The 115,343-nt window shown below is 65.4% G+C and carries 99 protein-coding genes, 1 other RNA gene and 1 pseudogene (2 of these 101 running past the window's edge); 61 read left to right on the top strand and 40 right to left on the bottom strand.

Annotation, left to right across the window (positions count from 1 at the left end):
• On the bottom strand, positions 1-84 hold the start of the coding sequence (gene ftsY / locus NX774_RS19250) for a signal recognition particle-docking protein FtsY (RefSeq protein ID WP_370660453.1). The gene continues 1,329 nt to the left of window position 1, outside the view; only the first 84 of its 1,413 coding nucleotides appear in the window; it begins with the start codon at positions 82-84; its stop codon lies beyond the left edge, outside the window.
• A gap of 281 nt (positions 85-365) precedes the next feature.
• Between ftsY and NX774_RS19255 the strand changes: the two genes are divergently transcribed.
• Entirely contained in the window at positions 366-560 is a 195-nt protein-coding gene (locus NX774_RS19255) for a hypothetical protein (RefSeq protein ID WP_258823895.1), read from the top strand.
• 151 nt (positions 561-711) lie between these two features.
• On the opposite strand, the gene NX774_RS19260 is transcribed toward NX774_RS19255, so the two are convergent.
• The gene (locus NX774_RS19260) at positions 712-2,421 is read right to left on the bottom strand and encodes a thiamine pyrophosphate-binding protein (protein ID WP_258823896.1); all 1,710 of its coding nucleotides are present in this window, start codon (positions 2,419-2,421) and stop codon (positions 712-714) included.
• Between the two features lie 153 nt (positions 2,422-2,574).
• Between NX774_RS19260 and rnpB the strand changes: the two genes are divergently transcribed.
• Both rnpB and glpK read left to right on the top strand, forming a co-directional pair.
• Positions 2,575-2,908, top strand: an RNA gene (gene rnpB, locus NX774_RS19265) — RNase P RNA component class A.
• A gap of 32 nt (positions 2,909-2,940) precedes the next feature.
• Positions 2,941-4,425, top strand: a complete 1,485-nt coding sequence (glpK, locus tag NX774_RS19270; RefSeq protein ID WP_258823897.1) for a glycerol kinase GlpK — start codon at positions 2,941-2,943, stop codon at positions 4,423-4,425.
• Between the two features lie 72 nt (positions 4,426-4,497).
• On the opposite strand, the gene NX774_RS19275 is transcribed toward glpK, so the two are convergent.
• The gene (locus tag NX774_RS19275) at positions 4,498-4,917 is read right to left on the bottom strand and encodes a DUF2501 domain-containing protein (RefSeq protein ID WP_258823898.1); all 420 of its coding nucleotides are present in this window, start codon (positions 4,915-4,917) and stop codon (positions 4,498-4,500) included.
• Between the two features lie 143 nt (positions 4,918-5,060).
• Between NX774_RS19275 and NX774_RS19280 the strand changes: the two genes are divergently transcribed.
• Positions 5,061-5,567: a hypothetical protein gene (locus tag NX774_RS19280; protein ID WP_258823899.1), complete on the top strand. Its 507-nt coding sequence runs from the start codon at positions 5,061-5,063 to the stop codon at positions 5,565-5,567.
• Between the two features lie 123 nt (positions 5,568-5,690).
• Positions 5,691-6,032, top strand: coding sequence for a DUF805 domain-containing protein (locus tag NX774_RS19285; protein WP_258823900.1), 342 nt, complete (start codon positions 5,691-5,693; stop codon positions 6,030-6,032).
• Positions 6,033-6,105: 73 nt separating this feature from the next.
• On the opposite strand, the gene NX774_RS19290 is transcribed toward NX774_RS19285, so the two are convergent.
• The gene (locus tag NX774_RS19290; RefSeq protein WP_258823901.1) at positions 6,106-7,056 is read right to left on the bottom strand and encodes an AAA family ATPase; all 951 of its coding nucleotides are present in this window, start codon (positions 7,054-7,056) and stop codon (positions 6,106-6,108) included.
• A gap of 488 nt (positions 7,057-7,544) precedes the next feature.
• Here NX774_RS19290 and mraZ point away from each other — a divergent pair, with 488 nt between their 5' ends.
• The 15 genes from mraZ (at position 7,545) to ftsZ (ending at position 24,647) form a co-directional block, all read left to right on the top strand.
• Positions 7,545-7,973: a division/cell wall cluster transcriptional repressor MraZ gene (gene mraZ / locus NX774_RS19295; protein ID WP_258823902.1), complete on the top strand. Its 429-nt coding sequence runs from the start codon at positions 7,545-7,547 to the stop codon at positions 7,971-7,973.
• An 11-nt stretch (positions 7,974-7,984) separates the two neighbouring features.
• Positions 7,985-8,941 (top strand): 16S rRNA (cytosine(1402)-N(4))-methyltransferase RsmH, encoded by a 957-nt coding sequence (gene rsmH, locus NX774_RS19300; RefSeq protein WP_258823903.1) that lies wholly within the window; start codon positions 7,985-7,987, stop codon positions 8,939-8,941.
• On the top strand, positions 8,938-9,210 hold the full coding sequence (gene ftsL, locus NX774_RS19305) for a cell division protein FtsL (protein ID WP_258823904.1): 273 nt from the start codon (positions 8,938-8,940) through the stop codon (positions 9,208-9,210). Before rsmH ends, ftsL begins: the two co-directional genes overlap by 4 nt.
• The gene (locus tag NX774_RS19310; RefSeq protein ID WP_258823905.1) at positions 9,207-10,982 is read left to right on the top strand and encodes a peptidoglycan D,D-transpeptidase FtsI family protein; all 1,776 of its coding nucleotides are present in this window, start codon (positions 9,207-9,209) and stop codon (positions 10,980-10,982) included. Before ftsL ends, NX774_RS19310 begins: the two co-directional genes overlap by 4 nt.
• Positions 10,982-12,517, top strand: coding sequence for a UDP-N-acetylmuramoyl-L-alanyl-D-glutamate--2,6-diaminopimelate ligase (locus NX774_RS19315; protein ID WP_258823906.1), 1,536 nt, complete (start codon positions 10,982-10,984; stop codon positions 12,515-12,517). Before NX774_RS19310 ends, NX774_RS19315 begins: the two co-directional genes overlap by 1 nt.
• A gap of 1 nt (position 12,518) precedes the next feature.
• Entirely contained in the window at positions 12,519-13,898 is a 1,380-nt protein-coding gene (locus NX774_RS19320) for a UDP-N-acetylmuramoyl-tripeptide--D-alanyl-D-alanine ligase (RefSeq protein ID WP_258823907.1), read from the top strand.
• A gap of 1 nt (position 13,899) precedes the next feature.
• The gene (mraY, locus tag NX774_RS19325; protein ID WP_258823908.1) at positions 13,900-15,069 is read left to right on the top strand and encodes a phospho-N-acetylmuramoyl-pentapeptide-transferase; all 1,170 of its coding nucleotides are present in this window, start codon (positions 13,900-13,902) and stop codon (positions 15,067-15,069) included.
• A 1-nt stretch (position 15,070) separates the two neighbouring features.
• Complete coding sequence (gene murD, locus NX774_RS19330) at positions 15,071-16,570, top strand: UDP-N-acetylmuramoyl-L-alanine--D-glutamate ligase (RefSeq protein ID WP_258823909.1); 1,500 nt, start codon at positions 15,071-15,073, stop codon at positions 16,568-16,570.
• On the top strand, positions 16,570-17,790 hold the full coding sequence (ftsW, locus tag NX774_RS19335; protein ID WP_258823910.1) for a putative lipid II flippase FtsW: 1,221 nt from the start codon (positions 16,570-16,572) through the stop codon (positions 17,788-17,790). The genes murD and ftsW overlap by 1 nt, the downstream gene beginning before the upstream one ends.
• Positions 17,787-18,866: an undecaprenyldiphospho-muramoylpentapeptide beta-N-acetylglucosaminyltransferase gene (gene murG / locus NX774_RS19340; protein ID WP_258823911.1), complete on the top strand. Its 1,080-nt coding sequence runs from the start codon at positions 17,787-17,789 to the stop codon at positions 18,864-18,866. Before ftsW ends, murG begins: the two co-directional genes overlap by 4 nt.
• Positions 18,863-20,257 carry a UDP-N-acetylmuramate--L-alanine ligase gene (gene murC, locus NX774_RS19345; protein WP_258823912.1) on the top strand — a complete coding sequence of 465 codons (1,395 nt, stop codon included), beginning with the start codon at positions 18,863-18,865 and terminating at the stop codon, positions 20,255-20,257. Before murG ends, murC begins: the two co-directional genes overlap by 4 nt.
• Positions 20,254-21,219: a D-alanine--D-alanine ligase gene (locus tag NX774_RS19350; protein WP_258823913.1), complete on the top strand. Its 966-nt coding sequence runs from the start codon at positions 20,254-20,256 to the stop codon at positions 21,217-21,219. The genes murC and NX774_RS19350 overlap by 4 nt, the downstream gene beginning before the upstream one ends.
• 18 nt (positions 21,220-21,237) lie before the next feature.
• Positions 21,238-22,062, top strand: coding sequence for a cell division protein FtsQ/DivIB (locus NX774_RS19355; protein WP_258823914.1), 825 nt, complete (start codon positions 21,238-21,240; stop codon positions 22,060-22,062).
• A gap of 15 nt (positions 22,063-22,077) precedes the next feature.
• Positions 22,078-23,310, top strand: a complete 1,233-nt coding sequence (gene ftsA / locus NX774_RS19360) for a cell division protein FtsA (protein ID WP_258823915.1) — start codon at positions 22,078-22,080, stop codon at positions 23,308-23,310.
• 137 nt (positions 23,311-23,447) lie between these two features.
• A complete protein-coding gene (gene ftsZ, locus NX774_RS19365) occupies positions 23,448-24,647 on the top strand; it encodes a cell division protein FtsZ (RefSeq protein WP_258823916.1) in 1,200 nt (399 codons plus the stop codon).
• Between the two features lie 108 nt (positions 24,648-24,755).
• Here the strand turns inward: ftsZ and NX774_RS19370 are convergent, their stop codons facing one another.
• Complete coding sequence (locus NX774_RS19370) at positions 24,756-26,042, bottom strand: class I SAM-dependent methyltransferase (RefSeq protein WP_258823917.1); 1,287 nt, start codon at positions 26,040-26,042, stop codon at positions 24,756-24,758.
• A 143-nt stretch (positions 26,043-26,185) separates the two neighbouring features.
• Between NX774_RS19370 and NX774_RS19375 the strand changes: the two genes are divergently transcribed.
• The 4 genes from NX774_RS19375 (at position 26,186) to lpxC (ending at position 29,070) form a co-directional block, all read left to right on the top strand.
• Positions 26,186-26,689: a peroxiredoxin gene (locus tag NX774_RS19375; protein ID WP_258823918.1), complete on the top strand. Its 504-nt coding sequence runs from the start codon at positions 26,186-26,188 to the stop codon at positions 26,687-26,689.
• A gap of 46 nt (positions 26,690-26,735) precedes the next feature.
• Positions 26,736-27,185, top strand: a complete 450-nt coding sequence (locus NX774_RS19380) for a GNAT family N-acetyltransferase (RefSeq protein WP_258823919.1) — start codon at positions 26,736-26,738, stop codon at positions 27,183-27,185.
• 35 nt (positions 27,186-27,220) lie between these two features.
• Positions 27,221-28,063 carry a DMT family transporter gene (locus NX774_RS19385; protein WP_258824077.1) on the top strand — a complete coding sequence of 281 codons (843 nt, stop codon included), beginning with the start codon at positions 27,221-27,223 and terminating at the stop codon, positions 28,061-28,063.
• A gap of 71 nt (positions 28,064-28,134) precedes the next feature.
• A complete protein-coding gene (lpxC, locus tag NX774_RS19390; protein ID WP_258823920.1) occupies positions 28,135-29,070 on the top strand; it encodes a UDP-3-O-acyl-N-acetylglucosamine deacetylase in 936 nt (311 codons plus the stop codon).
• 108 nt (positions 29,071-29,178) lie between these two features.
• Here the strand turns inward: lpxC and NX774_RS19395 are convergent, their stop codons facing one another.
• Positions 29,179-29,679, bottom strand: a complete 501-nt coding sequence (locus NX774_RS19395; RefSeq protein ID WP_258823921.1) for a DciA family protein — start codon at positions 29,677-29,679, stop codon at positions 29,179-29,181.
• Positions 29,680-29,897: 218 nt separating this feature from the next.
• Between NX774_RS19395 and secA the strand changes: the two genes are divergently transcribed.
• The gene (secA, locus tag NX774_RS19400; protein ID WP_258823922.1) at positions 29,898-32,675 is read left to right on the top strand and encodes a preprotein translocase subunit SecA; all 2,778 of its coding nucleotides are present in this window, start codon (positions 29,898-29,900) and stop codon (positions 32,673-32,675) included.
• Positions 32,676-32,817: 142 nt separating this feature from the next.
• On the opposite strand, the gene NX774_RS19405 is transcribed toward secA, so the two are convergent.
• Together NX774_RS19405 and NX774_RS19410 are read right to left on the bottom strand one after the other, a co-directional pair.
• The gene (locus tag NX774_RS19405) at positions 32,818-34,491 is read right to left on the bottom strand and encodes a tyrosinase family protein (protein WP_258823923.1); all 1,674 of its coding nucleotides are present in this window, start codon (positions 34,489-34,491) and stop codon (positions 32,818-32,820) included.
• Between the two features lie 157 nt (positions 34,492-34,648).
• Positions 34,649-35,707 carry an AI-2E family transporter gene (locus NX774_RS19410; protein WP_258823924.1) on the bottom strand — a complete coding sequence of 353 codons (1,059 nt, stop codon included), beginning with the start codon at positions 35,705-35,707 and terminating at the stop codon, positions 34,649-34,651.
• Positions 35,708-35,890: 183 nt separating this feature from the next.
• Between NX774_RS19410 and argJ the strand changes: the two genes are divergently transcribed.
• Genes argJ through NX774_RS19430 form a run of 4 tightly spaced genes read left to right on the top strand, consistent with a single transcriptional unit; the run spans position 35,891 to position 39,743 of the window.
• Complete coding sequence (argJ, locus tag NX774_RS19415) at positions 35,891-37,117, top strand: bifunctional glutamate N-acetyltransferase/amino-acid acetyltransferase ArgJ (RefSeq protein WP_258823925.1); 1,227 nt, start codon at positions 35,891-35,893, stop codon at positions 37,115-37,117.
• Between the two features lie 4 nt (positions 37,118-37,121).
• Positions 37,122-38,012, top strand: a complete 891-nt coding sequence (locus tag NX774_RS19420) for an ATP-binding protein (RefSeq protein WP_258823926.1) — start codon at positions 37,122-37,124, stop codon at positions 38,010-38,012.
• Positions 38,005-38,445, top strand: a complete 441-nt coding sequence (locus tag NX774_RS19425) for an NUDIX domain-containing protein (RefSeq protein WP_258823927.1) — start codon at positions 38,005-38,007, stop codon at positions 38,443-38,445. Before NX774_RS19420 ends, NX774_RS19425 begins: the two co-directional genes overlap by 8 nt.
• A complete protein-coding gene (locus NX774_RS19430; RefSeq protein WP_258823928.1) occupies positions 38,442-39,743 on the top strand; it encodes a D-amino acid dehydrogenase in 1,302 nt (433 codons plus the stop codon). Before NX774_RS19425 ends, NX774_RS19430 begins: the two co-directional genes overlap by 4 nt.
• Positions 39,744-39,881: 138 nt before the next feature.
• On the opposite strand, the gene NX774_RS19435 is transcribed toward NX774_RS19430, so the two are convergent.
• The 5 genes from NX774_RS19435 to NX774_RS19455 form a co-directional block, all read right to left on the bottom strand.
• The gene (locus NX774_RS19435; protein WP_258823929.1) at positions 39,882-40,823 is read right to left on the bottom strand and encodes a LysR family transcriptional regulator; all 942 of its coding nucleotides are present in this window, start codon (positions 40,821-40,823) and stop codon (positions 39,882-39,884) included.
• A 238-nt stretch (positions 40,824-41,061) separates the two neighbouring features.
• On the bottom strand, positions 41,062-41,244 hold the full coding sequence (gene yacG, locus NX774_RS19440) for a DNA gyrase inhibitor YacG (protein ID WP_258823930.1): 183 nt from the start codon (positions 41,242-41,244) through the stop codon (positions 41,062-41,064).
• Between the two features lie 10 nt (positions 41,245-41,254).
• Positions 41,255-42,010 carry a cell division protein ZapD gene (gene zapD / locus NX774_RS19445; RefSeq protein WP_258823931.1) on the bottom strand — a complete coding sequence of 252 codons (756 nt, stop codon included), beginning with the start codon at positions 42,008-42,010 and terminating at the stop codon, positions 41,255-41,257.
• Between the two features lie 79 nt (positions 42,011-42,089).
• Complete coding sequence (coaE, locus tag NX774_RS19450) at positions 42,090-42,722, bottom strand: dephospho-CoA kinase (protein WP_258823932.1); 633 nt, start codon at positions 42,720-42,722, stop codon at positions 42,090-42,092.
• Between the two features lie 7 nt (positions 42,723-42,729).
• Entirely contained in the window at positions 42,730-43,602 is an 873-nt protein-coding gene (locus NX774_RS19455) for a prepilin peptidase (RefSeq protein WP_258823933.1), read from the bottom strand.
• 202 nt (positions 43,603-43,804) lie between these two features.
• Between NX774_RS19455 and NX774_RS19460 the strand changes: the two genes are divergently transcribed.
• Both NX774_RS19460 and NX774_RS19465 read left to right on the top strand, forming a co-directional pair.
• Positions 43,805-44,305 carry a flavin reductase family protein gene (locus NX774_RS19460; protein ID WP_258823934.1) on the top strand — a complete coding sequence of 167 codons (501 nt, stop codon included), beginning with the start codon at positions 43,805-43,807 and terminating at the stop codon, positions 44,303-44,305.
• A 15-nt stretch (positions 44,306-44,320) separates the two neighbouring features.
• Complete coding sequence (locus tag NX774_RS19465; RefSeq protein WP_258823935.1) at positions 44,321-45,697, top strand: MBL fold metallo-hydrolase; 1,377 nt, start codon at positions 44,321-44,323, stop codon at positions 45,695-45,697.
• Between the two features lie 51 nt (positions 45,698-45,748).
• Here the strand turns inward: NX774_RS19465 and NX774_RS19470 are convergent, their stop codons facing one another.
• The 8 genes from NX774_RS19470 to uraH all read right to left on the bottom strand — a co-directional run bounded on the left by NX774_RS19470 (position 45,749) and on the right by uraH (position 57,035).
• Entirely contained in the window at positions 45,749-47,386 is a 1,638-nt protein-coding gene (locus NX774_RS19470) for a methyl-accepting chemotaxis protein (RefSeq protein ID WP_258823936.1), read from the bottom strand.
• 739 nt (positions 47,387-48,125) lie between these two features.
• On the bottom strand, positions 48,126-48,962 hold the full coding sequence (locus NX774_RS19475; RefSeq protein WP_258823937.1) for an HNH endonuclease: 837 nt from the start codon (positions 48,960-48,962) through the stop codon (positions 48,126-48,128).
• On the bottom strand, positions 48,963-50,411 hold the full coding sequence (locus NX774_RS19480) for an AAA family ATPase (RefSeq protein WP_258823938.1): 1,449 nt from the start codon (positions 50,409-50,411) through the stop codon (positions 48,963-48,965).
• Positions 50,412-51,225: 814 nt separating this feature from the next.
• Positions 51,226-52,458, bottom strand: a complete 1,233-nt coding sequence (locus NX774_RS19485; RefSeq protein WP_258823939.1) for a type II secretion system F family protein — start codon at positions 52,456-52,458, stop codon at positions 51,226-51,228.
• A 7-nt stretch (positions 52,459-52,465) separates the two neighbouring features.
• On the bottom strand, positions 52,466-54,154 hold the full coding sequence (gene pilB, locus NX774_RS19490; protein ID WP_258823940.1) for a type IV-A pilus assembly ATPase PilB: 1,689 nt from the start codon (positions 54,152-54,154) through the stop codon (positions 52,466-52,468).
• Between the two features lie 372 nt (positions 54,155-54,526).
• Positions 54,527-55,825 (bottom strand): HlyC/CorC family transporter, encoded by a 1,299-nt coding sequence (locus tag NX774_RS19495; protein ID WP_258823941.1) that lies wholly within the window; start codon positions 55,823-55,825, stop codon positions 54,527-54,529.
• A gap of 158 nt (positions 55,826-55,983) precedes the next feature.
• A complete protein-coding gene (locus NX774_RS19500; protein ID WP_258823942.1) occupies positions 55,984-56,541 on the bottom strand; it encodes a ClpP family protease in 558 nt (185 codons plus the stop codon).
• 140 nt (positions 56,542-56,681) lie between these two features.
• On the bottom strand, positions 56,682-57,035 hold the full coding sequence (gene uraH, locus NX774_RS19505; RefSeq protein ID WP_258823943.1) for a hydroxyisourate hydrolase: 354 nt from the start codon (positions 57,033-57,035) through the stop codon (positions 56,682-56,684).
• Between the two features lie 107 nt (positions 57,036-57,142).
• Between uraH and puuE the strand changes: the two genes are divergently transcribed.
• The 12 genes and pseudogenes from puuE (at position 57,143) to NX774_RS19565 (ending at position 74,725) form a co-directional block, all read left to right on the top strand.
• Positions 57,143-58,096, top strand: coding sequence for an allantoinase PuuE (gene puuE, locus NX774_RS19510; RefSeq protein WP_258823944.1), 954 nt, complete (start codon positions 57,143-57,145; stop codon positions 58,094-58,096).
• A 104-nt stretch (positions 58,097-58,200) separates the two neighbouring features.
• Complete coding sequence (gene xdhA / locus NX774_RS19515; protein ID WP_258823945.1) at positions 58,201-59,673, top strand: xanthine dehydrogenase small subunit; 1,473 nt, start codon at positions 58,201-58,203, stop codon at positions 59,671-59,673.
• Positions 59,670-62,003 (top strand): xanthine dehydrogenase molybdopterin binding subunit, encoded by a 2,334-nt coding sequence (gene xdhB, locus NX774_RS19520; RefSeq protein WP_258823946.1) that lies wholly within the window; start codon positions 59,670-59,672, stop codon positions 62,001-62,003. The genes xdhA and xdhB overlap by 4 nt, the downstream gene beginning before the upstream one ends.
• Positions 62,003-62,158 (top strand): annotated as a pseudogene (locus NX774_RS23515) (XdhC family protein); the annotation flags it as partial. The gene xdhB and the pseudogene NX774_RS23515, both read left to right, overlap by 1 nt.
• Positions 62,159-62,776: 618 nt before the next feature.
• Complete coding sequence (gene xdhC, locus NX774_RS19530) at positions 62,777-63,625, top strand: xanthine dehydrogenase accessory protein XdhC (protein ID WP_258824078.1); 849 nt, start codon at positions 62,777-62,779, stop codon at positions 63,623-63,625.
• The gene (gene guaD / locus NX774_RS19535) at positions 63,625-64,941 is read left to right on the top strand and encodes a guanine deaminase (RefSeq protein WP_258823947.1); all 1,317 of its coding nucleotides are present in this window, start codon (positions 63,625-63,627) and stop codon (positions 64,939-64,941) included. The genes xdhC and guaD overlap by 1 nt, the downstream gene beginning before the upstream one ends.
• Positions 64,942-64,962: 21 nt before the next feature.
• On the top strand, positions 64,963-66,453 hold the full coding sequence (locus NX774_RS19540) for an amidohydrolase family protein (RefSeq protein ID WP_258823948.1): 1,491 nt from the start codon (positions 64,963-64,965) through the stop codon (positions 66,451-66,453).
• A 515-nt stretch (positions 66,454-66,968) separates the two neighbouring features.
• Positions 66,969-69,368 carry a TonB-dependent receptor gene (locus NX774_RS19545; RefSeq protein WP_258823949.1) on the top strand — a complete coding sequence of 800 codons (2,400 nt, stop codon included), beginning with the start codon at positions 66,969-66,971 and terminating at the stop codon, positions 69,366-69,368.
• Positions 69,369-69,473: 105 nt separating this feature from the next.
• Positions 69,474-71,153: a bifunctional metallophosphatase/5'-nucleotidase gene (locus NX774_RS19550; protein WP_258823950.1), complete on the top strand. Its 1,680-nt coding sequence runs from the start codon at positions 69,474-69,476 to the stop codon at positions 71,151-71,153.
• A gap of 45 nt (positions 71,154-71,198) precedes the next feature.
• A complete protein-coding gene (locus NX774_RS19555) occupies positions 71,199-72,254 on the top strand; it encodes a S1/P1 nuclease (protein ID WP_258823951.1) in 1,056 nt (351 codons plus the stop codon).
• 197 nt (positions 72,255-72,451) lie between these two features.
• The gene (locus NX774_RS19560; protein ID WP_258823952.1) at positions 72,452-73,270 is read left to right on the top strand and encodes a MipA/OmpV family protein; all 819 of its coding nucleotides are present in this window, start codon (positions 72,452-72,454) and stop codon (positions 73,268-73,270) included.
• A gap of 90 nt (positions 73,271-73,360) precedes the next feature.
• On the top strand, positions 73,361-74,725 hold the full coding sequence (locus tag NX774_RS19565) for a hypothetical protein (protein WP_258823953.1): 1,365 nt from the start codon (positions 73,361-73,363) through the stop codon (positions 74,723-74,725).
• A 153-nt stretch (positions 74,726-74,878) separates the two neighbouring features.
• Here NX774_RS19565 and NX774_RS19570 read toward each other — a convergent pair whose 3' ends face one another.
• The 7 genes from NX774_RS19570 to NX774_RS19600 form a co-directional block, all read right to left on the bottom strand.
• On the bottom strand, positions 74,879-75,847 hold the full coding sequence (locus tag NX774_RS19570) for an ABC transporter permease (RefSeq protein WP_258823954.1): 969 nt from the start codon (positions 75,845-75,847) through the stop codon (positions 74,879-74,881).
• Positions 75,848-75,850: 3 nt separating this feature from the next.
• Positions 75,851-76,957, bottom strand: coding sequence for an ABC transporter permease (locus NX774_RS19575; RefSeq protein WP_258823955.1), 1,107 nt, complete (start codon positions 76,955-76,957; stop codon positions 75,851-75,853).
• A complete protein-coding gene (locus tag NX774_RS19580; RefSeq protein WP_258823956.1) occupies positions 76,954-78,483 on the bottom strand; it encodes an ABC transporter ATP-binding protein in 1,530 nt (509 codons plus the stop codon). Before NX774_RS19580 ends, NX774_RS19575 begins: the two co-directional genes overlap by 4 nt.
• Before the next feature lie 82 nt (positions 78,484-78,565).
• Positions 78,566-79,564, bottom strand: coding sequence for a BMP family lipoprotein (locus tag NX774_RS19585; RefSeq protein WP_258823957.1), 999 nt, complete (start codon positions 79,562-79,564; stop codon positions 78,566-78,568).
• Between the two features lie 297 nt (positions 79,565-79,861).
• Positions 79,862-80,746 (bottom strand): alpha/beta hydrolase, encoded by an 885-nt coding sequence (locus NX774_RS19590; RefSeq protein ID WP_258823958.1) that lies wholly within the window; start codon positions 80,744-80,746, stop codon positions 79,862-79,864.
• A gap of 311 nt (positions 80,747-81,057) precedes the next feature.
• On the bottom strand, positions 81,058-81,600 hold the full coding sequence (locus tag NX774_RS19595) for a DUF2231 domain-containing protein (protein WP_258823959.1): 543 nt from the start codon (positions 81,598-81,600) through the stop codon (positions 81,058-81,060).
• 115 nt (positions 81,601-81,715) lie between these two features.
• Positions 81,716-82,876 (bottom strand): NHL repeat-containing protein, encoded by a 1,161-nt coding sequence (locus tag NX774_RS19600; protein WP_258823960.1) that lies wholly within the window; start codon positions 82,874-82,876, stop codon positions 81,716-81,718.
• A gap of 145 nt (positions 82,877-83,021) precedes the next feature.
• Here NX774_RS19600 and NX774_RS19605 point away from each other — a divergent pair, with 145 nt between their 5' ends.
• The 4 genes from NX774_RS19605 (at position 83,022) to pcp (ending at position 85,798) form a co-directional block, all read left to right on the top strand.
• On the top strand, positions 83,022-83,321 hold the full coding sequence (locus NX774_RS19605; RefSeq protein WP_258823961.1) for a YciI-like protein: 300 nt from the start codon (positions 83,022-83,024) through the stop codon (positions 83,319-83,321).
• A gap of 189 nt (positions 83,322-83,510) precedes the next feature.
• On the top strand, positions 83,511-84,203 hold the full coding sequence (locus tag NX774_RS19610) for a DUF969 domain-containing protein (RefSeq protein WP_258823962.1): 693 nt from the start codon (positions 83,511-83,513) through the stop codon (positions 84,201-84,203).
• Complete coding sequence (locus NX774_RS19615; RefSeq protein ID WP_258823963.1) at positions 84,200-85,156, top strand: DUF979 domain-containing protein; 957 nt, start codon at positions 84,200-84,202, stop codon at positions 85,154-85,156. The genes NX774_RS19610 and NX774_RS19615 overlap by 4 nt, the downstream gene beginning before the upstream one ends.
• Positions 85,157-85,162: 6 nt before the next feature.
• Positions 85,163-85,798, top strand: coding sequence for a pyroglutamyl-peptidase I (pcp, locus tag NX774_RS19620; protein ID WP_258824079.1), 636 nt, complete (start codon positions 85,163-85,165; stop codon positions 85,796-85,798).
• A 36-nt stretch (positions 85,799-85,834) separates the two neighbouring features.
• Here pcp and NX774_RS19625 read toward each other — a convergent pair whose 3' ends face one another.
• The 3 genes from NX774_RS19625 to NX774_RS19635 are packed head-to-tail and all read right to left on the bottom strand — an operon-like array spanning position 85,835 to position 88,804.
• Positions 85,835-86,743 (bottom strand): LysR family transcriptional regulator, encoded by a 909-nt coding sequence (locus NX774_RS19625; protein ID WP_258823964.1) that lies wholly within the window; start codon positions 86,741-86,743, stop codon positions 85,835-85,837.
• Positions 86,744-86,761: 18 nt separating this feature from the next.
• On the bottom strand, positions 86,762-87,691 hold the full coding sequence (locus NX774_RS19630) for a pseudouridine-5'-phosphate glycosidase (protein WP_258823965.1): 930 nt from the start codon (positions 87,689-87,691) through the stop codon (positions 86,762-86,764).
• Between the two features lie 3 nt (positions 87,692-87,694).
• On the bottom strand, positions 87,695-88,804 hold the full coding sequence (locus NX774_RS19635; RefSeq protein ID WP_258823966.1) for a carbohydrate kinase: 1,110 nt from the start codon (positions 88,802-88,804) through the stop codon (positions 87,695-87,697).
• Positions 88,805-89,081: 277 nt separating this feature from the next.
• Here NX774_RS19635 and xapA point away from each other — a divergent pair, with 277 nt between their 5' ends.
• The 7 genes from xapA to NX774_RS23435 all read left to right on the top strand — a co-directional run bounded on the left by xapA (position 89,082) and on the right by NX774_RS23435 (position 98,517).
• Positions 89,082-89,921: a xanthosine phosphorylase gene (gene xapA / locus NX774_RS19640; RefSeq protein ID WP_258823967.1), complete on the top strand. Its 840-nt coding sequence runs from the start codon at positions 89,082-89,084 to the stop codon at positions 89,919-89,921.
• 19 nt (positions 89,922-89,940) lie between these two features.
• A complete protein-coding gene (locus NX774_RS19645; protein WP_258823968.1) occupies positions 89,941-91,134 on the top strand; it encodes a phosphopentomutase in 1,194 nt (397 codons plus the stop codon).
• Positions 91,131-92,087, top strand: coding sequence for a deoxyribose-phosphate aldolase (gene deoC, locus NX774_RS19650; RefSeq protein ID WP_258823969.1), 957 nt, complete (start codon positions 91,131-91,133; stop codon positions 92,085-92,087). Before NX774_RS19645 ends, deoC begins: the two co-directional genes overlap by 4 nt.
• An 18-nt stretch (positions 92,088-92,105) precedes the next feature.
• A complete protein-coding gene (locus NX774_RS19655; protein ID WP_370660454.1) occupies positions 92,106-94,481 on the top strand; it encodes an aldehyde dehydrogenase family protein in 2,376 nt (791 codons plus the stop codon).
• Between the two features lie 154 nt (positions 94,482-94,635).
• Positions 94,636-95,958 (top strand): thymidine phosphorylase, encoded by a 1,323-nt coding sequence (gene deoA / locus NX774_RS19660; protein ID WP_258823970.1) that lies wholly within the window; start codon positions 94,636-94,638, stop codon positions 95,956-95,958.
• A 13-nt stretch (positions 95,959-95,971) separates the two neighbouring features.
• Positions 95,972-96,376, top strand: coding sequence for a cytidine deaminase (locus NX774_RS19665; RefSeq protein ID WP_258823971.1), 405 nt, complete (start codon positions 95,972-95,974; stop codon positions 96,374-96,376).
• A gap of 263 nt (positions 96,377-96,639) precedes the next feature.
• A complete protein-coding gene (locus NX774_RS23435) occupies positions 96,640-98,517 on the top strand; it encodes a methyl-accepting chemotaxis protein (protein WP_307731362.1) in 1,878 nt (625 codons plus the stop codon).
• Between the two features lie 35 nt (positions 98,518-98,552).
• Here the strand turns inward: NX774_RS23435 and NX774_RS19680 are convergent, their stop codons facing one another.
• From NX774_RS19680 to NX774_RS19715, 8 genes are all read right to left on the bottom strand, one after another.
• Positions 98,553-98,789, bottom strand: coding sequence for a DUF1272 domain-containing protein (locus tag NX774_RS19680; RefSeq protein WP_258823972.1), 237 nt, complete (start codon positions 98,787-98,789; stop codon positions 98,553-98,555).
• A gap of 66 nt (positions 98,790-98,855) precedes the next feature.
• Positions 98,856-99,245 carry a YybH family protein gene (locus tag NX774_RS19685; protein WP_258823973.1) on the bottom strand — a complete coding sequence of 130 codons (390 nt, stop codon included), beginning with the start codon at positions 99,243-99,245 and terminating at the stop codon, positions 98,856-98,858.
• Between the two features lie 66 nt (positions 99,246-99,311).
• A complete protein-coding gene (locus NX774_RS19690) occupies positions 99,312-100,091 on the bottom strand; it encodes a LytR/AlgR family response regulator transcription factor (RefSeq protein WP_258823974.1) in 780 nt (259 codons plus the stop codon).
• Positions 100,088-100,978, bottom strand: a complete 891-nt coding sequence (locus NX774_RS19695) for a sensor histidine kinase (protein WP_258823975.1) — start codon at positions 100,976-100,978, stop codon at positions 100,088-100,090. Before NX774_RS19695 ends, NX774_RS19690 begins: the two co-directional genes overlap by 4 nt.
• A 1-nt stretch (position 100,979) precedes the next feature.
• The gene (locus tag NX774_RS19700; RefSeq protein ID WP_258823976.1) at positions 100,980-101,231 is read right to left on the bottom strand and encodes a hypothetical protein; all 252 of its coding nucleotides are present in this window, start codon (positions 101,229-101,231) and stop codon (positions 100,980-100,982) included.
• 101 nt (positions 101,232-101,332) lie between these two features.
• Positions 101,333-101,902 (bottom strand): GNAT family N-acetyltransferase, encoded by a 570-nt coding sequence (locus tag NX774_RS19705; protein WP_258823977.1) that lies wholly within the window; start codon positions 101,900-101,902, stop codon positions 101,333-101,335.
• A gap of 14 nt (positions 101,903-101,916) precedes the next feature.
• Entirely contained in the window at positions 101,917-102,552 is a 636-nt protein-coding gene (locus NX774_RS19710) for a TetR family transcriptional regulator C-terminal domain-containing protein (protein ID WP_258823978.1), read from the bottom strand.
• Positions 102,553-102,564: 12 nt separating this feature from the next.
• Positions 102,565-104,022 carry an aminotransferase-like domain-containing protein gene (locus NX774_RS19715; protein WP_258823979.1) on the bottom strand — a complete coding sequence of 486 codons (1,458 nt, stop codon included), beginning with the start codon at positions 104,020-104,022 and terminating at the stop codon, positions 102,565-102,567.
• A gap of 168 nt (positions 104,023-104,190) precedes the next feature.
• Between NX774_RS19715 and aptA the strand changes: the two genes are divergently transcribed.
• The 7 genes from aptA to NX774_RS19750 all read left to right on the top strand — a co-directional run bounded on the left by aptA (position 104,191) and on the right by NX774_RS19750 (position 114,382).
• Complete coding sequence (gene aptA / locus NX774_RS19720) at positions 104,191-105,507, top strand: omega-aminotransferase AptA (RefSeq protein ID WP_258823980.1); 1,317 nt, start codon at positions 104,191-104,193, stop codon at positions 105,505-105,507.
• A gap of 11 nt (positions 105,508-105,518) precedes the next feature.
• Positions 105,519-107,024 (top strand): CoA-acylating methylmalonate-semialdehyde dehydrogenase, encoded by a 1,506-nt coding sequence (locus NX774_RS19725; protein ID WP_258823981.1) that lies wholly within the window; start codon positions 105,519-105,521, stop codon positions 107,022-107,024.
• 220 nt (positions 107,025-107,244) lie between these two features.
• Positions 107,245-108,621, top strand: coding sequence for an NAD(P)-dependent oxidoreductase (locus tag NX774_RS19730; RefSeq protein WP_258823982.1), 1,377 nt, complete (start codon positions 107,245-107,247; stop codon positions 108,619-108,621).
• Complete coding sequence (preA, locus tag NX774_RS19735; RefSeq protein ID WP_258823983.1) at positions 108,609-109,883, top strand: NAD-dependent dihydropyrimidine dehydrogenase subunit PreA; 1,275 nt, start codon at positions 108,609-108,611, stop codon at positions 109,881-109,883. The genes NX774_RS19730 and preA overlap by 13 nt, the downstream gene beginning before the upstream one ends.
• A gap of 254 nt (positions 109,884-110,137) precedes the next feature.
• Entirely contained in the window at positions 110,138-111,628 is a 1,491-nt protein-coding gene (locus tag NX774_RS19740; protein ID WP_258823984.1) for an NCS1 family nucleobase:cation symporter-1, read from the top strand.
• A gap of 19 nt (positions 111,629-111,647) precedes the next feature.
• Positions 111,648-113,039 (top strand): dihydropyrimidinase, encoded by a 1,392-nt coding sequence (hydA, locus tag NX774_RS19745; RefSeq protein ID WP_258823985.1) that lies wholly within the window; start codon positions 111,648-111,650, stop codon positions 113,037-113,039.
• Between the two features lie 101 nt (positions 113,040-113,140).
• Complete coding sequence (locus NX774_RS19750; protein WP_258823986.1) at positions 113,141-114,382, top strand: Zn-dependent hydrolase; 1,242 nt, start codon at positions 113,141-113,143, stop codon at positions 114,380-114,382.
• Between the two features lie 9 nt (positions 114,383-114,391).
• Here the strand turns inward: NX774_RS19750 and NX774_RS19755 are convergent, their stop codons facing one another.
• Positions 114,392-115,343, bottom strand: the final stretch of a protein-coding gene (locus NX774_RS19755) for an EAL domain-containing protein (protein WP_258823987.1). It continues 1,385 nt past the right edge of the window; 952 of the gene's 2,337 nt are visible here — the last part of the coding sequence; its start codon lies off the right edge, out of view — the gene reads right to left on this strand; the stop codon is at positions 114,392-114,394.

A 115,343-nucleotide genomic window follows, 5' to 3' on the forward strand; every position in this document is an offset into this window, starting at 1 on the left:
GGGCGCGGCAGCAGGTTCGGCCGCGGCTGGCTCAAGCGCTTCGGGCGTCTCGGCTGGTTTTTTGCGCTTAAAGAAACTAAACATGGGATATGTGGAGGCGGGTACAGCGTGCGCTTGCCCGGTCGGACCGGACGCGCCAAATTAGGGTCGCGCGTATTTTACCAGAGCAGCGCAGGCATTCCTCCCGGCACCCGTGTAACTTCGTCAATTTTTTCGACCGACGGTAGCATGGCGGCGCGCCGAACTAGCGGAACGGCAGAGTGTCCAACAGGGGCGCACAACTCAACAGTGTGGCGCTGGAAAATGGGTAACAACTGGTTTAGATTTATGTATCGGAACAAATAACACCGAAACAGGAAGCGATCGTGAACATATCCCGGTTTCTCAAGCGCCTCATCGTGGGGGATAACGCTATCGAGGGCGAGGCGGCGGCACTGCGCAACGTGATCGTGTGGCTGTTCATTGCACTGGTTGCGCTGTTCCTGACCAAGCCCGCGGGCGAACCGCACAGCATTTTCGACAAGCCATTGCCCATGCCGCCGGAGTTGGGGCTGGAATAAATCCGGGCTGGCGTAGGGTGGGCAGATTCTGCCCACGCGTCCAAGCGGGGCGTGAACGGCCATATCCGGGGGCTTGGTTCGCGCGCGCTGAACGCGTGGGCAGAAATCTGCCCACCCTACGAAATACCCAGGGCACAGCGTGCCCTCACGTTCAGGTCAGGTTCGCCTTCTTCGCCGCTTCCGCGTTTTTGCGGATCGTCTCCAGGGTCGCGTTCGGCGTGATCAGATTGCCGTCGTAACGCAATTCGATGATGGCCGGCAGGCTGTTCTGGTGGGCGTGCGCGAGCGCGCGCTCCAGCGCAGGCGCAAAGTCGGCGGTCTTCTCCACCACTTCCCCATGCGCGCCGTAGGCCGCTGCCAGCGCCGCGAAATCCGGGTTGTGCAGCCCCGTGCCGGACACCCGGCCCGGATATTCGCGCTCCTGGTGCATGCGGATCGTGCCGAACATGCCGTTGTTAAAGACGATGATGACGACACCGGCGCGGTACTGCACCGCGGTGGCCAGCTCCTGCCCGGTCATCATGAATTCCCCGTCGCCGGCGAAGGTGACCACCGCGCGCTCGGGATGCACGATCTTGGCCGCCACGCCCGAAGGCACGCCATAGCCCATCGCGCCGTTGGTCGGCGCCAGCTGGGTGCGCATGCCGCCGTAGCGGTAGAAACGGTGCGCCCACGACGCGTAGTTGCCTGCGCCGTTGGTCAGGATCGCGTCATGCGGCAGCGCCTTCATCAATTCCTGCACCACCTGCCACAGGTCGAGCGGGGCGTCGCCATCGCGAAACACCGGCGGCTGCGCCTGGTAGGCATCCAGCTCGGCCCTGGCCTCGGCCACGGTGTGCTTCCATCCGCTTGCATCCACCGGCGTCATCGCCGCCAGCATCGCGGCCGCCTGCGGCGCGCCGCTGTTGATCATCAGCTCGGCCTGGAACACGCTGCCCAGTTCCTCGGCGTCGGCGTGGATGTGCACCAGGCGCTGGCGCGGCACCGGCGACGCGAGCAGCGAGTAGCCGCTGGTGGTCATCTCGCCCAGGCGCGGGCCGAAGGCGATGATGAGGTCCGCTTCCTTCACGCGCGCGGCCAGCTTCGGGTTGATGCCGATGCCCACGTCGCCGACGTAGTTCGGGTGCGCGTTGTCCAGCAGGTCCTGGAAGCGGAAGGTGCAGCCCACCGGCAGGTGGTTGTTTTCGGCGAAGCGGCGCAGGTCGTCGCAGGCCTGCGGCGTCCAGGTGCCGCCACCCAGCAGCAGCATAGGCTTTTTCGCGTCGCGCAGCATGCCGCGCAGCGTATCGATCTGGGCTTGCGACGGCGACGCCTGCACCGGCTGGTAGCGGCGGGTATCGGCCACTTCGGCCTTGGACACCAGCATGTCCTCGGGCAGGGCCAGCACCACCGGGCCGGGACGGCCGCTGGTGGCCACCTGGAAGGCGCGCGCGATGTATTCGGGGATGCGGTCGGCGCGGTCGATCTGCGCGACCCACTTGGCCATCTGGCCGTACATGCGGCGGTAGTCGATCTCCTGGAACGCCTCGCGGTCCACGAAGTCGTTACCGACCTGGCCGATGAACAGGATCATCGGCGTCGAATCCTGGTAAGCCGTATGCACGCCGATCGACGCGTTGGTCGCGCCCGGGCCGCGCGTGACGAAGCAGATGCCGGGCTTGCCGGTCAGCTTGCCGTAGGCCTCGGCCATGAAGGCCGCGCCGCCTTCCTGGCGGTTGATGACGAAGCGGATGTTCGAGTCGTGCAGCGCGTCGAGCACGTCGAGATAGCTTTCGCCGGGCACGCCGAAGGCAATGTCCACGCCGTGGACGTGCAGCGCATCGACCAGGATCTGGCCGCCGGTACGGGATGGGTGCGTCATGTTCAGGTCATCCTTGTTGGTATGGCATCCCGGGATTCTATGCGAGCCGATCCGTTGCGGCTTTTGAAATGGCGACACCAAATTGCGTAAAACGCAGCCTCGGGGCGCCGGAACGGCATCGGGACGCTCGCCCATCGGTTACAATGGCGCCGTGAAGCAGGCCAGACAGCCGCTGGCTGGCGCCGCAAGGTGCCGGCGGGAGGAAGGTCCGGACTCCACAGAGCAGGGTGACGGTTAACGGCCGTCCGCCGAAAGCCGCTCTCGGGCGGTATAAGGCGAGGAATAGGGCCACAGAGACGAGCGTATTAAGTTACGGTGAAACGCGGTAACCTCCACCTGGAGCAATTCCAAATAGGCACGCGTTGATGTTGCTCGCGGAGCGTGCGGGTAGGAAGCTTGAGCGCCGGAGTAATTCGGCGCCTAGAGGAATGGCTGTCATAGCGGGCAACCGCCGTAACAGAATCCGGCCTATCGGCCCGCTTCACATTGAATTCCAAGCAGTGCCCTGGAGAGACCAAGATGCAGCAATACATCCTTGCCCTCGACCAGGGCACCACCAGCTCGCGCGCCATCCTGTTCGACCGCCAGGGGCAGGTGTTCGCGACAGCGCAGCAGGAGTATCCCCAGCATTTTCCCCAGCCCGGTTGGGTCGAGCATGACGCGCTCGACATCTGGAACAGCCAGCTCGCCTGCGCGCGCCAGGTGCTGCGCGAGTCCGGCGTGGCGAGCGCCCAGGTGGCCGCCATCGGCATCGCCAACCAGCGCGAAACGACCGTGCTGTGGGACCGCGCAAGCGGCGAGCCGGTGGCGCGCGCGATCGTCTGGCAGGACCGGCGCACCGCCGACACCTGCGACCGACTGCGCGAGCAGGGCAAGGCCGAGCTCATCCAGCGCAAGACCGGCCTGGAACTGGACGCCTATTTTTCCGCGACCAAGCTGCAATGGCTGCTGGACCATGTTCCCGGCGCACGCGAACGGGCCGAACGCGGCGAACTGGCGTTCGGCACCGTGGACAGCTGGCTCGCTTTCAGGCTGTGCGGCCGCCACCTGACCGACGTGAGCAACGCCTCGCGCACGATGCTGTTCAACATCCACGGGATGCGCTGGGATGAAGAATTGCTCGACATGTTCGAGGTTCCCGCGGCTGTCCTGCCCGAAGTCGTGTCCAGCGCCGAAGTGGTCGGTCATGCGAACGAAGAATGGTTCGGCCGCAAGATTCCCATCGCCGGCATCGCGGGCGACCAGCAGGCGGCCACCTTCGGCCAGGCGTGTCACCGCAAGGGCATGGTCAAGAACACCTACGGCACCGGCTGCTTCATGCTGATGCACGCGGGCGAGCGCCCGGCGCAGTCGCACAACCGGCTGCTGTCCACGGTCGGCTGGAAGATCGACGGCCGCACCGACTACCTGCTCGAAGGCAGCGTCTTCATGGGCGGCGCAACCGTGCAATGGCTGCGCGACGGGCTCGGCATCATCAAGCAGTCGAGCGACGTCGAGGCGCTGGCCACGAGCGTGCCCGACAGCGGCGGCGTGCTGCTGGTGCCGGCTTTCGTGGGCCTGGGCGCGCCGCACTGGGACCCGTATGCGCGCGGCACCATCGTCGGCATGACGCGCGGTACCACGGCGGCCCACATTGCACGCGCGGCGGTGGAGGCGATCGCCTACCAGAGCGCCGAATTGCTGGCTGCAATGCAGAAGGACGCGGACTGCCCGGTGGCCGAAGTGCGCGCCGATGGCGGCGCGGCGCGCAACGACTTGCTGATGCAGTTCCAGGCAGACCTGCTGGGCGTGCCGGTGGTGCGACCGACGGTGACCGAGACCACGGCGCTCGGCGCGGCCTACCTGGCCGGGCTGGCGGTGGGCTTTTGGCAGTCGCGCGACGAAATCGCCGAGCAGTGGAAGGTTGACCGCCGTTTCGAGCCGACGATGCCGCGCGCGCGTAGCGAGGAGTTGATGGCGACCTGGCGGCGTGCGGTAAACGCCGCCAAGGCCTGGGCGGCATGATCGTAGGGTGGGCTCTCGAGCCCACGCGGTGATACGCGTCGCGTGATTGCGGCGTGGGCTCGAGAGCCCACCCTACAGGAACGACCTGGCTTGCTTGAGCACCGTATCGCACACCTGCTTCGTCACCTGCTCCTTGATCCCGCCCGTGCTGCCCAGGTCCACCTGCTTGCCATTGCTGCCGTGGAGTACCCCTTTCAGCCCGTCGGTAAAGCCGGGATCCTGTGATTTGGTCCCGCCCGGCAGCTTGCCCATCAGCTTGTCCTGCACCGAGTTCACGTCCCCGCCACCGAGGTAGTTGTTGGTGACGCAGAACTGCAGCAGTCCGGCCACATTGCCCAGGCTGCCGGAACTCATCGACTGGCCCGGCAGCGCTCCAGCCAGGCCCTGCAGGTCCTTGCCGCCTTTGCCCATCAATCCTTCGAGCTGCGCGTGCGCGCTTGCCAGCGGCAGGGCCAGCAGCAGCGCCGCAATGCGATAGAGCGTCGTCTTCATCGTGCCTCCCGCGGTTCGTGCCCCGATCCTCCGCGCCAGTCCATGACATTGCAATTGGCCCTTGGTCCAAGGCGCCTACCGTGCGTTCCGGACAGTGCCGATCATGCACAATCGCCGGGAATGGTCTTGCGGCGGGAGGCGTCTTGAAGTTCCTGATTCGTTTTTTCTCGACGGTGCATGCCCTGATCGCCGTGCTGTTCACCGCGATCTCGGTGCTGTTCATCGTCGTGGCTGCGCGCGTGGGCTGGAATGCGGTGGGCCAGGACGCGCTGGAAAGCGCCAACCAGGCGATCGAGGCGATCGGCCTCCTGGCCATTGCCGTCGTGTCGCTGCAGATCGCGCAGACCATCACCGAGGAAGAGGTGATCCGCGACGCCCACATCAGCGCGCCCACCCGCGTGCGGCGCTACCTGTCGCGTTTTCTGGTCGTGGTGGTGGTGGCGCTGGCGATCGAAGGGCTGGTCGGCACCTTCAAGTCGCTGCACGAAGCGCCCGAGACCTTGCCCAACGCCGCCGCCGTGCTGGTTGCCGCCGCGGTGCTGCTGGCCGCCTGGGGCGTGTTCATCCGCTGTAACAAGGCGGCCGAGGAACTTGAGCCGGAAGCGATGGAAGAGGCCAAGAAGGAAGACGTGAAGCTGGAGGGCAGCTAAACAATAGACTTTGCAGGGATTGCCGCGTACACTCGCCTTGTCAAATGCCTAACAAAGGCAGCGATGGCATCAAGGTTCCACAGAGAGCTCATTCTTACCCACAACATGGAGAGAGACTGCGAGATGAACTTCACCCAAGCCGTTCAAACCTGCTTTTCCAAATACGCCGATTTCAACGGGACCGCATCGCGCCCCGAGTTCTGGTGGTTCTTCTTGTTCTGCTGGGTTGCTTCCATGCTGATTAACTTCTTCGGCGGCAATTTCGCATCGTCCATTTTCTCGCTGGCGACGCTGGTGCCCAGCCTGGCCGTCGGCGCGCGCCGCCTGCATGACACCGACCGCAGCGGCTGGCTGCAGCTGCTCTGGTTCGTTCCGCTGATCGGCTGGATCCTGCTGATCGTGTGGCTGGCGCAGGAAGGCAAGGCCAACCGCTACGGCGCCGCCACCGAAGCAGTGCCGACCTGATTGGAGCCGCCGGTTCGCGTAGGGTGGGCAGATCCTGCCCACGCGTTCCACCAGCGGCAATCCAGCCGATGCGCTAAAACCCGATCCGCGACCGCCCCGGCGTCCCCTTGATCCGCACATCCTCCAGCGCCAGCCGGGTGCGCCCGTCCGCAACCGCGTAGCCGAGCGCATCGATCAGCGTCTTGCGCAAGTCGCGCGGCGACACCGGCGCCAGCTTGTCCAGCACCGCGCCAGCCAGCTGGTCGTCGAAACCCTGCAGATTCAGCTCCCCCAGCAGCGCGCGGTACATGCGCTGCGCGATCGACGCCGCCTGCTCGGGCGTGGGCGCCGGCACTTCGTACACCGCCATCCGGTTCAGCAGCGGCTTGGGAATGCCCTCGGTACTGTTGGCCGTCAGCACCCAGAAGATCTGGCTGGCGTCGATGTCCACGTCGATGAACTCGTCGCGGAACGCGGCCGCCGTCTCGGGCTCCAGTAGCTGGTAGAGCGCGGCCAGCGGATCGGACTGCGACGAGCCGCTCGCCTTTTCCACCTCATCCAGCACCACCACCGGGTTGGCGAACTGGCCGCGCACCAGCCGCTCGGCCACCTTGCCGCACTTGGCGCCGCGCCAGCTGGCCGAGCTGCCGGTGATGACAAAGCCGGCCGACAGGGTGTTCATGCTGATCAGTTCGCAATCGGTCTGCATCACCCGCGCCAGCCGCTTGGCGAAATGCGTCTTGCCCACGCCCGGCCCGCCCAGCAGCAAGACCGGCATCACGTTAAAGCCCTTGTCGCCGGCGTGCGCCAGGCGCAGGTAGCGCGCCAGGTCGTCCAGCACCTCGTCGAAGTTGGGGCATTCGTCAAACAGGGGATCGAGCGCGTCGCTCGAGGCGGGAATGGTGACGAAGCGCTCGGCACCGGTGTCGAGCATGCGCTCGTAGAAGGCTTCGAGCTCGGGCGAGCGGCCGCGGTTGCGGTCGAGCGCGCCCTGGACTTCGTTCAGGTCGTACACTGCGCGGGTCCGGGCCAGGGTAATGCTCACGACAATCTCCTTCACGGCAGCTTGCACCTGCCGCCAGCGGCTCACTTGCGAACCGGGCTGCCCGCTACCGCCAGCGAGCCGAGGGGCGGTGGCGGGTCATCGCCTCGGCTTTATCGTAACCCCGAGCGCATCAATCTGCAATTTCCGCCCAACAGTGTCGCGTTGCGCACACCAGGGCTACTTACGGTTTTTTTCAACATGAGAATCATCGTAAAACCCATGTGTAAAGGTGAAGTAGCACTTTCAGTGTGTTTTCTATCCTATTGATTTTGTTCATGTTTTTTCTGAGGATCAAGGTCGCGAAAGTGCGCTAAGTCCTTGACTTCATTGAAAAAAATCGTGTTTCGCACGCGTGAATTCGCTTGACCAGTAGAAACGCTTCCTCTAAAGTGGGAAAAGGTGTGAAAAAGTGTAGTTTTGTGGGGGAAATCGAAGGCCCCGGCAAACCAAAACAACTAAACTGATAACTCTCCCAAACCAGGTACAACGTGTTCCAAGGCGCGTCAGCGATCAATCTCGATGCGAAAGGCAGGATGACAATCCCTGCCAAGCATCGTGACGCCCTCGTACAACAGTGCGAAGGCAAGCTCACGCTCACCAAACACCCGCACGGCTGCCTGCTGTTCTTCCCCCGTCCCGTCTGGGAAAAACACCGCGAACAAATCGCCGCCTGGCCGATGTCCGCCCGCGCGTGGCAGCGCATTTTCCTTGGTAACGCTTGCGATGTCGAGATCGACAGCGCCGGCCGCGTCCTGATTTCTCCGGAACTGCGCGCCGCCGTCGGACTCGAAAAAGAAGTGATGATGCTCGGCATGGGCACCCACTTCGAAATCTGGGATGCCGCCAAACTGGCCGAGGACGAGGCCGAGGCGGTTGCGGGCGGCATGCCCGAGGCACTTTCCAACTTCAGTTTCTAAGGGGCGCCGCGATGATTTCCACGACGGTGCCCGTATTGCAGCATCGCACGGTGCTGCTGGATGAGGCGGTGGACGCCCTCGCCATCGACGGCGCGCGCGCCAACGGTACTTATATAGATGGCACGTTCGGACGGGGTGGCCACAGCCGCCTGATCCTGTCGCGCCTGGGAAGCAGCGGCCGCCTGGTCGCGTTCGACAAGGACCCAGAGGCAATTGCTACGGCTGCGCAGATCATTGACGCGCGCTTTGCGATTGTCCATGACAGCTTTGCCACGATGCGCGCCGCCCTTGCCGGGCGCGGCATTGGCCAGGTGGACGGCATCTTGCTCGACCTGGGCATCTCGTCGCCGCAGGTGGATGATGCGGCGCGCGGCTTCAGCTTCCGTCAGGATGGTCCGCTCGACATGCGGATGGATACCACGCGCGGCGTTTCCGCGGCCGAATGGCTGGCCACCGTGCCCGAACAACAATTGGAAAAGGTGATACGCGATTATGGGGAAGAACGGTTTGCTTTTCAGATTGCAAAGGCGATTGTTGCTCGCCGGGCAATCGAACCAATTTCAGGCACACGGCAGCTTGCCGGTATCGTGGCAGACGCGGTCAAGACTCGGGAAAAGGGCAAGGATCCGGCCACCCGTACCTTTCAGGCTATCCGGATTTTCGTCAATCAGGAGCTTGAGGACCTCGAAGCAGGCTTGACGGCGGCATTCGAGATGCTCGCCCCCGGCGCGCGGCTGGCCGTGATCAGCTTCCATTCGCTGGAAGACCGCATGGTCAAGCAGTTCCTGGCCAGTAAGGCCAAGGTGGAGCAGCCCGACCGCCGCCTGCCGATCAAGGCCGCCGACCTGCCGCAGCCGCAGATGAAGCTCATCGCCAAACTCAAGCCGTCCGCCGACGAAGTGGCCGCCAACCCGCGCGCCCGCTCGGCGGTGCTGCGCGTGGCCGAACGGATTGGAGGGGCAGCGTGAACGGCAAGGTCAACATCGTGCTCTCGACCCTGGTGGTGGGCTGCGCGCTGTCGGTCGTGAACGCGCGCTACCAGGCGCGCCACCTGTTCATCGAGCTCGAACGGTTGCAGCAGCAGGCGCGCCAGCTGGACATCGACTGGGCGCAGCTGCAGTTGGACCAGTCGGCGCTGGGCAAAAACGAGCGCATCGAGCAGATCGCGCGCTCGGAGCTGAACATGACCCCGCTGACCCCGGCGCGCACGCAGTACCTGACGGAAGGGGACAAATGAGGCGCAGCGCGAACACCGGCAGCGCGCGGGTTGCCGCATCCAAGGGCGTCGCCTTCTCGACCAGCCCGGTGCTGGCGGTGCGCGTGCCGGACTGGCGCTCGCGCCTGGTGCTGTTCATCCTGTTCGCGGCCTTCCTTGCGCTGGGCGCGCGCGCACTGTGGCTGCAAGCCATGTCCACCAAATTCCTGCAGAAGCAGGGCGCCAGCCGCTACGAGCGCACGCTCGAACTGCCGGCGATCCGCGGCAAGATCTTCGACCGCAATGGCCAGGTGCTGGGCTCGTCGCTGCCGGTCAAGGCGGTGTGGGCGATCCCCGAGGACGTGCTGGCCGCGCCACCCGAAAAGCTGCGCGAGCTGGCGCGCCTGCTCGAGATGACCGAGCCTGAGTTGCGCAAGAAGCTCGATTCGGACCGCACCTTCGTGTACCTGAAGCGCCAGGTCGAGATGGACGTGGTCGAAAAGATCGAGAAGCTCAAGATCGACGGCATCGACACCCGCAAGGAATACAAGCGCTTCTACCCGCAGGGCGAGGTGATGGCGCACCTGGTGGGCTTCACCAACGTCGAGGACGTGGGCCAGGAAGCATTCGAGCTGTCGCAGCAGAAGACGCTGGTGGGCATGACCGGCAGCCGCCGCGTGATCAAGGACCGCCTCGGCCACATCGTCGAGGACGTGGGCATGTCGCGCGAGCCGCACGACGGCAAGGACCTCACGCTGTCGGTGGATAGCAAGCTGCAGTACATCGCCTTCACCAGCATCAAGAACGCGGTGGACAAATTCCACGCCAAGGCCGGCGCGGCGGTGGTGCTCGACGTGCACACCGGCGAAGTGCTGGCGCTGGCCAACTGGCCGAGCTACAACCCCAACGACCGCCGCAACCTGACCGGCGAGCAGCTGCGCAACCGCGTCATCACCGACACCTTCGAGCCCGGCTCCACGCTCAAGCCGTTCACCGTGGCGCTGGCGCTGGACAAGGGCCGCGTCACGCCGGACACGCTGTTCGACACCGGCAACGGCCGCATGCAGATCGGGCCAAACACCGTGCGCGACACGCACCCGCACGGCATCATCAACGTCAGCCAGATCATCCAGAAGTCGTCCAATATCGGCGTGTCCAAGATTGCGCTGGCGACGCCGCCGCAAGAGATGTGGGAACTGTTCACCAAGCTTGGCTTCGGCCAGGCGCCGCGTTTCGGCTTCCCCGGCGCGGTGGCCGGCCGCGTGCGTCCCTACAAATCGTGGCGCCCGATCGAGCAGGCCAACATGGCTTTCGGCCAGGGCATCTCGGTGTCGCTGCTGCAGCTGGCGCGCTCGTACATGATCTTTGCGCGCAACGGCGACATCATTCCGCTGTCGTTCCAGAAGGTGACCGAGCCGCCGGTCGGCCAGCAAGTCATTTCGGCCAAGACCGCGGCGCAGATGCGCACCATGCTCGAGACGGTGGTGCAGCCGGGCGGCACCGCGGTGCAGGCGCAGGTGCCGGGCTATCGCGTGGGCGGCAAGACCGGCACCGCGCAAAAGGTGGTGGACGGGCGCTACTCGCAGACCCGTTACGACGGCGTGTTCGCCGGCATCGCCCCCTTGTCGAACCCGCGCTTCGTCATCGCCGTGATGATCAGCGACCCGGCGGGCGCGATCCACACCGGCGGCGGCGTGGCCGCGCCGACCTTCGCCGCGCTGGCCGCCAACGCGCTGCGCGCCGAGAACGTGGCGCCCGATTCGAGCGTGACCGACATCATCATCCCCGAACACCCCCTCGAGGAGGAAAACTGATGGGCGCCAGCCTTACCGACATCTGCCAGTGGATCCGCACCGTCGCGCCGCAGGGCCGGCTGGTGTCCGATTCGCGGCGCGTCGCCAGCGGCGACGTCTTCTTCGCCTGGCCGGGCGAAGCCGGCGATGGCCGCCAATACATCGCGCAGGCGGTGGAAAACGGCGCCGCCGCCATCGTGTTCGAGGAGCGCGGCTTTGCCTGGGACGACGCGCTGGTCGTGCCGCACCTGGCGGTGGCCGACCTGAAGAACAATGCAGGGCCGATCGCGCACGCCTGCCTGGACCATCCGGACGCGGGCATGTTCACCGTGGGCGTGACCGGCACCAACGGCAAGACCTCGTGCGCGGTCTGGCTCGGCCAGGCCTTCGCGCGCCTGGGCGAGACCGCATCGGTGATCGGCACGCTGGGCGTGGGCATGTTCAAGGGACGTGCCGAGCCGCAGTTCGACCCGACCGGCTTCACCACGCCCGACCCGGTACTGTTGGCCCGCAAGCTGGCCGAGGTGCGCGATGCGGGCGCCACCGTGCTGGCGATCGAGGTATCCTCCATCGGTTTGGACCAGCAGCGCGCGGCGGGCATGCATTTCGACGTGGCGATTTTTACCAATCTCACCCGCGACCACCTCGACTACCACGGCGACATGGAAAGCTATGAAGCGGCCAAGCTCAAGCTGTTCGAGTGGCCGGGCTTGAAGGCGGCCGTGGTCAACCTGGACGACCCGGCCGGCCAGCGCATCGTGGCGCACCTGCGCGAGCACTTCGCGCAGCTGCCGGTCACCGGCTACACCCTGCGTGGCGAGGCGGACCAGCCGGCCATCGAGGGCGTGTCGATCCTGCGCGCATCGAACCTGAAGAGCCGCAACGCCGGCACCGAATTCCATCTCGATTCGCCATTCGGCGGCGCCAACGTCAAGACCCAGCTGGTGGGCCACTTCAACGTCAGCAATGCGCTGGCCGTGATGGGCGCACTGCTGGCCAAAGGCAAGCCGCTCAAGGCAGCGGTGGACGCGATCGAGTCGCTGGTGCCGGCCCCGGGCCGCATGCAGCAGGTGGGCGGGCAGGATGCGCCGATGATCGTGATCGACTACGCGCACACGCCCGACGCGCTGGAAAAGACGCTGGAGGCGCTGCGCCAGGTGGCGATCGAGCGCGGCGGCCAGCTGTGGTGCGTGTTCGGCTGCGGCGGCGACCGCGACCCGGGCAAGCGCCCGCAGATGGGCGCGATCGCCCAAAGCGCGGACCACGTGCTGGTCACCAGCGACAACCCGCGCAGCGAGGAGCCGGGCGCGATCATCGCGCAAATCGTGGCGGGCATGGACCCGGACCACCCGAGCTCGCGTTACCAGGCCATCGAGGACCGCGCCGCCGCGATCCTGCTGGCCGTGAAGCAGGCCGGCAAGCAGGACGTGATCCTGGTGGCCGGCAAGGGCCATGAGCCCTACCAGGAAATCAAGGGCCGGAAGATGCCGTTTTCCGACGCCGAACACGCCGTGCTGGCCCTGACCGCACGCGTTACGATGTTAAGGACCAATTGATATGCGCGGATCGCTGGCACTCATGATTCCGTCCCTCGCAGGGGCGCGCATGACGCAGAACGCCTCGTTCGATGGCGTGTCGACCGACAGCCGCAATGTGCAGGCCGGGCAGCTGTTCGTCGCGCTGCGCGGCGAGAACTTCGACGGCCACGACTTCCTGGCCCAGGTGGCAGGCAAGGGCGTGGCGGCGGTCGTCGTCGAAAAACTGCCGGATGGCTTCACGCTGCCGGCCATCGTGGTACCCAACACGCTCACCGCGCTGGGCCAGATCGCCAACTGGTGGCGCAGCCAATTCGACATCCCGGTCATCGGGGTCACCGGCAGCAACGGCAAGACCACGGTCAAGGAGATGATCGCCTCGATCCTCGCCGCCGCGTTCGGCGAAGAGCAGCGCCTGGCCACGCAGGGCAACCTGAACAACGAAATCGGCCTGCCGCTCACGCTCATGCGCCTGGACGCGATGCACCGCGCCGCCGTGGTCGAGATGGGCATGAACCACCCGGGCGAAATCGGCCGCCTGGCCGCCATCGCCGCGCCGACCATTGGCATGGTCAACAACGCGCAGCGTGAACACCAGGAGTTCATGCACACCGTGGAAGCGGTGGCGCGCGAGAACGGATCGGTGTTCCTGTCGCTGCCCAAGGACGGCGTGGCCGTATTCCCGGGCGACGATACCTACACCGGCTTGTGGCAGGAGCTGGCGCAAAGCCGCGGCGAGCGCCGCACGGTCACCTTTGGCCTGCTTGATGCGTGCGACGTGCACGCCACCTACAAACCCACCGGCTTCGGCAGCGAACTCACGGTCGGCATGATCGACGCGCAGTTCACGGTCAAACTGGCGGCGGCGGGCGAGCACAACGTGCGCAACGCCCTGGCCGCGATCGCCTGCGCGTTTGCCGCCGGCGTCGAGCAGGACGCGATTGTGCGCGGACTGGAGAGCTTCGCCCCGGTCGGCGGGCGCCTGCAGCGCAAGCAGGCCGCGAACGGCGCGACCGTGATCGACGACAGCTACAACGCCAACCCGGATTCGGTGCGCGCTGCGATCGACGTGCTCGCGCAGGCGTCTTCGCCACGCATCCTGGTGCTGGGCGACATGGGCGAAGTCGGCACGCAGGGACAGCAGTTTCACGAAGAGATCGGTGCTTACGCTAACAGCCGCGGCATCGACAATGTGCTCGTTACCGGGGAACTGACCCGCCACATGGTCGGCTCGGGCGCGCGGCACTTCGAGCAGTTCGACGAATTATTGGCAGCACTGGATACACAACTGGGCAGCGAATCAACCGCGACTGTGCTGGTGAAGGGCTCGCGCTTCATGAAGATGGAGCGCGTGGTCCAGCACCTCATCGGATCACAAAACACAGGGAAGGAAGCCCACTGACATGCTGCTTTGGCTGGCACAATACTTTCAGCAGGATTTTAGCTTCCTGCGCGTTTTTAACTACATCACCTTCCGTGCGGTGTTCGCCACCATCACGGCGATCACGCTCGGCCTGGGCTTTGGCCCGGCCGTGATCCGCAAGCTGACCGCGATGAAGGTCGGCCAGGCGGTGCGTACCTACGGCCCGCAAACCCACCTGCAAAAGCACGGCACCCCGACCATGGGCGGCGTGCTGATCCTCATTTCGATCGGCATCTCGACCCTGCTGTGGTGCGACCTGTCCAACCGCCTGATCTGGCCGGTGTTCGTCGTCACGCTCGGCTTTGGCGCGGTCGGCTGGGTGGACGACTACCGCAAGGTGGTCTACAAGGACCCCGAGGGCATGCGCTCGGGCGAGAAGTATTTCTGGATGTCCCTGATCGGCATCACTTCAGCGCTGTACCTGGCGTTCTCGGTGTCCGCCGCGACCCCGTGGCAGGTGTGGGAGCTGTTCTTCGCCTGGGTGCAGTCGGGCTTCTCGATGGACCTGCCGCCCAAGGCCGACCTGATCGTCCCGTTCTTCAAGACCATCAGCTATCCGCTGGGCGTGTGGGGCTTCATCGCGCTGACCTACTGCGTGATCGTGGGCGCATCGAACGCGGTCAACTTCACCGATGGCCTGGATGGCCTGGCCATCATGCCGACCGTGATGGTGGGCGGCGCACTGGGCCTGTTCGCCTACCTGACCGGTAGCGTCACCTATTCCAAGTACCTGTTCATCCCGCACATTCCGGGCGCCGGCGAGCTGCTGGTGTTCTGCGGCGCGATGGCGGGCGCCGGCCTGGCCTTCCTCTGGTATAACGCGCACCCCGCGCAGATGTTCATGGGCGACGTCGGCGCACTGGCGCTGGGCGGCGCGCTCGGCACCATCGCCGTCATCGTGCGCCAGGAGATCGTCCTGTTCATCATGGGCGGCATTTTTGTTGCAGAGACGCTGTCGGTGATCATCCAGGTGGGCTGGTTCAAGTACACAAAGAAGCGTTACGGGCAGGGCCGCCGCGTGTTTTTGATGGCGCCGCTGCACCACCACTTCGAACAGAAGGGCTGGAAGGAAACGAAGGTCGTGGTCCGCTTCTGGATCGTGACCATGATGCTGGTACTGGTTGGTTTGTCGACCCTGAAACTGCGCTGACATGAACTATCAAGGCAAATTCGCACTGGTGCTGGGGCTCGGGGAATCCGGCCTCGCGATGGCGCAATGGCTGGCCCGTTGCGGCGCGCGCCTGCGCGTTGCCGACACGCGCGCCACCCCTGATCGCCTGCCCACCTTGCGCGCGATCGCGGCCGACGCCGAATTCGTCGGCGGCCCGCTGGAAGCATCCCTGCTCGACGGCATCGACTTTGTCGCCGTCAGCCCGGGCCTGGGCCCGAACCGCGAGCTGGCCGCGATCATGCCGGCAGCGGCCGAACGCGGCATCCCCGTGTGGGGCGAGATCGAACTGTTCGCGCAGGCGCTGGCCGTGCTGAAAGAAGAGCGCGGCTATGCGCCCAAGGTCATCGCCATCACCGGCACCAACGGCAAGACCACCGTCACTAGCCTGACCGGCCTGTTGTGCCGCCGCGCCGGCCTGACCACCAAGGTGGCCGGCAACATCAGCCCGGCCGCGCTGGACGTGCTGCGCGAGGCGCTCAACCTGGACGAGCTGCCGCAGGCCTGGGTGCTGGAGCTGTCGAGCTTCCAGCTGCACACCACCTATAGCCTCGACGCCGATGCCGCCACCGTGCTCAACGTGACCCAGGACCACCTGGACTGGCACGGCAGCATGGCGGCCTATGCGGCGGACAAGGCGCGCATCTTCGGCCAGCACACCGTGCGCGTGCTCAACCGCGACGACGCGACCGTGATGCGCATGACCGCGCCGGACGCGAAGGTCGTCACCTTCGGCCTGGACGAGCCCGATGCGGCCGACAGCTTTGGCCTGGTCAACGAGCGCGGCGTGCTGTGGTTGTCCACGGCGGTCGCATCGAGCGACGAGCCGGAGAAAAAGCGCAAGAAAAACGAGCCCGCGCCGCCGGTGGAATTCACCGTCAGCCGCCTGATGCCGGCCGACGCGCTGCGCATTCGCGGCCTGCACAACGCCTCCAACGCGCTGGCCGCGCTGGCGCTGTGCCGCTCGGTCGGCCTGCCGCTGGCGCCGCTTTTGCACGGCCTGCGCGAGTACGCGGGCGAACCGCACCGCGTCGAGCTGGTCGCGTCGATCGACGGCGTGGATTACTACGACGACAGCAAGGGCACCAACGTGGGCGCCACCGTGGCCGCGCTGCAGGGCCTGGGCAAGGCCTTCACCGGCGAAGACCATCAGATCGTGCTGATCGCCGGCGGCGACGGCAAGGGCCAGGACTTCTCGCCGCTGGCCGAGCCGTGCTCGCGCTACGTGCGCGCGGTGCTGCTGATCGGCCGTGATGCGCCGGCCGTGCGCGAGGGAATCGAGCCGTCCGGCGTGCCGATGTTCGACCTGCCGGGCCTGGCCGAAGCAGTGCGCCGCGCCAGCGGCCTGGCCAAGCCGGGCGACGCGGTGCTGCTGTCGCCGGCCTGCGCGAGCCTGGACATGTTCACCAACTACGCACACCGCGCGCAGGTGTTCGTCGAAGCCGTGCGCGAGCTCGCGCTGGAGAAGGGGCAGGACATCTGATGGCCTTCCAGATCCCCTTCAGCTTCGGCGGCGGCTCAAACGATGCGGTGGCGGCTGCGAGCGCCGCCCGTCCGTCGCGCATGATGGAGTACGATCAGCTGCTGGTCTGGGTCACGGTCATCCTGATGCTGTTCGGGATGGTGATGGTGTATTCGGCCTCGATCGCGCTGCCGGACTCGCCCAAGTTCTCCTACCTTGGCAACAAGACCAGCTACTTCCTGGTCCGCCAGGCCCTGTTCATCGGCATTTCGCTGCTGGCCGGCCTGCTGGTGTTCCGCATCCCGATCGCCACCTGGCAGCGCATGGCGCCGCTGATGTTCGTGGCCACGCTGCTGCTGCTGGTGGTGGTGCTGGTGCCGGGCGTGGGCGTTTCGGTCAACGGCTCGCGCCGCTGGCTCTCGCTCAAGGTATTCAACCTGCAGCCTTCCGAAATCATGAAGATCGTCGCCGTGCTGTACGCGGCCGACTTCACGGTGCGCAAGCAGCAGTACATGCACAAGCTGACCAAGGGCTTCATGCCGATGGCGGTGGCCATGGGCGTGGTTGGCATGCTGCTCCTGCTCGAGCCCGACCTGGGCGCGTTCGGCGTCATCGTCTGCATCTCGATGGGCATCCTGTTCCTGGGCGGCTTCAACATGGTCTGGTTCGGCGGCATCGGCGCGATCCTGGTGCTGGTGTTCACCTCGATCATCGCGCTCTCGCCGTTTCGCCGCGCCCGCATGTTCGCCTACCTCGACCCCTGGCAGGAAGGGAACGCGCTGGACAAGGCATACCAGCTGACCCACTCGCTGATCGCCTTCGGCCGCGGCGAGATCTTCGGCGTCGGCCTTGGCAACAGCGTGGAAAAGCTGCACTACCTGCCCGAAGCGCACACCGACTTCTTGATGGCCGTGATCGGCGAGGAGCTCGGGCTGGTCGGCGTGCTGGTCGTCGTCGGCCTGTTCTACTGGCTGGTCAAGCGCGCCTTCGACATCGGCCGCCAGGCCATTGCGCTGGACCAGACCTTTGCCGGCCTGGCCGCGAAAGGCATCGGCATCTGGATCGGCGTGCAGACCTTCATCAACATGGGCGTGAACCTGGGCCTGCTGCCGACCAAGGGCCTGACCCTCCCGCTGATGAGCTACGGCGGCTCGGGCGTGCTGTTCAACTGCGTGGGCCTGGCCATTTTGCTGCGCATCGACTACGAAAATCGCGTGCGCATGCGGGGAGGCCGCCAATGAAGCGCCTGATGATCATGGCAGCCGGCACCGGCGGCCACATCTTCCCCGGCATCGCGATCGCGCAGACGATGCGCGAGCGCGGCTGGGAAGTGAGCTGGCTCGGCACCGCCCACGGCATGGAGCGCGACATCGTGCCGCGCCACGGCATCGAGATGGACGTGATCGACTTTGCCGGTATGCGCGGCAAGGGCATCGGCCACACGATCACCGGCGCCTTCAAGATGGCGGCCAGCTTCGGCGCGGTGCTCAAGTACCTGGGCCGCCGCAAGCCGGACGTGGTGCTGGGCATGGGCGGCTACGTTTGCGTCCCCGGCGGCATGATGGCGCGCCTGAAGGGGATTCCGCTCGCGCTGGTCAACGCCGACGCCGCGCTGCTGTTGTCGAACAAGACGCTCGCGCCGATGGCGCAAAAGGTGCTGTTCGGCTTCCCGGCCGATTTCGGCGCCGCCGCCGGCAAGGCGGTCGTCACCGGCAACCCGGTGCGCAAGGAGATCCTCGAGATGCCGGCGCCCGCGCGCCGCTTCGCCAACCGCACCGGCCCGCTCAACGTGCTGGTGGTGGGCGGCAGCCTGGGCGCCAAGGTGCTCAACGACGCCGTGCCCGCCGCGCTGGCGATGATCCCGGAAGGCGAGCGCCCCGTGGTGACGCACCAGTCGGGCAAGAAGAACATCGACGCGCTGCGCGCGGCGTACGCCCAGGCGGGCGTGAAGGCGACCGTGCTCGACTTCATCGACGACATGGCGGCCGAATATGCCAATGCCGACCTGGTGATCTGCCGCGCCGGCGCGATCACGGTGTCGGAGCTGACGGCTGCGGGGGTGGCCAGTGTGCTGGTGCCGCTGATGGTGAGCACCACCAGCCACCAGCGCGACAACGCGACCTGGATGGAACAGCAGAAGGCATCGGTGCACCTGCCGCAGGCCGAACTGAACGCGGCGCGGCTGGCGCAGCTGCTGCAACAAACTTCGCGCGACGATTGCCTGCGCATGGCGGAAGCCGCGCAGGCAGTGGGTCAGCGCAACGCCAACGAGGCAATCGCTGGCGTACTCGAACAACTGGCGGGGCAGGGCGGATGAAACACAAGATCAAGCACATTCACTTCGTCGGCATCGGCGGCAGCGGCATGAGCGGCATCGCCGAGGTGCTGCTCAACCTGGGCTACAAGGTGTCCGGCTCGGACCTGTCGAGCAACGCGGCCAGCCAGCGCCTGGCGCAGCTGGGCGCACGCGTGACCGTGGGACACGCTGCCGAGAACATCCTGGGCGCCGATGCGGTGGTCACCTCGACCGCCGTCAACGAATCGAACCCCGAAGTCGTGGCCGCTCGCGCCGCCAAGATCCCGGTCGTGCCGCGCGCGATCATGCTGGGCGAACTGATGCGCTTAAAGCGTGGCATCGCGATCGCCGGCACCCACGGCAAGACCACCACCACCAGCCTGGTCGCGTCGGTGCTGGCCGAAGGCGGGCTCGATCCGACTTTCGTGATCGGCGGGCGCCTGAACAGCGCCGGCGCCAACGCCAAGCTCGGCTCGGGCGAATACATCGTGGCCGAGGCCGACGAATCGGACGCATCGTTCCTGAACCTGTCGCCGATGATCGAGGTGATCACCAACATCGACGCCGACCACATGGAAACCTATGAGCACGACTTCGAAAAGCTCAAGGCCGCGTTCGTGAACTTCACCCACCGCCTGCCGTTCTACGGCCGCGCGATGATGTGCATCGACGATCCGCACGTGCGCTCGATCCTGCCGCAGGTGACCAAGCCCGTGACCACCTACGGCTTCTCTGAAGACGCCGAGGTGCGCGCCCTGAACGCCCGCGCGGACGGCCTGCAGATGCGCTTTACCGTGCGCCAGCAGGGCTACCCGGATACCGAATTCGTGCTCAACCAGCCCGGCATGCACAACGTGCTCAATGCCTGCTCCGCGATCGCGATCGCGCGCGAGATCGGGCTGGACGACGCCGCCACCGCGCGCGGCCTGGCCGAGTTCCGCGGCGTGGGCCGGCGCTTCACCCGCTACGGCGATATTGCGCTGCCCGGCGGCGGCAGCTTTGCGCTGGTGGACGACTTTGGCCACCACCCGGTCGAAACCCGGGTCACGCTGGCCGCTGCCCGCGCCGCCTACCCGGGCCGCCGGCTGGTGCTGGCCTTCCAGCCGCACCGCTACACGCGCACCCGCGACCTGTTCGAGGATTTCGTGCACGTGCTTTCCAGCGTCGATGTGCTGCTGCTGGCCGACGTGTATGCGGCCGGCGAAGCGCCCATCGTCGGCGCCGACGGCCGTTCCCTGGCGCGCGCGCTGCGCGCCGCCGGCAAGGTGGAACCGATTTTTGTGCAGGCGATTGCCGACATGCCGGCCGCGATACTGAACGCGGCACGTGACGGCGACGTCGTCATCACCATGGGCGCAGGCTCGATCAGCGGCGTCCCCCATCAACTGACAACCCAAAAGGCTTCATCGTGAGTGTACTTTCTTCCACTGACGCCAAGTCGTTCGGCAAGGTCGGCGTGCTGTTCGGCGGCCGTTCGGCCGAACGCGACGTGTCGATCATGTCCGGCAACGGCGTGCTCGAGGCGCTGAAAAGCCGCGGCATCGATGCCCACGGCTTCGACCCGGCCGAGCGCTCGCTGGCGGACCTGGCCGCCGAAAAATTCGACCGCGTGTTCATCGCGCTGCACGGCCGCTACGGCGAGGACGGCAGCCTGCAGGGCGTGCTCGAACAGCTCGGCATCCCGTACACCGGCAGCGGCGTGATGGCTTCGTCCGTGGCCATGGACAAGATCACCACCAAGAAGATCTGGCTGCACCACGGCCTGCCGACCCCGCGCTTCGCGGTGCTGGAGGCCGACACCGACCTGGCCAAGGTCGCGGCCGAACTCGGCCTGCCGCTGATCGTCAAGCCACCCCACGAAGGTTCGACCATCGGCATCACCAAGGTCACCAAGGCCGAGGAGCTGAAGGCCGCCTACGACCTGGCCGCCGGCTTCGACGAGGAAGTGCTGGCCGAGGAATTCGTCGCCGGCCGCGAGCTGACCGTGACCGTGCTTGGCCGCGGCAAGACCGCGCGCGCCCTGCCGATCGTGGAGATCGTCGCGCCCGAGGGGAACTACGACTACCAGAACAAGTACTTCACCGACGACACCAAGTACTACTGCCCGGCGCAGATCGACGAGGCCACCACCGCCCAGATCCAGCGCATCGCCGTGGACGCGTTCAACGCGCTCGGCTGCGAGGGCTGGGCGCGCCTGGACGTGCTGCTGCGCGCCTCGGACAACAAGCCGTTCCTGCTCGAGGCGAACACCGCGCCGGGCATGACCACCCACTCGCTGGTGCCGATGTCCGGCCGCGCCATCGGGCTGGAGTATGCAGACCTGTGCGTCGAGATCTTGCGCGGTGCGCGCCTGAAGATCGGCGCGAACAAGTAAAGGGAAAAGCACGAAGCTATGTGGCACGACGTCCGAACCCTGAATGCGACCGCCAGCGGCCTGATGGCCCTGACGGTGCTCGCCTGTATCGCATCCGGGGTGTGGTGGCTGTCGCAGCGGCCGATGTTCACGCTGCGCACGGTGCGCGTGGAGAGCATGTACGGCATCGGCCTGAAGCACGTGAACGAACTGACGGTCCGCAACGGCGTCGTGGGGAAGCTCAAGGGGAACTTCTTCACCGCCAACCTGGACCAGGTACGCAACGTATTCGAGGCGGTGCCCTGGGTGCGCCGCGCGACCGTGCGCCGCGAGTGGCCGAACGAACTGATCGTGGACGTGGAAGAGCACGAGGCGCTGGGCACCTGGGGCGAGGACGGCCGGCTGCTGTCGGTGAAGGGCGACGTGTTCACCGCCAACCTGGCCGAGGCCGACGAGGACCGCACGCTGCCGCTGCCCGCGTTCGACGGGCCGCCCGGCAGCGAAAAGGAAGTGCTGGCGCGCTTTGCCGAGCTGCGCGGCTGGTTCGCACCGATCAAGCTGGCGCCCGAGGCGCTCAGCCTGTCGAGCCGCTACGCGTGGACGGTCAAGCTGGACAACGGCATGAGCGTGGCACTGGGCCGCGAGCAGGACCGCACCACCCTGAAGAACCGGGTGCAGCGGCTGGTGGGGATCTATCCGCAGCTCGTCGCGCGGCTGCAGGAAGGACGCATCGACAGCATCGACATGCGCTACCCGAACGGGCTGGCGCTGGCATCGAGCGCGCTGATGGTGCCAAGTGACGCGACCAAGCCGGTGAAGCCGGCAAAGAAGACCAATTCAAGCAAGACAACCAAGCATATTTAAAAACAGCAGGCGAAAATGACAAAAGACGCGAAAAACCTGATCGTCGGCCTCGACATCGGCACCTCGAAGGTGGTGGCGGTGGTGGCCGAAGTGATGCCCGATGGGCGCCACGAGGTCATCGGACTGGGGCAGCACGAGTCCAAAGGGTTGAAGAAGGGCGTTGTCGTGAACATCGAGGCGACGGTCGAATCGATCCAGCGCGCGCTCGAAGAAGCGGAGCTCATGGCCGACTGCAAGATCCGCAACGTCTATGCGGGCATCGCCGGCAGTCATATCCGCTCGTTCAACTCGAGCGGCATGGTGGCGATCAAGGACAAGGAAGTCACCGCGACCGACGTGGCGCGCGTGATCGAAACGGCCAAGGCGGTCAACATCCCGACCGACCAGCAGCTGCTGCACACCGTGCCGCAGGAGTTCATCGTCGATAACCAGGAAGACGTGCGCGAGCCGATCGGCATGAGCGGCATTCGCCTGGAAGTGCGCGTGCACATCGTGACCGGCGCGGTCTCGGCGGTGCAGAACATCGTCAAGTGCGTGCGCCGCTGCGGCCTGGAAGTGTCGGACCTGATCCTGCAGCCGATGGCCTCGGCCGACGCGGTGCTCACCCACGACGAGAAGGAACTGGGCGTGGTGCTGATCGACATTGGCGGCGGCACCACCGACATCGCCGTGTTCTCCGACGGCGCCATCCGCCACACCGCCGTGATCCCGATCGCGGGCGACCAGATCACCAGCGACATCGCCATGGCGCTGCGCACCCCGACCGGCGAGGCGGAAGAAATCAAGATCCGCTACGGCGTGGCCAAGCAGGTGCTGGCCGATCCGGGCGAAACGCTCGAAGTGCCGGGCATCGGCGACCGCGGCCCGCGTTCGCTGTCGCGCCAGGCACTGGCGGCCGTGATCGAGCCGCGCGTTGAAGAACTGTTCGCGATGGTGCACCAGGTGGTGCGCGACTCGGGCTACGAAGGCGTGCTCTCGTCGGGCATCGTGCTCACCGGCGGCAGCTCGATCATGCCGGGCATGATCGAAATGGCAGAAGACATTTTCCTGAAGCCGGCGCGCCTTGGAACGCCGGACTATCGCGGCCAGCTGGCTGATGTCGTGCGCAGTCCGCGCTATGCGACTGTGCTCGGCCTGCTGCTGGAAGCGAAGAAGCAGTATTTGCGCGGGCATATCGTGACTCGTCAGGATGGCTCGATCAATGCGGTGTGGCAGCGGGTGAAGGAGTGGGTCTTGGGGAATTTTTAACGGCAGGCGGGTTCAAGAATTAGGTAATACGGAATAAACAGTTTTTTAAAATAAAACCGCAGTTTTCAATCTCCAGGCCTGATAGAGGCTTATGAGACCTGGCGCTTGGAAACGGCATTTGATATCAGGAGCAAAACATGGAGTTCGATATGGTGGATAACGCAGCCCTCGGGACCATCATCAAGGTCGTTGGTGTCGGCGGCGCTGGTGGTAACGCGGTTCAGCACATGATCAACAAGGGTGTGTCCGGTGTCGAGTTCATCGCCGCAAACACGGACGCGCAGGCACTGGCGGCGTCCACCGCCCACAACATCATCCAGATCGGCGATTCCGGCCTGGGCGCGGGCATGCGTCCGGACGTGGGCCGCCAGCTGGCCGAGCAAAGCCGCACCCGCATCGAAGACGCGCTGCGCGGCTCGCACATGGTGTTCATCGCCGCCGGCATGGGCGGTGGCACCGGCACCGGCGCCGCGCCGGTGGTGGCGGAGGTTGCCAAGAACATGGGCGCGCTGACCGTGGCGGTCGTTTCCAAGCCGTTCTCGTACGAAGGCGGCAAGTGCATGGACATCGCCGAAACCGGCCTCGAGGAACTGTCCAAGTATGTCGATTCGCTGATCATCATCCTGAATGAGAAGCTGGAAGACATCTACGAAGACGAGTCGATGCTCGACTGGATGAAGCATGCCGACGACGTGCTGAACAACGCCGTTGCCGGTATCGCCGAGATCATCAACGTGCCGGGCCACATCAACGTGGACTTCAACGACGTCAAGACCATCATGAGCGAGCAGGGCAAGGCCATGATGGGCACCGCGACCGCAGCCGGCGTGGACCGTGCGCGCATCGCGGCCGAGCAGGCGATCGCCTCGCCGCTGCTGGACGGCGTGGACCTGTCGGGTGCGCGCGGCGTGCTGGTCAACGTGACCGCAAGCCGCAACCTGAAGGGCAAGGAGATCAAGGAAGTCATGGCTGCGGTGCGCGCGTTTGCCGCCCCGGACGCCGCGATCGCACAAGGTATCGCCTACGACGACAGCATGGGCGACGACCTGCGCGTGACCGTGGTGGCCACCGGCCTTGGCAAGGGCAAGAAGAACATCCAGCTGGTGCAGACCCCGGTGCTGCGCACGGGCACCCACAATGCCCCGATCATGGCTGCCGGCACTCCGTCGATGGGCAACGGCGTGACCATGGGTTCGGCCGGCGGCGACGCCATGGGCGGCATGAAGCAGCCGGCCGTGTGGCGCCGCGAGCAGGCATCGGAGCAGGTGCAGGCGATGCAGCGCAACGGCGTCGAAACCTACGACATCCCGGCGTTCCTGCGCAAGCAGGCTGACTGATTCCACGTCAGGCGTAAGCAAAACGGGACGGCGATGCCGTCCCGTTTTTTTTCGCCCGTAGGGTGGGCTCTCGAGCCCACGCGTTCGCGCGTGCCGCGTGTCGCCGCGTTACGGCACCGATGAATGCCGCAGCAGGATGCGTTCGATCGCGTTGAGCAGCTCGTACACCGGTTTGAAGTCGGCGAACAGCGTCGCGTTGTCGGGCGACTGCGTCCGCACGGCGGGATCGGCCCGCACCAGGTCGAAGATCTGCCCGAAGCTGCGCTGGCCATCGATATGGCGCAGGATCTTGCCCGAGTACCGTCCAGCATCCACGGCGGCCGTCATGCCAAGGTGCGGATGGCGCAGCAGCGTCAGGCCGTCCTTGGGCGCAAACATGGTTTCGAGCGCGCGCGCATCCAGCGGCTCGTGGAAGTAGAGCGGCACGTACTCGGCATCTCCATACGGCGCCTTCGCTTGCGGCTCCCGCGTCAGGTACATGAGGTGGCGCGTGATGTCGCCCATCAGCAGCTCGGACATCGCGTAACGCGCGCGCTCGTCCATGTGTGCCAGCCGCGCGCGCATGCGCGAAGCTTCCAGCCCTAGTGTGAACTGCGGCAGGTACGGAAAGCGGCCGCGGCCCACGTCCGACAATTCGATGGTGAAGCCGTGCCCGTCGGCCAGCCACTCGTACAACTGGGGCACGGTGTAGGCCCGGTCCTGCGAATGCAGCAGCGAGTCATAGATGCCGGCGTCGCTGTCCTTGTCGTTGTACAGGTCCCCCGCAAGGCCGTACCAGTTCCCGGGCGGGAGCGCCGCCAGCACCTCCTTGGCCTGTGCGATCTTCTCGCCCTCGGCGCAGCCCTGGTTCGCCAGCCGCAGCAGCTCCTGCATGTGATACACGCCGGTGCGCCCGATCGCACCATACACCATGAGGGCAATCGCGCCGCGCTCCTTGAGCACGCGCTTCAACGCGCACAGCCCCGCGTTTGGGTCGGCCAGGTGGTGCAGCACGCCCACGCAATTGATGTAGTCGAATTCGCCCAGCCCAAGCGAGGGCAGGTTGAGGATCGAATCCTGCACCCATTGGATGTTGGCGAGCTTGCGGATCGCGGCGCGTTCCTTCGCGATGGCGATGCTCGCCGATGACAGGTCCAAATGCACGATCTGCGCATCGGTTCCGCGCAGCTGTTCGGCCAGGAAGATGGTCGCGTCGCCCGTGCCGCCGCCCGCTACCAGCACCCGGAACCCGTTGCTGAAGGTCTCGCGGCCCTGGAAGCAGTAGTGGTTCATCATCGGCAGGTCTTCCAGCCAGGTGCGCTGCAGCCGGTTGTATTCGTCCTTCGGGTCGCAAGGCGGGTAGGGCAGGTGCTCGTACTGCGCCTTCACGCCAGGCAGGTAGTTCTGGTTGTTCATCGGGCCCACACGTGCGGTTAAGGTGGCCCATCTTCCGATCATTTGGCGGGGCGCGCAAGCGGAAATGGGGCGGTCCCTGCAAGGATCGCGGGGATCGGGCATACTTCGCGATCTTGGCAACTCATTAAGACAAGGAGACACTTATGACCATCAAGATTGGCGACCGCCTGCCGGAAGGCACACTGTCCGAATTCATCGAGACCGAAACCGAAGGCTGCAGCCTTGGCCCGAACACCTTCAACGTGGCAGATCTGGTCAAGGGCAAGAAGATTGTGATCTTCGGCCTGCCGGGCGCATTCACCCCCACCTGCTCGGCCAAGCACGTGCCGGGCTACGTGCAGCACGCCGCCGAACTGAAAGCCAAAGGCGTCGATGAAATCTGGTGCATCTCGGTGAACGACGCGTTCGTGATGGGCGCCTGGGGCCGCGAGCAAAAGGCAACCGGGATCGTGCGCATGATGGCGGACGGGAACGCGGCATTTTCGAAGGCGCTTGGCCTGGACGCGGACTTCTCCAAGTTCGGCATGGGCACGCGCTCGCAGCGCTACTCGATGCTGGTCGAGGACGGCGTGGTCAAGCAGCTGAACGTGGAGCAGGGCGGCTTCGAAGTGTCGAACGCCGAGACCATGCTCAAGCAGCTGGGCTGACAGCATGGCGCCGGGCGCAGCCCGGCTTTTGGACTTCTCACCGACGATGATCATCAACGCCGAATCCCCCAACCAGCCGGAAGTGCTGGCGATGCTCGAGCGCCTTGACGCCTATTGCGCGAGCCTGTATCCGGCCGAGAGCAACCACTTGATGGACCTGGCCTCGCTGATGCAGGGCGATGTCTTGTTCCTGGTCGCGCGCGACATCGATGGCGCGGCGGTCGGTTGCGGCGCGCTGGTCAATCGCGGTGGGTACGGCGAGATCAAGCGTATGTATGTGGACGAGCAGCGGCGCGGCCTGGGCACGGGCCGCCAGCTGGTCGAGCAGATCGTGCTGTTCGCCTCGATGGCCGGGCTGCGCGAGCTGAAGCTCGAGACTGGCATCCGCCAGGGCGAGGCGATCAGGTTGTATGAGCGGTGTGGCTTTGCGCGCTGCGAACCGTTTGGCGGCTATGCCCCGGATCCGCTCTCCGTCTTCATGGAACGGCGGCTGTGAACCGCCGCGAATCGAACCTGCGCAGCATCTACGCGATGCTGGTGGCCGTTGCCATGTTCTCGGTGATGGATACCACCATGAAGGTGCTGGCCGGGCACTTTCCAGCCATGCAGGTGGCGGCGCTGCGTTCGATCGCATCGCTGCCGCTGGTGTTCGCGTGGGTCGGCTGGCGCGGCGCGTTCGGCTCGGCCCTGCGCGTGAACTGGAAGCTGCAGGTGCTGCGCGCCGCCCTTGGCATCGTGATGCTGGCGCTGTTCGCGTTCGGGGTCAAGCAGCTGTCGCTCGCATCGGCCTACACGATCTTCTTCATCGGGCCGATCCTGATCACCGCGCTGTCGGTCTTCATCCTCAAGGAGAAGGTCGAGACGGCGCGCTGGATCGCCATCGGCACCGGCATGATCGGCGTGCTGGTCGTGCTGCGGCCCGACGGCTCGGGATTCCTGAGCATCGGCGGGCTGGCCATCTTGGCCGCGGCCGTGATGTACGCGGTGTCCGCGATTGCCGCGCGCCTCCTGGCGCGCACCGATCGCGCCGAGCACATGATGCTCTGGCTGATGCTCATGATGGCAATCGGCGCCTCGGTGCTTGCGCTGCCGGGCTGGATCCCGGTCGCTGCCTCGCACCTGCCGGTCCTGTGCACGCTCGCGGTCAGCGGCTTCTTCGCCCAGCTCGCCATCAACGAGGCGTTCAGCCACGGCGAGGCCTCGGTCGTGGCGCCGTTCGAATATTCGGCGCTGGCGTGGGGCGTGGCGATCGATTGGCTGCTCTGGCACACGCTGCCGGACCGGTACACAATGATCGGCGCGGCGATCATCATTGGCAGCGGCTTGTACCTGATTCGCCACGAGCGGGTGCATGCCGAGGCCGAGCATCCATAAAAAGCGTCGCATCGGCGCTACCGCCGAGGCCGGGCCGGGCGACATAGCCGACGCTACGATATAATCGGCCAATGCTCAAACAACGAACCGTCAAACAGGTAGTGCGCACCACTGGCGTGGGCCTGCACTCGGGTACCAAGGTCGAGCTGACCTTGCGTCCGGCCCCGGTCGACACCGGCATCGTGTTCCGCCGTGTCGATCTCGACCCGGTGGTCGAATTCCCCGCCAGCGCCGAAGTGGTCGGCGACACCCGCATGGCCTCGGTCCTGGTGCGGGACGGCGCGCGCGTTTCCACCGTCGAGCACCTGATGTCCGCCTGCGCGGGCCTTGGCATCGACAACCTGTACGTGGACGTGTCGGCCGAAGAGATCCCGATCATGGACGGTTCGGCATCCTCGTTCGTGTTCCTGCTGCAGCAGGCCGGCGTGCAGGAGCAGGCGGCGCCCAAGAAGTTCATCCGCGTGCTCAAGGACGTCGAGGTGCGCCAGGGCAGCGGCGCCAACGAGAAGTGGGCGCGCCTGTCGCCGTACGACGGCTTCAAGCTCGACTTTTTCATCGAATTCAACCATCCGGCAGTGGACGGCACCTCGCAGCGTGCCAGTGTCGATTTCGGCACCGTCTCGTACGTGCACGACGTGGCGCGCGCCCGCACCTTCGGCTTCATGCAGGACGTGGAAAGCCTGCGCGGCATGGGCCTGGCCCGCGGCGGCTCGCTCGAGAACGCCATCGTCATGGACGAGTACCGCATCCTCAACGCCGACGGCCTGCGCTACGACGACGAGTTCGTGCGCCACAAGATCCTCGACGCGATCGGCGACCTGTACCTGGTGGGCTACCCGCTGCTGGCCCATTACACCGCGCACAAGTCCGGCCACGCGCTCAACAACGACCTGCTGCGCGCCCTGCTGGCCGACCGCGAGGCCTACGAAATCGTCTCGTTCGACGCGCCGGGCACGGCGCCGGTGTCCTATGTGCGCCAGATGGCGCGCGAGTGGGCGCTGACCTGAGCCCGCTCTGGTAGGGTGGGCAGGTCTCCTGCCCACGCGTTCAGGCACACGGCGCGTCAACGCAGCTTCTGTTTGGACGCGTGGGCAGAATCTGCCCACCCTACGAAATCAACCCTGCTGCTTGCGCTTGGCCGCCAGCGACTTGATCGCCGCGATCAGGTCCGCATTTTGCGCCGTCTGCGGCAGCGCATCGCCCAGATCCTCAAACGCCTGCACCGCCGTCGGCGGCAGTTCGAGCGTGCGCATCTTCATCTGTTCCGGAACCGGGCGCGTCACCTGGACCTTCAGCTTGATCGAGTCCACCTGCCAGCCGCGCTGCAGCAGCCCGTTCTGCAGCTTGAGCGTCTGCTGCTTGAGCCGCGCCGCCAGTGCCGAACTGGGCACGGCCAGCACCAGCGCGCCCTCCTGGAACGAGAGCACGTCGCACGCCGAGAACATCGCCGGCAGCAGGGCCGCGCAGTCGCTCTGCAGGCGCGCCATGCGCATGGCGGCCGGCAGCAGGGCGGCCATCCTGTCGTTCGCGCGCAGGAACTCGGTGGCGCCGAAGGATGTCTTGTTGGTCCGGGTGCCATAAATGTGGACCGGACGGGCATTGTGGGAGAACTGCATCCCGTCAACATACCACAGCCGGGACCGTCTGGCAGCACCGGCTGGCAGGGCAGTTCAGTTTGATAACTTTCTTTGACCCCAAGTACTTGTTATCCCGGCTGTAGTCCCCAAGTGTGGCGACGCCGCATGCTAAAATCAACGGTTTGCGGCCACAGGCGGTCTTCGAGTGATATCATTTTGATATCTATCCCGGCGCGTATTTTTGAAGAATTCCAAGCATGTCATTACTGACCCAGATTTTCGGTAGTCGCAACCAGCGGCTGCTCAAGCAATACCAAAAGACGGTGCGCCAGATTAACGGGCTCGAGCCGCAGATGGAAAAGCTTTCCGACGCCGAGCTGCAGGCCAAGACGCCTGAATTCAAAGCGCGCCTGGCCAACGGCGAAACGCTCGATGACATCCTGCCCGAAGCGTTCGCGGTGTGCCGCGAGGCCGCCAAGCGCGTGTTCAAGATGCGCCACTTCGACGTGCAGCTGATCGGCGGCATGGTCCTGCACTACGGCAAGATCGCTGAGATGGGCACTGGCGAGGGCAAGACCCTGATGGCAACACTGCCCGTGTACCTGAACGCGCTGGCCGGCAAGGGCGTGCACGTGGTGACGGTCAACGACTACCTGGCCCAGCGCGACGCCGAATGGATGGGCCGCCTGTACGGCTGGCTGGGCCTGTCGACCGGTATCAACCTGTCGCAGATGGACCACGACACCAAGCAGCAAGCCTACGCGTCGGACATCACCTACGGCACCAACAACGAATACGGTTTCGACTACCTGCGCGACAACATGGTCTACGACGCGCGCGAGCGCGTGCAGCGTGGCCTGAACTTCGCCGTGGTCGACGAAGTGGACTCGATCCTGATCGACGAGGCGCGCACCCCGCTGATCATCTCCGGCCAGGCCGAGAACCACACCGACCTGTACTACAAGATGAACGAACTCCCGCCGCTGCTGGAAGAGCAGATCGGCGAGGAGACCCCGGACGGCAAGGGCAAGGTTGAAAAGCCGGGCGACTACGTCAAGGACGAAAAAGCGCACACCGTGCTGCTGACCGAGGCTGGCCACGAAAAGGCCGAGCAGATCCTGACCCGCATGGGCCTGCTGCCGGAAGGCGCGTCGCTGTACGACGCCGCCAACATCACCCTGATCCACCACCTGTACGCCGCGCTGCGCGCGCACAAGCTGTACCACAAGGACCAGCACTACGTGGTGCAGAACGACGAAGTGGTGATCGTCGACGAATTCACCGGCCGCCTGATGACGGGCCGCCGCTGGTCCGACGGCCTGCACCAGGCAGTCGAGGCCAAGGAAGGTGTGCGCATCCAGAACGAGAACCAGACCCTGGCCTCGATCACCTTCCAGAACTACTTCCGCATGTACTCCAAGCTGTCGGGCATGACCGGTACCGCGGACACCGAAGCCTACGAATTCCAGGAGATCTATGGCCTGGAAACCGTGGTCGTGCCGCCGAACCGCCCGAGCCAGCGCAAGGACCGCCAGGACCAGGTGTACAAGTCGGCCGAGGAAAAGTACCAGGCGATGGTGAACGACATCCGCGACTGCTACGAGCGCGGCCAGCCGGTGCTGGTCGGTACCACCTCGATCGAGAACTCCGAGCTCCTCTCGGGCATCCTGAACAAGGCCAAGCTGCCGCACAACGTGCTCAACGCGAAGCAGCACGCGCGCGAAGCGGAGATCGTGGCGCAGGCGGGCCGTCCGAAGATGATCACCATCGCCACCAACATGGCTGGCCGTGGTACGGACATCGTCCTGGGCGGTAACGTCGAAAAGCAGATCCAGTTCATCGAAGCGAACCCGGACATGTCGCCGGAGCAGAAGGCACAGGAGTCGCAAAAGCTGCGCGACGAATGGCAGTCGCTGCACGACCACGTGGTGGCGCAGGGCGGCCTGCACATCATCGGCACCGAGCGCCACGAGTCGCGCCGGGTGGACAACCAGCTGCGTGGCCGTGCCGGCCGCCAGGGCGACCCGGGCTCGTCGCGCTTCTACCTGTCGCTGGACGACCCGCTCCTGCGCATCTTCGCGGGCGATCGCGTGCGCGCGATCATGGAACGCCTGAAGATGCCGGAAGGCGAGCCGATCGAGGCGGGCATCGTGACCCGTTCGATCGAATCGGCGCAGCGCAAGGTCGAGGCCCGCAACTTCGACATCCGCAAGCAGCTGCTCGAATACGACGACGTCGCCAACGACCAGCGCAAGGTGATCTACACCCAGCGTAATGAACTGCTGGAAGCGGCCGACATCTCCGAGCTGATCGCCTCGCTGCGCACTGGCGTGTTCACCGACGTGGTGCGCGAATACGTGCCGGCCGAGTCGGTGGAAGAGCAGTGGGACATCAAGAGCCTGGAGCAAGTGCTGGCCAACGACTGGGGCCTGAACGTGCCGCTGTCGCAGCTGCTGCAGGACGAGCCGAACCTGAACGACGACGACATCCTCGAGCGCGTGCTGGCCGCCGCCGAAGAGTCGTACAGCGCCAAGGTCGCGATCGTCGGCCAGGAAGCGTTCGGCGGCTTCGAGCGCAACGTCATGCTGCAAAGCGTGGACAGCCACTGGCGCGAGCACCTGGCCGCGCTGGACCATCTGCGCCAGGGCATCCACCTGCGCGGCTATGCACAGAAGAACCCGAAGCAGGAGTACAAGCGCGAGGCGTTCGAGCTGTTCGGGAACATGCTGGACATGATCAAGAACGAAGTGATCCGCATGGTCATGACGGTGCGCATCCAGACCCGCGAGGAAGTCGAAGCGGCCGAGGCGGCGATGGCGGCCCAGGTGGCACACCTGGAGAACGTCAACTACCAGCACTCCGAGTTCAACCCGGCCGCCGCACCGGAAGAGCTGATGGCGCCGGTGGCGGCCGGCGTGCCCGATCCAGTGGGCAGCGACGCCAACAGCTACATGGGTGTCAAGGTTGGCCGCAACGACCCGTGCCCTTGTGGCAGCGGCAAGAAGTTCAAGCAGTGCCACGGCAAGCTGGCTTGATCCGCTAGCAGGGCAAAGCAAAAACGGCAGGTTGCGACCTGCCGTTTTTTTTTCGGCTTCCGTGACAACGTAGGGTGGGCAGGTCTCCCTGCCCACGCGTTCAGTCAGTGCCGGCGTGATCCGGTATCGTGCGCGCCCACAATCAGTACACCTCCACGTTCACCGCCAGCAGCTCCACAGCGCCCCCATGGTCCATGCCCTCGTGTGCCGCATGCATCGGCACGATGCGCAGACGCACGTTGCCATCCGCCGCCACCTGGCCGAGCTTCTGCCCGAGAGGTATCACGTACGACAGCGCCGCGCCGTGCGCGTGGTGGCCGAACATGGCGATCGCGCCCACGTAGAACGGGCTGGCCGCATCCACCTGTGACAGGTCCTCGGGACCGTTGACGACGATGACATAGTCGTTGTGTTCCGAATGCGGGAAGTTCAGCGTCAGGTTCGCGACCAGTACGCTGCCCGCGGCCGTGGCCTGCTCGATGGTGCCGGCCGGGAGCTGCACAAGACCACTGGCTGCTTGTCCGCCCCGGCCCAGCCGGTCGACGACTTTGCCGCTGAACACGCGCCGCGCAGCCAGCCGGCCTTTCGGCTTGCCCTTCGCTTGCGCGACCACATCCTCGCCCGACCCGGGCTCATAGTCGTAGTTGAAGGCCTCCATCGCCTCGTAGTCGCCGCCGCGCGTCTTCGCCACCGGCGCGCCCTTGCTGTCCACAAAGAACAGCATCGGCTCGCTGGCCCAGCGGAAGTAATCGGTGTTCTTTTCCTCGGGCGATTTCTGGTCGTCCGGCAGGTCGGTCCGCAATTCTGAACCGGCGGGCAATGTCGGCAGGCCAAGTGCCTGTTGCTTGCGCGTCCACACGTCCCACAGGCGGTCCATGTTGCCGTGGTGCAGGAAGAAGATCGGGTCGACCGGCGACAGCATGTCCGTCATGAAGCCCATGGCATCGACAAAATTGCAGTCGCGCGAGCCGACGCAGCGGTGCACCAGGTTGTGCGGCTGGGCTTCGAGGATGCCGAAGCCGGCCATGGCGCTGTGGTTCGGCGCCTTGAAACTGCCAAAGGCGGGAAAGTCCTGCGCCGCGAGCGCCGCGTGAACGGTCCCGATCGACACCGCGGCCGCCGTCATCGGCGAAAACTCGGGATGCTCGCGCCGCAGCCCGCGCGCGCCCGGCTGGTCGTAGAACAGGCGGCCGGACGGGTCGGTGACGATGTCGAACATCAGATCGGGGTCGAAGCGCATCCGGCGCATCAGGAGCTGGCCGTATTGCGAGCGTGTCTGGAACACGCCGCCCGGCGAGGTCCAGTAGCCGGAGTTTTCGATCGCGCGCTTGAGGCGCGCTTCGAAGTCGGGCGCGGTCGGGATGTAGGCGCTGTGGTTCGGGTCGAGCACGTCGTCGAACATGCCGTCGGGCACCTTTGGCTCCGCGGTCCAGTCCCAGTACGGCAGTGCGAACTGGGGATCGCCGCTCAGTTCACGGCAGATCTGCTCGAACCAGCCGAGGTAGCCGCGATGCCAGGGCAGGAACCACCAGTTGCCGTGCGGGCAGTCCACCGTGTGGACGATCGCGTGGCGATACCAGTTGCGTGGATCTTCCGGCGGCAATGCGAGCATCGCCCGGACTGCTTTCGCGTAGCTCTTAAGCATGCGCGGTCCGTGCGGACCGGTCGCGTTGTAGCGCCGGTAGCGCACGCCATTGGCCACCGGCTGTCCCATCGATGAGGCCAGCGGAAGCATGCTGGCACAGAGGGCGATACCAGTTTTCTTCAGCGCATCGCGGCGCGACACGCTCAACACATTGCTCGGCGTTTTGATCATGGGTTGCTCCATTTGAGTGCAGGGCTGGGATACGAGCTCAGCCTAGCGTGCGCGGGCGAGTCGTCCGTGCCAAAGCTCAAACGGCCCGATCAGCAAGGCCAAGGTTTGGTGTCGCACCTGCGGAAATGTCGCTAAGGATTTCCCGAGGTCAGCAGTTTCAGCGCGCCGGGTGGCGGAACATCTTTTCCTCGTGCCACAGGGTCACGAACAGCGTCATCACCACCGGACCCACAAACAGTCCGATCAGCCCGAGCGTCTCCACGCCGCCGAGAATGCCCAGCAGCACGGCCAGGAACGGCAGCTTGGTCGCGTTGCCGATCATCGTTGGACGCACGAAATGGTCGGCCACGAACAACACGACTGCACCCCAGGCGATGATGGCCGCGGCGCCGACGGTGTTGCCGTTGTAGAACAGCAGCGCCGCCACGCTGCCGAATGCGAGCGGCGCGCCAAACGGGATGATCGCGAGCACGCCGGTGGCCGCCGTCCATAGTACCGCGGACGGCACCCCGGCAAATTCGTACGCGATTCCGAGCAGGATGCCTTCGGCCAGCCCAACCAGCACCAGGCCGTTCACGGTGGCGCGAATCGCGATTGGCACGCGGTTCGAATACAGCGCCCAGCGCTGGTTGCCGATCAGGTGGTTGCCGATTGCGTCCAGCTGCGACAGCAGGGCCGCACCGTCCTTGTAGAAGAAGAACAGGCACAGGAAGGCGAACAGCACGTCGATCATGCGGTGCATGACGCCACTGCCGAAAGTGCGCAGCACCTCGCTCGCGGTATGCATGCGCGTGACCGAGCCGTCGGTGAGCAGGTGCGTCAGGCCGTGCGGCTGGCTGAGCGTGGTCTGCCACCAATCCAGGACGGCATTGCCGATCAGGGGAATGCGCACCAGCCAGTCCGGCGCGGCCAGTCCTTCGTTGTTGGCGCTGGCCACCAGCGCGGCCAGCGCCGGCGCCTGTTTGGCGGCCTGCATGATGCCCAAGGCGAGCGGCGTGATGAACACGACCGCACACATCACCGTAACCACGAGCGCGGCGCCGATCTCGCGCCCTCCCAGCGAGCGCAGCGCCCGTTTGTACAACGGCCAGGTCGCAATCGCCAGGATGGCGGCCCACAGCAAGGGCAGCACGAAACGCTGGGTCACGAAAATGGCAAAGCCGATGATCGCGAGCGAAAAGACGGCACTGAGCACACTGCGTTGGGTTTCGGACATCCGGTTCTCCATGCGAAAGGCTGCAGGCATTATAAAGATTTCATGTCCTGGTGGCCCTTGTTAAGCCATTAGCTCAGGTTAAGCGCGACCGCACAATCGCTATTGCCGGGAAAAGCTGCACGGCTCTCATTGTTTCGTGGTGGCGGTACAATATCGGATTTCCTATATCCACCTGAGAACGCCATGGCCGTCAATTCTCCCCTGCCTGTCGCGGCAGACCTGAAACCTGTCAACGGTATTGAACTGGGCTTTGCGCAAGCCGGCATCAAGAAGCCGAACCGCAAGGATGTGCTGGTGATGAAGCTGGCCGAAGGCGCCACCGTCGCCGGCGTCTTCACCAAGAACCGCTTCTGCGCCGCCCCGGTCCTGGTGAGCAGGGAGCATCTTGCGGCCGGCAAGCCGATCCGCGCACTGGTGGTCAACACCGGCAACGCCAACGCCGGCACCGGCGAGCCGGGCCTGGCCAATGCGCGCCAGACCTGCGCCGAAGTGGCCAAACTGCTCGGGCTGGACGCGCAGCAGGTGCTGCCGTTTTCGACCGGCGTGATCCTCGAGCCGCTGCCGGTAGAGAAAATCATCGCCGGCCTGCCCGCGGCCGTGGCCAACCTCAAGGCGGACAACTGGTTCAACGCCGCCGAGTCGATCATGACCACCGACACGCAGCCCAAGGCCGCATCGGCCACCGTGACCATCGGCGGCCACACGGTCACCATGACCGGCATCAGCAAAGGCGCCGGCATGATCCGTCCGAACATGGCCACCATGCTGGGCTTCTTGGCGATCGACGCCAAGGTGGCGCAGCCGGTGCTGAACGAACTGGTCAAGCACGCGGCCGACGATTCGTTCAACTGCATCACCATCGACGGCGACACCTCGACCAACGACTCGTTCATCGTCATGGCCACCGGCGCCGGCGCGCTGGAAGTGAACAGCCTCGATACGCCCGAATACGCGGCGCTGCGCGATGCCGTCACCGAGATCTCGCGCAACCTGGCGCACCAGATCATTCGCGATGGCGAAGGCGCCACCAAGTTCATCACCGTGACCGTGGATGGCGGCCGCAACGTGGAGGAGTGCCGCACGGTGGCCTACGCGATTGCCCACTCGCCGCTGATCAAGACCGCGTTCTTCGCATCCGACCCGAACCTGGGCCGCATCCTGTGCGCGATCGGCTACGCCGGCATCGACGACCTCGACACTTCCAAACTCGACCTGTACCTGGACGACGTGCTGGTGGTGAAGGCCGGTGGCCGCAACCCGGGCTACCAGGAAGAAGACGGCCAGCGCGTGATGAACAAGCCGGAGATCCTGGTCAACGTGAAGCTCGCGCGCGGCGACGCCAGCGCAACCGTCTGGACCTGCGACCTGTCGCACGACTACGTGAGCATCAACGCCGACTACCGCTCGTAATCCCATGTCCCAGCTCGAACAGTTCCTGCAGCGCGCCGAGGCCATGCTGGCGCGCGTGGAGGCGATGCTGCCACCGCCGGTGCCGCGCGAGCCGGACTGGAAGCGCAGCGTTGCCTTCCGCTGGCGCAAGCGCGCGAGCGGCGGCGGCAAGTACCTGCAGCCGGTGCTGCATGCCTCCACCATCCGGCTCGACGACCTGCAGCACGTGCAAGCGCAGAAGCAGGCGATCGAGCAGAACACCCGCCAGTTCGTGCGCAAGAAGCCGGCCAACAACGTGCTGCTGACCGGCGCGCGCGGCACCGGCAAGTCTTCGCTCATCAAGGCCTGCCTGAACCAGTTCGCCGATGACGGCCTGCGCCTGATCGAGGTGGACAAGGCCGACCTGGCCGACCTGCCGGACATCGTGGACCTGGTGGCCGGCCGGCCGGAGCGCTTCGTGATCTTCTGCGACGACCTGTCGTTCGAAGAAGGCGAGGCTGGCTACAAGGCGCTCAAGGTGGCGCTCGATGGCAGCATCGCCGCGCAGTCGGACAACGTGCTGATCTACGCAACCTCGAACCGGCGCCACCTGATGCCGGAGAAGATGTCGGACAACGCCGGCTACACGCACGGCGACGATGGCGACCTGCATCCCGGCGAAACCGTGGAAGAGAAGATCTCGCTGTCCGAGCGCTTTGGGCTGTGGGTGTCGTTCTACTCGTTCAAGCAGGACGATTACCTCGACATCGTGGCGCACTGGCTGGGCAGCTTCGGCTGCACGCCGCAGCAGATCGAGGGCGCGCGCGCCGACGCGCTGCGCTGGGCCCTGCAGCGCGGTTCGCGCTCGGGCCGGGTGGCCTGGCAGTTCGCCAAGGACTATGCCGGCAAACTGGCGGACGGGCAGGCCGATGGTTGAAGCGAAGCGGCCGGTCGATGTCGCGGTCGGCATCCTGTTGCGTCCCAACGGCGATGTGCTGCTCGGCCAGCGGCCGGACGGCAAGCCGTACGCCGGCTACTGGGAATTCCCGGGCGGGAAAGTGGAGCCGGGCGAGGACATCCTGGCCGCGCTCAAGCGCGAATTCGTCGAGGAGCTCGGCATCGAGGTCATCTCGGCCGAAGAGTGGTGCGGCGTCGAATACGTATATCCGCATGCGCACGTGCGCCTGCATTTTTTCATCAGCCGCGAATGGCGCGGCGAACCGCAAAGCCTGGAAGGCCAGGCCTTTGCGTGGCAGGGGCAAGTGGCGGTGACCCCGCTGCTTCCCGCAACCATCCCCTTGCTTGAATGGCTCGATCAGCTGCGCTATGCAAGGCAGGCAGTTAACCAATCTGTTGAAGGACCGCTGTGAAAATCATCGTTTTGGGTAGTGGCGTCATCGGCACGACTTCCGCGTATTACCTGGCGAAGGCTGGCCACGAGGTGACCGTCATCGATCGCCAGCCGGCTGCCGGCATGGAGACCAGTTATGGCAACGCCGGCGAAATCTCGCCGGGCTATGCGACGCCGTGGGCCGGCCCCGGCGTGCCGGCCAAGGCCGTGAAGTGGCTGCTGATGAAGCACAGCCCGCTGGTGGTGCGCGCCAGGTTCGATCCGGACATGTGGAGCTGGATGCTGCAGATGCTCGCCAACTGCAACCACAAGAGCTACGAGATCAACAAGCGCCGCATGGTGCGCATCGCCGAGTACAGCCGCGACGTGCTCAAGCAGCTGCGCGCGGACACGGGCATCACCTACGACGATCGTGCGATGGGCACGCTGCAGCTGTTCCGCACCCAGAAGCAGCTCGATGCCGCCGCCACCGACATCGCCGTGCTGCAGCAGTCGGGCGTGCCGTACAACGTGCTCGACCCGAAGGGTTGCGAGCTGGCCGAGCCGGCGCTGGCCAAAGTGCGCGGCAGCTTTGTCGGCGGCCTGCAGCTGCCGGGCGACGAGACTGGCGACTGCTTCAAGTTCACCCAGAAGCTGGCCGAGATGGCCAAGGAGCTGGGCGTCACGTTCCGCCACGAGGTCACCATCGAGAACCTGGTCACCGAAGGCGACAGGATCGTCGGCGTGAAGACCTCGAAAGGGGAGCTCAAGGCCGACCACTACGTGCTGGCGCTGGGCAGCTATTCGCCCTTCCTGCTGCGCCGGATCGGCATCAAGATCCCGGTGTACCCGGTCAAGGGCTACTCGATCACGGTGCCGATTCTTGACGCCAGCGGCGCGCCGGAATCGACGGTGATGGACGAGACCTACAAGGTGGCGATCACGCGCCTGGGCGACCGCATCCGCGTGGGTGGCACGGCCGAGCTGACCGGCTTTGACCTGACCCTGCGCCAGGCCCGCCGCGAGACGCTGGAGCACTCGGTGACCTCGCTGTTCCCGCAAGGCGGCGACGTGTCCAAGGCCGAGTTCTGGTGCGGCCTGCGCCCGAATACGCCGGACGGCACGCCGATCGTCGGCCCCACGCCGTACCGCAACCTGTTCCTCAACACCGGCCACGGCACGCTGGGCTGGACCATGTCCTGCGGCTCGGCGCGCGTGACGGCCGACATCCTGTCGGGCCGCCAGCCGGACATCTCGCTCGAAGGCCTGTTCATGGACCGCTACGGCAGCATCAACAAGCCGGTGCAGGTGCCGAGCGGGATCGTGGTCGCGGCGTAAGCAGCACTGCTAAAGAAAGCACGTCGTCCCCGCGAAGGCGGGGACCCATGCTGAGCCAGTAAACACGCGATCAGCTGGTCTGGTGCTGCAAACGGTCCATGGGTCCCCGCCTGCGCGGGGACGACGTAGCAGGGGGGCTCAGTCGTGCTCCGACACCGCCGGAATGCGCGTGACCGTCTCGCGCACCCACTTGTGCACCGGATGGCGCATGTCGCGCTCGTGCCAGAGCATGTCCACGTACACGATGGGCAGCTGGAACGGCAGCACTTTCACCTCCAGCTGGTCGGCGAAGTTCGACGCCTCGATCAGGTGATGCGGCACCACCGCGATCAGGTCGCTGCACGCGACCATGTGGAAGGCCGTGGAAAACTGGTTCACCGTCAGCGCGATGCGGCGCGACTTGCCCAGCGTGGCCAGCACGTCGTCCGCCGGCCCGGACGGGCTGCCGGAAAAGCTCACCAGCAGGTGCAGCGCCTCGCAGTAGCGGTCGATCGTCAGTTCCTGGTCCGCCAGCGGATGCCCCTTGCGCATGATGCACATCGGCTCGCCGCTGTACAGGCGCAGGTGGTGCAGCGTCACGTCGCGCTGCTGGCCTTCGCGCAGCTGCGCCACAATGCCGGGGAAGGAGCCGACCGCAAGGTCGGCGTCGGCGTTGAGCAGCATCGGCCGCGGGTCGCGTCCGGGCAGCGGGATCATGCGGATGTCGATGCCCGGCGCCTGCTTGCGAATGCGCTCCATCAGCTGCGGCAGCAGCAGGTTGGCGGTGGAGTCGGCCATCGCGATGCGCAGGCTGGCCTTGGCGGTGGAGATGTCGAAGTGCTCCGGCGCCAGCACGTTTTCCAGGCTGGCCAGCGCGGCGCGCACCGTGGGCCACAGTTCTTCGGCGCGCGGGGTCGGCTTCATGCCGCGCGCGGTGCGCACCAGGATGTCGTCGTTGGCTGCTTCGCGCAGGCGCTTGAGTGCGTTCGAAACGGCCGGCTGGGTGGTGGACAAGCGCTCGGCGGCGCGAGTGATGTTTTGCTCGGTCATGACCGCATCGAAAATGCGGAGCAGGTTCAGGTCGAACGTCTGGAAGTTCATCGATAAAGATCCCGGCCGGTGAAAGACTATCCTTGGATTGAATAGCGCGGACGACCAATGATGTGGTCGCTGGCAGCCCGTCTCATTATGATGACTCCGGCGACTTTTAACAAATGCGCTGGAATCATGTGGATATGCGATTCGCGCGCGGTGCTGGCGTTGCTTGAACGCGTGGGCAGGGAGAGGCTGGGCAGTGCCCAGCCGAGCGCCCACCCTACCGAAGCCGGGTGGAACGGGCTTACTCGTCCGCCAGCGGATCGTCCTGCTTGTCGGTGGGATTGGCAGCGGGGATGGTGTACTTTTCCTCGGCCCAGGCGCCAAGGTCGATCTGCTTGCAGCGTTCGGAGCAGAACGGGCGGTATTTGTTCTTTTCCGTCCACTCGACCTTGTTGCCGCAGGTCGGGCAGGAGACAACGGTCATCGCAAAAACCTCAGAAGTTGCAGAGCGTGAGCTCGAACGGCACGTCTTCTTCCAGCGACTTGGGCTTCAGGTCGCCGCCCTGGGTGGTAAAGCGCACCCACAGCATGTACTTGTTCGCCGAAATCTCGGGAATCGCGCCCAGCGTTTCGTCCAGCGACAGCCGCAGCATCTGGTATACCTTGCCCTGCAGCATTTGCTGGTAGCTGCCGGCCACCGCGATCATCTTGACCGGACGGCCCGAGTCGCGCAGCAGGCGCAGCACCAGGCCGAGCGCGTCGAACAGCGGGGTCAGCGGCGCGAACCAGTTCATGATGTCCTGGAAGCGCTGCTCGGCCGGGCGCTTTTGCCATGCGTAGTAAGAGGGTAGATCAAATTCGCAGGCGCCGCCGGGGATGATCGTGCGGCCCCGGATGCTCATCAGCCATTCGTTGTCGCGCACGTTCTGGCCGGTCTTGCCTTGGGCGTTGACCAGCGCGCTGCTGACCGCGTCCAGCTCGGCCAGCACGGCGTCCAGCGCCTCGGTGGCCACGTTCGGGTTGCTGCGGTAGGAAAGCAGGCTCTGCTTCTGGCGCTCCAGCTCCTGCAGCAGGTCGGATTTGAGGTCGGCTCGTCCAGCCACTTCCAGCATGTCGAAGATCGTCGACAGCGCCACGTGATGCTGCATCGCGTGCTCTTGATGCACGAAGAACTTGAACTTCTCGTACAGGTCTTCCAGCCGCAACAACGTGCGAATGCGCTCGTTGAAAGGGTATTCGTAGACGATCAAAATAACATTCCTCTGAATGTAGGCTGGCGAGCAACCCCGTGATTCTGAACCAAGCGGCGCAAAATTACAAACTCTGACGTTACATTGTTGCCATTCTGGCTGCCTGGGCCAGGTAGAACGCGTGTGCGCGCTCGATCTGGGGGGCCAGCAGCTCCATTCCATCGTCGTTCAGGATGACGTCGTCGGCCGCATCCAGCCGCTGTTGCCGGCTCGCCTGCGCCGCCATGATGGCCCGCACCTGGCCCTCCGGCAGGCGGCTGCGCGCCATCACCCGCTGCACCTGCAGCTCCTCGGGGCAGTCGATCACCAGGATGCGGCTGACGCGCCCGGCCCACGTGCCGGACTCGATCAGCAGCGGCACCACGAACATGACGTAAGGGCCGGTGGCGATCGCAGCCGCCGCAATGGTCGCTTCGCGGATCTTCGGGTGCAGGATCGCTTCCAGGCGCGTGCGTGCGCCCGGGTCGGTAAATACGAGGTTGCGCATCCGGGCGCGGTCGAGGGCGCCGTCGGCGGTGGCGAATTCCTGTCCGAACTCGGCCAGCAGGGCGGGCATGGCGGCGCCGTGCGGCGCGGTGAGGGCGTGGGCGATCTGGTCGGTGTCGATGACCGAGGCGCCGCGGGCGGCAAACTGGTCGGCCACGGTGGTCTTGCCGCAGCCGATGCCGCCGGTCAGGCCGACGGTGAACAGTTTTCCTTGGCCAGGTTCCATTGACGGTTCAGGCACCCAACAGGGTCTGCGTATAGCGCGCGATCGGGCCGCCGTACAGCAGGGCGATCAGGCCCGCCGCCGCCAGGTAGGGGCCGAACGGGATCGGCTTGTCGCGCCCACGTTTGGCAAAGACGATCAGGCTGATGCCGACCAGCGCGCCCACCACCGACGACAGCAGGATGATGGTCGGCAGCGCCTTCCAGCCCAGCCAGGCGCCCAGCGCCGCGAGCAGCTTGAAGTCACCATAGCCCATTCCTTCCTTGCCCGTCGCAAGCTTGAAGAGCCAGTACACCGACCACAGCGCCAGGTAACCGGCCGCCGCGCCGATCACCGCATCGGCCAGCGGCACGAAGGTGCCATTCAGGTTCAGCAGCAGCCCGGCCCACAGCAGCGGGTAGGTCAGGTCGTCCGGCAGCAACTGGGTGTCGTAGTCGATGAAGGTCATCGCCACCAGCAGGTAGGTAAACAGCAGGGTGGCCAGGCCCATCCAGCCGCTGCCGAAGGTCCACACCATCAGCCCCGACAGCAGCCCGGTGAGCAGCTCGATCGCCGGGTAGCGCGCCGAAATCGGGGCCTTGCAGGCGCTGCACTTGCCGCGCAGGACCAGCCAGCTGATGACCGGGATGTTTTCCAGCGCCGTGATCTGGTGGCCGCAATGCGGGCAGCGCGAGCGCGGCACCATCAAATTGAAGCGGTCGGTGTGCGGCAGCTCCTTGCCCATCTCGTGCGCGACGTAGTTGTCCGACTCGCGCTGCATCATCACCGGGATGCGGTGGATCACCACGTTCAGGAAACTGCCGATCAACAGTCCCAGCACCACCGCGGCGATGGTCGGCGCAAGCGAGGTGGGCGCGGCGAAGAGTAGCGATTCCGGTGGCATACGGCTCCAGTCTGGTCGAGAAATAATTCTTGTAATCAATCTTATTGTAGGGGGTTTTGGCTGGTTTGGCGAAGCCGGGTTTAGCGGGCTCATCCTTGTTGAGCGGGCGCCGCCGACAGATCGAACCCGTTTGTCCGAGATCAGCCGTACCGGCGCCCGGCCCCGCTACGCTGCACTCATGCCAACTGCATCGGGGCGGTCCATGACTACGTTAGCAGGGGAGGCACTGGCTCCCGATTTCGATACCGATTATTTCCGCGCCGCGCTGTCGCAGTTTGCGACCGGCATCACGGTGGTGATGACCCGCGCACCGGACGGCAACCTGCACGGGCTGACCGTCAATTCGTTCAACTCCGTCTCGCTGCAGCCGCCGCTGGTGCTGTGGAGCCTGGCCAACACGGCGCGCAGCATGGCCGCCTTCAGCACCGCATCGCACTACACCGTCAACGTGCTGGCCGCCAGCCAGCTCGACCTGGCGCTGCGTTTTTCGCGCAACGTGGGCAACCGCTTCGAGGCGCTCGACTACCTGTGTTCCGACAAGGGCATGCCCATCTTGCCCGGCGTGGCCGCGTGGTTCGAGTGCCGCAACCGCAGCCGCTACCTGGAGGGCGACCACGTCATCTTCGTCGGCCAGGTCGAGCGCTGCCACGTCAACCCGACCAAGCCGCTCGGCTTTCACGGCGGTAAATTCATCGCCATCTGACCCTGGGACGCCATCATGCAACGAAATCGCCTCAGCTTCGTCAACCACGCCAGCTTCATCGTCGAAAACGACAGCGCCCTGTTGCTGGTCGATCCATGGCTGGAAGGCCCGGCCTTCAACAACGGCTGGAGCCTGCTCGACCAGTCCACCAGCAGCGAGGCGCTCATCGCGCGCCTGAACAAGGCGGGCCTGCCGGTCTTCATCTGGTTTTCGCACGAGCACCCGGACCATTTCTCGATACCTTTCCTCAAGAAATTCAAGGAACAGTTCCGCGGCATCGCCACCTTCCTGTTCCAGCACACGCTGGACAAGCGCGTGGTCGGCTACCTGCGCAAGAACGGCCTGGACGTGGCCGAGTGCAAAGAAGGCGTGGCGGTCGCGCTCGGGCACGACATGCGGATCACAGTGTTCCCGTTCAGCGATGGCGACTCCTGGTGCCTGATCAACAGCGGCGGGCGCACCATCGTCAACCTGAACGACTGCGCGCTGACCACCGACAAGCACTGCCGGGCCGTCAAGTCCAGGCTGGATGCGCTGGCGCCGCGGGTGGATTATCTGTTCACGCAGTTCGGGTATGCCAATTGGGTCGGCAATCCGGGGCAGTCCAGCCTGCACCGCGCTGCCGCGCGCGAAAAGATCGGCCGGATCGCGCTGCAGCTGGAGCACCTCAAGCCCAGGGTGACCGTGCCGTTTGCCTCGTTCGTGTATTTCAGCGCAACGGACAACGCCTACCTGAACGAGCAGCAGAACACGCCGCAGGACATCGTGGCCGCGCCTGCGCTGTCGCGCTGGTCGCACACGATCCGGTTCCTACGGCCGGGCAGCACGGTGGACCTGGACAGCGACAGCGCGGCCAGCCTCACGCGCGAGCACGAGCTGGCGCTGGCGCACTGGACCGGGCGGCTTGACCAGCGCACGCGCCTGCTGCCGGCGGCGCCCGAAGTGCCGCTGGCCGACATCAAGTCTGCCTTCCTCAAGTATCGATCGTCGATGGCCGAAAGCCTGCACGGGCTGCCGGCGGCGCTGGAATTTGCGCGGCGCATCCAGCCGCTGGTGATCCATGTGTCCGACCTGCAGCAGACGGTGCAGGTCTCGTACCGGCAGGGGTGGAAGGTGTTGCAGCGCGACGCGGCCTTCCACGTGGCGATGAGCTCGAATAACGCCGCCTTCCTGTTCAAGAACGAATACGGCTTCGACACGACCCAGGTGAACGGGCGCTTTCGCACCGCGCATGCGCAGGCGCTGGGCGTGTTCAGCCGCTTCTTCCTGCCGCAGCGAATGGCAAAGAACGGCTACGACCGGCGCCGGCCGCTGCACACCGTGCGCTACCTCGCGCGCAACGCGCTGGCGCGGGCCGGGCGCCAGTTGCAGACGGCCTTGCGGCTGTCCTGAGTTAAGGTTCGCCGCGCGCGGAGCACGGCGTCACGGCAAAGCGCGCGCGGCTCAGGCAGCCTTGCGCTGGTCTGCCGCGCCGTCCGGCGCCGTGTTGCCTGCGCTGGCCCGCTGCGGCATGTCGAGCACCTGCCCCTCGGCCGCCTGGTGCAGACGGAAGCAGGCGGCCAGGCGCGCCAGCTCCTCGGCCAGGCTGCGCATCTGGGCCGAGGATGCCGCCGCCTGTTCCACCAGCGCGGCGTTCTGCTGGGTCGCGCCGTCCATCTGGATGATGGCCTGGTTGACCTGCTCGATGCCTTGGCTCTGCTCACGGCTGGCGCTGCAGATGTCGCTCATGTAGAGCGCGACGCGCTCGACCTGGCCGACGATCTGCTCCATCGTCTGGCCGGCCTGCTCGACCGAGCTTGCGCCATCGTCCACGTGCCCCGAGGCGTCGCGGATCAGGTGCTTGATTTCCTTGGCCGCGGTCGCCGAGCGCTGTGCCAGGTTGCGCACTTCGGCGGCCACGACCGCGAAACCACGGCCTTGTTCGCCCGCGCGTGCCGCCTCCACCGAGGCATTGAGCGCCAGGATGTTGGTCTGGAACGCGATATCGTCCACCACCGAGATGATCTCTTCGATCCGGCGCGAGCTTTCGCGGATCAGCTGCATCTTGTTGACCACTTCGCTCACGGCCTGGCCGCCTTTGCCCGCCATCTGCGCGGCGGTGGCGATCTCGGCTTGCGCGCGGTGCGCATTGTCCTCGTTGCCCTTGACGGTGGAAGTGAGCTGGTTCATCGACGCAGCCGTCTCTTCCAGCGCTGCCGCCTGCCCCTCGGTGCGCGCGGCCAGGTCGGCATTGCCCGAGGCGATGCCGGCGGTACCTTGTGCCACCACCAAGGTCGCTTCCCGGATCTGCCCGATCAGCACCTTGACGTTGGTTTGCAGCACCCGCAGCGTTTCGGCCAGCTGTCCCGCCTCGTCCTTGCCATCGACGCGGATGTGGCCGGCCATGTCGCCACTGCTCATCCGTGCCACGTCCTCGCGCAGGCTTTGCAGCGGCCGCAGCACGGCGCGCACCAGCAATGCGGCGGACACGGCGCAGATGGTGATGCCCAGCACGCCGGCAACGCGCAGGCCAGTGCCGGCGCCGTCCGACAGCACGCTTGGCACAAACATCGCTCCCAGCAGCAGATGTGGGGCCATGATCTTGGCGCGGACCGACCACTGCCCCAGCCGCGACAGCGGGGTGCGCCAGCTGCGCCGGATCACGGCGCCCTCGCGTATCAGGATGTCTTCGCTGCCGGCGTTGATTGCGTGGTAGATCTGCTGCGCGGCCTCGACCTGTTCACGCGCCGGCTTGCTGCGGATCGAGGTGTAACCGACGAGCTGGCCGTTTTCGTACAGCGGCGCCGCGTTCGCCTGCACCCAATAGAAGTTCCCGTTCTTGCAGCGGTTTTTCACCAGGCCCGACCACGCCTTGCCGGATTTCAACGTCGCCCACATGTCCGCGAACGCCGCGGGCGGCATGTCCGGGTGGCGCACCAGGTTGTGCGGAGACCCGAGCAACTCTTCGGCGGAAAAGCCGGAAATGTCGATGAACTCCTGGTTGGCGTAGGTGATTTTTCCCTTGAGATCAGTCTTGCTGACAATTGTCTCGTGATCTTTCAGGACGTACTCAACGTCTGTCACTGGCAGGTTGCGTCGCATGGCTTCCTCTTAAACCTTGTGTGGCACGGCATGCTGAACGGCAGCATTCGAATGGCCGCGAGGTTAGCAGCGCTGCAACTTGTGTGTACTTGATGTCCATCAAATAGGTACCAAAAGTACCCACGGGAAACAGCCCGGGAAGCGCACCGCTTGGGTGCGTTTGCCGGGCCGCTGAGGAAGCAGGAGAAGAAAAAGGGGAGCGTTGGAACCCAGCATATCTCGCACTAACATTCATATATCTCTAGAGGATTTTCCTGCCTCTTCTCACGCAGGCGGCAGTACTTTTTCTCATAAACTTCCGAGTTCTTACAAATAGCGAACCAGGAGAGGCTAGCTAGATGTGATGTTGCAAGACATCGTTGACGCGCGCTCGAGCATGGACGTCCAGTTGCCGGCGGCCAGTAGGGAGCTGTCTTCCGGAAGAGAGCGGGACGACGCACTACACTCGTTTTCGCATGTCGATGAGCTGGCCGCGCTCAGATTGATCAGCCTTTCTCTGAACATCGAGATCGTCGTGCAGTCGGAAAATCTAGCTGTTATCAATCGGGCGCCCGCAGCGCACCAAGATTGAAACACTGTTATTCATTAGAACGAACAATTGGTGATGGAACGACGGACGGCTCCCGTCGCGCTCGTTCCGGCCGTGGAGCCGCAGGTTTACCTCGTCCACTACGGCGAAAAGGCAACGCGCCTGTCAAATTTCATTGTGGCGCTGAGGGGTGCTTTCCGGGGAATTTTGTTACGTTCCGCCGCCCAGCCGTAAAGTTGCTGCTCTTAATACCCGATTAGCTTTCTCCAACTCGGCCAGATCAATCGATTTCATAGAGTTGGCGGTAATCTTTAGTAAATCATTCGCTTCAGTACGGTCTAATCCTGGGTATTTCTCAATTAACACGTCCACGGATGCTTCAATGGACTGGGTTTTTGTAGAAATGCTATTAGCAAGTGTGCGAACTTCATGAGGGAAACCGTCTGCTCGCGCCATGAGGGCACTAGCTCGTAACTTACATAACTCCGTTAAGTTATTAATATCAGAAAGCTTGCACGTCTCAATTAAATACTTGCCCTCGTCGGTCAACTCGGTGTAAGTCCAACAGGATGTGTTCAATCTAACGTGGTCCGAATAACTATGTTCATGCGGGCTCACCCATAAAACGCGAGCGGCTGAAGGATATCTCACGATGCTTCTTCGGCGGTCCTTCAAGGCATCGAAGGTTCCCTTATTGTTATTGCAAACCTTGCAAGCGATTACGAGATTTCTTGGTTCGAATCTGAAATTCGGGTACCCATTCGTATGGCGTCTATCGTCAAATTGATTGCTCACACGCTTTGCGGGACTGTTCCAAGGTGACGCCCCTTTCGGGAGTATATGATCCAGTTCGCGATGCCCATTTTCGTCGGCTTGTATCGGATTTTGGCAGTAAGCACATCGCCATTTTTGAAGAATCAACAACCTGCGCCGCAACGAAACGATCTCCGTGAAATCGGTCGACCATTCGCTGTCTTTCAAAGCTCGGACGCTCTTGAAAAGATCTTTGTCGGCATCCTCGAGAATCAAACGCTCGAACATCTGCATCTAGGTGTTCCCCGGGTTGCTCAAGCGCGAGAGTGATGTGCGCACTTGTAGTAAGACGTCTCGCATCGGATCATATGGCGGCAACATCTCGGCGTCTTGGAGGAGGTACTCCGAAAGAAAATCCATTTCTTCCGACTCCACAGGAACGCCGATTTTGATAATTTCAAGTGCGCGCGCCGCGTTCACGCCGAAATCTCGAGCTCGAGGAGGCGTCTGGAACACCTTTTCATAAACGTCACTTGCTGTCCAGCCATAAGAAGAGTCGAGTTCGACCGCTTCAATTAGCGGTTTTCCCTTGATCATCGTTCTCTTCAACATAGTGACATTGCCCCATTGCGGCGCGACACCTGAAGCAATTAGCGGAGAGTGAGTTGCAATGATGACTTGGCATTTGGCAGACTCACGGCAAATAGATTCAAGAACGGGTACGTAATCAAGCTGCCAATCGGGATGCAAGCTATTCTCAGGTTCATCAATTAATACAAGCGTTCCAGGGATTAACTCCAATGACAACCCTACAAAGCTGCTTAACCAATTCCATTGCCCGGAGCTCAAATCGTCCCCTGAAATATCAAGCTTTTGTAACTTCCCTTCGTTTGTTTCGGACAACTTCCAGAACCTAGTTTCTTGCACTTCAACAATTCCAAAGCGAAGAAGTGCTTCCCATTCCGCCATCTTTAGGCCGTTGGATCGGCTACGACCGGGACCGATAGAAAGGGTTATTGTGGGTGCCCGGCCCTCCAACTGGCCCAATCGATCCATCAACGCGACGGCTCGATTTTTGGTCACCATCTCATCAATGATTCCTTTCGCCTCAACAAGCCGTTCGTCATGATCACCCGTTCGTAAGAGACGTTCGACCTCATCCTTGATCTTTGCTGATACCAAAGAGACAAAGGTCTTTGAACTTCGCCGAAGGGCCGCTTCGTAAATTTCATCGTCCGCAACGATCAACGTAATGCGCAAGGTTGCCATTAGCCCCAGCTTCTTGAAGACTGAAGCCAAGAATTCGCCTCGCTCCGGAAGAAGATGCCGATTTGAAATCACCGCTGCTACTAAAGTTCTCTCGCATTGAGCAACGCCAGACATTCCATTGCTCGCTCGCTGGCCGAGATAAACAAATCGATCGCGATACCTTTTGGTGCGCCGTATCGCTTTAACGTTCAAATTACCCGCACGCGGAAAGCGATCGAGCGGCGTGCCGGAGATGGCGATTATTTTGGTCGGCAGTCGTCGCGCCCCTTCTGGCGCGAATGTTATTGATTTCCCACGTGAGTTGTAACGTGAGCCGCCTAGTGCAAATTCCGTTATGAGGCGGAGGAGCAAGCTTTTGCGAGAGCCGTTTTCACCAATTATAACTGTTGTCCAACGACCGTCGTTAGATGTCTCTGGCGCTATCTTTATGGGAGAACTAAAACCGCCATTCGTCACCAACATTTCTGTAATCATCTATTCCTCTAACTCAATAAGTCGCGTTATGGATAACCAACGAAGGACTCGGCAACCTAAGGCCTACGGACGCTTGTTATCGCCGACGATACAATTTGGCATCGCGACCAATTGTTGTTGTCCGCCGGAGGTATGTCAGGAGAGCGAGCATATATCTCGAGCCTGTTGCTCGGAGCATTTGGAAGCTCCGTCACAAAAAAACAACATCGTTAATGCATGCCAGAGTTTGGCGATTCTATTTGCCGCTAATACCGCCATTTCTCGACGCGGCTTAGCAGTGCCATGTCTGGTTCTATTGAACTATTGTGATCCGTAAAGAGCAAGAAGACAACAGGCAGATCGTATGAGGGATCGCAAAGGGGAGTTTCTTGCGGTCGTCACCCACACTTAAAAATGGCGATTAGAAAAACGCGCGGGGCCGCAACCGGTGCGGGTAAGGCCTGGCGCTCTATCGCCCCAATGCGTGCCGGCGCACGATGCCAGGCAAGAATAAAGATCTTCCGGCCAAGCTTAGGCTGATCTAAGGCCTCACAAAATCTGGCGTTTTTTGCGGGCGAAGTAGGGAAGCCTGCAGGCAGGCATTGGGGGGGAAGGTCGCAGCGGCCTTATCGCAGATTAACGTAGTTGGCCCCGCAGTCTTCCTTGCCCAACTAAAGGGTTCTCACTTAGTTGAGCTCAGCCTGCGTTGCGGCGCAGTAGTTTGTGCGTGCGCACGGTGAGCAGAAGCTACTGCGAACAATCTGAGAACTCTGCGAATTCACCTCGAAGTTTTTTGAGACACTGCGAAGTATCCTGAGAACCTACAGGACGGAGCTTACACCACCGAGCCGAGCTTGAAGATCGGCAGGTACATCGCGACCACCAGGCCGCCGATCAGCACGCCGAGCACGACCATGATCAGCGGTTCCATCAGCGACGACAAAGATGCGACGGCTTCGTCCACCTCTTCCTCGAAGAAGTCGGCCACCTTGCCGAGCATGCCGTCCAACGCGCCCGATTCTTCGCCGATCGCCACCATCTGGGTGACCAGGCTCGGGAACACGTCGGCGTTCTGCATCGCGACCGTGAGGCTGGTGCCGGTGGACACCTCGTTCTGGATGCGCTTGGTCGCCTCGACGTACACGAAGTTGCCGGACGCGCCGCCCACCGAGTCCAGCGCCTCGACCAGCGGCACGCCGGCCGCGAACATGGTGGCCAGGGTGCGGGTCCAGCGCGCGATGGTGGCCTTGCGTATCACGTCGCCGAACACGGGCAGGCGCAGCAGCAGGCGGTCCATCGCGTTCTGCACCTTGACCGAGCGGCGCCACGCCTGGAAGAAAAAGTACAGCGCGCCGAACAGCGACCCGAAGATCAGGTACCACCATTTGACGAAGAATTCCGAGATGCCCATCACGATCAGGGTCGGGGCAGGCAGGTCGGCGCCAAAGCTGGAGAACACCTGCTTGAACGCCGGCACCACCCAGATCATGATCACCGCCGTGACCACGAACGCGATCGCCAGGATCGCGCACGGGTACATCAGCGCCGATTTGATCTTGGCCTTGAGCGCGAGCGTCTTTTCCTTGTACACCGCCAGGCGCGCCAGCAGGTCTTCCAGGATACCGGCCTGCTCGCCGGCGCCCACCAGGTTGCAGAACAGGGCGTCGAAGTAGAGCGGGTACTTGCGGAAGGCGTTGTTCAGTGCCGTGCCGGTCTCGACGTCGGAGCGCAGGTCCATGATCAGCTTGGCCATCGACGGGTTGGCGTGGCCGCGGCCAACGATGTCGAACGATTGCAGCAGCGGCACGCCGGCCTTCATCATGGTCGCGAGCTGGCGCGTGAACATGGTCAGGTCCTTGTCCGTGATCTTCTTCCCGGCGCGGTAGGCCTTCTTCTTGACCTTGGTGACGAGCACGCCCTGGCGGCGCAGCGTGACGTTCACGATCGATTCGCTGGCCGCGCGGATTTCCCCGCGCACGGTGCGGCCGGACTTGTCCTTGCCTTCCCAGGCAAAGACGGTTTCCTTGGTGGCGCCGGCGGCGCTGCGCGATGGTGCGGAAGTGGCCATGGGTTCCTTATTCGTTGGTGCAGCCGAGCACTTCTTCGAGGCTGGTCAGCCCCTGCTTCACTTTCATCAGCCCGGAGCGGCGCAGCGAGTTCACGCCCTCCGCCTCGGCCTGCGCGGCAATCTGCATCGAGTTGCCGTTTGCGAGAATCAGTTTTTCAATTGCCGGCGTGATCGGCATCACCTGGTAGATGCCGACCCGGCCCTTGTAGCCCGACCCCAGGCAGCGCTCGCAGCCGACCGGGCCGTACGGTTTCCAGTCGCCTTCCAGGTCGGACTCGCGAAAGCCCGCCGCCAGCAGCGCCTCGCGCTCGGTCTCGAGCGGCTGCTTGCAGCTGCACAGGCGGCGCGCCAGGCGCTGCGCCGTGATCAGGATGACCGACGAGGCGATGTTGAACGGTGCCACCCCCATGTTCATCAGGCGCGTCAGCGTGGACGGGCCGTCGTTGGTGTGCAGGGTGGAGAACACCATGTGGCCGGTCTGCGCGGCCTTGATCGCGATGTCGGCCGTTTCGAGGTCGCGGATCTCGCCGACCATGATCACGTCCGGGTCCTGGCGCAGGAAGGACTTGAGCGCGGCGGCGAAGGTCAGGCCCGCTTTGTCGTTGACGTTGACCTGGTTCACGCCGGGCAGGTTGATCTCGGCCGGGTCTTCGGCGGTCGAGATGTTGATGCCCGGCTTGTTGATCACGTTCAGGCACGAGTACAGCGACACCGTCTTGCCCGAGCCGGTCGGGCCGGTCACCAGCACCATGCCGTACGGCCGCTGGATCGCGTCCAGCAGCAGCGCCTTCTGGTCCGGGTCATAGCCGAGCGAGTCGATGCCCATCTGCGCCTGGGTCGAGTCCAGGATACGCATCACGGTCTTTTCGCCGAACAGTGTGGGCAGGGTAGAGACGCGAAAGTCGATGGTCTTGGTCGGCGAGACGATCAGGCGCAGGCGGCCGTCCTGCGGCACGCGCTTTTCCGAAATGTCGAGCTTGGACAGCACCTTGATGCGCGAGACCAGCTTGTCGCGGATCGCCAGCGGCGGCTGGGCGTGGTCGCGCAGCACGCCGTCCACCCGCATGCGGATGCGGTAGAACTTTTCGTACGGCTCGAAGTGGATGTCCGAGGCGCCCAGGTTGACCGCATCCATCAGGATCTTGTTGAGGAACTTGACGATCGGCGCGTCCTCGACCTCGGCCTGCGGCTCGGGCGCGGCCGCCTGCTGGGCTTCCTCTTCGGCAAACTCGATCTCGGCATCCTCGCCGGCCAGCTCGTTCAGCGCCTCCTCCGCGCTCTTGCTCAGGCTTGCCAGCAGCGCGAGCAGCGACTCGTGCGCCACGATCACCGGTTCGACCGTGGCCTCGCTCTGGAACTTGATCTGGTCGAGCGCCTGGGTGTTGGTCGGGTCCGACAGCGCCACCGACATCTTGTTGCCGCGCTTGGCCAGCGCGATCACGCGCTGCGCCTGCATCAGCTTGGCGTCGATCGCGCCGGACGGGATCGCGCCCGGGTTGAACGCGGACAGGTCGAGCTGGGGATAGCCGAAGGTCTCGGCACAGAAGCTCGCCAGCGACGCGCTGTCGATGCTCTTGCTCGCGATTAGCGCGTCGATGAACTGGACCTTTTCCGCGCTCGCGGCCTTTTGCAGCGCGTCGGCCTGCGGCATGGTCAGGCGCCCCGCCTGCACCAGCGCGCGGGCCAGGCCGGACATCGGCGTACCTGTAGTCGCGGTAGGGAGGACTGCTGCCATAAGAGCCGTTTTACAAAACCAGTGGCGGAAAAAACGCCGGGCAGGGCCAAAGCCGCCCGGACGGACTCTTGGATGATGCCTTTGGGAAAAATATTTGTAAAGCGTTGCAGCGCGGGAAGATGCGCTCCTGCCACGCAGACAAAATGGCTATGGTGCGGCGCGCAAGCGGGCAGGGCTTTGCATAAGGTCAACTGAGCTGGCAGTTCGACAACGCGGTGGCGGGCGTAGGGTGGGCACTTGTGCCCACGCGGTGATACGAATCGCTCGTGCAGCCGTTACGGCCGCTCACACGGTACGTATCTCCGCGTGGGCACAGTGTGCCCACCCTACGGATCAAGCGGCCAGTTGCTGGCGCCGTCCCGCCGGCCGCAACAGCTTGACCACCTTGATCGCCTGGTCCTGCGCCTGCACCACCTCGATCACGCAATTGCCGATCTTGAGCGAAATCGGCGCGTCGGGAATCTCCTGCAGCAGTTCGAGCAGCAAGCCGTTGACTGTCTTCGGCCCGTCGGTGGGCAGGTTCAGGCCGAGGCGCTTGTTGATGTCGCGCAGTGGCGTGGTCCCTTCGAGCAGGCACTCGCCCTGCGCATTCCACGCGAAGCCGTCGCTGCCGCCCGCGCCCGGCATGGACGTAGTGAAGTCGCCGATCATCTCCTCGATGATGTCTTCCAGCGTGACCAAGCCCTGCACCTCGCCGTACTCGTCCACGATGATGCCGAGCCGCTCGCGGTTTTCCTGGAAATACTGCAGCTGGGTGAACACGCCCGTGTCCTGCGGAATGTAATAGGGCTCGGTCAGCAGTTCGCGGATGTGTTCGACCTCGAGTTCCTCGGCCAGGTTCAGCAGGCCGACGGCGTTGCGCACGTGCAGGATGCCGACGATCTTGTTGATCTCGCCTTCATAGACTGGCAGCTTGTTGTGGTAGCAGGTGGCCAGCTCGTTCTTGATGTCCTCGATCGGCAGCGCGAGGTTGATCGCCTCGATCTGGGCGCGCGGGGTCATGATGTCCTCGACCGAAATCTTTTCCAGGTCGAACAGGTTGAGCAGGATGCTCTTGTGCTTTTGCGGGATGAAATTGCCGCCCTCCAGCACGATCGAGCGCAGTTCCTCGGGCGACAGCCGGTGCTGGTGCGCATTGGCCCCCGCGCGCACGCCCAGCGGGCGCAGGATGATTGCGACGAACAGGTTGACGAACCAGATGACCGGCTTGGCCACGCTCATCAGTGCCTTGAGGATAAAACTCGCGCCGAGCGAAATATTTTCCGGATAGGTGGCGCCGATGACCTTGGGCGAGATTTCGGCAAACACGATCAGGAGGAAGGCGACGACGGCGGTGGCCACCGTGATCACGCTTTCCTCGTGGCCGAAGAACAAAATGGCGATAGCGGTGACCAGCGCGGTGGCCATGGCGTTGATCGCGGTGTTTGCGATCAGCACCAGCGACAGCAGCTTGTCGGTGCGGTCGAGCAGCCACAGCGTCGTGATCGCGCCCCGGTTGCCGCGTTTGGCAAGGTGGCGCAGGCGGTATTTGTTGGCTGCCATCAGGGCCGTTTCCGCCATCGCGAAAAAGGCCGAGCAGAGAATCAGGAAGACGAGTGCAAGGACAAGCACCCAAAGCGGTACGGTATCCAAGGCTCACCGTAAAGGAAAAGGGAATTCTGGGGCAATGCGCAAAGCATTGCTTGCCAGCACTGGGCGGATCAAAAGCGAAGCCGCAGAGGCCGATTCTAAGTCAAGCTTAATAGGTGTGCAAGTTTGCCGAAGCAACACCAGAGCGCTCCATGACCGTGTCAGTTCCACCAATGCGAGGTTGTTCCTGCCTCCGGCAGCCTTGCCTGCACCACCTGGTGCACGATGCCCGCTTCCAGCGCCTGCTCGGCGTCGAAGATGCGGGCGTTGCCGGTCAGGTTGCCGCGGATGTTGGCCTTCAGCCCCGCGCCGTCGGTCGCTTCCTCGAAGATGCGGGCGTAGCGCTCGGCATCGAAATCGAGGCAATCGCGCCACTCCGAGACCCGCGAGTGATCCGCCGCGACAAGGTTGCCGAAGCCCCAGTGCAGGGGATGCACGAGAAAGCGCGTGCCCGGGCAGGCGTAGCGCTTGCCGGCCGCAAGGAAGATCGGCACCCCGACCGATTCGACGCTGCCGATGTTGTGGGTGGTGAGCGGCAGCGGCAGCGACTTCAGGAAGAAATACAGCGCGAAGCCGGCTGTCATGTTGCCGCCTTCGGTGGACATGTGCAGCTCGATCTCACTGGCCCCTCTTTGCAGCGCCTGCAGGCACAGGTTGCGCACCGTGCACACCGAGTGCTGGTTGATGGGGCCGATGAAATGGACGATGTGCAAGGACAATGGTTTCTCCCGACCGGTGGGGGGCGGGGTTCCGCCCATGCGTTCAGACTGTTCATGTGCCGCTTGAACGCGTGGGCAGGAGACCTGCCCACCCTACGGGCAAGGATAGCAACTTTGGCTATATCAGAGCGTCCTGCTGGCTAACTGCCGCGATAGGTCGAGTACGACCACGGCGTGACCACCAGCGGCACATGGTAGTTCTGGGCCGCATCGGCAATACCGAAGGCAATGGTCACGCGGTCGATGAAGCGTGGTTGCGGCATCTGGACCCCCTGGCCGGCAAAGTAGTCGCCTGCATGGAACACCAGCTCGTACTGTCCGGCGCGCATTGCCTCGCCCTCCATCAGCGGCGCGCCGCAGCGCCCGTCCTGGTTGGTCGTGTCGGTCTTCACCAGTCGCCGGCCCGCCGCGCCCACTTCGTACAGTTCCACTTTCACGCCCGCGCCCGGCTTGCCGTGGGCGGTGTCGAGTACATGGGTGCTGAGTTTTCCCATCGCCTGTCCCTATATAGAAAACATGAAATGACTTATGCGACCGATCATATACCGATGTGCTTCTGACAATATATGATCGGGGATATACCCGCTCCAGGCCCGCACCAATGACCACCTACGACAACTACCCGCGCGACATGATCGGCTACGGCCGCACTCCACCGCATGCAAAGTGGCCCGGGCAGGCCCGGATCGCCCTGCAGTTCGTGCTCAATTATGAAGAGGGCGCCGAGAACAACGTGCTGCACGGCGACCCCGCGTCCGAGACCTTCCTGTCCGAGATCGTCGGCGCGGCGGCCTTCCCGATGCGGCACATGAGCATGGAATCGCTCTACGAATACGGTTCGCGCGCGGGGCTGTGGCGGCTGCTGCGCATCTTCGAACAGCGCCATTTGCCGCTGACGGTCTTTGGCGTGTCGATGGCCTTGAAGCGCAACCCCGAAGCGGTCGCCGCCTTCCGCGAGCTGGGCCACGAGATCGCTTGCCACGGTCTGCGCTGGATCTCGTACCAGAACGTCGACGAGGCCACCGAGCGCGCGCACATGCGCGAGGCGGTCGAGATCATCCGCGAACTGACCGGCGCGCCGCCGCTGGGCTGGTACACGGGGCGCGACTCGCCCAACACGCGCCGGCTGGTGGTCGAGCACGGCGGCTTCGAGTACGACGCCGACCACTACGGCGACGACCTGCCGTTCTGGGAGCGGGTGGATTATGTGGACGCCGCCGGCGGCCGCCAGACCCGGCCGCACCTGGTGGTGCCGTACACGCTGGACACGAACGACATGCGCTTTGCCGCCATGCAGGGCTTTAACTCGGGCACCCAGTTCTTCGACTACCTGAAGGATGCCTTCGACGTGCTGTACCAGGAGGGCGATCCGCACGGCCTGGACCGGCCCAAGATGCTGTCGATCGGCCTGCACTGCCGCCTTGCGGGACGCCCGGCGCGCGCGGCTGCGCTGGCGCGCTTCCTCGATTACGTGCTGCAGCACCAGCATGTCTGGATCACGCGCCGGATCGATATCGCCAGGCACTGGAAATCGGCGCATCCTTACAAAGGCTAAGTACTGGCATATAGTGAAGCAAATATAAGTTACATCATCTCGTCAATATAAGCTCATCGGGGACGGATGTTAACCTTGCGCCTTGGGTTAAAAGCGAGACAACAATGTCAGATCCGATCCGTTTCTACTACCGGGGCGAAGTGCATGAAGTGAACGATGCAGCGCCCACGCGCACGATCCTGCAGCACCTGCGGGAGGACTTGCATTGCACCGGCACCAAGGAAGGCTGTGGTGAAGGCGATTGCGGCGCGTGCACGGTGGTGGTGGGCTCGATCGAAAACGGGCAGCTGGAACTGAAGACGGTGAACTCGTGCATCCAGTTCCTGCCGACGCTGGACGGCAAGGCGCTGTTCACGGTGGAGGATTTGCAGCAGCCGAACGGAATGCTGCATCCGGTGCAGCAGGCGCTGGTCGAATGCCACGGGTCGCAGTGCGGCTTCTGCACGCCCGGCTTTGCCATGTCCCTGTGGGGCATGTACCTCAAGCACGACGGCAAGGCGCCGACCCGCGCGCAGATCGACGATGCGCTTTCCGGCAACCTGTGCCGCTGCACCGGCTACCGTCCCATCATCGACGCGGCGCAGCGCATGACCGAGCTGCCGCGGGTGGATTTCGATGGCGATGCACTAGCGGGACAACTGCGCGGCTTGCAGCGCGATGCGGGCTTCGACTACGCCGGCGCGGGCAAGCGCTTCCACGCGCCGCGCACACTGGACGAACTGGTGCGCCTGCGCGCCGACTACCCGCACGCGCTGCTGCTGGCCGGCTCCACTGACGTGGGCCTGTGGGTGACCAAGCAGATGCGCGAGCTGGACGACATCATCTACCTGGGCCAGGTCGAGGAGCTGAAACGGATCGCCGAACGCGACGGCATGATCGAGATCGGCGCCGGGGCCACGCTCAATGACGCCTACGCGGCCGTGTGCCGCCACTATCCGGACGAGCTGTCCGAGCTGTGGCAGCGCTTTGCCTCGCTCCCGATCCGCAACGCCGGCACGCTGGGCGGCAACGTGGCCAACGGCTCGCCGATCGGCGACTCGATGCCATGGCTGATCGCACTGGACAGCCAGGTCGTGCTGCGCGGCCCCGATGGCGAGCGCGTGCTGGCGCTGGAAGACTTCTACCTCGGCTACCAGCAGAAGGACCTGCGCCCTGGTGAGTTCGTGCAGGCGGTGCGCGTGCCGCTGCCGTATGCCGGGCTGCGGCTGCGGACCTACAAACTGTCCAAGCGCTTTGACCAGGACATCTCGGCGGTGTGCGCGGCGTTCGCGATCACGCTGGAAGCAGGGCGCATCACGCGCGCCCGCATTGCGTTCGGCGGCATGGCCGCCACGCCGAAGCGCGCTGCCGCGGCCGAAGCCATGCTGGCCGGCCGCGCCTGGACCGAGGACGTGCTGGCCGAGGCAATGGCGGCGCTGGAACGGGACTACGCGCCGCTGACCGACATGCGCGCCTCGTCCGCATACCGGATGCAGGCGGCGCGCAACCTGCTGCGCCGCTTCTGGCTCGAGACGCGACCGGCCGATCCGCTGCCGCGCGAGGCAGTGAATGCGTTCGCGCTGGGAGGGAACGTATGAACGACGCAGGTACTTCGGTATTGCAGACGGCTGGGTGGACGGCGGTTGGCGTGGCGCAGCCGCACGAGTCGGCCGCGCTGCATGTGCTCGGCCAGGCCAACTACACGGACGACATCCCGGAAGTGCGCGGCACGCTGCATGCTGCGCTTGGCCTGTCCAGCAAGCCGCACGCGCGCATCACGGCGATCGACCTGGCGCCCGTGCGCGCGAGCCGCGGCGTGGTGGCAGTGCTGACGGCTGCCGACATCCCCGGCGCCAACGACTGCGGCCCGATCATCCATGACGACCCGATTCTGGCCGATGGGCTGGTGCAGTATGTTGGCCAGCCGATCTTCGTCGTGGTGGCGGACACCCACGACAACGCACGCCGCGCGGCCCGGCTGGCACAGGTGACGTATGAAGAGCTGCCCGCGATCCTCACGCCGCAAGCCGCGCGCGCCGCGCACAGCTACGTGCTGCCGCCAATGCGGCTGGTGCGGGGCGATGTGGCCGCGGCTTTCGCGCGCGCGCCGCACAAGGTCAGCGGCCAGCTGTACGTCGGCGGCCAGGAGCAGTTCTACCTCGAGGGCCAGATCGCCTACGCGATTCCGAAGGAAGACCACGGCATGCAGGTGCTGTGCTCGACCCAGCACCCGAGCGAGATGCAGCACGTGGTCGCGCATGCGCTCGGCCTGCACTCGCATCACGTTGCGGTCGAATGCCGGCGCATGGGCGGCGGCTTCGGCGGCAAGGAATCGCAGTCGGCGCTGTGGGCGGCGGCAGCGGCAGTGGCGGCGGCGCGGCTCAAGCGCCCGGTCAAGCTGCGCGCGGACCGCGACGACGACATGCTCGTCACCGGCAAGCGCCACTGCTTCCATTACGAGTACGAGGTCGGCTACGACGACGAGGGCCGGATCATCGCGGCGAAGGTCGACATGGTGTCGCGCGCGGGGTTTTCGGCCGACCTGTCCGGGCCGGTGGCCACGCGTGCCGTCTGCCATTTCGACAATACCTACTACCTGTCCGACGTCGAGATTCGCGCGGCCTGCGGCAAGACCAACACCCAGTCCAACACGGCGTTTCGCGGCTTTGGCGGACCGCAGGGCGCGATCGCGCTCGAATACGTGATCGACGAGATCGCGCGCAAGCTGGGCCGCGACGCGCTGGACATCCGCAAGCGCAATTTCTACGGCGTCGGCGAGCGCGACCTTACCCCGTACGGGCAGCGCGTCGTGGACAACGTGATCCACGAACTGGTGGCCGAGCTGGAAGCATCGAGCGAATACCGCGCGCGGCGCGACGCCATCGAATCGTTCAATGCCGCCAGCCCGGTGCTCAAGAAGGGACTGGCGCTCACGCCGGTCAAATTCGGCATCGCGTTCAACGTGAGCCACCTGAACCAGGCCGGCGCGCTGGTGCACGTTTATGTGGACGGCTCGGTGCTGGTCAACCACGGCGGCACCGAGATGGGGCAGGGCGTCAACACCAAGGTGATGCAGGTGGTGGCGCACGAACTGGGCGTGGATATGGCACGCGTGCGCATCAGCGCCACCGACACCAGCAAGGTCGCCAACACCTCGGCCACGGCCGCCTCGACCGGCGCGGACCTGAACGGCAAGGCTGCGCAGGACGCGGCGCGCCAGATCCGCGAGCGGCTGGCGGCATTCGCGGCCAGGGCGCATGGCGGCAATGCGGAGGACGTGCGCTTTGCGGCCGACACCGTGTTCGTCAATGGCCGCGAGCTGCCGTTCAAGGAGCTGGTGCAGGCCGCCTACCTCACCCGCGTGCAGTTGTGGTCCGACGGCTACTACGCCACGCCAGGCTTGTCGTGGGACGCCTCGACCATGACCGGCAACCCGTTCCAGTATTTTGCGTACGGGGCGGCGGTATCCGAGGTGGTGGTCGACACGCTGACCGGCGAGTGGAAGCTGCTGCGCGCCGACTGTCTGTACGACGCCGGCAATTCGCTCAACCCGGCGATCGACATCGGCCAGGTGGAAGGCGCCTTCATCCAGGGCATGGGCTGGCTCACGACCGAGGAACTGTGGTGGAACGCGGGCGGCAAGCTGATGACGCATGCGCCGTCCACGTACAAGATCCCGGCTGTGTCGGACTGTCCGCAGGACTTCCGCGTGCGCCTCTTCAAGAACACGAACGTGGCCGACTCGATCCACCGTTCCAAGGCGGTGGGCGAGCCGCCGCTGCTGCTGCCGTTCTCGGTGTTCTTTGCCATTCGCGATGCGATTTCGGCCGTGGGCGGCCATCAGGTCAACCCGCCGCTGAACGCGCCCGCGACCAGCGAAGAGATCCTGAAGGCGATCACCGCCGTGCAGGCGGCAAGGACCGCATGATGGAAGCCTGGCTGGCACAAGCAGGCGCAACGCCCGCGGTGCTGGTGACCGTGGCGATCGTCGAAGGGTCCGGGCCGCGCGAGCCGGGAGCGAAGATGCTCGTGGATGCGCGCGCCATGCATGGCACCATCGGCGGCGGGCATCTGGAGCTGCGCGCGGCACAGGTCGCGCGCGCGATGCTGGCGGCAGGCGAGACGCGCCGGCTGGAGCGTTTCGCACTGGGCCCGAGCCTGGGCCAGTGCTGCGGGGGTGTGGTGCACCTGGCGTTCGAGCTTTTCGACCACGAGCAAGGCGCGCTGCTGAAGGAACGCAGCAATGAGGACACGTGGCGCCTGGTCGCACTCGATGGAGCTCCCGGCCGGGCGCTCTTTGACGCCAACGGATCTGTAGTCGTCCCGGCGGAAGCCGGGACCCATAGGCCATCTGAGCAGCCGCACCGTAATCGATCGGACTGCCACTCCAGCACCGTCGTCCCCGCGCAGGCGGGGACCCATGGACCGCTTGGGCAGCCGCCCAGCGGCAACCCCGCAGCTGGCCTCACCCCCGTCGTCCCGGCGAAAGCCGGGACCCATAGACCATCTGAGCAGCCGCACCGTAATCGATCGGACTGCCACACTAGCACCGTCGTCCCCGCGCAGGCGGGGACCCATGGACCGTTTGGGCGGCCGGAAAGTGAGCATTCACAGCGCGACCTCAGCATGGGTCCCGGCCTGCGCCGGGACGACGGGCTTAGGGAGCGGGCAGAGAACGAGCTGGCGCAGCACGAGCTCAGCATGGGTCCCCGCCTGCGCGGGGACGACGGGCTTGGGGAGCGGGCAGGGTACGAGCTGCCGCAGCGCGACCTCAGCATGGGTCCCGGCGTGCGCCGGGACGACGGGCTTGGGGAGCGGGCAGAGAACGAGCTGGCGCAGCACGAGCTCAGCATGGGTCCCCGCCTGCGCGGGGACGACGGGCTTGGGGAGCGCGCAGGGTACGAGCTGCCGCAGCGCGACCTCAGCACGGGCCCCGACACGCCGCCGGTCTTTGACCGCCGCCGGGGCACGCACGTGATGCAGGAACAGGACGGCCGCCGCTGGCTGGTGGACCTGGTTGCCGCCCCGCGCGCGCAGCTGGTGCTGTTCGGCGCCGGCCACGTGGGCGCGGCCATCGTGCGGGCGCTCGCCGACTTGCCTTGCCGCGTCACCTGGGTGGACGAGCGCGACGAGCTGTTCCCGCCAGCCGTTCCGTCCAACGTCACGATCGAGGCCACCGACACGCCTGAAGCCGTGGTGGCCAGCGCGCCGGACAACGCAACGTATCTGGTCATGACCCACAGCCACGCACTTGACCAGCGCCTGTCGGAAGCGATACTGTCGCGCCCCGGCGTCGGCTGGTTCGGACTGATCGGCTCGCACACGAAGCGCAAGCAGTTCGAGCACCGCCTGCGTGCGCGCGGCATCGATGACCGGCGCATCGCGGCGATGGCCTGCCCGGTCGGCGTGCCCGGCATCGAAGGCAAGCAGCCGGCGGTGATCGCCGCCGCGGTCGCCGCGCAGCTGCTGCAGGTGTGGGAGGCGCAGGCCGCGCAGCAGAGCGCCACGCCCGTCGCCATGAAACTCGTCGCATCCTCAGAAAGAATTTGATGTCAACCGCAACAGAGAACCTGCAGGCCTTTCGCGCAAGCCTGCTGTACTTCCGCGCCGACCCGGCGTTCGACGACCAGGCCCACGTGTGGCACGAGGACGGCCTGCTGCTCGTCGAGGGCGGCCGGATCAAGGCTGCGGGCGACCACCAGGCGCTGGCCGCAAGCCTGCCGCCGGGCATGCCTGTGCACGACTACCGCGGCATGGTCATCACGCCGGGCTTCATCGACACCCACCTGCATTATCCGCAGACGGACATGATCGCCTCGCCCGCGCCGGGCCTGCTGCCGTGGCTGGAGACCTACACCTTCCCGACCGAACGCCGCTTCGGCGACCCCGCCCATGCGCGCGCGGTGGCCGAGTTTTTCCTCGACGAGCTGCTGCGCTGCGGGACCACCACCGCCATGGTCTACTGCAGCGTGCACCGCGAGTCGGTGGACGCGTTCTTCGAGGCGAGCGAGGCACGCGAGCTGCGCATGGTGGCCGGCAAGGTGCTGATGGACCGCCACTGCCCCGAGTTCCTGCGCGATCCCGTCGATGCCGGCGCGCGCGAGAGCGAAGCGCTGATCGGCAAATGGCACAAGCGCGGCCGCAACCTGTACGCGATCACGCCACGCTTTGCGCCCACCTCCAGCGAGGACCAGCTGCGCCTGGCCGGCGAGCTGGCGCGCGCCCATCCGGACACCTTCATCCAGACCCACGTATCGGAGAACGAGGACGAATGCGCCTGGGTGCGCTCGCTGTTCCCGTCCGCGCGCAGCTACCTGCACGTGTACGACCACTACGGCCTGATGCGCCCGCGCGCCATGTTCGGCCACTGCATCTGGCTGGACGAGAACGACTTCGCGCGCATGGCCGACACGCAATCGGCGGCCGCCGTGTGCCCGACCTCGAACCTGTTCCTGGGCAGCGGCCTGTTCGACTTCGACAAGGCCGATTGCGCCCGCGCGCTGCTGGCGCTGGGCACGGACGTGGGCGCCGGCACCTCGTTCTCGATGTTGCAAACAATGAATGAAGCGTATAAAGTTGCGCGACTGAAAGGCAGCTACCTGCCGGCGCTGCGGATGTTCTACCTCGCCACGCTCGGCGCTGCACGCAGCATGCAACTCGAAGGCGCGATCGGCAGCCTGGCGCCGGGGAACGAGGCCGACTTCATCGTGCTCGACCCCAAGGCCACGCCGCTGCTGGCGCGTCGTACTTCACACTGTGACACGCTCGAGGAACTGCTGTTTGCGCTGGCGCTGCTGGGCGACGACCGCGCCGTGCGCGCGACCTTTGCGGCAGGACGCAAGGTGCACGAACGCGCGGCATCCTGACCACTCGAGAGAACACGATCTATGCAGAAGAAACTGAGCAGCGGCGCGCTGCTGATCGCGCTGGCCTTCGCCGGCGCGGCCAATGCGGCTTCCCCGAAATCGAACGAGGCCGCAACAAGCCGTCATTACGCCGCGCTCGTGGCCGGCAGCGAGCCGAAGCTGGCCGAGCTGACCCTGTTCTTCTCGCAAATGCCCAAGGGCGGCGACCTGCACCACCACTATTCGGGCGCGATCTACGCCGAGCAGTACCTGGACTTCCTCGACAAGGATGGCTGGTGCGTCAACAAGGCCACCTACAAGATCGAGACCGACAAGGCGGTGATCGACGCCGAGCGCGCCAAGCCGGCCGGCGAGCGGGCCTGCCTGTCCAAGTCCGAGGTGTATGCGGACGACTTCACCTGGCGCGAGCTGCTGCAGCGCTGGTCGAGCAAGGACTTCAAGAACCACAGCACCCTGCAGCCGCCGCCGGACCGCCAGTTTTTCCAGACCTTCGGTTATTTTGGCCCGGTCTCGAGCACCAACTTCCATGATGGCCTGTTGAAGCTCAAGGAGCGCGCCATCGCGGAGAACGTCAGCTACATCGAGACGATGTTCAAGATGTCGCCGTCCGTCGTCAACAAGCAGTTCGACGAAGAGGCGTGGAAGAACGCGCACGACGACGCCGCGCTCGATGCGCAGATGCGCAGCTGGATGGCGGCGCTCGACCAGGACCCGGCATTCCAGCACTCGATCGCCGACTTCGTGGCCAGGATCGACGAGGCCGCGCAAGGCATCGACGACCAGAACTTCACGATGCGCTACCAGACCTACGTGCTGCGCCTGCTGAACCCGTCGCAGGTGTTCTCGTCGATGGTGGCCGGCTTCAAGGCCGCATCGATGAGCGACAAGATCGTGGGCGTGAACATCGTCGGCCAGGAGAGCACGGCGGTGTCGATGCGCGACTACACGCTGCACATGAAGATGTTCCGCCTCCTCAAGTCCAAGTATCCGGATGTGCAGGTGGCGCTGCACGCGGGCGAGCTGGCGCTGGGCGACGTGCCGCCCGAGGGCCTGCAGTTCCACATCGAGCAGGCCATCACGCTCGGCCACGCCAACCGCATCGGCCACGGCATCGACCTGGCGCACGAGACCAACGCGGTGGCGGTGATGAAAACCATGCGCGAGAAGGGCATCCCGGTCGAGATCAACCTGACCTCGAACGGCTTCATCAACGGCATCTCTGGCGAGAACCATCCGGTGACGCTGTACCGTAAATACGGCGTGCCTTACGTGATCTCGACCGACGACGCCGGTGTCACGCGCCACAACCTGGCCAACGAATACGTGCTGTTCGCAAGCCGCTACAAGCCTTCGTATGCGGAGGTGAAGAAGGCCTCGTACAACAGCATCCGCTATTCGTTCCTGTCGGCCGCCGACAAGGAACGCCTGCGCCGGCAGCTGGACGAACGCTACGCCCGGTTCGAGGCGGAAATCGCCAGCCTCGACCGGACGGCAGCTCAGGCGAAACGCTAACCGACGCGGCTCACCGTGGCCCTGGGCGGGCGGCATTTTGCCGCTCGCCGGCGAGTGTCGGACGGGCTCGCCCAAGACGTTAAATTTCCTTCAACAAGCCGTGCCGGGATGTCGCCTTCTTGCGACAAATTTTCCACGCGCCGCACCGGTTTGTCCGATTTCCCGCCGAAAGAGTTTCCGTGTTGACGGCTGATCTATAGAATCGCGGGGTTATGTTCGCTTGGCAAAGGCTACGGCTGAAGGGCAACAAGCGCCGAAGCCTTGGAATTATATGTATAACGTATAAATTCCCAAGCGAAAACATATTTGCCACACACCCAGGGCTCATGCAATATCGAAACGGGAATGAATTCTTTTGCAACTTCCTGTTGCGCCTAAGAGCTTGCCGAGCTGTCACGGGTTTGACATATCTGCACCTTAAACTGCTGCGCTGGACAACTGCTTCGAAGAAAGTGATGTCCAGCGGACAAAAGCTTGCCGTTGTCGTTTCATAATAAAACTTTAGGGAGTTTTCAATGCATTTCAATCAACAGCCGAAGCTGCGTCTGAGCATGATCGCTCTGGCATGCCAGCTGGCATGCCTGGCCGGCACGGCCAGCGCACAGGTGACGGACAGCACCACTGTTCCGCCGGAAGACCCGAAAAAAACCGTGGTCATCGTCGGCAAGAAGATCGGTATGGGCCTGATGGTGACGGAAGACGCTCCGAAGGCGCGTTCGACCATCACCGCCGAGGAACTGGAAAAGCAGCGTCCGACCGGCAATGCATATGAAGCTCTCGAAATGCTGCCGTCCGTCAACAGCTACAACAACGACGCGACCGGCCTGTTCGGCGGCGGCCTGACCCTGCGCGGCTTCAACAGCGACCAGATCGGCGCCACCATCAACGGCGTGCCGGTCAACGACTCGGGTAACTTCGCCGTGTACCCGCAAGAGTACGTGGACCAGGAAAACACCTGCTCCGAATTCGTGACCCAAGGTTCGACCGACGTCGATTCGCCGCAAGTGGGCGCATCGGGCGGTAACTTCGGCATCGTCACCTGCAACCCGGAAAATGCCAGCCGCGTGCGCGTGATGCAGACGCTGGGCCAGCTGAACATGTACAAGACCTTCGTGCGCTACGACACCGGCCTGTGGGCCGACAAGCGCTCGAAGATGTTCGTCTCGGTGTCCAACGCCAAGGCTGACAAGTGGAAGGGCCAGGGCGAGGCCAAGCGCCAGCACCTGGACGCCGGCTTCAACTACGACTGGGACCGCTTCAACTACGTCCACGCAACCCTGCTGTGGAACGAAGCCCACAACAACAGCATCAACAACCTGACGCTGGACGAGCTGAACAAGAACGGCTACTACTACGACACCAGCTCGACCTTCGCCGGCCACCTGACCCCGGTCAAAGGCACCGCGCAGAACGAAGTGCTGAACACCCCGCCGTACTATGGCCTGTACCTGAACCCGTTCAAGAACGCCATCTTCTCGGCCACCGCCAAGTTCCGCCTGGCTGACAACACCGACCTGAAGATCGTGCCGTACTACTGGTATGGCTTCGGCAACGGCGGCATCCAGCAGAAAGCCGTGAAGGAAGCCGGCTCGTTCCTGCCGTACGACACCGCAAGCAAGAAGATGACCGGCAGCGTCGACCTGAACGGCGACGGCGACACGCTCGACACCGTCATCATGGCAAACGCCAGCGTCACCCGCACCAACCGTCCGGGCCTGAGCGTTTCGCTGACCCACACCATCGGCGAACACGTCCTGCTGGGCGGCCTGTGGTACGAGCGCGCCTCGCACAAGCAGACCGGCGAGATGGTCCCGGTGACCGCCAAGGGCGATCCGGTGGATGACTACCTGCAGAACCAGAAAGTGATCGGCCCGACCGGCGCTGCTTACGAGAGCCGCAACTCGAAGACGATCTCGACCGCTTACCAGGCGTTCTTGCAGGACACCTTCAGCGTGGGCGAGAAGGCCATGTTCAACGTCGGCCTGCGCACCCCGTACGTCAAGCGTGACGTGACCAACTACGCCAACGAAGGCGCAGCTGCCTACGGCACCTTCAACATCGAGCGCACCTACCACACCCTGCTGCCGCAGCTGGGTGCCCGCTACCGCCTGACCGCCGACGACCAGCTGTTCGCCAGCGTCGCCCGCAACATGCGCGCTCCGGCCAACTACGTGTTCACCAACACCGGTTCGAACGTGCAGCTGGTGGGCGGCGTGCCGACCCTGATGAAGGACGTGCAGGCTGAAACCTCGTACAACACCGACATCGGCTACCGTCACCAGGACAGCAAGTACATCGCCACCCTGACCGTGTTCGACGTGAACTTCAAGAACCGCCAGGGCAACGCGTATGATCCGTTCACCGGTGCCAACACCTATACCAACATCGGTTCGGTGCGCAACCGCGGCTTCGAGATCGAGGCGAACAACATGCCGATCCACGGCTGGTCGTTCTACGGCTCGATCGGTTACCAGAAGAGCGAGATCAAGAACGACATCGTGGTCGGCTCGACCGCCGCGAACTCGGGCACGCTGGCAACCAACGGCAAGGAAATGATCAACACGCCGCGCTGGAAGGGCGGCCTGTCGGCTGAATACCAGGACGGCGCGTTCTGGGTCCGTGCCAAGGCCAAGGCCACCAGCAAGCAGATGGCCTCGCTGATGAACGACGAAGTCGCTCCGGGTTACACCACCTTCGGTATCGATGGCGGCTACACCTTCGCGGACCTGGGCCTGCTGAAGCGTCCGAAGCTGACCTTCAACATCAGCAACATCACCAACAAGCAGTACCGCAACCCGTCGAGCACCTCGTCGACCAACGCCCTGAAGTACCCGGGCGTGAGCAGCGTCTCGACGATCCGCTACTACCTCGGCGCACCGCGCTTTGCGTCGGCCACCCTGTCGGTCGACTTCTAAGCGAGGCGACCCCGCCTGTTGCCCGCCGGGCAGCAGGCGGCACAAGCCGATCAACAACAGGCCTTCGGGCCTGTTTTCACATCCGCTTTCGTAAAGTATTTACCTATGCCATCCCGTCGTTCCCCCCTTGCGCTGCTGCTGGCGCTGGCGCTGGCCGGCTGCGCCACCGCCCCGCGCGCCCCGGTCGAGCTCAACATCGTCGCGCTGAACGACTTCCACGGCAACCTGGAGCCGAGCAAGTACACCTACAAGGGCGCCGACGGCAAGACCCAAACCCTGCGCGCGGGCGGCATCGAGGTGCTGTCCGGCGCGCTCAAGGCCTGGCGCGCCGAGGACAAGGACCTGCTGGTGGTCGGCGCCGGCGACCTGGTGGGCGCCAGCCCGGCGCTGTCGTCGATGTGGGCCGACGAGCCGAGCATCGACGCGATGAACATGCTGGGCCTGTCCGCGAGCGCGCTGGGCAACCACGAGTTCGACGCCGGCCGCAAGGAACTGCTGCGCCAGCAGAACGGCGGCTGCGATTCGCCCCGTCCGGACAAGGCATGCAAACTCGCCCCCGGTTTCGGCGGCGCGCGCTTTGCCTACCTGGCCACCAACGTGACTGACAGCGCCACCGGCAAGCTGTTGGTGCCGGGCTGGCGCATCGAAGACGTCAAGGGCATCAAGGTGGGCCTGGTGGGCGCCGTGCTGCAAGGGACTGCATCGGTGGCCATGTCCAGCGCCATCGCCGGCCTGACGTTCGCGGACGAGGCAGAATCGATCAACAAGGCCGTGCCGCAGATGCGCGCGGCCGGCGCGCAGGTCTTGATTGCGCTGATCCACGAGGGCGGTTCGACCGTCGATGCACCGGACCAGCCTGACTGCGCCAACCTGAAAGGCGCCATCGTCGATATCGCCAGGAAGCTCGATCCGGCGATCCGCGTCGTCGTCAGTGGGCACTCGCACACCGGCTACCTGTGCAAGGTCGATGGCCGCCTGGTCAGCCAGGCCGATGCCGCCGGCCACCTGCTTACGCGCATCAGGATGACGGTCGATCCCGCCAGCGGCGCGGTGCAGTCGGTGACTGCGCGCAACATCATCCTCAAGCCGGGCGATTACGCGCCACAGCCGCAGGTCTCGGCCTTCCTCGCCAATGTGAAGGAACGCAGCCGCGAGCAGCTGGCGCGCCCGATCGCGCGGCTGGGCGTGGCCATGGTCGCGCGCAAGGGAAGCGAGGCGGGCGAATCGCCGCTGGGCGACCTGATCGCCGATGCGATCGTGGCCAAGATGCGCGACCAGGGCGCGCAGATCGGTTTCATGAACCCGGGCGGCATCCGCAAGGACCTCGAGGCCAACGCCGACACCACCACCACCTACGGTCACGCGCAGGCGGTGCTACCGTTCGGGAACACGCTGGACCTGATGGACCTGACCGGGGCCCAGATCCGGCAGTTGCTGGAGCAGCAGTGGGCGCGCCCGGCAGCATCCGACCCGATGGTGCTGCAGGTGTCCAAGGGCTTTTCCTACCGCTGGGACGAGAAGCAGCCCAAGGGCAGCCGCATCGTGCCCGGCAGCGTCAAGCTGAACGGCGTGCCGCTCGACGACGACAAAACCTACCGCGTGGTTGCCAACAACTTCCTGGCCGAAGGGGGCGACAACTTCCCCGAATTTGCCAAGGGAACCAACCGCGTCGCCACGCCGATCCGCGACCTCGATGCGCTGATCGAATACCTCGGCAAGACGCCGGATGCGCTGGCGCCGGCCGCTTCGCTGGCAGGCAGCGCACGCATCGAAAAAGTGCGCTGAGCCGAACGCATACAATACGAGCAGTCCAATCCAAGGAACCAGACCATGAAAAAACTCGCATTCGTCCTGGCGCTGTCCGGCGCTTTCGTGTCCACCAGCGCGCTGGCGTGGGGGCCGGACGGCCACCGCGCCGTGGGTGCCATTGCCGACAAGCTGATCAAGGGCACCAACGCCGAGAAGCACGTCAAGGAGCTGTTGCAGCCGGGCGAGTCGCTCGAGGGCGTGGCCAACTGGCCGGACTGCGTCAAGGGCAATTACTGCGGCCCGCAGTCGCCCGAAATGGTCGAGTACGTCAACGCCAACCCCAAGCACCAGGAGTACCACTACACTGACGTGCCGTTCCAGTTCGACCACTATCATGACGGCGACGTCGGCACGGCGGACGACGACATCGTGCAGACGCTGAAGCAGGCGATTGCCGTGCTGCAGGGCAAGGACACGCCGCAGACCAACCCGCACCACTTCACCCGCCGCCAGGCGCTGATCCTGATCACGCACATGACCGGCGACATCCACCAGCCGCTGCACGTGGGCGCCGCCTACGTGAGCAAGGACGGCACGTTCGTGGTGCCCAAGAAGCATGGCGACATCGACGCGGTGGGGATCTTCGACTCGCGCGGCGGCAACAACTTCCTGGTGGACGACGCCAAGATCGAAAAGCTGGCACTGGCCAATGACATCCCGCCGGGCGAGCCCAAGCCGGAAAAGCCGGGCGTGCCGAAGAACTTGACCAAGCCGTTCCACTCATACTGGGACGGCACCACGGTCAACTACGCGTTCCGCCGCCTGCGCACCAAGACGCCGGACCAGTTCGCGCAGACCGTCATCGCTAGCCACCCGGCGGTGACGATGAACACCGGCGACGTATCCACCTGGCCGTACCAATGGGCGGACGACACGCTGATCTATTCGAAGCAGGCGTACGCCGACGTGACGGTCGGCCCCTTGACGCCGCAGGTGTCGAAGAAGGGCGAGACGTACTACACCTGGACGATGGAAGTGCCGGCCAACTATCCGGTGCCCAGCTCCGCGATTGCCAAGAACCAGCTGATCAAGGGCGGCTACCACCTGGCCGCATTGCTCGAGGCAATCTGGCCGTAAGTCGCGGCGGGCGACTTTTCGTAGGGTGGGCGGGTTTCCCGCCCACGCGTTCCGATCACGCCCGCACCGAGGCGAAAGATGCCGTGCCTGGACGCGAATCGCGCGGGTTCGCCAGCCCGGCCTGCGCACGACGCCACTCAGCGGTGCGCGGCTGAGTACCGCTAGAATAGCCCTTCGTCCCTCCACCCGGCATGCGCATGAACCTCAGGACATTTCTATTGCTGGTCGCCGCCAGCGCTTCTCTTTCCGCCGCTGCTGCCGAGCGCACGCAGCCGCTGTGGGAAGCCGGCATCGGCGCCGGTGGCGTTTCCACCCCGGCCTACCCGGGCGCGCACACTCAGTCGAATCGCGCGCTGGTGCTGCCTTTCCTCATCTACCGCGGTGAAGTGCTGCGCTCGGACCAGTCGGGCATCGGCGCGCGCCTGCTGCACAGCGACACCACCGAATTCGACGTCGGCTTTGCCGCCTCGCTGCCGGCCCATTCCAAGGACGTGGACGCACGGCGCGGCATGCCGGACCTGGGCACGCTCATCGAGTTCGGGCCGCGCCTGAAGGTGAAAGTGGCCGAGTTCGACGCCAACAGGCGGCTGCGCTTCGAATTGCCGGTGCGCGCCGTGATCGAGGTGAAAAGCGGCCTGCGCCGCCAGGGCTGGACCACCGAGCCGCGCCTGGTCTACGAGGTGCGCGACGGCGGCGTCTGGACCTGGGATGCGCAGCTGGGCGCGGTGGTGGGCGACGAGCGCATCAACCGCTATTTCTACGAAGTGGCGCCGCAGTTCGCCACGGCCACGCGTCCCGCATACCACGCCAAATCGGGGCTCATGCTGGTGCGCACGGGTCTGTTTGCCTATCGCAAGCTCACCCCGGACTGGCGCTTCTTCGGCTTCGTGCGCTACGAGTCCTACGCGGGCGCGGCCAACGACAACAGTCCCTTGATGCGCAAAGCCAACGGCGCGTCGGCCGGGTTCGGCTTTGCGTGGACGCTCGCGCGTTCACGCGAACTTGCCCACGATTGATAAATCAACGAAAGATTGCGCGATAACAAGTTCCCGGCAGGGTAGCGCACCAAGAATGAACACTTCGCGATTCCTTCACGGAGGCATGACATGTTCATTCGGCGCTTCTGCCTGGGCCTTGGCGGAACCTTGTTCGCGCTGGCCGCGCACGCGGCAGCAGTCGATCCTTTTGCCGACCACAACGGCATCGTCCCGTCGCGTGCCGACTACAACGGCGCGCTGTTCCGGCTGAGCTATCACTACCCGTCGGGCCTGCCTGCGCCGGCCATGCCGTGGCGCAGCGCCATCCACGGGCGCCAGATCTCGGTGCAGAACGCGCGCTACTACGTGGCCGCGCTCAAGGACACGGTGGCAAAGGACATGCACGAGCTGCTGCAGGACTACGACAGCTGGGACGCCGACCGGCGCGGCTGGTACAACGATCCCTGGCTCGGCGCCCAGCGCGAGGCGATCCACGGGCTGTCGGTGGCGGTGGCCTCGGTGGAGCCGGCGCTGTTCCCCAGAAGCCGCCTGTCCAAGCCGTTCACCACCTACACGGTCACCTACTACAACAAGACCGCCGCGCAAACGCTCGGCAAGATCTGGGGTACGAGCGCGATGAGCCCGATTGTGGACCAGGCCTCGACCCAGTATGCGGAAGGCTCGATCACGGTGAAGCTCGCCTTTACCACCGCCGACCCGAGCGTGTGGCCGGCGATGGAAGGCTCGCTGGTGTGGCCGGCCATGGTGACGGCCAACGCCACCACCGGCCAGTTCGACGAACCCACGCTGCACGGCCTGCGCCTGATGCAGGTGGACGTGGTGGTGAAGGACACGCAGTCCGCGCCCAAGACGGGCTGGGTGTTCACCACCTTCGTGTATGACCGCGACGCGCGCGAAGGCGCGAACGGGATCTGGGACAAGATGGTGCCGCTGGGCGCGCAGTGGGGTCTGGACCCGCAGGTGAACAGCGCCATCGACCCGGACGCGCCGCTGCGCGAATCCTGGATCAATCCGCGTGCACCGCGCTATGCGACGGAGACGCTGGGCTGGGGAGGGCGGCTGTCAGGGCCGAACGACCACGGCAAGAACGACATCTCGTTCGTGGACGAGGGCGCGCGCACGCTGGTGCGCAGCGCCGGCAACACGGCCTGCCTGTCCTGCCACGGCACCTCGCAGTGGAACGCGAACAAGCAGGGCATGCCGTCGTTTATCCTGCCGCTGTCGCCGCCGATTGGCGGGCGCGGTTCGCCCTATCTGAATTCGCCGGCGCCAGGTTCAGTCGAGTGGCTGCGCTGGTTCCAGAACCGGCCCGGGAACGTGCCGATGGACGAGGGCAGCATTGCGGGGGACTTCGACCTGGCGCTCACGTTCCGCGTGCTGCCGGCGTGGCAGCAGGCGATGACGGGCAACGCGCATGCGCTGCAGTCGTTTGACGCGAGCGGGAAGAAGCTGGAGAGGGTGGGGACGGAGTAGCAGACCCCTGCATGGTAGTACAGCAACCGACGTCGTCCCCGCGAAGGCGGGGACCCATAGAACGATTGAATCTATGGCAGCGTTCCAGCGCGCTCAGCATGGGTCCCCGCCTTCGCGGGGACGACGTAGTTTGGGGCTGGTGGTAGGACGGACCTAGCGCGACTTGACGAACGGCGTACCCAGCGCCTTCGGCGCCACCGATTTGGCCATCAACCCCGCCAGCACCACCACGGTGACCACGTACGGAATCATCTGGATCAGCGCGCCCGGAATGCGGCCCACCACCGGCAGGTCCACGCCTTCGAGCTGGATCTGCACCGCTTGGAACAGCGCGAACATCAGGCAGCCCAGCACCGTGTGCAGCGGACGCCAGTTGCCGAACACGAGCGCGGTCAGCGCCAGGTAGCCGGCGCCGGCCGACATGTCGCGCAAGAAGAACCCGCTCTGCACGATCGCCAGGTACGAGCCCGAGAACGAGCACAGCACCCCGGCAGTGAACATGGCCAGGTAGCGCGTCTTTGCCACCGACACGCCGGCCGCATCGGCCGCATGCGGGTTTTCGCCGCAGGCGCGCAGGCGCAGGCCAAAGCGGCTGTGGAACACGACCCAGTGCACCAGCGGCAGCAGGATGAAGGCCAGGTACACCAGCACCGAATGCCCGCCGATCACGTGGCCGTACAGCCAGCCAACGAACGGAATGTTCTCCAGCGCCGCCGTGCCGGGCAGGACGATCTCGGAAAAGCGCGCGTCGCCCAGGTCCGGCGTGCGTCCGCCCTGCTGGAAGAAGAACTGCGCCAGCACGAACGTCAATCCGCTCATGGCGATGTTGATCGCGATGCCCGCCACCAGCTGGTTGCCTTTCTGGGTGATCGAGACGAAGGCCTGCACCATCGCGATGGCAGCGGACACCGCCACCGCGGCAGCCACGCCCCACCAGGGGTTCTGGGTCGCGTAGGCCACGCCGGCCGAGACGAAGGCGGAGGCGAGGATCTTGCCTTCCAGGCCAATGTCCACCACGCCGCTGCGCTCGGCGAACAGGCCGGCCAGCGCGGCGAACATCAGCACCGGCGCGTTGCGGATCGTGGAGACGACGATACTGGCAATATGGAGATCTTCCAGCATGGCTTATCCTTTGGAACGAGTCAGGTTGACCAGCTTGAGCACGGCGGGAGCGTACAGGTTCTCCATCGCGCCGCAGAACAGGATGATCAGGCCCTGGATGAAAATGAAGGTCTCTTGCGGAATGTTCGGTTTTTCCAGCGACAGGTCAAATCCGCCCTGGATCAGCGCGCCGAACAGCACCGACGACAGGAAGATGCCGACCGGGTGCTGGCGTCCCATCAGCGCGATCGCGATGCCCACAAAACCGGCGCCGGCCGGGAAGTTGAGCGACAGGTAGTGGGTCGAGCCCATGACCGAGTTGACCGCGCCCAGCCCCGCCAGCGCGCCGGAGATGAGCATGGTCACGATGATCATGCGGCTGATCGACACGCCCGCGTAGTGTGCCGCGTGCTGGTTCAGGCCCGTGGCGCGCAGCTTGTAGCCGAACGACGAGCGCCACACCACCACGCCGTAGATCACCAGTGCAGCAATCGCGACCAGGAAGGTGATGTTGAGCGGCGCGTCGCCCAGCGGCGAGGTGCCGTCCGCGCCGGCGAACCAGCTCGAGATGCGCGGCATTTCGCCGGCTGCCGCAAACGGGCGGCTGGCCGGGTTCTGCTCGCCTTCGGGCACCAGGTACTTCACGATCAGGAAGTTCATCAGGCTGGCGGCGATGAAGTTGAACATGATGGTCGTGACCACCACGTGGCTGCCGCGCTTGGCCTGCAGGTAGCCGGGGATGAAGGCCCACAGCGCGCCGAACACGGCGGCGCCCAGCATCGCCAGCGGCACCAGCAAAAAGGCGGGCAGCGAATGGTCGAACGAGAGCATCACCAGCGTCAGGCCCAGGCCGCCCACGTACATCTGGCCTTCGGCGCCAATGTTGAACAGGCCCGCCTTCATCGCGATCGAGACCGCAAGGCCGGTAAAGATGAAGGTGCTGGCGTAGAACAGCGTGTAGGCCAGGCCTTCCGGATTGAGCACGGCGCTGTTGACCAGGATGCCGAGCGATTCGAGCGGGCTTTCGCCGAGCAGGTGGATCACCAGCGCGGCGACCAGCAGCGCCGACAGCAGGTTCAGGATGGGCAGGACGAAGCCGGTGGCCCAGCGTGGCAGTTCGGTGGTTTTCATGATTTGTGCATCCCGCCCATCAACAGACCAATGCGGGTCGTATCGAATTCTTCAACTTTGAGTTCGCCCGTGATGCGCCCGCCCGACATGACGACGATGCGGTCCGCGAGGGCGCGCACTTCTTCCAGCTCCACCGACACCAGGAGGATCGCCACGCCTTCGTCGCGCAGGCGCAGGAGCTGGGTGTGGATGCTCTCGATGGTGCCGATGTCCACGCCGCGCGTGGGCTGGCCGACCAGCATGAGCTTGGGGCTGGCCGACACTTCACGCGCGATCACCACCTTCTGCTGGTTGCCGCCCGAGAGCAGGCCAATGCGCACGTTAGGGTCCTTCGGGCGCACGTCGAATTCTTCGAGCAGGTGCGCGCAGCGCTTGGCGATGGCGTCGAAATCGAACAGGCCAAGCCCGTTCGTCACGCGGTCCTGGTAGCCGAACACGGTGTTCTGCATGACCGAGAAGTCCTTGATCACGCCGTCGCGCAGGCGGTCTTCGGGCACGTGCGCAATGCCCATGTCGCGGAATACCGCGGGCAGGCCGTCGGCGTTCGAACGGCCGGCGATCGGCATCTCCTTGCCCATGAATTCCACGCTGCCGGAACTGGGCAGGCGCATGCCCGACAGGATTTCCATCAGCTCGCTCTGGCCGTTGCCCGACACGCCCGCGATCGCGACGATTTCGCCGGCGCGCACCGTGAGGTCGATGTCGGCCAACAGCTTGACGCCCTGGGCATCGGCCAGCTGCAGGTTGGTCACGCGCAGCACCGGTGCACCCGGGTTGTAGGGCTTGCGCGGCAGTTCGCTCTGGATCGGGCGGCCGACCATCATGCCGGCCAGCTGCTCCTTGGAGGTGTCGCTTGTCGCCACCGCGCCCACCACGCGGCCGGCGCGCATCACGGTCACCTGGTCGGTGATGTCCATGATCTCCTGCAGCTTGTGGGTGATGAGGATGATGGTCTTGCCCTGGTCCTTGAACAGCCGCAAGATCTCGAACAGCGCCGCCGTCTCCTGCGCGGTCAGCACCGCGGTCGGCTCGTCCAGGATCAGGATCTCGGCGCTGCGGTAGATCTGCTTGAGGATCTCCACGCGCTGTTGCGCGCCCACCGACAGGTCGGCGATGGTGGCGAGCGGATCGACGTCGAGCCGGTACTTGTCGCAGATTTCGCGCAGCTTGGCTTCCACCGCGCCGCGCTTGGCCTTGAGCTTGAAGCCGCCCTCGGCGCCGAGCATCACGTTGTCGAGCACGGTCATGTTCTCGACCAGCATGAAGTGCTGGTGCACCATGCCGATGCCCAGCGCGATCGCCTCGTGGCTGGTGCGGATGTCGCGCGGCTGGCCGTCGATGAGGACTTGTCCGCTGTCGGCGTTGTAGTAGCCGTACAGGATGCTCATCAGGGTCGACTTGCCGGCGCCGTTCTCGCCGATCACGCCGTGGATCGAGCCCTTGGCAATCGAAAAGCTGACGTCGGCGTTCGCCTGCACCGGCCCGAAGGCCTTGCTTATGTTGCGAAATTCTACGGCTGGCTGCATGTTCAGTCGCTTGCGTTATACGTTCAAAAGCGCGCCGCGCCGGACATGCCGGCGCGGCGCGCTTTTCAAGTGGGTAAAAAGATCAGATCGGGCAGGAGCTGTTGGCGCGGTAGTCCACCACCTTGATCTTGCCGCTGATGATGTCGGCCCTGGCCGCGTTGACGCGTTTTTCCATCGCTGCGGGCACGACCGCGCGGTTGTCCTTGTCCACCACCCAGTCCACGCCGCCTTCTTTCAGGCCCAGGTAGGTCACGCCCGGCTTCCAGGTGCCGTTCTTCATTTCGGTGAATTCGGTGTACACCGCGTTGTCCACGTGCTTGACCATCGAGGTCAGCATTGCGCCCGGGTGCAGGTAGTTCTGGTTCGAGTCCACGCCGATGGCCAGCTTGCCTTTTTCCTTGGCCTGCTGCAGCGCGCCCATGCCCGAGCCGCCGGCCACCGCGAACACCACGTCGGCGCCGCGGTCGAACTGGGCGCGAGCCAGCTCGCCACCCTTGGCCGGGTCGTTCCAGGCCGCGCTGGTGGTGCCCACCATGTTCTGCAGGATTTCGACCTTGCCGTTCTCGGCCTTGGCGCCTTGCGCGTAGCCGCAGGCAAAGGCGCGGATCAGCGGAATGTCCATGCCGCCGATGAAGCCGATCTTCTTGCTCTTGGATGCCATCGATGCAGCCAGGCCGACCAGGTAGGAGCCTTCCTGTTCCTTGAACAGCACCGAGTTGACGTTGTTACCTTGTGCCACGCCGTCGATCACGACGAAGCGCACGTTGGGGAATTCCTTGGCCACCTTCTGCACCGACTGGCTTTGCGAGAAGCCGACGGCCACGATCAGGTCCAGCTTCTTGCGCGCCAGGCCGCGCAGCACCTGCTCGGACTGGGTGTCGCTGTTGGCCTGCGCCTCAAGGTAGCCGATGCCGGTTTCCTTCTTGAAGCGCTCGGCGCCGACGTAGGCCGACTGGTTGAACGACTTGTCGAACTTGCCGCCCGCGTCGTACACGATGCCCAGCTTGGGCGCGGCGGCCGCTGCGGCGCTGCCGGCCACGCACAGGGCGGCGATCGTCATGCAGAGGTGCTTAATTTTCATGGGTTGGCTCCTGGAATTCCAATATTGTACCCGGCACAACGGCTGTGTTGGCAGGGCCTGCGCAAGCTTTCATGCTTCACCGCGGACATGTCTTCGCGGGATTCTGGCAGGCCGGCACGGTACAGGATGTTACGTTTTGTATCGCGTCGGGGGGTATCGACAGCAGGACGTCGCATTACCACAACAAGGGCGGCGCAAGCTTACAAATATGCATCAGCGCATTTGCATAAGACAAATACGATTTTACTGCGCAATTTATTTGTCGCAAATATAAATGCGGGCGACGGGCCGCATTTTTTACGTGAGGGCCGGCGGCACGGCGGCCGGCAGGGCGGCTTGTATGGACGTGGCGGCAAAGCGGGTGGCCAGGAAAAACGCCACGCGCTGCTGCGTGTCCTCGAGGTAGGGAATGGTCAGGTGGTCGGAGCCGGGCACGATGTCGTCGCCGCACAGCTGGGCCAGCTTCGCCACGAGCTCGTCGGTGTGCGAGTGGGGGATCACGTCGTCGCGCTCGGCGCGCAGCACGTAGGTCGGGGCCTTGAGCGCGGGCGCGTACTTGATCGACTCGAAGCGGTGGCGCAGCATGTACTCGATCGGCATGCCGCGAAAGCGCCGCTTGGCGATCGCCAGCACCGAGTCATAAGGGGTGATCAGGACCACCGCGTGGGCCGGTCGCTCCTTGGCGACCTGGATCGCCACGCCCGAACCCAGGCTGCGCCCGACCACGGCGATGCGGCCGGCGTCCACGTAGCCATGCCCGGCCAGCCAGTCGAACAGGGCGCAGCCGTCATCGACCATGTGGGTTTCGGCCGGGTCGCCATGCGAATTGCCGTAGCCGCGGTAGTTCATGGCCAGCACCGTCATGTTCGGGAACATGCGGCCGGCGTCGCGCGCGACCCACGACACTTCTTCGGAACGGCCGCCGAAATACAGCACGGCCGGGTGCGGGCCGGGCACGTGCGGCGTCATCAGCCAGCCGCACAGGCGAGTGCCGTCGTTGGCGCGCAGCACCACAGGACGGGTGCGGTGCCCGCTGCTGCGCGGGCTGGGGACCTCGGGCGTGACCACCGGATTGAACACCAGGCGCCGCTGGTTGGCGGCCACGGCAGCCGTCAGCCCCAGCCACAGGAAGCTGGCGAATCCGGCCATGCCGGCAGCCATTTTTTTGGACGTGGTGTTCATGCGACCCAGCTTACCCCCCGGCCGCCGCGCGCTCTGTGCGGTAACGAGCAAACGCTGCGCTAGTTCAGCAAGATCGGCGGGAACGTGGCGCGCTTACAACGGAAAACGGCGGGCGGATTGCGGCCGGCCAAGCGGATCGGTAGCGACAGCCTTGCAGGTTTGGCACCGGCCGCATGCGCGCGTGGGCAGCCGAGCTGCGCACCCTACGTGGTGGCGCCGGCGGTTCGGTAGGGTGGGCAGCTTGTCTGCCCACGCGTTCGACCAGTGGCGGTGTCCACGCAACAGCCGCGCTTGCCTGCCCGTGTGCGACTTCAGTGCAGCACCGGCCCCGCCGACGGCACGTACTTTTCCGCCCCCACCATCGCATGCTCGACCTTTTCGTCCCCCGGCAGCATCTTGACGTCGCGCTCGTGCTCCACCGGGCTCACGCCTTTCACGCGCATGCCCTGTTCGTACACCAGCCGCCCGCCAAACCAGCCGGACACGATCACCCCCAGCGCGCCAATCGCGGACAGCGCCAGCGAGCCGCCGACATGGCGCGGCTGGTTGCGGCGCATGAGCACGTTGGCGGCCGTTGCCACCATCACCCCGCCGTTGAGCATGGCGTGCAGGTTGGCGGTGCGCTTGACGTCGGTGTCGCGCTCGATGGTGAGGTAGTCCATGGCCCCCGCCATCGCTGCCGCGGCGCCGCCGATCAGCGCGCCCGTCAGGCCGTAGTACGCCGCGTTGGCATAGTCGTCGTTGTCGGTGGCATTGTGCATCGCGTCCAGGATGAAGCTGAAGGGCAGCAGGGCCGCCGGGGCGACGACGAGCATCGGGTGCAATGGATGGCCGGCGAGCGTGGACTTGGGCATGGGAAACTCCTTGCGAGGATCGGTTCGGTCGAGGCGAGCGGACAGTGTGGCATAAGCCCGCCGGCGCACACGCACGATAAGCGTGGGCAACAGCGGGCAATCCAGGCGCGGATTCTCACTTGCCGGGCACCAGCCGGATGACCAGGTTGTGCGAGGTCAGGGCCACCGCGGCGTCGGTTTGCATCGTGATTCCGATCGGCGAATCGAGGCCGCCGGGCAGCGGTCCGAGCACGATGCCATGCTGCTGCGCCACCCCGGCCACCGTGGTCGTGTTGTTGGCCACGTCGATGCGGCGCACCGTGGAATTGGCGGTGTCGGTCACGTACAGGTTGTCCATGCTGTCTACCGTGATGCCGCTCGGCGAGCACAGGCGCGAGGTGCCGGTGGGCCCGTCCGCGCTGGAGCACACGCCTGCGGCGCCGGCCAGCGTGGTGACGTTGCCTTTCGGGTCGATCATGCGGATCGTCGAATTGGCGGTATCGGCCACGTACACGTTGTTCCAGCGGTCCACCGTGATGTCGCGCGGCTCGCAGAACATGGCATTGGTGCCGCGGCCGTCGGCGCTGCCACACACGCCGGTTTGTCCCGCGATCGTCGTCACCTGGCCGGACGGCGCGATTTTACGGATCGTGTGGTTCTTGGTGTCGGCCACGAACAGGTTGCCCGCCTGGTCCACCGTGATCCCCTGCGGATTGCAGAACTGCGCGAACCCGCCTGCGCCATCGGCCGACCCGCACGCGCCGGCCTGGCCGGCGATCGTGGTCACCGCACCGGCCGGGCTGATTTTCCGGATCAGCGAGTTGCCGGTATCGGTCACGTAGATGTTGCCGCCGCCGTCGACGGTCAGCCGCGTTGGATTGCGAAAGCGCGCCGCCGTACCCGCGCCGTCGGCGCTGCCTTCCTGGCCCGCCGACCCGGCCACCGTGGTGACCACGCCCAGCCCCGTCACCTTGCGGATGATGGAGCCGCCACGTTCGGCCACGAACAGGTTGCCGTGGCCGTCGTAGGCCACGCCTTCCGCGCCGTTGAACCGGGCGCCCGAGCCGGTGCCGTCGCCCGAGCCGGTGCACAGGTTGCACTGGTCGCCCGCGATCAGCGTCATGCCGGTCGGCTGCGACGGGTCGCCAGGCGCTGGCGCCGGTGTTTTCTTGGGATGATCCCATTTGTCGTGGGGATGGCCGTCGTCCCACGTCACGCACCAGTCGCTGCTGCCGCCGCAACCGGCTGTCACGGCACATAGCACAAGTGGCGCGAACCACAATCCGGATGTCTTCATGTTCTTCACCTTTCCTTGATCTGTTCGCACCCAGATTAATTGTCGGGTTCGACCAAGGTCTGAGGACGATCAAGCGTGCCAGCGTGGTGCGCGCGGCATCGGTTAAGATGGCCGTTGTACCAATACGACTGACTGGGAAGAGTCCATGCACTATTTGCTGATCTATGATCTCGCGTCCGACTATTTGGACCGTCGTGCAGAGTTCCGTACCGAGCATCTGAAGTACGCGTGGGAGGCGCAGCAGCGAGGCGAACTCGTGATGGCAGGTGCGCTGGCCGACCCTGCGGATCAGGCGATCCTGATGTTTAAGTGCGACAGCCCAGAAATCGTGACGCGCTTTGCGGCGTCCGACCCTTACGTGACGCATGGCCTGGTCAAGGCCTTCCACGTCCGGCAGTGGAATACGGTGGTGGGCGAGGGCGCGGCCAATCCGGTACGCGCCTGATCGTAGGGTGGGCGGGTCTCCCGCCCACGCGTTCAACGAAGGCTTGCTCGGCCACGTCGCCCCTAACCGAACGCGTGGGCAGGAGACCTGCCCACCCTACGACACGCGACGCCCCCCGCCACGCAAGCGCCCCCGCAAGCAAGCTCATCGGTTAATATTGCCCGGCCTTTCCTTGAGCCGGGAGTATTCATGCATTCAGCAGTCAACCTGTGGCCGCTATTGGGCGTGGCCGTGATCATCGTCGGCTTCGTGCTGCGTGCGCACCCGGTGCTGGTGGTGGTTGCCTCATGCGCGGTGACGGGGCTTGCCGCCGCGCTGCCGGTCACCCAGATCCTCGAATCGCTGGGCGCGGCGTTCATCAAGACGCGCAATCTTCCCCTGATCTACATACTGCCGCTGGCCGCAATCGGCCTGCTCGAGCGCTTTGGCCTGAAGGACTACGCCCAGGCGACCATTGCAAAGATCAAGTCCGCCACCGCGGGCCGCCTGCTGATTGTTTACCTGCTGGTGCGCGAACTGTCTGCCGCCTGCGGCCTGACCAGCCTTGGCGGCCAGGCCTCGATGGTGCGCCCGCTGGTCGCGCCGATGGCCGAGGGCGCCGCCGAAGCGCGCGCCGGCCAACTGCCCGAGGCGCTGCGCCACCGCGTGCGCGCGATGGCCGCTGCCACCGACAACGTGGGCCTGTTCTTCGGCGAGGACATCTTCGTCGCGTTCGGCGCCATCGTGCTGATGCAGACCATCCTGCGTGCCGAGGGCATCGAAGTCGATCCCCTGCACATGGCCCTGTGGGGGCTGCCGACCGCCGTGTGCGCCTTCGTCATCCACAGCTGGAACCTGCGCCGGCTGGACGCGCAGATCCTGCGCGAAGGAGGGCGCAAGTGATCGTCTCGCTCGACTATGTGTACCTGCTGGTGGGCGTGCTGCTGGCCATCGTGGCCGTGATGTCGGTGCGCGACAAGGCCAATCCGCGCCGCTTCACCACCGCCGCGTTCTGGGGCCTGTACGCGCTCGTGTACCTGCTCGGCGAGCGCATTCCCCCGCTGGCTGGCGGCGTGCTGATGATCGCCATGGCGCTCATCGCGGGCTTCGGCTGGGTGCGGGCGGGGCGCCACGACGCGCTTCCCGACGCGCAGCGCCAGGCCAGCGCGGCGCGCCTTGGCCACAAGCTCCTGATCCCGGCGCTGGCGGTGCCGGCGGTCACCGTCATCGGCTCCACGCTGCTCAAGGACGTCAAGATCGGCGAGCTGTTCGTGCTCGATCCGAAGAACCTGACGCTGGCGGCGCTGGGCGTGGGCGCGGTGGTGGCGCTGGCGCTGGCCTGCCGGCTCACGCGCTCGACCCCGATGCAGGGCGTGCGCGAGCTGCGCCGCCTGTTGGATGCGATCGGCTGGGCGCTGGTGCTGCCGCACTTCCTGGCGGTGCTGGGACTGCTGTTCACCGAGGCCGGTGTATCCAAGGCGGTGGCGCACGTGGTCACCTCGTACGTGAACATGGACCTGCGCTTCGTGGCGGTGGCCGTGTACTGCGTCGGCATGGCGCTTTTTACCATCGTGATGGGCAATGGCTTTGCCGCCTTCCCGGTGATGGCGGGCGGCGTCGGCATCCCGGTGCTGGTGGGGATCTACCACGCCAACCCGGCGATCATGGCGGCGATCGGTATGTTCAGTGCATATTGCGGCACCCTGATGACACCGATGGCCGCTACCTTTAATATTGTCCCCGTTGCGCTGCTCGAACTGCCCGACCGGCATGCCGTGATCCGGGCGCAGCTGCCAACTGCCTTGCCGCTTCTGGTTGCGAACATCTTCCTTCTCTACTTCTTGATGGATCGGTAGCCGATGATAAAAACTATTCTTCTGACTGGATTCGAGCCGTTCAACAAAGCGAGCATCAACCCGTCCTGGGAAGCGGTAAAGGAACTGAAGGGATGGCGCAACGGCGAGTTCGCGGTGGAGGTGCGCCAGCTTCCCTGCGTGTTTGGCCTGGCCAACCGCGTCATGGCCGGCTTGCTGGAGGAGCTCAAGCCCGACGTCGTCATCGCCACCGGCCAGGCCGGCGGCAGGCCCGAGCTGTCGGTCGAGCGCGTGGCCATCAACGTGGACGACGCGTCGATCGAGGACAACGACGGGCAGCAGCCGGTCGATGCCGCCATCGTCGAGGGTGGCCCGGCGGCGTATTTCAGCACGCTGCCGATCAAGGCCATCGTGCGCGAGATGCGCGAGCACGGCTTGCGGGCGGGCGTGTCGCAGACTGCCGGCACCTTCGTCTGCAACCATGTGTTCTATGGGCTGCTGCACAATACCGCCGATTCGCCGGTGCGCGCGGGCTTCATCCATGTGCCGTTCCTGCCGGAGCAGGCGGGCAAGGGTGTGCCGAGCATGACGCTGGACGAGATCGTCGAGGGCTTGCGCGCGGCGGTGATTGCGTCGGTGTCGGCGGAAAGCGATATCGCAGAGGCGGGCGGCGCAACGCATTAGCCTTTGCTGGACGCGTGGGCAGAAAATCTGCCCACCCTACGGTTGGCCGTTCCCGACGTCGAGGATCTTCAGGAATGCCCTCACCACCGGGGCGTCGCCCTGGCTCGGGTAGGTGATGTACAAATTGGCCGAGGGCGGGTTGGTCTTGATCGGCACGAAGGTCACGCCGGGCCAGACCACGCGCGCGGTCGTCTCTGGCATCATCGCCCAGCCCAGTCCTGCGCCCACCATTGCCAGCACGGTCTGCGGCTCGGTCACCTCCTGGAAGATCACCGGTTCAAAGCCGGCATCGACGCAGCACTGGATCTGGTAGCGCGCGTCCGGCGCCCGGTCCAGCGACAGCGTGAGCATCGGCTCGCCGGCCAGGTCGGTCAGCTCGACGTGCGGGCGTGTGGCGAGCGGGTGGTTCTGGTTCAGCGCCACGCACACATTCTCGCGAAAGCCCAGCTCCTGCTTCAGGTTCGATTGCTTCAGGCTGTCCGCGTCGATGCGCGGTTCGCGCCAGAACCCCACGTCGATCTGTTTGGCGCGCAGCGCTTCGAACTGGTCGTTCGGCCCCAGTTCGTGCAAGGTCCAGCTCACGCGCGGAAAACGCGTCTGGAATTCCTCGAGCAGTTTCGGGATCGGTCCCCACATCGCGGAACCCACGATGCCCACGCGCAGCCGGCCCACTTCGCCGCGGTCGATCTGGCGCACGGTGTCGATGGTCATGCGCATGCGCGCCAGCAGGTCCGCCGCCTCCGTCATCAGCGCCTTGCCGGCCGCCGTCAATTCGAAGCTGCGCGTGGTGCGCGCGAACAGGCGCACGCCCAGTTCGTTCTCCAGTTTCTGGATCTGCTGCGAGAGCGGCGGCTGCGAGATGTGCAGGCGCTCGGCCGCGCGGCTGAAGCTCTTCTCTTCGGCCACCGCGAGGAAGTACTTGAGCTGTTTCAGGTCGATTGACATGGCGCGGCTTCCTTTGGGTCAGGAGTTCGCCAGCACGGGCGCGCCATGCAGCGCCACCGCCAGGCGGGCGCCGACCAGCGCGTTGTGCTTGACCAGCGCAATGTTCGTGGCCAGCGAGCGCCCGCCGGTGAGCTGCTTGATCCGGTCGAGCAGGAAGGGTGTGATCGCCTTGCCGGTCACGCCCTGCTGGTCCGCTTCCAGCAGCGCCTGTTCGGTGATGCGGTCGATTTCCATCTTGGGCATCGCCGCCTCTTCGGGCACGGGGTTGGCCACCACCACGCCACCTTTCAGGCCCAGCTCCCATTTGGTGCGGATGAAGCTGGCCTGCTCGGGCGCGCTGTCGATCTGGAAGTCTGCATTGAATCCGCTCTCGCGCGTGAAGAAGGCCGGAAAGCCCGGCTGGCCGACGCTCACCACCGGCACGCCGTGGGTTTCGAGGTATTCCAGCGTCAGGCCGATGTCCAGGATCGACTTGACGCCCGCGCACACCACCGCCACGTTCGTGTGCGCCAGCTCCTGCAGGTCGGCCGAGATGTCGAAGCTTTTTTCCGCGCCGCGATGCACGCCGCCGATGCCGCCGGTGACAAAGACCTGGATGCCGGCCAGCTCGGCGCAGATCATGGTCGCGGCCACGGTGGTCGCGCCGAGCTTCTTCTGGGCCAGCACGTAGGGCAGGTCACGGCGGCTCACCTTGATGGCGTCGCTGGAAGACCCGAGCAGTTCAAGCTGCTCTTCCGACAGGCCGATGCAGATGCGCCCCTTGATGAGCGCGATGGTCGCCGGCACGGCGCCGGCGTCGCGGATCACCTGTTCGACTTCGCGCGCGGTCTGCACGTTTTGCGGGTAGGGCATGCCGTGCGAAATGATCGTCGATTCCAGCGCCACGATCGGTTTGCCTGCGGCGCGGGCGGCGGCGACTTCAGGCGAGAGGAGAAGGTAAGGGTGCATGGATCAGTCCTGGTTGGATACGGTTGGCAGCTCGCCCAGCATGTCGGGCGACAGCTGCGGGCAGACGGTTTGCGGTGATGCGAGCGTGAGCGCGGACAGGCGCAGGCCGCGCTGGCAGGCAAGCCGCAGGTCGTCGCCGTCCTGCTGCAGCGACCAGCATACCGCGGCTGCGAACGCGTCGCCGGCACCGGTCACGTCCACGATGTCGGTCGTGGGCGCGGGCAAGCGGGCCAGCTTTTCACCGTCGGTGAACAGCACGCCCTGCGCGCCGCGCGTGACGACGAGGTCGCGCGCGCCCTGTTGCTGCACCTCGCGGCAGGCGGCGGCAAAGTCGTCTTCGGTGGCGAGCGCGCGGCCCACCCGCACCGCCAGTTCGCCCGCGTTCAGGATCAGCAGGCGCACGCCGCGCAGGTCGGCGGGCAGGCGGTCCATCTTCGGTTCCGATACGGCCACCACCACCAGCGGCACGTTGTCGCGCTGCGCGTCCGCCGCCACCAGCGCCACGGTCTCGCGCGGCAGGTTCAGGTCCGCCACCAGCAGGGCCGCGTTGGCGCGCTGCGGCTGGCGCGCGGCGATCACCTCGGGCGTCAGCCGGTCATACAGCGCCATGTCGGCCAGCGCCACGGCCATTTCGCCATCGTGGTCGAGCACCGCAGTGTAGGTGCCGGTCGCCGCATCCGCGAGCCTGGCTACCCCGCGCGTGTCGATGCCAGCGTGGTCGGCATGGGCCATCAGGGCGGCGCCTGCCGTGTCGTTGCCGACGGCGGTGATCAGGCCGACGGCGGCGCCCAGGCGCGCCAGGTTCTCTGCCACGTTGCGCGCCACGCCGCCGTAGGATTCGTTCTGGCTGGCCGGGTTGGAGGTGGCCGGCACCAGCCTGGCCAGCGTGCGCAGCTTGCGGTCGAGGTTGGCTGCGCCGATGCAGACGATGGCGCGGCGCTCCGGCAGCACATAGGCGCGGCCGAGCAGGCGGCGTTCGCGGATCAGCGCCGCAATGTGGCCGGCCACAGCCGAGCGCGACAGGTGCAGCTGGTCGGCCAGCTCCTGCTGCGATATGAAGGGGTTGGCCCGGATCAGCTCGAAGAGCCGGTCTTTTTTGGATGTGTCGGTCACGGGATCGGAAGATCTCAACAATTGTTGTGCATGCTAAACAAAAGTTTGAAGCGCGTCAAAAGCATTGTGTCCGCAGTCCAACAAAATAAGCGTTTGAATTTATTCTATCGTCATATAAATCGGGAACAAAAATGGTATTTGCCATACGAATCCACCCTCATGCATAGTTATAATATTTTCTGGCCTATCGGCATCCGCACGCCGCTGCGGGCATTCGCATCTGACGCCGTCCTCCAGCCCGATACGCCTCCCCATACCGACAAGAAGGAAAACCTCAATGCTCAGCAACACCCCTTTTGAAGCCGCCGACATTATCCGTGCCCGCAAACCGGGCTTCACGCCGCGCGTGGCGCTGATCCTCGGTTCCGGCCTTGGCGTGCTGGCCGAGCAGATGACCGACGCGGTGTCGATCAGCTTTACCGAGCTGCCCGGTTTCCCGATCAGCACCGTGCACGGCCACGCAGGTGAGCTGGTGCTGGGCACCCTGGCCGGCGTGCCGGTCGCGTGCATGAAGGGCCGCGGCCACTTCTACGAAGGCTATGGCCCGGGCGTGATGATCTCCGCCGTGCGCACCATGAAGCTGCTCGGCTGCGAGATGCTGTTCGCGACCAATGCCGCAGGTTCCTTGCGCACCGAAGTGGACGCCGGCAGCCTGGTGGCCATCACCGACCATATCAACGGCCTGCCGGGCAGCCCGATGACCGGCCCCAATGACGAGCGCTTCGGCCCGCGCTTCTTCAGCATGTCCAACGCGTATGACGCCGAGCTGCGCGAGCTGGTGAAGGCCACCGCCAAAGAAAAGAGCATCACCCTGCACGAAGGCGTGTACATCTGCTACCCGGGCCCCAACTTCGAGACCGCCGCCGAGATCCGCGCGTTCAAGACGCTGGGCGCAGACATCGTCGGCATGTCCACCGTGCCGGAAGTGGTGGCGGCGCGCCATTGCGGGCTGAAGGTGGCCGGCGTGTCGGTCATCACCAACCTGGCCGAAGGCATGTCGCCGTTCCAGCTGTCGCACGAACAAACCCTGAAATATGCCGCCATCGGCGCACGCGACCTCGTCGCGCTGATCCCGGCCTTCCTCGAGCGCGTTGCCGCCATCCCGCGCAGCGCCTGATCCAACCAGCGAGTACACCATGTCCCGCGCATTCATCCTCCTGCTCGATTCGTTCGGCCTGGGCGCGCTGCCCGACGCGGACAAATACGGCGACGCAGGCGCCAACACCTTCGGCCACATCGCCGCATGGGCCGCAGAAGAAGGCAAGCCGATGTCGCTGCCGAACCTCGAAAAACTCGGCCTTGCCGCCGCGGCCCAGCGGGCCTGCGGGGAGTGGGCCGCAGGCTTCAACATGCGCGAGGGCTTTACCGGCGCCTATGGCGTGGCGCGCGAACAATCGACCGGCAAGGACACGCAGAGCGGCCACTGGGAGATCGCCGGCGTGCCGGTGCTGTTCGACTGGGGCTACTTCCCCAGGACCGTGCCGTCCTTCCCCAAGGAGCTCACCGACAAGCTGCAGGAGCTGGCCAAGCTGCCGGGCTTCCTGGGCAACTGCCACGCCTCCGGCACCACCATCATCAACGAGCTCGGTGACGAGCATGTGGCCACCGGCAAGCCGATCCTGTACACCTCGGCCGACTCGGTGCTGCAGATCGCCGCGCACGAAGAGCACTTTGGACTGGAGCGCCTGTACGAGGTGTGCGAGATCGCTTATGAACTGGTCAAGCCGTACAACATCGGCCGCGTGATCGCGCGCCCGTTCGTGGGCGCGAACGGCGACTACAAGCGCACCGCCAACCGCCACGACTACGCCGTGCCGCCGCCCAGCCCCACACTGCTGGACCACGTGAAGGAAGCCGGCGGCGAGGTGATCGCGCTGGGCAAAATCAGCGACATCTTCGCGGCGCAGGGCGTGACCCGGCTGATCAAGGGCCCGGACAACATGGCGCTGTTCGACCGGCTCGTGGAAGCGGCAGACACCGCGCCCGACCACTCGCTCACCTTCGTGAACTTCGTCGACTTCGACATGATGTTCGGCCACCGCCGCGACCTGGCGGGCTACTCGAACGCGCTGCACGAGCTGGACGCGCGCCTGCCCGAGTTCATGGCAAAGATGAAGGAGGGCGACATCGCCGTCATCACCGCCGACCACGGCTGCGACCCGAGCTGGACCGGTTCGGACCACACCCGCGAGCACATCCCGGTGCTGTTCTTCGGCCCCGGCGTCGCACCGCGCGCGCTGCCCACGGCCGACACTTTTTCCGACATCGGCGCCACGCTGGCCAAGCACCTTGGCGTCAAACCCCTTTCGAACGGAACCCCGCTGCTATGACCCAGAACCTGGATTTCAAACGTAACACGGCCGTCGGCCTGGACCTGGGCTGGGTGAACAGCCTGCAGGTCAACCGCAACGCCGCCGACCGCCGCGCCGCCAGCCTGGCCGCGCGCCGCACGGTCAAGAAGGAGTACCAGGCCGCGTGGCTGGTACGTGCGATCCAGTGCATCGACCTGACCACGCTGTCCGGCGACGACACCCCGGGCCGCGTCGAGCGCCTGTGCCGCAAGGCGATGCGCCCGCTGCGTTCGGACCTGATGGCAGCGCTGGGCCTGACCGAGCTGACCACCGGCGCCGTGTGCGTGTACCACGAGATGATCAAGCCGGCCGCGCACATCCTGCAGGGCCGCCTGCCGATCGCCGCCGTCTCCACCGCGTTCCCGGCGGGCCTGTCTTCGCTCGAAACCAAGATCCGCGAGATCGAGCTGTCGGTGGCCGCGGGCGCCAGCGAGATCGACATCGTCATCACCCGCCAGCACGTCTTGACCGGTAACTGGCAGGCGCTGTACGACGAGATGGTGGCCTACCGCCAGGCCTGTGGCGATGCGCACGTGAAGGCGATCCTCGCCACCGGCGACCTGGTCACGCTGGAGAACGTGGCCAAGGCATCGTGGGTGTGCATGATGGCCGGCGCCGACTTCATCAAGACCTCGACCGGCAAGGAAGGCGTGAACGCGACCATTCCGGTGTCGCTGGTGATGGTGCGCGCGATCCGCGAATACTACGAGCGCACCGGCTTCATGGTCGGTTACAAGCCGGCGGGCGGCGTCTCGACCGCCAAGGCCGCGCTGCAGTACCTGACCGTGATGAAGGAAGAGCTGGGCAACGAATGGCTGCAGCCGCACCTGTTCCGCATCGGCGCATCGAGCCTGCTGACCGATATCGAGCGCCAGCTCGAACACTACGTGACCGGCAGCTACTCGGCAGCCCACCGCCACGCGCAACCATAAAAACAGAACGGACACGTCATGCCAACTATTCAAGAGATCCTCCAAACTATGGACTACGGCCCCGCACCCGAAAGCACCAAAGAAGCGAATGCGTGGCTGGACCAGCATGGACGCCGTTTTGGCCTTTTCATCGACAACGAATGGAGCGAGGCGGCCGATACCTTCCCGTCGTTTAACCCGGCCGACGGCAGCGAGCTGGCGCAGGTGACGCAGGCAAGCAATGCCGACGTCGAACGTGCCGTGGCCGCCGCGCGCCGCGCGCAGCCCGGCTGGGCGGCCATGGGCGGCAACGGCCGCGCCAAGATCCTGTACGCGATCGCGCGCCTGCTGCAAAAGCACTCGCGCCTGTTCGCCGTGCTCGAAACGCTGGACAACGGCAAGACGATTCGCGAAACGCGCGACGCCGACCTGCCGTTAGCAAGCCGCCACTTCTACCATCACGCCGGCTGGGCGCGCCTGCAGTACGAGGAGTTCGCCGATTACCGCGCCGTGGGCGTGGTCGGCCAGATCGTGCCGTGGAACTTCCCGCTGCTGATGCTCGCATGGAAGGTCGCGCCTGCGCTGGCAGCCGGTAACACCATCGTCTTCAAGCCGGCCGAATTCACCTCGCTCACCGCGCTGCTGTTTGCCGAGATCTGCAAGCAGGCCGGCGTGCCGCCGGGCGTGGTCAACATCGTCACCGGCGACGGCCGCGTGGGCGAGGCGATCGTCAACCACCCGGGCATCGACAAACTGGCCTTTACCGGCTCCACCGAAGTGGGCCGCCTGATTCGCAAGGCCACCGCGGGCAGCGGCAAGAAGCTGTCGCTGGAACTGGGCGGCAAGTCGCCGTTCATCGTGTTCGACAATGCCGACCTGGACGCCGCCGTCGAAGGACTGGTCGATTCGATCTGGTTCAACCAGGGCCAGGTGTGCTGCGCAGGTTCGCGCCTGCTGGTGCAGGAATCGGTGTACGAGCGCTTTATCGAGAAGGTCAAGGCGCGCATGCAGAACCTGCGCGTGGGTTCGCCGCTGGATAAATCGAACGACATCGGCGCGCTGGTGGACCCGGTGCAGCAGCAGCGCATTGCAGGCCTGGTGGAGTCGGCCCGCGCCGAAGGCTGCGAAGTGTGGCAGCCGGCTTGCGACGCGCCCACCGCCGGCTCGTGGTACCTGCCGACCCTGATCACCGGCGCCTCGACCACGGCCACCGTGTCGCAGACCGAGATCTTCGGCCCGGTGCTGGTGGCCATGAGCTTCCGCACGCCGGGCGAAGCGGTGCAGCTGGCGAACAACACCGTGTATGGCCTCGCCGCCTGCGTGTGGTCCGAGTCGATCAGCCTGGCGCTGGACGTGGCGCCGCAGCTCAAGGCCGGCGTGGTGTGGATCAACACCGCCAACCAGTTCGACGCGGCCTGCGGCTTCGGCGGCTACAAGGAGTCGGGCTTTGGCCGCGAAGGCGGCAAGGAAGGCATGTACGAGTACCTGACCCCGGTGGCGGAAGACACGCGCCCGGCCGCGCCGATGGTGGCGGACAAGGGCAAGGTCAAGCCGATCGAGGACAACCCGTTCGAGATCGACCGCACCGCCAAGCTCTACATCGGCGGCAAGCAGGCGCGCCCGGACAGCGGCTACAGCCGCGCGATCATGGGTGCCAACGGCGAGTTCCTGGCCGACGTGGGCGAGGGCAACCGCAAGGACATCCGCAACGCCGTGGAAGCGGCGCACAAGGCTTCCGGCTGGGCCAAGGCGACCGCGCACCTGCGTGCTCAGGTGCTGTACTACATCGCCGAGAACCTGGCCGCGCGCGGCGCCGAATTCACCGCCCGCATCGCGGCGCAGACCGGCGCCAAGAACGCCGAGCGCGAGGTGCAGGCGTCGATCGAGCGCCTGTTCTACTGGGCTGCGTGGGCCGACAAGTACGACGGCCTGGCGCACCAGCCGCCGATGCATGGCATCACCGTGGCGCTGAACGAGCCGGTGGGCGTGATCGGCATCATCTGCCCGAACGAGAACCCGCTGCTGGGCTTTATCTCGCTGGTCGCGCCGGCGCTGGCGATGGGCAACCGCGTGGTGGCGGTGCCGTCGCAGGTGGCGCCGCTGTCGGCCACCGACCTGTACCAAGTGCTGGACACCTCGGACTTGCCGGGTGGCGCGCTGAACATCGTTACCGGCAGTGCGGACGAGCTGGCGCGCACGCTGGCGTCGCACTTCGACGTGGATGCCGTATGGCGCCACGACGGGTCGGCGGAAGGTTGCGCCGAAGTGGAGCGCCTGTCGGCCGAATCGCTCAAGCGTACCTGGACCGGCGGTGGCAAGGGCCGCGACTGGTTCAACGCGCAGCAGGCCTGCGGCCGTGCGGTGCTGTACCACGCGACCCAGGTGAAGAACGTCTGGATTCCGTACGGCGTCTGACGGTTTTCGTAGGGTGGGCAGCTCGGCTGCCCACGCGGCGGTAGTTAGCCACTGCGCGCCCCACTCGGGCCGGCACACGCTACGTATCACCGCGTGGGCAGCAAAGCTGCCCACCCTACGTTTCAGCTAACGATTTTTTTAAGCGAACACGCTCATGTTTCTACCCCAAGAGATCATCCGCAAAAAGCGCGACGGCGGCACCTTGAGCGCCGAGGAGATCGCCTTCTTCGTGCGCGGGATCACCGACAACAGCGTCACCGAAGGCCAGATCGCCGCGCTGGCGATGGCGGTGTACTTCAACGACATGAACATGGACGAGCGCGTCGCCTTTACGCTGGCGATGCGCGATTCCGGCCAGGTGATGGAGTGGAAATCGCTGAACCTGCCCGGCCCGGTGCTGGACAAGCACTCCACCGGCGGCGTGGGCGACGTGGTCTCGTTGATGCTCGGGCCCATGATCGCGGCCTGCGGCGGCTTCGTGCCGATGATCTCGGGCCGCGGCCTGGGCCACACCGGCGGCACGCTCGACAAATTCGATTCGATCCCAGGCTACTGCACCGTGCCCGACCCTGAACTCTTCCGCAAGGTCGTGCGCGAGGTGGGCGTGGCGATCATCGGCCAGACCGCGCAGCTGGCGCCGGCCGACAAGCGCTTCTACAGCATCCGCGACACCACCGCGACCGTCGAATCGATCGCCATGATCACCGGCTCCATCCTGTCCAAGAAGCTGTCGGCGGGCCTGGACGCGCTGGTCATGGACGTGAAGGTCGGCAGCGGCGCCTTCATGCCGACGTACGAGAAATCGGTGGCGCTGGCCGAGAGCATCGTCAGCGTCGGCAACGGCGCGGGCACGCGCACCTCGGCCGTGCTGACCGGGATGAACGAGTCGCTGTGCCCGGTGGCCGGCAATGCGCTGGAAGTGCGGCTGGCGCTGGACTACCTGACCGGCGTGTCGCGCCCGGCGCGCCTGCACGAGGTGACCATGGCCTTGTGCGCCGAGATGCTGGTCCTCTCCGGCATCTGCACGGACCACGGCGCGGCAAACGCAAAGCTGCAGGCGGCCCTGGATTCGGGTGCGGCGGCCGAGCGTTTTGCGCGCATGGTCGCGGCGCTGGGCGGCCCGGCCGACCTGATGGAACGCCCCGACGCCTACCTCGACAAGGCGCCGGTGGTGGTGCCGGTGCCGGCGCTGGCATCGGGCTTTGCGGCGGCCACCAATTGCCGCGAGCTCGGGCTGGCCGTGGTCAGCCTCGGCGGCGGCCGCATCCGTCCGCAGGACCCGATCGACTTTGCGGTGGGCCTGACCGACCTGGTCGAACTGGGCCAGAAGGTGGAGGCGGGCCAGCCGCTGGGCTTCGTGCACGCGCGCACGCCGCAGGCGGCCGAGCAGGCCGTGCGCCAGGTGCAGGGCGCATATCGAATCGCGGCTCAACAGCCCGCTGCGGAGCCGATGATTTACCGGACGATTCGTCCATAAAAAGGCGCACCACATGAGATACGAAAAACTGATCGACGAGGCACGCGCGGCGCGCGAACTGGCCTATGTGCCGTACTCGAAATTCAAGGTGGGCGCTGCGCTGGAGTGCAAGGACGGCCGGGTCTTCCGCGGTTGTAACGTCGAGAATGCATCCTACGGCTTGTGCAACTGCGCCGAGCGCACCGCTTTCTTCAGCGCGATCGCGCACGGCTACAAGCCGGGTGACTTCACCGCCCTTGCCGTGATCGGCGATACCGACGGACCGATCGCACCATGCGGCGCCTGCCGCCAGGTGACGCTGGAGCTGGGTGGGAACGATCTGCCCGTGGTGCTCACCAACCTCAAGGGTGAAGTGATGGAGACCACCGCCGCAGGGCAGTTGCCGAACGCATTCGGCGGCTGGGACCTGCAGAAGTAGCGGCTTGGTGTTGCGGAAGGGGTTCAAATCGAACCCATGCGCGAGATAATCATTGCCCAACAGCAAGGGATTGGTTATCTTAAACATGCATTTGAAATGGCGGATATTTTGAACACGTCCGCTACCTCCTTCCGAACCGCAACCACATGCTCACGTCTTTCCTCGATCGCCTGCTGCTTTGGCAAAAATTCGCTGTCCTGAGTGCCGTTGGAATCATCCTGGCGCTCATTCCTTCAACACTTTATTTGCGCGGTTCCGCGCAGATGATCGACGCGTTCGCGATGGAGTCGAGCGCGCGGCAACCGCTGGCCACGGTGCTCAGGGCGGTGCAGGCCACGCAGCAGCATCGTGGACTGGCTGCACTGGTGCTGGGCGGCGTCCCGGAGGCCACGCGCCAGCGTGAGGACAAGCAACGCCAGATCGACCAGCTTTACCTGGCGCTGGATGGGCAGGTCCGCGACATCAACGATGCGGCGATCACGGCCGCGTGGACGCAAGCGCGCAAGGATTGGGAGAGCCTGCGCGAGCGCCTTGCAGCCAAGTCGATCTCCGTGCCCGACAGCTTCGCGGCGCATACCGCGCTCATTTCGAAGCTGCTCGCGGCGGAGGACGAGATTGCCGACCATTTCGGCCTGAACCTGGATCCCGACCTGGATACTTACCAGCTGGTGCAGACCGCCTACTACAACCTCCCCTATTTGTCGGAGGAGCTTGGCAAGATGCGCGCCAAGGGTGCCGCCCTGCTGGCCGCCAGGTCAGCCAGCCCCGAGGAGCGGCTGGCCTTGTCGTCGATCGTCGCCCGCGCCAGCGACCGGCTGAACCAGACGATGCGCGAGTTTGACAAGTCGGCCCGCGCCAACCCGGCCATCAAGGAAAAGCTGGAGGGTCCGCTGCATGACCTGTCTGCGCGCGCCAACGAGGTCATGCAACTGGCGACCGGGCAAATCGTCAAGCCCGAAACGCTGGCGTACTCCGGACAGGACTACGTGCGGCAGGTGACCGCTGCCATCGATGTCCAGTACGCGTTCACCGACGCTGCCATCGCCCAGTTCGACCAGCTTCTCGGCCAGAAGATCGATTCCCGCAAGCGGCAGGCCGTGCTGATGCTGGCCGCGCTCGCGGCCATGGTGGCGCTGGGCGGCGGACTGATGTTCCTGATTGCGCGCTCCGTGACCCGGCCGCTTGGCGACGCGGTGGAGATCGCCGAACGTGTCGCCTCGGGCGACCTCACGGCCCGATTCGACGTCCAGGGGCGCAATGAGATGGCGCGCCTGCTGCGCGCGCTGGCGACGATGAACGGCAACCTCCGGCGCATGGTGGGGGAAGTGCGCCACAGCGTCGATACCATCGGCGACGCAACGAGTGACATCGCAGGCGGCAACGCCAACCTGGCGGCGCGCACCGAAGCGCAGGCAGCCAGCCTGGAACAAACCGCCAGCGCGATGGAAGAAATGACCGCCACGGTCGAGCAGAACGCCGATAGCGCCCAGCGGGCCAACGCGCTCGCCGCGAATGCATCGGACATCGCGCTCAAAGGGGGGCAGGTGGTGACGGACGTGGTGCAGACGATGGGCGCGATCCACGACAGCGCGAGCCGGGTGGCCGAGATCATCGGCGTCATCGATGGGATCGCGTTCCAGACCAATATCCTGGCGCTCAACGCTGCCGTCGAGGCGGCGCGCGCGGGCGAACAGGGGCGGGGATTCGCGGTGGTTGCCGCCGAGGTGCGCACGCTCGCCCAGCGCAGCGCGGGCGCCGCCAAAGAGATCAAGCAACTCATCGACGAAAGCGTGGGGCGGGTCGAAACGGGTAACCGCCTGGTCGAACAAGCCGGCGCCCTCATGCAGGACGTTGTCGCCAGCATTGGCCAGGTGTCCGCCGTCGTGGGCGAGATCGTGACGGCATCCAGCGAGCAATCGGCCGGTATCCACCAGATCAACGACACGCTCACCCACCTGGACGAAGCGACCCAGCAGAACGCCACCCTCGTGGAGGAAGCGGCGGCCGCGGCGGCCAGTCTCAATGAGCAGGCCCAGTCGCTGGTGCGCTCGATGGGTGTGTTCACGCTCTCCGCGCAGAAGGTTGCGGCAGGCGGCGCCGCTTCGGCGCCGCGGCTGCGGCCAGCGCTGCGAGCTGCCTGAACCGGCGGTTGACGCGACGTTCGCCGTGCCGCGCCTCAGGGGCGCCGCTTGACCGGCGTGCGCTCCTTGCGCGCCGGGTACTTGAGCAGCATCTCGGGGCTGCGCACCGGCCGGCGCACCAGCTCGCCGCCGCAGTTGGGGCAGGTATGCTTGAGCACACCTTCCACGCAATCGCGGCAGAAGGTGCATTCGAAGGTGCAGATGAATGCGTCGCGCGAGTCGGGGGCGATGTCGCGGTCGCAGCACTCGCAGTTGGGGCGCAGGTCGAGCATGGCTTGCACTGTCAGTTGATGAGCTGCCGATGATACCCGAGCCCCCGCACCTTTGCTGCGTGCCCGTCAGGCCGGCACCACCATGTTCGCATCGCGCGACAGACGCCACTTGCCGTCTGCGCCGCGCCGCATGATCGACAGCGTATGCCCGGCGCGCAGCATCGGCAGGCCGTCGTGCTTGGCCCTGACCGTGACCTTCAGCCGCGTGCGGCAGTAGGCCACGTCGCCAAAGACCGCGATTTCGTCGATGTCGCTGCTCGACTCGACCGCATGCTTGCCCACCACGGCGCGCAACGCGTCGGCAAACGCCTCGCGCCCGACCATCGGCGGCTGGCCTGGCACCATGAAGACCACGTCTGGCTCCATCAGCCCAAGCACGGTGTCGATGTCGCCCTCGCGCGTGGCGCGCAGCCAGGTTTCGATGAGGTTGCGGATTTCCTGCTCGTCCTTGTTCATGCGCTCTCCGTTGTTCTTCCAGTCGATAGACAATCCTACCGCAAGTCGCGCGAACACGGCCTTGAATTACATCTGCTGGAACAGGTGGGCGTGGTTGCGGCTCACTTCCAGCTCGCCGGGATAGTTGCGCACCTTGAGCATCTGGCGCCCGCGCAGGTCGCGCGAGACGGACGCGATGGCGTCGACGCGCACCAGCGTGGAGCGATGGATGCGCCAGAACTCGTCCGGGTCGAGCTCGTCCGCCAGTTCCTTGAGCGTCTTGCGGATCAAGAGCTCGGCGGTGGCGGTCTGCACCCGGGTGTACTTTTCGTCGGACTGGAAGAACAGCACTTCCTTGGTGCTGACCATGCGCAGGCTGCCGCCTACCTGGGCCTGGATCCAGCGCAGGTAATTGGGCCTGGAACCGCCGCTGTCCTTGAGCGCGGCGGTGAGCTGGGCCAGCTGGGCGCCGATGTCCTGGGGCGCCTTGGCCAGGCGCTGCTGCAGGCGCTCGCAGGTGCGGGCCAGGCGTTCGGGCGAGGCGGGCTTGAGCAGGTAATCCATTGCGCCCTGTTCGAACGCGGTCACGGCATACTGGTCGTAGGCGGTGACGAACACGATGTGGCAGCTGCTGTACAGTTCGCGCGCGGCCTCGATGCCGCCCATGCCGGGCATGCGGATGTCGAGAAAGGCGATGTCCGGCTTGTGCTGCTTTGCCAGCGCCACCGCTTCCACGCCGTTGGCTGCCTCGGCCACGATCTCCAGCCCTGGCCACACGGCCGCCAGGCGCGTGCGCAACTGCGTGCGCATCGGTTCCTCGTCGTCGGCGATCAGCGCGGTGGCCCGGCGGCCGGTTGGCGTTGTCATGCATCCTCCATCATCTTGTAGGGTATGTGCACCGAGGCGCACGCGCCGCCGGCAGGCGGCATGGTGATCACGAGCTCGGCCTGGCTGCCGTACAGCAGCTGCAGGCGCTCGCGGATGTTGGTCAGGCCCACGCCGTCGTCGGCGTGCGGGTCGATGCCCACGCCATCGTCGCACACGTCCACATGCAGCGTCGCGCCTTCCACATGGGCCTGGATGACGATGGTGCCGCCTTCGATCTTCGGTTCCAGGCCGTGCTTGATCGAGTTCTCGATCAGCGTCTGCAGCATCATCGGCGGGAACGGCGCGCTGTCGAGGAAGGAAGGCACCTCCACCCGCACCGCCAGCCGTTCTTTCATCCGTGCCTGCATGATGGCCAGGTAGGCGCGCGACAGCTCGACCTGCTTGCCCAGCGTGCTCTTGCCGCCGGCGCGCATCTGCGGCAGCGTCGAGCGCAGGTAGTCGATCAGGTGCTGGTGCACGCGTGCCGCCTCGGGCGGGTCGGTCTCGATCAGCTGGCCGATCAGGGCCAGCGTGTTGAACAAAAAGTGCGGCTCGATCTGCGCCTGCAGCGCGGCCATCTGCGCTTCGGTCAGGCGCCGTTCCAGGTTGGCGACGTCGGCCTTGACCGTGGCTTCGCGCGCCATCAGTTCGGCACGGCGCTTGCCGCCGGCAAGCACCTTGACGCCGAACGAGATCATCACGTACCAGACCGCCGGCTCGGGCGTGTGCAGCATGCCGAGGGCGACGAACGCGAGCAGCCAGGTGATGATGAGCTGGCGCCATTCGACCACGGCAACCCAGTCGAAGAACAGCCACCACAGCTTCTTCGCTTCGTCCACCGCGGCGCGCGCGAAGTCGAGCAGTTGATTGAACTGGCTGGCTTGCACGTCAGTTCCTCCGGCGGCGCTGCTTGTCCACGACGATGGCGGTGACGACCAGTTTGATCGCGAGGAGCACGACGAACACGAACAGCGCCAGCGGCACCAGCGTGAGCGCGAAGGCGAACAGGAAGGCGCAGAACAGCAATGCGGGCCAGGGCAGGGCGGCGATTTGTTTGGCAGCGCGCGCAAACGCCGCCAGCAGCATCAGGCAGGCGTCACGCAGGTCGTCGAGCAGGGTTGAAAAATTTGCAGGTTTCACGGCAGTTCCATACTTCAGTGGAGATGATGCCACTCTAGGCCAGCGGCGCCACGGTCGCCATAGCGATCCGATGAAATGCGCATATCCGGGTTCAGCCGGTATCAGGAAGCGACGAGTGGCAGCGCGTCCCAATAGCGCCGCAGCAGCCCGTACAGCAGTGTGTCGGCAGGCTCGCCCTGCACGATCCAGCGTTCGGGCAGGAAGCCTTCCTTGCGAAAGCCCAGCCGTTCCAGAACCCGGGCCGAGGCCAGGTTGCGCGGGTCGATGTCCGCCTCGACGCGGTTCAGGTCGAGCACGCGAAAGCCGTAATCGAGCACGGCGCGCACCGCCTCGGCCGCGTAGCCGCGGTTCCAGTGTTCGCGCCCGAATGCATAGCCGATTTCGCAACGCCGGCTCTGGTCCACGAACCGGTGCAGCGACACGGTGCCGATCAGCCCGGGCTGGTTGGCCAGTTCCACCGCAAAGCGCACGGCGCTGCCGTCGCGGTAGGCGGCAAGCTCGCGGCCGATCGCGTCGACGGCTTGCTGCATGTCGGTCCACGGGCCGCTGCTCCAGAAGCGCGTGACTTCGGGATCGGAGAAGACGGCGAAATGGGCGGGCGCATCGGCTTCAGTCATCCAGCGCAGGCGCAGGCGGGCGGTGGAAAGGACGGTGGGTGTCAGGTTGGGCATTGTCTTGTTTCGGTTCAGGCCACCGCGATCGCACGCGTGACCATGTGGGTGATCAGTTCTTCGGCGCGCTCGAAATCCTCGTGCACCAGTTCGCCGCGGCCGAGCACCAGCGACATCTGCGCGGCGAAGTCGGCGTAGGATTGCGTCATGGCCCAGATCGAGAACAGCAGGTGGGTGGCGTCCACCGGCGCGATGCGCCCTTGTGCGATCCAGCGCTCGAACACGTCGATATCGCGCCGCACCAGCGGCACCACGCGCTCGCGGATCTGCTCGCCGTACAGCTTGGCCCCGCCGATCACCTCCATCGCGTACACGCGGGAGGCGCTCGGCTGCTCGCGCGAGAAGCGCAGCTTGGCCTTGACGTAGGCGCGCAGCACGTCGGCCGGTTCGCCATCAGGGTCGGCCAGGCTCTCCATGCGCGCCAGCCAGTCGTCCAGCACGTCGTCCAGCACGCGCTGGTAGAGCGCCTGCTTGGTCGGGAAGTAGTACATCAGGTTTTGCTTGGACAGCCCCGCCGCCTCGGCGATGCCGGCCACTGCCGCGCCTTCGTAGCCGCATTCGGCAAAGATCCTGACCGCGGCGGCCACGATGCTCGCCTCCACCCGGTCGCGGCCCGCGTGCCGCCGCCTGCCGCCTTCAATGGGTTCCATCAGCTAGTCCTCTCAATCGATCGAATGCAGGAAGCGCAGCAGGCCCGGGTCGGCTGCATACGCGACGTTGAAGCGGAACCAGACCGAATCGGGCTGGCCCAGTGTGAAGAATTCGCCGGGCGCAAGCTGGATGCCGGCCTTGAGCGCCTGCGCGGCGATGCTCCTGCCGTTGCGTTGCGCGCTTGGCACGCCCGGCAGGCGGGCGCTGACGAACATGCCGCCGCGCGGCGTGGCGACCGGCTCGAGGCCAGCCTCGCGCAGGGCGTCCAGTGCCTGCTGGCGCGCGTCGTCGAGCTGCTGCACCAGCCGCGCCACCGTGCGGCGGTAGGCCCGCGCCGATACCGCATCGCATACTACGCGCTCGTTGATCTCGGAGGTGGTGAGCCCGGCCAGCATCTTCACGCGCAGCAGTTCCGGCACCAGCGAGCGCGAGGCGCAGATCGAGCCGACCCGCAGCAGCGGCGACAGCGTCTTGGAAAAGCTGCCGACGCGGATCACGCGGCGCAGCGCGTCCATGGCCGCCAGCGACGCTTCGCCGGGCGCGGCCAGCTCGCGGTAGATGTCGTCTTCCACCAGCCAGAAATCGAATTGCTCGGCCAGCGCGAGCAGGCGGTGCGCCTGCGCTTGGGTGAGCGAGGTGCCGAGCGGGTTTTGCAGCACGGTGTTCACGAACATGAGCTTGGGCTGGGTGGCCTGGGCCTCCCGCGCGAGCGCCTCGAAATCCAGGCCCGCTTCGCCGCGCGCAATGCCGACCGCGACGCAGCCGTGGTGGCGCACCAGCGCGTGCAGGTTGCTGTAGCCGGGCTCCTCGACCAGCACCGTGTCGCCGGGCCGGGTGAGGGTGCGCAGCACCAGGTCGAACGCGTGCGTGCCGCCATGGGTGAGCAGGACCTGGTCAGGCTCGACCGCGAACAGCTCGGCCGAAAGGGTGCTGGCAATCTGCTGGCGCAGCGCGGGCAGGCCGAGCGGGTGGCCGTAGCCGCGCAGGCGACCGGCCGGGATCTTCATCGCGTGGCGCACCGCGCCGATCAGCGTCGATTCGCCATACCATTCCGGCGGCAGCCAGCCGGCGCCCACCGGCAGCAGGTCGGACTGGCCGGAGTACAGTTCGGGCGCGAGCGCATCGACCACGGCGGCGGCAGGCTCGGTCGGCTGCTGGCTGGGCGTGGCGGCGCTTGCACGCGCGACGAAAAAGCCGGAACCGCGGCGCGAGGTCAGCAGGCCGAGATGGAGCAGGCGGTCATAGGACTCGACCACCGTGAAGGTGCTCACGCCGTTACTCTTTGCGAATTGTCGAACCGATGGCATCTTTGTGCCAACCCGCAGCGCGCGCTGGTTTACCATCTGTGAGATGGCTGCCACGATTTGCTCGACCAGGCTGCCGCGCTTGCTGCGATCGATCGCCAGCACCGGCCACGCCGACGCGCTCTTGCCGCATGGAAGTTCCCCAGTCGATGCCGATTCATCCATCCGCCGCTCCGCTGACCGTGCCCGCAACTGTACAGTTTGTGTTACCAATACGGTTGGGCGCTTTTGCCGGTTGTGTATCTGTGCCGCCATTGTACTGCTGATTATTATTACATTAACGTTTTGCCGAACGGACAAAAATCCGGCGAAACTAATCGAGGGAGACGCCGCATGAACGAATCCAGACCCGAGTCGATGTCGTCGTTTTGGATGCCCTTTACCAACAACCGCGACTTCAAGCAAAACCCGCGGCTGCTGGTGTCGGCAGAAGGGATGTACTACAAGGACGTGGACGGCAACCAGGTGCTCGACGGCACCGCCGGCCTGTGGTGCGTGCCCTGTGGCCACGCCCAGCCAAAAATCGTGGCGGCGGTGCGCGAGATGGTCGGCCAGCTCGACTTCGCGCCGACCTTCCAGATGGGCCACCCGGCCGCGTTCGACCTGGCCGACCGGCTGATGGAGTACACCGGCCACAAGTTCGGCCACGTCTTCTACACCAACTCCGGTTCCGAGTCGGTCGATACCGCGCTCAAGATCGCGCTGGCCTACCACAAGGCGCGCGGCGAGGGCGGACGCACGCGGCTGATCGGGCGCGAGCGCGGCTACCATGGCGTGGGCTTCGGCGGCCTGTCGGTGGGCGGCATCGGCTCCAACCGCAAGAGCTTCGGTCCCTTGCTGCCGGGTGTGGATCACCTGCCGCACACGCACAACCTGGCCAAAAACGCGTTCTCGCGCGGCGAGCCCGAGTTCGGCGTGGAACTGGCGGAGGAGCTGGAGCGCATCGTCGCGCTGCACGACGCGTCGACCATTGCCGCCGTCATCATCGAACCGGTGTCCGGATCAACCGGCGTGCTGGTGCCACCCAAGGGTTATCTCAAGCGTATCCGCGAGATCTGCGACAAACACGGCATCCTGCTCATCTTCGACGAGGTCATTACCGGCTTCGGGCGCCTGACCACGCCGTTCGCGGCCGACTACTTCGGCGTCGAGCCGGACATGATCACCACCGCCAAGGGGCTCACCAACGGCACCATCCCGATGGGCGCGGTGTTCACCAAGCAGTTCCTGCACGACGCGTTCATGGAAGCGCCGCCCGGCATCGAGCTGTTCCACGGCTACACCTACTCGGGCCACCCGGTCGCGTGTGCGGCGTCGCTCGCCACGCTGGAGGTGTTCAAGGAGCAGAAGATCCTCGAGCATGCAAAGAGCATCCAGCCGTACTGGGAAGACGCGGTGCACGCGCTGCGCGGCCTGCCGCACGTGATCGACATCCGTTCGGTCGGCATCGTGGCCGGCATCGAGCTCGAGCCGATTGCGGGCAAGCCGGGCGCGCGGGCCTACAATGCGTTCAAGAAGGCGTTCGCGGACGGTATCCTTATCCGCGTGACGGGCGACATCATCGCGCTGTCGCCGCCGCTGGTGCTGGAAAAGCAGCACATCGACGAATTGTTCGGCAAGCTCACCAACGTACTCAAGAACCTGGATTAAGAAAGCGTCACATGATCGAACTGGATACCACCATCACGCATTACATTAACGGGCGCGCGGTCGACACCACCGGTGGCCGCTATGCCGAGGTCTTCAACCCTGCCGTGGGCGAGCCCTGCGCGCGCGTGGCGCTGGCCACGACTGAGGAAGTGGACAGCGCCGTCGCCGCGGCCGCCGCAGCCTTCCCGGCCTGGGCCGCCACGCCGCCGCTGGCGCGCGCCCGGGTGCTCTTCAAGTACCTGCAACTGTGCCAGCAGCATGTGGACGAATTCGCGGCGCTGGTCACGCGCGAGCACGGCAAGACCTTCAGCGACGCGCAAGGCGAAGTGGCGCGCGGGGTCGAGGTCGTCGAATTCGCGGTCGGCATTCCGCAGCTGCTCAAGGGCGAGTTCACCGACCAGATCGCGCGCGGCATCGACGCCTGGTCGATGCGCCAGCCGCTCGGCGTCGTCGCTGGCATCACGCCGTTCAACTTCCCGGTGATGGTGCCGATGTGGATGTTCCCGGTGGCGATCGCTTGCGGGAACACCTTCGTGCTCAAGCCCTCCGAGCGCGATCCGTCGGCGTCGCTGCTGCATGCGAAGCTCCTGAAGGAGGCGGGGCTGCCTGACGGCGTCTTCAACGTGGTCCAGGGCGACAAGGTGGCGGTGGACGCGCTGCTCGATCACCCGGACGTGGAGGCGGTGAGCTTCGTCGGCTCGACCCCGATCGCGCAGTACATCTACGCGCGTGGCAGCGCCAACGGCAAGCGCGTGCAGGCGCTGGGCGGCGCCAAGAACCACATGGTAGTCATGCCTGACGCCGACATGGACATGGCGGTGGACGCGCTGATCGGCGCGGCTTACGGCTCGGCGGGCGAGCGCTGCATGGCCATTTCGGTGGCGGTGGCGATCGGCGACGCCGGCGACAAGCTGGTGGACGCGCTGGCAAGGCGCACCGCCGCGCTCAAGATCAACGACGGCATGGAACAGGGCGCCGAGATGGGACCGGTGGTCACCGCCGCAGCCAAGCAGCGCATCGAGCGGCTGATCGGCGAGGGCGCGGAGCAGGGGGCCAAACTCGTGGTGGATGGCCGCGGCTACAAGGTGGCGGGGCGCGAAAACGGGTTCTTTGTCGGCGGCACGCTGTTCGACCATGTGACGCCGCAGATGAGCATCTACAAGGAAGAGATCTTCGGCCCGGTGCTGTGCGTGGTGCGCATGCCGGATGTGGGCAGCGCGCTGGAACTGATCAACGCAAACGAGTACGGCAACGGGGTGGCGGTGTTCACCCGCGACGGCGGCGTGGCGCGCGAGTTCGTGCGCCAGGTCCAGGTGGGGATGGTGGGCGTGAACGTGCCGCTGCCGGTGCCGATGGCATTCAACAGCTTTGGCGGCTGGAAGAAGAGCCTGTTCGGCGACCACCATGCCTACGGGCCGGAAGGCGTGCGCTTCTACACGCGCCACAAGGCCGTGATGCAGCGCTGGCCGAACACCGCGAGCAGCGGCGTGGAGTTCGCGTTCCCGCAGATGAAGTGATCTTTTTCGCGCTGCGAGCGAACTCGCAGCGCACTTTCAATTGTCAGCCCCAGAACGTCGTCCCGGCGCAGGCCGGGATCCATACGGCGCCTGAATGCACGCTCAGCATGGGTCCCCGCCTCCGCGGGGACGACGGGGAATTGGGAGTTGAGTACATACGGCAGTAGCAGCAAACCGCAGTTGGCAGCAGCACCGATAACGCATAACCGAAGGGATGCACATGATCGAGTCTCTCCAGCACCTGCCCCCGGCAGCCGATTCGCACGCCGCCCTGGCCAGCCAGTTCACCGACCTGGCGCCGCCGCTCACCGCCCGCCAGGCCGCCATTGAAGCCGCGCGCTGCCTGTACTGCTACGACGCGCCGTGCATGAACGCCTGCCCGACCGGCATCGACGTGGCCAGCTTCATCCGCAACATCCACGACCAGAACGTCAACGGCGCCGCCTATGGCATCCTCCAGCAGAACATCCTGGGCGGCAGCTGCGCCCGCGTGTGCCCCACCGAGATCCTGTGCGAGCAGGCCTGCGTGCGCAACCATGACGCCGAAGCGCAGCCGGTCAAGATCGGCCTGCTGCAGCGCTACGCGCTCGATCACGCGCACTTCGATGGCCACCCGTTCCAGCGCGCCCCGTCCACCGGCAAGACCATCGCCGTGGTCGGCGCCGGCCCCGCAGGCCTGTCGTGCGCGCACCGGCTGGCGATGCTCGGCAACGACGTGGTCGTGTACGAGGCGCGCGAAAAGCCGGGCGGGCTGAACGAATACGGCATCGCCAGGTACAAGCTCACCGACGACTTCGCCCAGCGCGAGGTGGCGTTCCTGCTGCAGGTCGGCGGCATCGCCATCGAATACGGCCGCGTGCTCGGCACCAACCTGCACCTGCACGACCTGCAGGCGCGCTACGACGCCGTGTTCCTCGCAACCGGCCTTGGCGCCAGCCGCAAGCTGGGCCTGACAGGCGAGGATGCGCCCGGCCTGATGGCTGCCATCGACTACATCGCCGCGCTGCGCCAGGCCACGGACCTGTCCACGCTGCCGGTCCCGCACCGGGCGGTGGTGATCGGCGCGGGCAACACGGCCATCGACATCGCCGTGCAGTCCAGGCGCCTTGGCGCCGAGGAGGTGACGCTCGTGTACCGCCGCGGCCAGGAAGCGATGAGCGCGACCGGCCACGAGATCGACATCGCCAAGGCCAACGGCGTGGTGATCCGCACCTGGGCCGCGCCGCTGGACATTGTGCTGGACGAATCCGGCCGCGTGCGCGGCATGCGCTTCGAACGCACCCGCATGGACGGCGAGCGCCTGGTGCGCACCGGCGAGACGTTCGAGATCGCGGCCGACGCCGTGTTCAAGGCGATCGGCCAGACCGCCGACGAGGCCACCTTTGCCGACCCGATTGCGCGCGAACTTGAACGCGAGGCCGACCGCATCCGCGTGGACGCGGGCTTCCGAACCGCGCTGCCCGGCGTGTACGCGGGCGGCGATTGCGTGGCGCCGGGCCAGGACCTGACCGTGCAGGCGGTCCAGCACGGCAAGCTGGCGGCGATAGCGATCCACAACGACATCCAAACCCAAGCGGAGGCAGCATGGCCGACCTGAGCATCGATTTCTGCGGGATCAAATCGCCCAACCCGTTCTGGCTGGCTTCCGCGCCGCCCACCGACAAGGCCTACAACGTGGTGCGCGCCTTCGAAGCCGGATGGGGCGGCGTGGTGTGGAAGACCCTGGGCGAGGATCCGCCGGCGGTCAATGTCTCGTCCCGCTACTCGGCCATCCACGGCAAGAACCGCGAGGTCATCGGGTTCAACAACATCGAACTGATCACCGACCGCAGCCTGGAAATCAACCTGCGCGAGATCACGCAGGTGAAAAAGGACTGGCCGGACCGGGCGCTGGTCGTGTCGCTGATGCTGCCGTGCGAGGAAGCGCCGTGGGCCGCGATCCTGCCGCTGGTGGAGGCAACCGGGGCCGACGGCATCGAGCTCAATTTCGGCTGCCCGCACGGCATGCCGGAGCGCGGCATGGGCGCGGCGGTGGGGCAGGTGCCGGATTATGTGGAGATGGTGACCGCCTGGTGCAAGAAGCACACGCGCCTGCCCGTCATCGTCAAGCTCACGCCCAACATCACCGACGTGCGGCATCCGGCGCGGGCGGCACTGCGCGGCGGGGCGGACGCGGTCTCGCTCATCAACACCGTCAACTCGATCACCCACCTGGACCTGGACCGCATGGTGGCCTACCCGGTGGTGGGCAACGCCAGCACCCACGGCGGCTACTGCGGCCCTGCCGTCAAGCCGATCGCGCTGAACATGGTGGCCGAGATTGCGCGCGACCCGGCCACGCACAGCCTGCCGATCTCGGGCATCGGCGGCATCTCGAACTGGCGCGACGCGGCCGAGTTCATCGCGCTGGGCGCGGGCTCGGTGCAGGTGTGCACGGCCGCCATGCTGCACGGCTTTCGCATCGTCGAAGAGATGAAGGACGGGCTGGCGCGCTGGATGGACGAGAAAGGCTACCGCAACATCGAGTCGTTCTCGCGCAAGGCGGTTGCCAACACCACCGACTGGAAGTACCTGGACATGAATTACCAGGTCATCGCGCAGATCGACCAGGACAAGTGCATCAAGTGCGGCAAGTGCTATGCGGCGTGCGAGGACACTTCGCACCAGGCGATCGCGCACCTGAACGAGAACGGCGCGCGGCGCTTCGAGGTGATCAAGGCCGAATGCGTGGGCTGCAACCTGTGCGAAATCACCTGCCCCGTGGAGGGATGCATCACCATGACGCCGCAGGATACGGGCAAGCCGTACATGAACTGGACACAAGATCCGCGAAATCCGCGACGGGAACTGGTTGGCTGACGGGCGCGGATTCGTTCAGCTGGCCACTGGCCAGCTTCACTCCGCGAAATCCCCGGTGCGAGCCGGCCGGCGCTGCTTGAACGCGTGGGCAGCAAAGCTGCCCACCCTACGGTCACGCTTCGGGTAGGGTGGGCAGGTCTCCTGCCCACGCGTTCAACCAGCGCGGGTTCCGCCGCACGGCGCGCACTGGCCCCGTGTATGGACGTTTGAGCTACACTGGCGCGCATCGTTTACAAGCCATACTGGAGGAACACGTGACTAATGAAGTTTCGCGCAGCACGGAGCTGTGGAATGACGACCTGGCGCCCACGAGCGCCAGCCAGCGCACCTGGCGCTGGTACCACTTTGCCGCGCTCTGGGTCGGCATGGTGATGTGCATCCCGGCCTACACCCTGTCGGCGAGCCTGATCGAAAACGGCATGTCGGGCTGGCAGGCCGTGTTCACCGTGTTCCTGGCAAACGCCATCGTGCTGCTGCCGATGCTGCTGATCGGGCACGCCGGCACCAAATACGGCATTCCCTACGCGGTGCTGGCCCGTTCATCGTTCGGCACCGCCGGCGCGCGCCTGCCCGCGCTCATGCGCGCCATAGTCGCCTGCGGCTGGTACGGCATCCAGACCTGGTTCGGCGGCAGCATGATCTACACGCTGCTGGGGGTCCTGTCCGGCCACGAGATCGGCGGCGCCAAAATCGACGGCCTGGGCATCAACCCGGGCCAGCTGCTGTGCTTCCTGGCGTTCTGGGCGATCCAGTTCTACTTCATCGTGCACGGCATGGAATCGATCCGCAAGCTCGAGACCTACACCGCGCCGCTCAAGATCGCGATCTGCTTCGTGCTGCTGGGTTGGGTGTACAACAAGGCCGGCGGCTTTGGCCCGCTGCTGTCGCAGCCGTCGCAGTTTGTCGAAGGCGGCAAGAAGGCCGGCCAGTTCTGGAGCACGTTCTGGCCATCGCTGACCGCCATGGTCGGGTTCTGGGCCACGCTCGCGCTGAACATTCCCGACTTTACGCGCTTTGCCAGGAGCCAGCGCGACCAGGTGGTGGGCCAGAGCGTCGGCCTGCCGGTGCCAATGGGCCTGCTCGCGGCACTCGCGGTGATCGTCACCTCGGCCACCGTGGTCCTGTATGGCAAGGCGCTGTGGGATCCGGTGGACGTGGCCAGCCGCATGACGGGCGCCGGCGTGCTGATCGCGCTCCTGATCCTGCTGATCGATACCGTGAGCGTGAACCTGGCCGCCAACCTGGTCGGCCCGGCCTACGACTTTTCCGCGCTCGCTCCCAAATACGTGAGCTACCGCACGGGCGGCTACATCACGGCCGGTATCGCGCTCGTGATGATGCCCTGGAAGATCCTCGAATCGACCCAAGGCTATATCTTCACCTGGCTGATCGGCTACTCGGCGCTGCTTGGCCCGATCGCCGGCATCCTGATCATCGACTACTACTTCATCCGAAAGACCGAGCTGGATGTCGAGCAGATGTACCGCGAAGACGGCATCTACACCTACAGCGGCGGCTGGAACCTGGCGGCGGTCATCGCCTTCGTCGCCGGCGTGGTGCCCAATATTCCCGGCTTTCTCAACAACGCATTCCCGGCGTCGTTCCCCAACGTGGGCGAGAGCTTCAAGACGATCTACACCTATGCGTGGTTCGTCGGCATGCTGATCTCGGCCATTGTGTACGGCGCCATGATGAAGGGACGCGCGCTGCCGGCGCTGCGGCCTGCCGCGCAGTCCAACCGCTAACCTCTGCCAGGAGACGCCCATGACCGTGATCATCCGAGGCGGCACCGTCGTCAATGCCGACCGTGCCTTCCGCGCCGACGTGCTGTGCTACGGCGACAAGATCGTTGCCGTGGGCGAGAACCTGGACGCGCCAGCACACGCCACCGTCATCGATGCACGCGGCCAGTACGTGATGCCGGGCGGGATCGACACGCACACCCACATGCAGCTGCCGTTCATGGGCACGGTCACGGCGGACGACTTCTACACCGGCACGGCGGCGGGCCTGGCCGGCGGCACCACGACCATCATGGACTTCGTGATCCCCGACCCGAAGCAGTCGCTGCTCGAGGCCTACCACACCTGGCGCGGCTGGGCGCGCAAGGCGGCAGGCGACTACACCTTCCACGTCGCGGTCACGTGGTGGGACGAGTCGGTGCACCGCGAGATGGGCACCTTGGTGCGCGAGCACGGGGTGAACAGCTTCAAGCACTTCATGGCGTACAAGAACGCGATCATGGCCGACGACGAGACGCTGGTGAAGAGCTTCAGCCGCGCGCTCGAGCTGGGCGCGATCCCGACCGTGCATGCCGAGAACGGCGAGCTGGTGTTCCAGCTGCAGCGCGCGCTGCTGGAGAAGGGCATCCGCGGACCCGCCGCGCACCCGCTGTCGCGCCCGCCCGAAGTGGAGGCCGAGGCAGCCAACCGGGCCATCACCATTGCCGGCGTGCTCGGCACCCCGGTGTACATCGTGCACGTCTCGTGCGCCGAGGCGCTTGACGCCATCACCCGCGCCCGCGCGGGCGGCCAGCGCGTGTACGGCGAGGCGCTGGCGGGCCATCTCGTCATCGACGACAGCGTGTACCGGTCCGACGACCTTGAATTCGCCCGAGCGCACGTCATGAGCCCGCCTTTCCGCGGACGTCATCACCAGGACGCGCTGTGGCACGGCCTGCAGGCGGGGAACCTGCACACCACGGCCACCGATCACTGCACCTTCTGCGCCGAGCAAAAGGCAATGGGCAAGGACGACTTCACCAGGATCCCGAACGGTTGCGGTGGCGTGGAGGAGCGCATGGCCGTGGTGTGGGATGCTGGCGTGAACAGCGGCCGCCTGACCCCGTCCGAATTCGTGCGCGTCACCTCGACCAATGCGGCGCAGATCTTCAACATGTACCCGCGCAAGGGCCTGGTCGCGGTGGGTGCGGATGCCGATATCGTGGTGTGGGACCCTCAGGGCAGCCGCACGATCTCGGCAAAGACCCAGTACAGCAAGGGCGGCTTCAACGTATTCGAGGGCCGGACGGTGAAGGGCATCCCGACGCACACGCTGGCCAGCGGCAAGCTGGTGTTTGACAAGGGCCAGCTGTGCGCGGAAGAGGGCGCCGGCCGCTACATCGACCGCCCGCCGTTCGCCACCACCGCCGCCTGAACCGTCGTCCCGGCGCAGGCCGGGACCCATGCTGAGCCTCCGAAGCCACATCCAGTTGAGGCTCCGGACAACAACAGAAGCCGCAACTGAATGAGGTCACCATGAACGAACTGCGCATCAACGGCCAACGCCTGTGGAACTCCCTGATGGACCTCGCCCATATCGGCGCGACCGAAAAGGGCGGCGTCAAGCGCCTGGCCCTGTCCGACCTGGACCGCCAGGGCCGCGACCTGGTCGTCCAATGGGCCCGCGACGCGGGACTGTCGATCACCATCGACCAGATCGGCAACGTGTTCATGCGCCGCGAAGGCCGCAACCCGTCGCTGCCGCCGGTCGTCACCGGCAGCCACATCGACACCCAGCCCACCGGCGGCAAGTTCGACGGCAACTACGGCGTGCTGGCCGGCCTGGAAGTGGTGCGCACCCTGAACGACCTGAAGATCACGACCGAGGCGCCAATCGAGGTCGCGTTCTGGACCAACGAGGAAGGCTCGCGCTTCGTCCCGGTGATGATGGGGTCCGGCGTCTTCTGCGGCGCGTTCACGCTGGAGACGGCGTACGCGGCGAAGGACATCGATGGCAAATCCGTGCGCGACGAGCTTGCGCGCATCGGCTACATGGGCGACCAGGTGCCGGGCCAGCATCCCATCGGCGCCTACTTCGAAACCCACATCGAACAGGGGCCGGTGCTCGAAGACGCCGGCAAGGTGATCGGCGTGGTGCCCGCAGTGATGGGCCTGTCGTGGTACGACTGCGTGGTGGGCGGCATGGAAGCGCACGCCGGCCCCACGCCCATGCACCTGCGCCGCGACGCGCTGCAGGTGGCCACCACCATCATGCAGGAGGTGGTGGCCATCGCCAACCGCTACCCGCCGTACGGGCGCGGCACGGTGGGCATGGTGCAGGTCTTCCCCAACAGCCGCAACGTGATTCCCGGCCAGGTCAAGTTCAGCATCGACCTGCGCAACGTCAGCGACGAGCTGCTCAATACCATGCACGAAGAGATGCTGGCCTTTGTGGCAAAGACCCAGGCCGCCACAGGCCTGTCCGTGTCCATCGAGCGCGTGTCGTATTACCCGCCGTGCCCGTTCCACCCAGACTGCGTGAACGCGGTGCGTGCTGCAACCGCCAAACTCGGCTACCCGACCATGGATGTGGTGTCCGGCGCCGGCCATGACGCCATCTACACGGCGCGCGTGGCGCCATCGGGGATGATTTTCGTGCCGTGCAAGGACGGCATCAGCCACAACGAAATCGAGGACGCGCAACCCGGCCATCTGGAGGCCGGCTGCAACGTGCTGCTGCACGCCATGCTCGAGCGCGCGGGCGTCGCAGCCGGCTGAAGCCGCGGGTCAGGCCGCCGCCGCGGGGACGGCGTCGCCGGCCGCGCTTGAAGCCACGAACCCGCGCGGGTTCTCGTTGAGCAGCGTGATCAGGTCCGGCAGCGGCATCGGCCGCGCGAACAGGTAGCCCTGCATGCCGGCCGCACCGTTCGCGGCCAGGAACGACGCCTGCTCGTGCGTCTCCACGCCTTCCGCGGTTGCGCGCAACCCCAGGTGGCTGGCCATCGCCAGGATCGACTGCACGATCGCCTTGCCGTTTTCGTCGCCCGGCGCGTCCTGGATGAAGGTGCGGTCGATCTTCAGCTCGAACAGCGGCATGCGGCGCAGGTAGGCCAGGCTCGAATAGCCGGTGCCGAAATCGTCGATCGACAGGCGAATGCCCAGCGCCGCCAACTCGTGCATGCGCGACAGCGTGCCTTCCAGGTTATCGACCAGCAGGCTCTCGGTCAGCTCGAAGATCAGCAGATGGGCAGGCGCGCCGGTCTCGGCCAGCACCGCGCGTACCTGCGACAGGAAGTCAGGCTGGCGGAACTGCGAAGGGCTCACGTTCACCGACACCGGCAGCTTGAAACCCTCCTGCGTGAATTTGCACAGCGCCAGGCAAGCCTCGCGCAGTGCCCACTGGCCGAGCGGCTGGATCAGGCCAGTCTCCTCGGCCACCGGGATGAAGCGCTCCGGCGACACGAAGCTGCCGTCGGCGCGGCGCCAGCGCGCCAGCAGTTCCACGCCGTGCGGCACGCCCGCGCAGTCCACCTGCAGCTGCGCGTGCATCGCCAGCTCGCCCTGGCGTAGTGCGGCGGCCAGATCGCGTTCCAGCGCGAGCCGTTGCTCCACTTCGGCGCGCATGGTGGTCTCGAAGATCGAGACGCGGTTGCGCCCGGCCAGCTTGGCGCGGTGCATGGCGGTGTCGGCCTCGCGCAGCAGGTCCTGCGCGGTCTGGCCGGACTTGGGCAGCAGGGCC

This window comes from Massilia agilis, from assembly GCF_024756255.1.
GTDB classification, from domain to species: Bacteria; Pseudomonadota; Gammaproteobacteria; order Burkholderiales; family Burkholderiaceae_D; genus Telluria; species Telluria agilis.

Bases quoted from the DNA above. Each gene is read 5' to 3' on its own strand.
- xdhB (WP_258823946.1), top strand. From the start codon at position 59,670: ATGAACGACGCAGGTACTTCGGTATTGCAGACGGCTGGGTGGACGGCG.
- NX774_RS19595 (WP_258823959.1), bottom strand. From the start codon at position 81,600: ATGCCCAAGTCCACGCTCGCCGGCCATCCATTGCACCCGATGCTCGTC.
- NX774_RS19320 (WP_258823907.1), top strand. From the start codon at position 12,519: ATGCGCGGATCGCTGGCACTCATGATTCCGTCCCTCGCAGGGGCGCGC.
- NX774_RS19470 (WP_258823936.1), bottom strand. From the start codon at position 47,386: ATGCGACGCAACCTGCCAGTGACAGACGTTGAGTACGTCCTGAAAGAT.
- NX774_RS19590 (WP_258823958.1), bottom strand. From the start codon at position 80,746: ATGAACACCACGTCCAAAAAAATGGCTGCCGGCATGGCCGGATTCGCC.
- murD (WP_258823909.1), top strand. From the start codon at position 15,071: ATGAACTATCAAGGCAAATTCGCACTGGTGCTGGGGCTCGGGGAATCC.
- xdhC (WP_258824078.1), top strand. From the start codon at position 62,777: ATGGGTCCCCGCCTGCGCGGGGACGACGGGCTTGGGGAGCGGGCAGGG.
- xdhA (WP_258823945.1), top strand. From the start codon at position 58,201: ATGTCAGATCCGATCCGTTTCTACTACCGGGGCGAAGTGCATGAAGTG.
- NX774_RS19610 (WP_258823962.1), top strand. From the start codon at position 83,511: ATGCATTCAGCAGTCAACCTGTGGCCGCTATTGGGCGTGGCCGTGATC.
- argJ (WP_258823925.1), top strand. From the start codon at position 35,891: ATGGCCGTCAATTCTCCCCTGCCTGTCGCGGCAGACCTGAAACCTGTC.
- hydA (WP_258823985.1), top strand. From the start codon at position 111,648: ATGACCGTGATCATCCGAGGCGGCACCGTCGTCAATGCCGACCGTGCC.
- NX774_RS19725 (WP_258823981.1), top strand. From the start codon at position 105,519: ATGATCGAACTGGATACCACCATCACGCATTACATTAACGGGCGCGCG.
- aptA (WP_258823980.1), top strand. From the start codon at position 104,191: ATGAACGAATCCAGACCCGAGTCGATGTCGTCGTTTTGGATGCCCTTT.
- NX774_RS19355 (WP_258823914.1), top strand. From the start codon at position 21,238: ATGTGGCACGACGTCCGAACCCTGAATGCGACCGCCAGCGGCCTGATG.
- NX774_RS19465 (WP_258823935.1), top strand. From the start codon at position 44,321: ATGCAACGAAATCGCCTCAGCTTCGTCAACCACGCCAGCTTCATCGTC.
- NX774_RS19560 (WP_258823952.1), top strand. From the start codon at position 72,452: ATGAACCTCAGGACATTTCTATTGCTGGTCGCCGCCAGCGCTTCTCTT.
- NX774_RS19750 (WP_258823986.1), top strand. From the start codon at position 113,141: ATGAACGAACTGCGCATCAACGGCCAACGCCTGTGGAACTCCCTGATG.
- NX774_RS19575 (WP_258823955.1), bottom strand. From the start codon at position 76,957: ATGAAAACCACCGAACTGCCACGCTGGGCCACCGGCTTCGTCCTGCCC.
- NX774_RS19455 (WP_258823933.1), bottom strand. From the start codon at position 43,602: ATGCCACCGGAATCGCTACTCTTCGCCGCGCCCACCTCGCTTGCGCCG.
- NX774_RS19715 (WP_258823979.1), bottom strand. From the start codon at position 104,022: ATGGATGAATCGGCATCGACTGGGGAACTTCCATGCGGCAAGAGCGCG.
- mraY (WP_258823908.1), top strand. From the start codon at position 13,900: ATGCTGCTTTGGCTGGCACAATACTTTCAGCAGGATTTTAGCTTCCTG.
- NX774_RS19260 (WP_258823896.1), bottom strand. From the start codon at position 2,421: ATGACGCACCCATCCCGTACCGGCGGCCAGATCCTGGTCGATGCGCTG.
- rsmH (WP_258823903.1), top strand. From the start codon at position 7,985: ATGATTTCCACGACGGTGCCCGTATTGCAGCATCGCACGGTGCTGCTG.
- NX774_RS19310 (WP_258823905.1), top strand. From the start codon at position 9,207: ATGAGGCGCAGCGCGAACACCGGCAGCGCGCGGGTTGCCGCATCCAAG.
- NX774_RS19565 (WP_258823953.1), top strand. From the start codon at position 73,361: ATGTTCATTCGGCGCTTCTGCCTGGGCCTTGGCGGAACCTTGTTCGCG.
- pilB (WP_258823940.1), bottom strand. From the start codon at position 54,154: ATGTCCGGCCTGGCCCGCGCGCTGGTGCAGGCGGGGCGCCTGACCATG.
- NX774_RS19375 (WP_258823918.1), top strand. From the start codon at position 26,186: ATGACCATCAAGATTGGCGACCGCCTGCCGGAAGGCACACTGTCCGAA.
- NX774_RS19685 (WP_258823973.1), bottom strand. From the start codon at position 99,245: ATGAACAAGGACGAGCAGGAAATCCGCAACCTCATCGAAACCTGGCTG.
- secA (WP_258823922.1), top strand. From the start codon at position 29,898: ATGTCATTACTGACCCAGATTTTCGGTAGTCGCAACCAGCGGCTGCTC.
- NX774_RS19315 (WP_258823906.1), top strand. From the start codon at position 10,982: ATGGGCGCCAGCCTTACCGACATCTGCCAGTGGATCCGCACCGTCGCG.
- NX774_RS19630 (WP_258823965.1), bottom strand. From the start codon at position 87,691: ATGCACCCTTACCTTCTCCTCTCGCCTGAAGTCGCCGCCGCCCGCGCC.
- murC (WP_258823912.1), top strand. From the start codon at position 18,863: ATGAAACACAAGATCAAGCACATTCACTTCGTCGGCATCGGCGGCAGC.
- NX774_RS19475 (WP_258823937.1), bottom strand. From the start codon at position 48,962: ATGCAGATGTTCGAGCGTTTGATTCTCGAGGATGCCGACAAAGATCTT.
- murG (WP_258823911.1), top strand. From the start codon at position 17,787: ATGAAGCGCCTGATGATCATGGCAGCCGGCACCGGCGGCCACATCTTC.
- ftsW (WP_258823910.1), top strand. From the start codon at position 16,570: ATGGCCTTCCAGATCCCCTTCAGCTTCGGCGGCGGCTCAAACGATGCG.
- NX774_RS19655 (WP_370660454.1), top strand. From the start codon at position 92,106: ATGCCAACTATTCAAGAGATCCTCCAAACTATGGACTACGGCCCCGCA.
- NX774_RS19480 (WP_258823938.1), bottom strand. From the start codon at position 50,411: ATGATTACAGAAATGTTGGTGACGAATGGCGGTTTTAGTTCTCCCATA.
- glpK (WP_258823897.1), top strand. From the start codon at position 2,941: ATGCAGCAATACATCCTTGCCCTCGACCAGGGCACCACCAGCTCGCGC.
- NX774_RS19425 (WP_258823927.1), top strand. From the start codon at position 38,005: ATGGTTGAAGCGAAGCGGCCGGTCGATGTCGCGGTCGGCATCCTGTTG.
- NX774_RS19705 (WP_258823977.1), bottom strand. From the start codon at position 101,902: ATGCCCAACCTGACACCCACCGTCCTTTCCACCGCCCGCCTGCGCCTG.
- lpxC (WP_258823920.1), top strand. From the start codon at position 28,135: ATGCTCAAACAACGAACCGTCAAACAGGTAGTGCGCACCACTGGCGTG.
- NX774_RS19380 (WP_258823919.1), top strand. From the start codon at position 26,736: ATGATCATCAACGCCGAATCCCCCAACCAGCCGGAAGTGCTGGCGATG.
- NX774_RS19580 (WP_258823956.1), bottom strand. From the start codon at position 78,483: ATGCAGCCAGCCGTAGAATTTCGCAACATAAGCAAGGCCTTCGGGCCG.
- NX774_RS19545 (WP_258823949.1), top strand. From the start codon at position 66,969: ATGCATTTCAATCAACAGCCGAAGCTGCGTCTGAGCATGATCGCTCTG.
- deoA (WP_258823970.1), top strand. From the start codon at position 94,636: ATGTTTCTACCCCAAGAGATCATCCGCAAAAAGCGCGACGGCGGCACC.
- xapA (WP_258823967.1), top strand. From the start codon at position 89,082: ATGCTCAGCAACACCCCTTTTGAAGCCGCCGACATTATCCGTGCCCGC.
- NX774_RS19540 (WP_258823948.1), top strand. From the start codon at position 64,963: ATGCAGAAGAAACTGAGCAGCGGCGCGCTGCTGATCGCGCTGGCCTTC.
- NX774_RS19370 (WP_258823917.1), bottom strand. From the start codon at position 26,042: ATGAACAACCAGAACTACCTGCCTGGCGTGAAGGCGCAGTACGAGCAC.
- preA (WP_258823983.1), top strand. From the start codon at position 108,609: ATGGCCGACCTGAGCATCGATTTCTGCGGGATCAAATCGCCCAACCCG.
- ftsZ (WP_258823916.1), top strand. From the start codon at position 23,448: ATGGAGTTCGATATGGTGGATAACGCAGCCCTCGGGACCATCATCAAG.
- NX774_RS19435 (WP_258823929.1), bottom strand. From the start codon at position 40,823: ATGAACTTCCAGACGTTCGACCTGAACCTGCTCCGCATTTTCGATGCG.
- deoC (WP_258823969.1), top strand. From the start codon at position 91,131: ATGACCCAGAACCTGGATTTCAAACGTAACACGGCCGTCGGCCTGGAC.
- NX774_RS19645 (WP_258823968.1), top strand. From the start codon at position 89,941: ATGTCCCGCGCATTCATCCTCCTGCTCGATTCGTTCGGCCTGGGCGCG.
- guaD (WP_258823947.1), top strand. From the start codon at position 63,625: ATGTCAACCGCAACAGAGAACCTGCAGGCCTTTCGCGCAAGCCTGCTG.
- NX774_RS19570 (WP_258823954.1), bottom strand. From the start codon at position 75,847: ATGCTGGAAGATCTCCATATTGCCAGTATCGTCGTCTCCACGATCCGC.
- ftsA (WP_258823915.1), top strand. From the start codon at position 22,078: ATGACAAAAGACGCGAAAAACCTGATCGTCGGCCTCGACATCGGCACC.
- NX774_RS19665 (WP_258823971.1), top strand. From the start codon at position 95,972: ATGAGATACGAAAAACTGATCGACGAGGCACGCGCGGCGCGCGAACTG.
- NX774_RS19555 (WP_258823951.1), top strand. From the start codon at position 71,199: ATGAAAAAACTCGCATTCGTCCTGGCGCTGTCCGGCGCTTTCGTGTCC.
- NX774_RS19460 (WP_258823934.1), top strand. From the start codon at position 43,805: ATGACTACGTTAGCAGGGGAGGCACTGGCTCCCGATTTCGATACCGAT.
- NX774_RS19730 (WP_258823982.1), top strand. From the start codon at position 107,245: ATGATCGAGTCTCTCCAGCACCTGCCCCCGGCAGCCGATTCGCACGCC.
- NX774_RS19550 (WP_258823950.1), top strand. From the start codon at position 69,474: ATGCCATCCCGTCGTTCCCCCCTTGCGCTGCTGCTGGCGCTGGCGCTG.
- NX774_RS19585 (WP_258823957.1), bottom strand. From the start codon at position 79,564: ATGAAAATTAAGCACCTCTGCATGACGATCGCCGCCCTGTGCGTGGCC.
- NX774_RS19385 (WP_258824077.1), top strand. From the start codon at position 27,221: ATGCTGGTGGCCGTTGCCATGTTCTCGGTGATGGATACCACCATGAAG.
- NX774_RS19690 (WP_258823974.1), bottom strand. From the start codon at position 100,091: ATGACAACGCCAACCGGCCGCCGGGCCACCGCGCTGATCGCCGACGAC.
- uraH (WP_258823943.1), bottom strand. From the start codon at position 57,035: ATGGGAAAACTCAGCACCCATGTACTCGACACCGCCCACGGCAAGCCG.
- NX774_RS19625 (WP_258823964.1), bottom strand. From the start codon at position 86,743: ATGTCAATCGACCTGAAACAGCTCAAGTACTTCCTCGCGGTGGCCGAA.
- puuE (WP_258823944.1), top strand. From the start codon at position 57,143: ATGACCACCTACGACAACTACCCGCGCGACATGATCGGCTACGGCCGC.
- NX774_RS19600 (WP_258823960.1), bottom strand. From the start codon at position 82,876: ATGAAGACATCCGGATTGTGGTTCGCGCCACTTGTGCTATGTGCCGTG.
- NX774_RS19420 (WP_258823926.1), top strand. From the start codon at position 37,122: ATGTCCCAGCTCGAACAGTTCCTGCAGCGCGCCGAGGCCATGCTGGCG.
- NX774_RS19605 (WP_258823961.1), top strand. From the start codon at position 83,022: ATGCACTATTTGCTGATCTATGATCTCGCGTCCGACTATTTGGACCGT.
- yacG (WP_258823930.1), bottom strand. From the start codon at position 41,244: ATGACCGTTGTCTCCTGCCCGACCTGCGGCAACAAGGTCGAGTGGACG.
- NX774_RS19680 (WP_258823972.1), bottom strand. From the start codon at position 98,789: ATGCTCGACCTGCGCCCCAACTGCGAGTGCTGCGACCGCGACATCGCC.
- NX774_RS19405 (WP_258823923.1), bottom strand. From the start codon at position 34,491: ATGATCAAAACGCCGAGCAATGTGTTGAGCGTGTCGCGCCGCGATGCG.
- NX774_RS19710 (WP_258823978.1), bottom strand. From the start codon at position 102,552: ATGGAACCCATTGAAGGCGGCAGGCGGCGGCACGCGGGCCGCGACCGG.
- NX774_RS19275 (WP_258823898.1), bottom strand. From the start codon at position 4,917: ATGAAGACGACGCTCTATCGCATTGCGGCGCTGCTGCTGGCCCTGCCG.
- NX774_RS19285 (WP_258823900.1), top strand. From the start codon at position 5,691: ATGAACTTCACCCAAGCCGTTCAAACCTGCTTTTCCAAATACGCCGAT.
- NX774_RS19395 (WP_258823921.1), bottom strand. From the start codon at position 29,679: ATGCAGTTCTCCCACAATGCCCGTCCGGTCCACATTTATGGCACCCGG.
- NX774_RS19485 (WP_258823939.1), bottom strand. From the start codon at position 52,458: ATGGCCACTTCCGCACCATCGCGCAGCGCCGCCGGCGCCACCAAGGAA.
- NX774_RS23435 (WP_307731362.1), top strand. From the start codon at position 96,640: ATGATCGACGCGTTCGCGATGGAGTCGAGCGCGCGGCAACCGCTGGCC.
- coaE (WP_258823932.1), bottom strand. From the start codon at position 42,722: ATGGAACCTGGCCAAGGAAAACTGTTCACCGTCGGCCTGACCGGCGGC.
- NX774_RS19410 (WP_258823924.1), bottom strand. From the start codon at position 35,707: ATGTCCGAAACCCAACGCAGTGTGCTCAGTGCCGTCTTTTCGCTCGCG.